The sequence below is a fragment of the Pseudomonas sp. MS01C9 genome (assembly GCF_058202755.1).
This window is the reverse complement of sequence record NZ_CM177073.1, coordinates 3,396,484-3,509,210: the sequence shown is the minus strand read 5'-3', so window position 1 is coordinate 3,509,210 and position 112,727 is coordinate 3,396,484. Positions and strand designations below refer to the sequence as shown.

At 61.8% G+C, this 112,727-nt stretch carries 109 protein-coding genes (2 of these 109 only partly in view); 51 read left to right on the top strand and 58 right to left on the bottom strand.

Going from position 1 to position 112,727, the window contains the following annotated elements:
* A protein-coding gene (locus AC1M7R_RS15915) for a DMT family transporter (RefSeq protein WP_072388268.1) crosses the window boundary here: on the bottom strand, window positions 1-77 show its start. 826 nt of this gene lie to the left of the window's left edge; the window shows 77 of its 903 coding nt (coding positions 1-77); the start codon lies at window positions 75-77; its stop codon lies beyond the left edge, outside the window.
* A 135-nt stretch (window positions 78-212) separates the two neighbouring features.
* Here AC1M7R_RS15915 and AC1M7R_RS15910 point away from each other — a divergent pair, with 135 nt between their 5' ends.
* The 4 genes from AC1M7R_RS15910 (at window position 213) to fecA (ending at window position 5,148) form a co-directional block, all read left to right on the top strand.
* Window positions 213-1,100, top strand: a complete 888-nt coding sequence (locus tag AC1M7R_RS15910) for an AraC family transcriptional regulator (protein WP_072388270.1) — start codon at window positions 213-215, stop codon at window positions 1,098-1,100.
* A 116-nt stretch (window positions 1,101-1,216) separates the two neighbouring features.
* On the top strand, window positions 1,217-1,705 hold the full coding sequence (locus AC1M7R_RS15905; protein ID WP_490609742.1) for a sigma-70 family RNA polymerase sigma factor: 489 nt from the start codon (window positions 1,217-1,219) through the stop codon (window positions 1,703-1,705).
* Between the two features lie 4 nt (window positions 1,706-1,709).
* Window positions 1,710-2,657, top strand: coding sequence for a FecR domain-containing protein (locus AC1M7R_RS15900; protein WP_072388274.1), 948 nt, complete (start codon window positions 1,710-1,712; stop codon window positions 2,655-2,657).
* Window positions 2,658-2,808: 151 nt separating this feature from the next.
* The gene (fecA, locus tag AC1M7R_RS15895) at window positions 2,809-5,148 is read left to right on the top strand and encodes a TonB-dependent Fe(3+) dicitrate receptor FecA (protein ID WP_165887800.1); all 2,340 of its coding nucleotides are present in this window, start codon (window positions 2,809-2,811) and stop codon (window positions 5,146-5,148) included.
* Between the two features lie 97 nt (window positions 5,149-5,245).
* Here fecA and AC1M7R_RS15890 read toward each other — a convergent pair whose 3' ends face one another.
* Window positions 5,246-5,653 carry an HPF/RaiA family ribosome-associated protein gene (locus AC1M7R_RS15890; protein ID WP_072388278.1) on the bottom strand — a complete coding sequence of 136 codons (408 nt, stop codon included), beginning with the start codon at window positions 5,651-5,653 and terminating at the stop codon, window positions 5,246-5,248.
* A gap of 495 nt (window positions 5,654-6,148) precedes the next feature.
* Between AC1M7R_RS15890 and AC1M7R_RS15885 the strand changes: the two genes are divergently transcribed.
* Window positions 6,149-6,466 (top strand): DUF3509 domain-containing protein, encoded by a 318-nt coding sequence (locus AC1M7R_RS15885; RefSeq protein ID WP_072388280.1) that lies wholly within the window; start codon window positions 6,149-6,151, stop codon window positions 6,464-6,466.
* A gap of 39 nt (window positions 6,467-6,505) precedes the next feature.
* Here the strand turns inward: AC1M7R_RS15885 and AC1M7R_RS15880 are convergent, their stop codons facing one another.
* Complete coding sequence (locus AC1M7R_RS15880) at window positions 6,506-7,006, bottom strand: phosphate-starvation-inducible protein PsiE (protein WP_072388282.1); 501 nt, start codon at window positions 7,004-7,006, stop codon at window positions 6,506-6,508.
* A gap of 301 nt (window positions 7,007-7,307) precedes the next feature.
* Between AC1M7R_RS15880 and AC1M7R_RS15875 the strand changes: the two genes are divergently transcribed.
* On the top strand, window positions 7,308-7,568 hold the full coding sequence (locus tag AC1M7R_RS15875; RefSeq protein WP_072388283.1) for a YebG family protein: 261 nt from the start codon (window positions 7,308-7,310) through the stop codon (window positions 7,566-7,568).
* Between the two features lie 87 nt (window positions 7,569-7,655).
* Here AC1M7R_RS15875 and AC1M7R_RS15870 read toward each other — a convergent pair whose 3' ends face one another.
* Window positions 7,656-8,675: a Glu/Leu/Phe/Val dehydrogenase family protein gene (locus AC1M7R_RS15870; protein WP_072388284.1), complete on the bottom strand. Its 1,020-nt coding sequence runs from the start codon at window positions 8,673-8,675 to the stop codon at window positions 7,656-7,658.
* 185 nt (window positions 8,676-8,860) lie between these two features.
* Between AC1M7R_RS15870 and AC1M7R_RS15865 the strand changes: the two genes are divergently transcribed.
* The gene (locus tag AC1M7R_RS15865) at window positions 8,861-9,664 is read left to right on the top strand and encodes a SirB1 family protein (RefSeq protein ID WP_072388285.1); all 804 of its coding nucleotides are present in this window, start codon (window positions 8,861-8,863) and stop codon (window positions 9,662-9,664) included.
* 94 nt (window positions 9,665-9,758) lie between these two features.
* Here AC1M7R_RS15865 and maiA read toward each other — a convergent pair whose 3' ends face one another.
* The 3 genes from maiA to hmgA are packed head-to-tail and all read right to left on the bottom strand — an operon-like array spanning window position 9,759 to window position 13,018.
* The gene (maiA, locus tag AC1M7R_RS15860) at window positions 9,759-10,394 is read right to left on the bottom strand and encodes a maleylacetoacetate isomerase (RefSeq protein ID WP_072430783.1); all 636 of its coding nucleotides are present in this window, start codon (window positions 10,392-10,394) and stop codon (window positions 9,759-9,761) included.
* An 11-nt stretch (window positions 10,395-10,405) separates the two neighbouring features.
* Entirely contained in the window at window positions 10,406-11,710 is a 1,305-nt protein-coding gene (fahA, locus tag AC1M7R_RS15855; RefSeq protein WP_076405532.1) for a fumarylacetoacetase, read from the bottom strand.
* A gap of 3 nt (window positions 11,711-11,713) precedes the next feature.
* Window positions 11,714-13,018 (bottom strand): homogentisate 1,2-dioxygenase, encoded by a 1,305-nt coding sequence (hmgA, locus tag AC1M7R_RS15850; RefSeq protein ID WP_072430781.1) that lies wholly within the window; start codon window positions 13,016-13,018, stop codon window positions 11,714-11,716.
* Window positions 13,019-13,132: 114 nt separating this feature from the next.
* Between hmgA and AC1M7R_RS15845 the strand changes: the two genes are divergently transcribed.
* Entirely contained in the window at window positions 13,133-13,918 is a 786-nt protein-coding gene (locus AC1M7R_RS15845; RefSeq protein WP_072388291.1) for an IclR family transcriptional regulator, read from the top strand.
* A gap of 186 nt (window positions 13,919-14,104) precedes the next feature.
* On the opposite strand, the gene AC1M7R_RS15840 is transcribed toward AC1M7R_RS15845, so the two are convergent.
* The 3 genes from AC1M7R_RS15840 to AC1M7R_RS15830 all read right to left on the bottom strand — a co-directional run bounded on the left by AC1M7R_RS15840 (window position 14,105) and on the right by AC1M7R_RS15830 (window position 19,980).
* Complete coding sequence (locus tag AC1M7R_RS15840) at window positions 14,105-16,657, bottom strand: helix-turn-helix transcriptional regulator (RefSeq protein WP_271901505.1); 2,553 nt, start codon at window positions 16,655-16,657, stop codon at window positions 14,105-14,107.
* A 139-nt stretch (window positions 16,658-16,796) separates the two neighbouring features.
* Window positions 16,797-18,164 (bottom strand): DUF1329 domain-containing protein, encoded by a 1,368-nt coding sequence (locus tag AC1M7R_RS15835; protein WP_490609741.1) that lies wholly within the window; start codon window positions 18,162-18,164, stop codon window positions 16,797-16,799.
* A gap of 22 nt (window positions 18,165-18,186) precedes the next feature.
* Window positions 18,187-19,980, bottom strand: coding sequence for a DUF1302 domain-containing protein (locus tag AC1M7R_RS15830; protein WP_072388297.1), 1,794 nt, complete (start codon window positions 19,978-19,980; stop codon window positions 18,187-18,189).
* A gap of 888 nt (window positions 19,981-20,868) precedes the next feature.
* On the opposite strand from AC1M7R_RS15830, the gene AC1M7R_RS15825 reads away from it, so the two are divergent.
* Complete coding sequence (locus AC1M7R_RS15825; protein WP_072388299.1) at window positions 20,869-21,636, top strand: N-acetylmuramoyl-L-alanine amidase; 768 nt, start codon at window positions 20,869-20,871, stop codon at window positions 21,634-21,636.
* A gap of 41 nt (window positions 21,637-21,677) precedes the next feature.
* Here the strand turns inward: AC1M7R_RS15825 and AC1M7R_RS15820 are convergent, their stop codons facing one another.
* The 4 genes from AC1M7R_RS15820 to AC1M7R_RS15805 form a co-directional block, all read right to left on the bottom strand.
* Window positions 21,678-22,589: an SDR family oxidoreductase gene (locus AC1M7R_RS15820; protein WP_072388301.1), complete on the bottom strand. Its 912-nt coding sequence runs from the start codon at window positions 22,587-22,589 to the stop codon at window positions 21,678-21,680.
* A gap of 179 nt (window positions 22,590-22,768) precedes the next feature.
* A complete protein-coding gene (locus AC1M7R_RS15815; protein WP_072388303.1) occupies window positions 22,769-23,671 on the bottom strand; it encodes an alpha/beta fold hydrolase in 903 nt (300 codons plus the stop codon).
* Window positions 23,671-24,453 (bottom strand): class II aldolase/adducin family protein, encoded by a 783-nt coding sequence (locus tag AC1M7R_RS15810; RefSeq protein ID WP_490609740.1) that lies wholly within the window; start codon window positions 24,451-24,453, stop codon window positions 23,671-23,673. Before AC1M7R_RS15810 ends, AC1M7R_RS15815 begins: the two co-directional genes overlap by 1 nt.
* Window positions 24,454-24,606: 153 nt before the next feature.
* The gene (locus AC1M7R_RS15805; protein WP_072388308.1) at window positions 24,607-25,062 is read right to left on the bottom strand and encodes a flavodoxin; all 456 of its coding nucleotides are present in this window, start codon (window positions 25,060-25,062) and stop codon (window positions 24,607-24,609) included.
* A gap of 155 nt (window positions 25,063-25,217) precedes the next feature.
* Between AC1M7R_RS15805 and AC1M7R_RS15800 the strand changes: the two genes are divergently transcribed.
* Entirely contained in the window at window positions 25,218-25,694 is a 477-nt protein-coding gene (locus AC1M7R_RS15800) for a PAS domain-containing protein (RefSeq protein WP_072388310.1), read from the top strand.
* Between the two features lie 54 nt (window positions 25,695-25,748).
* Window positions 25,749-26,354 carry a hypothetical protein gene (locus AC1M7R_RS15795; protein WP_072430776.1) on the top strand — a complete coding sequence of 202 codons (606 nt, stop codon included), beginning with the start codon at window positions 25,749-25,751 and terminating at the stop codon, window positions 26,352-26,354.
* Window positions 26,355-26,453: 99 nt separating this feature from the next.
* Here AC1M7R_RS15795 and AC1M7R_RS15790 read toward each other — a convergent pair whose 3' ends face one another.
* Entirely contained in the window at window positions 26,454-27,413 is a 960-nt protein-coding gene (locus AC1M7R_RS15790; RefSeq protein WP_072388314.1) for a MerR family transcriptional regulator, read from the bottom strand.
* A 175-nt stretch (window positions 27,414-27,588) separates the two neighbouring features.
* On the opposite strand from AC1M7R_RS15790, the gene folM reads away from it, so the two are divergent.
* From folM to AC1M7R_RS15760, 6 genes are all read left to right on the top strand, one after another.
* Window positions 27,589-28,299 carry a dihydromonapterin reductase gene (folM, locus tag AC1M7R_RS15785; RefSeq protein WP_271901512.1) on the top strand — a complete coding sequence of 237 codons (711 nt, stop codon included), beginning with the start codon at window positions 27,589-27,591 and terminating at the stop codon, window positions 28,297-28,299.
* A gap of 19 nt (window positions 28,300-28,318) precedes the next feature.
* The gene (folE, locus tag AC1M7R_RS15780) at window positions 28,319-28,879 is read left to right on the top strand and encodes a GTP cyclohydrolase I FolE (protein ID WP_072388318.1); all 561 of its coding nucleotides are present in this window, start codon (window positions 28,319-28,321) and stop codon (window positions 28,877-28,879) included.
* A complete protein-coding gene (gene folX / locus AC1M7R_RS15775; protein WP_072388320.1) occupies window positions 28,880-29,260 on the top strand; it encodes a dihydroneopterin triphosphate 2'-epimerase in 381 nt (126 codons plus the stop codon).
* Window positions 29,261-29,359: 99 nt separating this feature from the next.
* Window positions 29,360-29,656, top strand: coding sequence for a DUF1244 domain-containing protein (locus AC1M7R_RS15770; RefSeq protein ID WP_072388322.1), 297 nt, complete (start codon window positions 29,360-29,362; stop codon window positions 29,654-29,656).
* On the top strand, window positions 29,649-29,987 hold the full coding sequence (locus AC1M7R_RS15765; RefSeq protein WP_072388324.1) for a HopJ type III effector protein: 339 nt from the start codon (window positions 29,649-29,651) through the stop codon (window positions 29,985-29,987). Before AC1M7R_RS15770 ends, AC1M7R_RS15765 begins: the two co-directional genes overlap by 8 nt.
* Before the next feature lie 192 nt (window positions 29,988-30,179).
* Entirely contained in the window at window positions 30,180-31,430 is a 1,251-nt protein-coding gene (locus AC1M7R_RS15760) for a 2-aminoadipate transaminase (RefSeq protein ID WP_072430774.1), read from the top strand.
* Window positions 31,431-31,617: 187 nt separating this feature from the next.
* Here the strand turns inward: AC1M7R_RS15760 and trxB are convergent, their stop codons facing one another.
* The gene (gene trxB, locus AC1M7R_RS15755) at window positions 31,618-32,580 is read right to left on the bottom strand and encodes a thioredoxin-disulfide reductase (RefSeq protein ID WP_003205459.1); all 963 of its coding nucleotides are present in this window, start codon (window positions 32,578-32,580) and stop codon (window positions 31,618-31,620) included.
* 308 nt (window positions 32,581-32,888) lie between these two features.
* Between trxB and cysZ the strand changes: the two genes are divergently transcribed.
* Both cysZ and AC1M7R_RS15745 read left to right on the top strand, forming a co-directional pair.
* Window positions 32,889-33,644, top strand: coding sequence for a sulfate transporter CysZ (gene cysZ, locus AC1M7R_RS15750; protein WP_072388329.1), 756 nt, complete (start codon window positions 32,889-32,891; stop codon window positions 33,642-33,644).
* A 40-nt stretch (window positions 33,645-33,684) separates the two neighbouring features.
* Entirely contained in the window at window positions 33,685-34,884 is a 1,200-nt protein-coding gene (locus tag AC1M7R_RS15745) for a glycosyltransferase family 4 protein (RefSeq protein ID WP_341965067.1), read from the top strand.
* A 136-nt stretch (window positions 34,885-35,020) separates the two neighbouring features.
* Here AC1M7R_RS15745 and AC1M7R_RS15740 read toward each other — a convergent pair whose 3' ends face one another.
* The 3 genes from AC1M7R_RS15740 to AC1M7R_RS15730 all read right to left on the bottom strand — a co-directional run bounded on the left by AC1M7R_RS15740 (window position 35,021) and on the right by AC1M7R_RS15730 (window position 37,410).
* Window positions 35,021-36,124 carry an NADH:flavin oxidoreductase gene (locus tag AC1M7R_RS15740; RefSeq protein WP_490609739.1) on the bottom strand — a complete coding sequence of 368 codons (1,104 nt, stop codon included), beginning with the start codon at window positions 36,122-36,124 and terminating at the stop codon, window positions 35,021-35,023.
* Window positions 36,125-36,334: 210 nt separating this feature from the next.
* Window positions 36,335-36,817, bottom strand: a complete 483-nt coding sequence (locus AC1M7R_RS15735; protein ID WP_072388335.1) for a glutathione peroxidase — start codon at window positions 36,815-36,817, stop codon at window positions 36,335-36,337.
* 107 nt (window positions 36,818-36,924) lie between these two features.
* Window positions 36,925-37,410, bottom strand: coding sequence for an FKBP-type peptidyl-prolyl cis-trans isomerase (locus AC1M7R_RS15730; RefSeq protein ID WP_490609738.1), 486 nt, complete (start codon window positions 37,408-37,410; stop codon window positions 36,925-36,927).
* Between AC1M7R_RS15730 and AC1M7R_RS15725 the strand changes: the two genes are divergently transcribed.
* Genes AC1M7R_RS15725 through yihG form a run of 3 tightly spaced genes read left to right on the top strand, consistent with a single transcriptional unit; the run spans window position 37,379 to window position 40,779 of the window.
* Window positions 37,379-37,717 (top strand): DUF3565 domain-containing protein, encoded by a 339-nt coding sequence (locus AC1M7R_RS15725; protein WP_072388749.1) that lies wholly within the window; start codon window positions 37,379-37,381, stop codon window positions 37,715-37,717. The two genes, AC1M7R_RS15730 and AC1M7R_RS15725, sit on opposite strands and share 32 nt — an antisense overlap.
* A 53-nt stretch (window positions 37,718-37,770) precedes the next feature.
* Window positions 37,771-39,870, top strand: a complete 2,100-nt coding sequence (pta, locus tag AC1M7R_RS15720; RefSeq protein ID WP_072388339.1) for a phosphate acetyltransferase — start codon at window positions 37,771-37,773, stop codon at window positions 39,868-39,870.
* A complete protein-coding gene (gene yihG / locus AC1M7R_RS15715; protein WP_072430771.1) occupies window positions 39,871-40,779 on the top strand; it encodes a 1-acylglycerol-3-phosphate O-acyltransferase, YihG family in 909 nt (302 codons plus the stop codon).
* A gap of 201 nt (window positions 40,780-40,980) precedes the next feature.
* Here yihG and cysN read toward each other — a convergent pair whose 3' ends face one another.
* The 3 genes from cysN to AC1M7R_RS15700 form a co-directional block, all read right to left on the bottom strand.
* Complete coding sequence (gene cysN / locus AC1M7R_RS15710) at window positions 40,981-42,879, bottom strand: sulfate adenylyltransferase subunit CysN (RefSeq protein ID WP_072388344.1); 1,899 nt, start codon at window positions 42,877-42,879, stop codon at window positions 40,981-40,983.
* A 9-nt stretch (window positions 42,880-42,888) separates the two neighbouring features.
* Complete coding sequence (gene cysD / locus AC1M7R_RS15705) at window positions 42,889-43,806, bottom strand: sulfate adenylyltransferase subunit CysD (RefSeq protein ID WP_072388346.1); 918 nt, start codon at window positions 43,804-43,806, stop codon at window positions 42,889-42,891.
* Between the two features lie 248 nt (window positions 43,807-44,054).
* On the bottom strand, window positions 44,055-44,813 hold the full coding sequence (locus tag AC1M7R_RS15700; RefSeq protein WP_072430770.1) for a Nif3-like dinuclear metal center hexameric protein: 759 nt from the start codon (window positions 44,811-44,813) through the stop codon (window positions 44,055-44,057).
* A gap of 104 nt (window positions 44,814-44,917) precedes the next feature.
* Here AC1M7R_RS15700 and algW point away from each other — a divergent pair, with 104 nt between their 5' ends.
* From algW to AC1M7R_RS15685, 3 genes are all read left to right on the top strand, one after another.
* Window positions 44,918-46,078: a Do family serine endopeptidase AlgW gene (gene algW / locus AC1M7R_RS15695; RefSeq protein ID WP_072388350.1), complete on the top strand. Its 1,161-nt coding sequence runs from the start codon at window positions 44,918-44,920 to the stop codon at window positions 46,076-46,078.
* A gap of 283 nt (window positions 46,079-46,361) precedes the next feature.
* Window positions 46,362-48,467, top strand: coding sequence for a TonB-dependent siderophore receptor (locus tag AC1M7R_RS15690; protein WP_490609737.1), 2,106 nt, complete (start codon window positions 46,362-46,364; stop codon window positions 48,465-48,467).
* 13 nt (window positions 48,468-48,480) lie between these two features.
* A complete protein-coding gene (locus tag AC1M7R_RS15685; protein WP_072388354.1) occupies window positions 48,481-49,200 on the top strand; it encodes a DUF4198 domain-containing protein in 720 nt (239 codons plus the stop codon).
* 84 nt (window positions 49,201-49,284) lie between these two features.
* On the opposite strand, the gene hisC is transcribed toward AC1M7R_RS15685, so the two are convergent.
* The 10 genes from hisC to AC1M7R_RS15635 form a co-directional block, all read right to left on the bottom strand.
* Window positions 49,285-50,337 (bottom strand): histidinol-phosphate transaminase, encoded by a 1,053-nt coding sequence (hisC, locus tag AC1M7R_RS15680; protein WP_072388357.1) that lies wholly within the window; start codon window positions 50,335-50,337, stop codon window positions 49,285-49,287.
* A 2-nt stretch (window positions 50,338-50,339) separates the two neighbouring features.
* Entirely contained in the window at window positions 50,340-51,677 is a 1,338-nt protein-coding gene (gene hisD / locus AC1M7R_RS15675) for a histidinol dehydrogenase (protein WP_072430768.1), read from the bottom strand.
* A 122-nt stretch (window positions 51,678-51,799) separates the two neighbouring features.
* On the bottom strand, window positions 51,800-52,435 hold the full coding sequence (hisG, locus tag AC1M7R_RS15670) for an ATP phosphoribosyltransferase (protein WP_047228656.1): 636 nt from the start codon (window positions 52,433-52,435) through the stop codon (window positions 51,800-51,802).
* 255 nt (window positions 52,436-52,690) lie between these two features.
* Entirely contained in the window at window positions 52,691-53,956 is a 1,266-nt protein-coding gene (gene murA, locus AC1M7R_RS15665; protein WP_076405551.1) for a UDP-N-acetylglucosamine 1-carboxyvinyltransferase, read from the bottom strand.
* 26 nt (window positions 53,957-53,982) lie between these two features.
* Complete coding sequence (locus AC1M7R_RS15660) at window positions 53,983-54,222, bottom strand: BolA family protein (protein WP_072388365.1); 240 nt, start codon at window positions 54,220-54,222, stop codon at window positions 53,983-53,985.
* Between the two features lie 116 nt (window positions 54,223-54,338).
* Window positions 54,339-54,644 (bottom strand): STAS domain-containing protein, encoded by a 306-nt coding sequence (locus AC1M7R_RS15655; RefSeq protein ID WP_072388751.1) that lies wholly within the window; start codon window positions 54,642-54,644, stop codon window positions 54,339-54,341.
* Window positions 54,645-54,652: 8 nt separating this feature from the next.
* Window positions 54,653-55,306, bottom strand: coding sequence for an MlaC/ttg2D family ABC transporter substrate-binding protein (locus tag AC1M7R_RS15650; RefSeq protein WP_072388367.1), 654 nt, complete (start codon window positions 55,304-55,306; stop codon window positions 54,653-54,655).
* A 10-nt stretch (window positions 55,307-55,316) separates the two neighbouring features.
* Window positions 55,317-55,784, bottom strand: a complete 468-nt coding sequence (gene mlaD / locus AC1M7R_RS15645; protein ID WP_072388369.1) for an outer membrane lipid asymmetry maintenance protein MlaD — start codon at window positions 55,782-55,784, stop codon at window positions 55,317-55,319.
* Window positions 55,784-56,581, bottom strand: coding sequence for a lipid asymmetry maintenance ABC transporter permease subunit MlaE (gene mlaE, locus AC1M7R_RS15640; protein ID WP_072388371.1), 798 nt, complete (start codon window positions 56,579-56,581; stop codon window positions 55,784-55,786). The genes mlaD and mlaE overlap by 1 nt, the downstream gene beginning before the upstream one ends.
* Window positions 56,581-57,390 (bottom strand): ATP-binding cassette domain-containing protein, encoded by an 810-nt coding sequence (locus AC1M7R_RS15635; protein WP_072388373.1) that lies wholly within the window; start codon window positions 57,388-57,390, stop codon window positions 56,581-56,583. Before AC1M7R_RS15635 ends, mlaE begins: the two co-directional genes overlap by 1 nt.
* A gap of 276 nt (window positions 57,391-57,666) precedes the next feature.
* On the opposite strand from AC1M7R_RS15635, the gene AC1M7R_RS15630 reads away from it, so the two are divergent.
* The 10 genes from AC1M7R_RS15630 (at window position 57,667) to AC1M7R_RS15585 (ending at window position 64,664) form a co-directional block, all read left to right on the top strand.
* Window positions 57,667-58,641: a KpsF/GutQ family sugar-phosphate isomerase gene (locus tag AC1M7R_RS15630; RefSeq protein WP_072388375.1), complete on the top strand. Its 975-nt coding sequence runs from the start codon at window positions 57,667-57,669 to the stop codon at window positions 58,639-58,641.
* A complete protein-coding gene (locus tag AC1M7R_RS15625) occupies window positions 58,641-59,165 on the top strand; it encodes a KdsC family phosphatase (RefSeq protein ID WP_072388377.1) in 525 nt (174 codons plus the stop codon). The genes AC1M7R_RS15630 and AC1M7R_RS15625 overlap by 1 nt, the downstream gene beginning before the upstream one ends.
* A gap of 7 nt (window positions 59,166-59,172) precedes the next feature.
* On the top strand, window positions 59,173-59,742 hold the full coding sequence (gene lptC, locus AC1M7R_RS15620; RefSeq protein WP_072388379.1) for an LPS export ABC transporter periplasmic protein LptC: 570 nt from the start codon (window positions 59,173-59,175) through the stop codon (window positions 59,740-59,742).
* Window positions 59,729-60,274 (top strand): lipopolysaccharide transport periplasmic protein LptA, encoded by a 546-nt coding sequence (gene lptA / locus AC1M7R_RS15615; RefSeq protein ID WP_072388381.1) that lies wholly within the window; start codon window positions 59,729-59,731, stop codon window positions 60,272-60,274. The genes lptC and lptA overlap by 14 nt, the downstream gene beginning before the upstream one ends.
* Window positions 60,274-60,999 (top strand): LPS export ABC transporter ATP-binding protein, encoded by a 726-nt coding sequence (gene lptB / locus AC1M7R_RS15610; protein ID WP_072388383.1) that lies wholly within the window; start codon window positions 60,274-60,276, stop codon window positions 60,997-60,999. Before lptA ends, lptB begins: the two co-directional genes overlap by 1 nt.
* A 155-nt stretch (window positions 61,000-61,154) precedes the next feature.
* Window positions 61,155-62,651: an RNA polymerase factor sigma-54 gene (locus AC1M7R_RS15605; RefSeq protein WP_072388385.1), complete on the top strand. Its 1,497-nt coding sequence runs from the start codon at window positions 61,155-61,157 to the stop codon at window positions 62,649-62,651.
* A gap of 76 nt (window positions 62,652-62,727) precedes the next feature.
* Window positions 62,728-63,036 (top strand): ribosome hibernation-promoting factor, HPF/YfiA family, encoded by a 309-nt coding sequence (hpf, locus tag AC1M7R_RS15600; protein WP_072388387.1) that lies wholly within the window; start codon window positions 62,728-62,730, stop codon window positions 63,034-63,036.
* A gap of 12 nt (window positions 63,037-63,048) precedes the next feature.
* The gene (ptsN, locus tag AC1M7R_RS15595) at window positions 63,049-63,513 is read left to right on the top strand and encodes a PTS IIA-like nitrogen regulatory protein PtsN (protein ID WP_072388389.1); all 465 of its coding nucleotides are present in this window, start codon (window positions 63,049-63,051) and stop codon (window positions 63,511-63,513) included.
* Between the two features lie 2 nt (window positions 63,514-63,515).
* Entirely contained in the window at window positions 63,516-64,373 is an 858-nt protein-coding gene (rapZ, locus tag AC1M7R_RS15590) for an RNase adapter RapZ (protein ID WP_072430764.1), read from the top strand.
* Between the two features lie 15 nt (window positions 64,374-64,388).
* Complete coding sequence (locus tag AC1M7R_RS15585; RefSeq protein ID WP_072388393.1) at window positions 64,389-64,664, top strand: HPr family phosphocarrier protein; 276 nt, start codon at window positions 64,389-64,391, stop codon at window positions 64,662-64,664.
* Window positions 64,665-64,893: 229 nt separating this feature from the next.
* Here AC1M7R_RS15585 and AC1M7R_RS15580 read toward each other — a convergent pair whose 3' ends face one another.
* From AC1M7R_RS15580 to pmbA, 6 genes are all read right to left on the bottom strand, one after another.
* Window positions 64,894-65,784 (bottom strand): ZIP family metal transporter, encoded by an 891-nt coding sequence (locus AC1M7R_RS15580; protein WP_072458688.1) that lies wholly within the window; start codon window positions 65,782-65,784, stop codon window positions 64,894-64,896.
* Between the two features lie 19 nt (window positions 65,785-65,803).
* Window positions 65,804-66,427, bottom strand: coding sequence for a superoxide dismutase (locus AC1M7R_RS15575; RefSeq protein ID WP_072388397.1), 624 nt, complete (start codon window positions 66,425-66,427; stop codon window positions 65,804-65,806).
* A 2-nt stretch (window positions 66,428-66,429) separates the two neighbouring features.
* Entirely contained in the window at window positions 66,430-66,870 is a 441-nt protein-coding gene (locus AC1M7R_RS15570) for a DUF2753 family protein (RefSeq protein WP_072430761.1), read from the bottom strand.
* Between the two features lie 27 nt (window positions 66,871-66,897).
* Window positions 66,898-68,274, bottom strand: coding sequence for a class II fumarate hydratase (locus AC1M7R_RS15565; RefSeq protein WP_072388400.1), 1,377 nt, complete (start codon window positions 68,272-68,274; stop codon window positions 66,898-66,900).
* The gene (locus tag AC1M7R_RS15560) at window positions 68,267-68,662 is read right to left on the bottom strand and encodes a FagA protein (protein WP_490609736.1); all 396 of its coding nucleotides are present in this window, start codon (window positions 68,660-68,662) and stop codon (window positions 68,267-68,269) included. The genes AC1M7R_RS15565 and AC1M7R_RS15560 overlap by 8 nt, the downstream gene beginning before the upstream one ends.
* A 182-nt stretch (window positions 68,663-68,844) precedes the next feature.
* Complete coding sequence (gene pmbA / locus AC1M7R_RS15555) at window positions 68,845-70,191, bottom strand: metalloprotease PmbA (RefSeq protein ID WP_072388404.1); 1,347 nt, start codon at window positions 70,189-70,191, stop codon at window positions 68,845-68,847.
* A gap of 152 nt (window positions 70,192-70,343) precedes the next feature.
* Between pmbA and yjgA the strand changes: the two genes are divergently transcribed.
* A complete protein-coding gene (gene yjgA, locus AC1M7R_RS15550) occupies window positions 70,344-70,868 on the top strand; it encodes a ribosome biogenesis factor YjgA (protein ID WP_072388406.1) in 525 nt (174 codons plus the stop codon).
* Between the two features lie 44 nt (window positions 70,869-70,912).
* Here yjgA and tldD read toward each other — a convergent pair whose 3' ends face one another.
* The 8 genes from tldD to mreB form a co-directional block, all read right to left on the bottom strand.
* Entirely contained in the window at window positions 70,913-72,355 is a 1,443-nt protein-coding gene (gene tldD, locus AC1M7R_RS15545; RefSeq protein ID WP_072458690.1) for a metalloprotease TldD, read from the bottom strand.
* Between the two features lie 5 nt (window positions 72,356-72,360).
* On the bottom strand, window positions 72,361-73,224 hold the full coding sequence (locus AC1M7R_RS15540; RefSeq protein ID WP_490609735.1) for a carbon-nitrogen hydrolase family protein: 864 nt from the start codon (window positions 73,222-73,224) through the stop codon (window positions 72,361-72,363).
* A gap of 78 nt (window positions 73,225-73,302) precedes the next feature.
* Window positions 73,303-77,106 carry a YhdP family protein gene (locus AC1M7R_RS15535; RefSeq protein WP_072388411.1) on the bottom strand — a complete coding sequence of 1,268 codons (3,804 nt, stop codon included), beginning with the start codon at window positions 77,104-77,106 and terminating at the stop codon, window positions 73,303-73,305.
* A gap of 61 nt (window positions 77,107-77,167) precedes the next feature.
* Complete coding sequence (gene rng / locus AC1M7R_RS15530) at window positions 77,168-78,625, bottom strand: ribonuclease G (RefSeq protein WP_072388413.1); 1,458 nt, start codon at window positions 78,623-78,625, stop codon at window positions 77,168-77,170.
* 56 nt (window positions 78,626-78,681) lie between these two features.
* Complete coding sequence (locus tag AC1M7R_RS15525; protein ID WP_072430757.1) at window positions 78,682-79,278, bottom strand: Maf family protein; 597 nt, start codon at window positions 79,276-79,278, stop codon at window positions 78,682-78,684.
* A gap of 32 nt (window positions 79,279-79,310) precedes the next feature.
* A complete protein-coding gene (gene mreD / locus AC1M7R_RS15520) occupies window positions 79,311-79,799 on the bottom strand; it encodes a rod shape-determining protein MreD (protein ID WP_072388417.1) in 489 nt (162 codons plus the stop codon).
* Window positions 79,796-80,836, bottom strand: a complete 1,041-nt coding sequence (gene mreC, locus AC1M7R_RS15515) for a rod shape-determining protein MreC (protein WP_442961970.1) — start codon at window positions 80,834-80,836, stop codon at window positions 79,796-79,798. Before mreC ends, mreD begins: the two co-directional genes overlap by 4 nt.
* 188 nt (window positions 80,837-81,024) lie before the next feature.
* Window positions 81,025-82,062, bottom strand: a complete 1,038-nt coding sequence (gene mreB, locus AC1M7R_RS15510) for a rod shape-determining protein MreB (RefSeq protein WP_002555108.1) — start codon at window positions 82,060-82,062, stop codon at window positions 81,025-81,027.
* A gap of 371 nt (window positions 82,063-82,433) precedes the next feature.
* On the opposite strand from mreB, the gene gatC reads away from it, so the two are divergent.
* From gatC to AC1M7R_RS15480, 6 genes are all read left to right on the top strand, one after another.
* On the top strand, window positions 82,434-82,721 hold the full coding sequence (gene gatC, locus AC1M7R_RS15505) for an Asp-tRNA(Asn)/Glu-tRNA(Gln) amidotransferase subunit GatC (RefSeq protein ID WP_072388421.1): 288 nt from the start codon (window positions 82,434-82,436) through the stop codon (window positions 82,719-82,721).
* Window positions 82,722-82,737: 16 nt separating this feature from the next.
* Window positions 82,738-84,189, top strand: coding sequence for an Asp-tRNA(Asn)/Glu-tRNA(Gln) amidotransferase subunit GatA (gatA, locus tag AC1M7R_RS15500; protein ID WP_072388423.1), 1,452 nt, complete (start codon window positions 82,738-82,740; stop codon window positions 84,187-84,189).
* A gap of 10 nt (window positions 84,190-84,199) precedes the next feature.
* Entirely contained in the window at window positions 84,200-85,645 is a 1,446-nt protein-coding gene (gene gatB, locus AC1M7R_RS15495; protein WP_072388425.1) for an Asp-tRNA(Asn)/Glu-tRNA(Gln) amidotransferase subunit GatB, read from the top strand.
* A gap of 149 nt (window positions 85,646-85,794) precedes the next feature.
* A complete protein-coding gene (locus AC1M7R_RS15490; RefSeq protein ID WP_072388427.1) occupies window positions 85,795-86,172 on the top strand; it encodes a septal ring lytic transglycosylase RlpA family protein in 378 nt (125 codons plus the stop codon).
* 49 nt (window positions 86,173-86,221) lie between these two features.
* Window positions 86,222-87,283 carry a calcium/sodium antiporter gene (locus tag AC1M7R_RS15485; protein WP_072388753.1) on the top strand — a complete coding sequence of 354 codons (1,062 nt, stop codon included), beginning with the start codon at window positions 86,222-86,224 and terminating at the stop codon, window positions 87,281-87,283.
* The gene (locus AC1M7R_RS15480) at window positions 87,280-87,660 is read left to right on the top strand and encodes a carboxymuconolactone decarboxylase family protein (protein WP_092180145.1); all 381 of its coding nucleotides are present in this window, start codon (window positions 87,280-87,282) and stop codon (window positions 87,658-87,660) included. Before AC1M7R_RS15485 ends, AC1M7R_RS15480 begins: the two co-directional genes overlap by 4 nt.
* A gap of 170 nt (window positions 87,661-87,830) precedes the next feature.
* Here the strand turns inward: AC1M7R_RS15480 and AC1M7R_RS15475 are convergent, their stop codons facing one another.
* The 6 genes from AC1M7R_RS15475 to kdgD all read right to left on the bottom strand — a co-directional run bounded on the left by AC1M7R_RS15475 (window position 87,831) and on the right by kdgD (window position 95,530).
* Complete coding sequence (locus AC1M7R_RS15475; protein ID WP_490609734.1) at window positions 87,831-88,790, bottom strand: DUF4917 family protein; 960 nt, start codon at window positions 88,788-88,790, stop codon at window positions 87,831-87,833.
* Between the two features lie 85 nt (window positions 88,791-88,875).
* Window positions 88,876-89,817: an AEC family transporter gene (locus tag AC1M7R_RS15470; RefSeq protein WP_490609733.1), complete on the bottom strand. Its 942-nt coding sequence runs from the start codon at window positions 89,815-89,817 to the stop codon at window positions 88,876-88,878.
* Window positions 89,818-90,029: 212 nt separating this feature from the next.
* A complete protein-coding gene (gene garD / locus AC1M7R_RS15465) occupies window positions 90,030-91,583 on the bottom strand; it encodes a galactarate dehydratase (RefSeq protein WP_072388436.1) in 1,554 nt (517 codons plus the stop codon).
* Window positions 91,584-91,596: 13 nt separating this feature from the next.
* A complete protein-coding gene (locus AC1M7R_RS15460; RefSeq protein ID WP_072388438.1) occupies window positions 91,597-92,961 on the bottom strand; it encodes an MFS transporter in 1,365 nt (454 codons plus the stop codon).
* Between the two features lie 84 nt (window positions 92,962-93,045).
* A complete protein-coding gene (locus AC1M7R_RS15455; RefSeq protein ID WP_072388445.1) occupies window positions 93,046-94,491 on the bottom strand; it encodes an aldehyde dehydrogenase family protein in 1,446 nt (481 codons plus the stop codon).
* A gap of 127 nt (window positions 94,492-94,618) precedes the next feature.
* Window positions 94,619-95,530: a 5-dehydro-4-deoxyglucarate dehydratase gene (gene kdgD / locus AC1M7R_RS15450; RefSeq protein ID WP_072388447.1), complete on the bottom strand. Its 912-nt coding sequence runs from the start codon at window positions 95,528-95,530 to the stop codon at window positions 94,619-94,621.
* Window positions 95,531-95,981: 451 nt separating this feature from the next.
* Here kdgD and AC1M7R_RS15445 point away from each other — a divergent pair, with 451 nt between their 5' ends.
* Together AC1M7R_RS15445 and AC1M7R_RS15440 are read left to right on the top strand one after the other, a co-directional pair.
* Complete coding sequence (locus tag AC1M7R_RS15445; RefSeq protein WP_072388449.1) at window positions 95,982-96,413, top strand: hypothetical protein; 432 nt, start codon at window positions 95,982-95,984, stop codon at window positions 96,411-96,413.
* A 49-nt stretch (window positions 96,414-96,462) separates the two neighbouring features.
* Entirely contained in the window at window positions 96,463-96,813 is a 351-nt protein-coding gene (locus AC1M7R_RS15440; RefSeq protein ID WP_072388451.1) for a hypothetical protein, read from the top strand.
* A gap of 203 nt (window positions 96,814-97,016) precedes the next feature.
* Here the strand turns inward: AC1M7R_RS15440 and AC1M7R_RS15435 are convergent, their stop codons facing one another.
* The 4 genes from AC1M7R_RS15435 to AC1M7R_RS15420 form a co-directional block, all read right to left on the bottom strand.
* Window positions 97,017-97,763: a FadR/GntR family transcriptional regulator gene (locus AC1M7R_RS15435; protein WP_072388453.1), complete on the bottom strand. Its 747-nt coding sequence runs from the start codon at window positions 97,761-97,763 to the stop codon at window positions 97,017-97,019.
* A 243-nt stretch (window positions 97,764-98,006) separates the two neighbouring features.
* Window positions 98,007-99,734 (bottom strand): ABC transporter ATP-binding protein/permease, encoded by a 1,728-nt coding sequence (locus tag AC1M7R_RS15430; RefSeq protein ID WP_072388455.1) that lies wholly within the window; start codon window positions 99,732-99,734, stop codon window positions 98,007-98,009.
* Between the two features lie 88 nt (window positions 99,735-99,822).
* On the bottom strand, window positions 99,823-100,383 hold the full coding sequence (locus tag AC1M7R_RS15425; protein ID WP_025211826.1) for a response regulator transcription factor: 561 nt from the start codon (window positions 100,381-100,383) through the stop codon (window positions 99,823-99,825).
* On the bottom strand, window positions 100,376-101,638 hold the full coding sequence (locus tag AC1M7R_RS15420; protein WP_072388458.1) for an ATP-binding protein: 1,263 nt from the start codon (window positions 101,636-101,638) through the stop codon (window positions 100,376-100,378). The genes AC1M7R_RS15425 and AC1M7R_RS15420 overlap by 8 nt, the downstream gene beginning before the upstream one ends.
* Before the next feature lie 227 nt (window positions 101,639-101,865).
* Between AC1M7R_RS15420 and AC1M7R_RS15415 the strand changes: the two genes are divergently transcribed.
* Complete coding sequence (locus tag AC1M7R_RS15415; protein WP_072388460.1) at window positions 101,866-102,582, top strand: SIMPL domain-containing protein; 717 nt, start codon at window positions 101,866-101,868, stop codon at window positions 102,580-102,582.
* A 188-nt stretch (window positions 102,583-102,770) separates the two neighbouring features.
* On the opposite strand, the gene AC1M7R_RS15410 is transcribed toward AC1M7R_RS15415, so the two are convergent.
* Together AC1M7R_RS15410 and AC1M7R_RS15405 are read right to left on the bottom strand one after the other, a co-directional pair.
* On the bottom strand, window positions 102,771-103,079 hold the full coding sequence (locus AC1M7R_RS15410; RefSeq protein WP_072388462.1) for a Txe/YoeB family addiction module toxin: 309 nt from the start codon (window positions 103,077-103,079) through the stop codon (window positions 102,771-102,773).
* Complete coding sequence (locus tag AC1M7R_RS15405) at window positions 103,045-103,329, bottom strand: type II toxin-antitoxin system Phd/YefM family antitoxin (RefSeq protein WP_072388464.1); 285 nt, start codon at window positions 103,327-103,329, stop codon at window positions 103,045-103,047. Before AC1M7R_RS15405 ends, AC1M7R_RS15410 begins: the two co-directional genes overlap by 35 nt.
* A 399-nt stretch (window positions 103,330-103,728) precedes the next feature.
* On the opposite strand from AC1M7R_RS15405, the gene AC1M7R_RS15400 reads away from it, so the two are divergent.
* The 6 genes from AC1M7R_RS15400 to AC1M7R_RS15375 form a co-directional block, all read left to right on the top strand.
* Window positions 103,729-105,330, top strand: a complete 1,602-nt coding sequence (locus AC1M7R_RS15400) for an ABC transporter substrate-binding protein (RefSeq protein WP_072388466.1) — start codon at window positions 103,729-103,731, stop codon at window positions 105,328-105,330.
* A gap of 255 nt (window positions 105,331-105,585) precedes the next feature.
* Window positions 105,586-107,211 (top strand): ABC transporter substrate-binding protein, encoded by a 1,626-nt coding sequence (locus AC1M7R_RS15395; protein WP_072388468.1) that lies wholly within the window; start codon window positions 105,586-105,588, stop codon window positions 107,209-107,211.
* Window positions 107,212-107,527: 316 nt separating this feature from the next.
* Entirely contained in the window at window positions 107,528-109,129 is a 1,602-nt protein-coding gene (locus AC1M7R_RS15390; RefSeq protein ID WP_072430747.1) for an ABC transporter substrate-binding protein, read from the top strand.
* A gap of 171 nt (window positions 109,130-109,300) precedes the next feature.
* Window positions 109,301-110,716 carry an OprD family porin gene (locus tag AC1M7R_RS15385; protein ID WP_072388472.1) on the top strand — a complete coding sequence of 472 codons (1,416 nt, stop codon included), beginning with the start codon at window positions 109,301-109,303 and terminating at the stop codon, window positions 110,714-110,716.
* Window positions 110,717-110,791: 75 nt separating this feature from the next.
* A complete protein-coding gene (locus tag AC1M7R_RS15380) occupies window positions 110,792-112,387 on the top strand; it encodes an ABC transporter substrate-binding protein (RefSeq protein ID WP_072430746.1) in 1,596 nt (531 codons plus the stop codon).
* A 75-nt stretch (window positions 112,388-112,462) separates the two neighbouring features.
* Window positions 112,463-112,727, top strand: the 5' portion of a protein-coding gene (locus tag AC1M7R_RS15375; RefSeq protein ID WP_072388476.1) for an ABC transporter permease subunit. It continues 746 nt past the right edge of the window; the window shows 265 of its 1,011 coding nt (coding positions 1-265); its start codon is at window positions 112,463-112,465; its stop codon lies off the right edge, out of view.

Here is a 112,727-nt window from a genome sequence, read left to right as displayed (position 1 = left end):
ACGCCCAGTTGCAGTTTCAACGCGATCCAGGTGGTGCCCCAGATCAGTACGGTGAGCAAGTACAGCGAGAGGTTCATGACGGCGGCTCCTGACATTGGCCACCAGTGTCACGCCATGGGCCGACGGCCAGTTGCGTAAACTTGCGGTTTTGTCGGTGGGCGGGCTGGCAGGGAGCGGCCTACGGAGTAGGATGCAGGCTGGAGAGAACGAACATGTCCACACTGCAAACCCTGCAAGTCTTTCAAGCCCTCAACAGCTCGCCCAACGCTCGCCTGGAATACAGCGCCGAGCTGGGGGATGGCATGGCGGCCGCCTTGTGGAGCAATCATCACGACGCGCGGGACTACGAGGCACCGACCCACCACACACTGTCGTGCTACATCGCCGGCGGTACCGGTACCTTTCGCCGCGAACGCCCCGACACCACCGGGGCTCCCGACAAGCTCTGCGTCCTGCCGGCCGGCCATGAATCGGCCTGGGTCATCAACGGCGACATCCGCCTCGCCCACCTGTATTTCAGCCCCGAGCAATTCGCCCTCGGTTGTGTCACGTTGCTGGACCGCGAACCCCGGCAACTCCAACTGCACGAAGCGACCTTTCTCGACGACCCGCAACAAGCCCAGCGTTTTCGCCAGTTGATCGGCCTGGACTGGAACGAACCTGCCGAACGCCTGCTTTGCACCAGCCTGGCCCATGACCTGCTCGGTCATTTGCTGCTGAGCCAAGTCAGCCCGCGCCAGGGGCTACGCCTCAAGGGCGGGCTGGCCGCTCACCAGCGACGCTTGCTGGTGGACTACATCGACAGCCACCTGGCCGATGGCATCAGCCTCGGGCAACTGGCGGCATTGTGTACGCTGTCCGAATACCACTTTGCCCGGATGTTTCGCGAGAGCTTCGGGCTGCCCCCCCATCAATACGTGCTTGCGCGGCGTCTTGCCCGGGCGCGTCACCTGCTACGCACCACCTCACACCCCTTGGGCGATGTCGCCCTGGCCTGTGGGTTCGCCAGCGCCAGTCATTTCACCCACCGTTTCCGCCAGGCCCTGGCCGCCACGCCTGGAGAGTATCGACAGGCCTTCCTGCGCCAAACGCCCACGTGACCCGGTTCAACGAAAGAACCCGATACTCATCCCGATTGCCGTAGCCCCCGTCGCGCCACTACAATGCGAACAATTCTTGTTCTCTAACGTAGTCGATCGCTGTCGGAGTGTCCCCGTTGCCGCCCGCCCCCACCGTCGAAGTGCTTTATACCGCCCATCACAACTGGCTCAACGGCTGGCTGCGACGCAGGCTCGGCTGCCCCGACAGCGCCGCCGACCTGGCACAGGATACGTTCATTCGGGTACTGACCGCTCGCGATCCACAGCCGATCCTCGAACCGCGGGCCTTTCTCACCACCATCGCCAAACGCGTGCTGTTCAACCATTACCGCCGCCAGGACCTGGAGCGCGCCTACCTCGAGGCCGTGGCTCAATTGCCCGAGCAGGTGGTGCCGTCGGAGGAGGATCGGGCGATCATTCTGCAAACCCTGCTGGAACTCGATCAGTTGCTCGACGGCCTGCCGCGTGCGGTCAAGCGTGCCTTTTTGCTGGCCCAGGTCGATGGACTGACCTACAACGAAATCGCCCGCGAACTGGGCATCTCCCTGGCAACGGTCAAACGCCATTTGAACAAGGCAGCGATGCGCTGCTATTTCGCGCTGTGACCCCATGAACACGCCCCCCAACGTGAGCACACGCGTCGCCGAGCAGGCGGTCCACTGGTTACTGGAAATGCAGCAGGGGCCACTCACCCCACGTCAGCAACAGGCCTGGGAACAATGGCTCGACGCCCACAGCGAACATCGCCGCGCCTGGGAGCACATACAACGCGTCAACCAACGACTGCGCAGCGTGTCGTCCCCCTTGGCCCACGCCGCCCTCAATGCCCCCAAGCGCAGCACCCGGCGCCAGGCGCTCAAGCTGCTATCGATACTGGGCGCCGGTTCGGCCCTGGCCTGGGGCCTGCGCGAACGCCAGGTGCTGCCCCCGCTGCTGGCAGACTATCGCAGCCCGGTGGGCGAGCGTCGTCGCCTGACCCTGGATGACGGCAGCCAGTTGCAGCTCAACACTGGCAGCGCCGTGGACGTTCGCTTCGACGCCCAACGCCGCGTGATCCGCCTTCTGGAAGGGGAACTGCAGTTGGCCAGCGCCCGGGACCCTCGTCCGCTGCACATCGTGACCGCCCATGGCCTGCTGGACAGTCATGGCGCGCGGTTCAACGTCCGTGAGTTTGCCGACCACACCCAGGTGGCGGTGTTCGAAGGGCAAATGCAAGTCCATGACCGGCATGGCGCCTCACTCTTGTTGACGGCCTCGCGGCAAGTGGGCCTGGGCGTCAACGGCCCCGGCCCGGTCACGGCACTGGACGCCAACAGTGGTGCCTGGACCGAGGGCATGCTGGTGGCGTCCCACATGCGCCTGGCGGATTTCCTCGACGAACTCAGCCGCTACCGGCGCGGCCAGTTGCACTGTGACGAAGCGGTCGCCAACCTGCTGATTTCCGGAAGCTACCCACTGGACAACAGCGAACGCATCCTCGATCTGCTGGAAGTCAGCCTGCCGGTGACCGTGCGACGGTTTACCCGCTACTGGGTCAGCGTCGAAGCTCGCAGCTGAAACATGAGCATGACGAGAGCCGGGCATCGCCCATCGAACAAACCCGATTGCGCCCTGTTTAAAAAAATAATGTTCCGGTGAGCCGTTTTCGACACCTCGGGTGACAGAGAAGTAAAGCCACTTTGACGCAACCTTCTCAGGACCCTCCTTCATGCAGCCATTGCCTACCCGTCTCACCCCGATCACTCGCATCCTGCGCCGACTGCTGCTGGGAGCAAGCCTGGGCCTCGTTGCGTTACCGCCGGCGCAGGCAGCCGAACCCAAGGCCTACCACATCGCGCCGTCCTCGCTGGAAGAGGTCCTCAATCAGTTCGGTCGGGAAGCGGGGGTCTTGATTTCCTTCGGCTCGCAAGTGACCAGCGGGTTGAAGAGCCGCGGCCTGGAAGGCAGCTACAACCCCGAACAGGCCCTGGATGCGTTGCTTGAAGGTACGGGCCTGCAAGCCCGTCCCGAAGGCGACAACGCCTTCAGCCTGCAACCGGTCAGCGACGCCGCGCTGGACCTGGGGACCACCACCGTGGTGGGCGACTGGCTCGGCGATGCCGCGCAGGCCAACGTGTTCGAGCATCCCGGCGCCCGTGACGTCATCCGTCGCGAAACCTTCGAGCGGCAGGGCGCGACCCAGGCCCGCGATGTGCTCAACCGTATTCCCGGGGTCAACGCCCCCGAGAACAACGGCACTGGCAGTCACGATATGGCGCTGAACTTCGGCATCCGGGGCCTCAATCCACGCCTGGCCTCACGTTCCACGGTGCTGATGGACGGTATCCCGGTGCCCTTCGCCCCGTACGGCCAGCCGCAACTGTCGTTCGCCCCGGTCAGCATGGGAAACATGGACGCCGTGGATGTGGTGCGCGGTGGCGGTGCGGTGCGCTATGGCCCACAGAACGTCGGCGGCGTGGTCAACTTCGTGACTCGGGCCATTCCCGATGCACCGACGGTCAAGGGTGGCTTGCAGACCGAGACGAGCCCGTCCTCCAGCCACGACGGCTTCAAGACATCTTCCAACCTGTTGGCCGGCGGCACCGCCGCCAATGGCCTGGGCGGTGCGCTGCTGTATTCCGGAACCCGTGGTGGCGACTGGCGCGAACACAGCGACACGCAGATCGACGACCTGATCCTCAAAGGCAACTACCAGCTGGACGAAGCCAACAGTTTCAACGCCATGGCCCAGTACTACGAGGGTGAAGCCAATATGCCCGGCGGTCTGAATGTCGCCGACTACGATGCCGATCCGTACCAGTCCACTCGGCCGAACGACCGGTTCTGGGGCCGCCGAACATTGGTCAACTTCGGCTATCGCTACCAGCAAGACCGCCGGGAATTCACCGCCAGCACATTCTTCACCAAGACCTTGCGCAGCGGTTACCTGGATCAAGGCTCGTTCCTCTCCCTGTCGCCTCGCGAATATTGGGTGCGCGGCCTGGAAACCCGCTTCGCCCAGGGCTTCGACCTCGGCCCGACCCGCCACGAAGTCGGGGTCGGCTACCGTTACATCAATGAAGCCGGCCACGAGTTGCGCTATCGCACCCCTATCGCCAGCAACGAGTTGCCGACGACCGACAGCCGAAACGACCGAGACACCCGTGGCGGCACGCAAGCCAACGCGTTTTTCATCGATGACCGGATCGACATCGGCAAGTGGACCATCACGCCGGGTATTCGCTACGAGATGATCGAATCGCAGCAAACCAACAACCTGACGAACGTGAAGTACAAAGGCGACTACAACACCGCCCTCCCGGCGCTGAACGTGCTCTATCACCTGACCGACGATTGGAACCTGTACGCCAACACCGAAGGCTCCTTCGGCAGCGTGCAGTACAGCCAGATGCCCAACCGCGTCAGCAGCGGCGAAGTGAAGCCGGAGAAAGCCCGCACCTGGGAGATCGGCACACGCTATGACAATGGCAATCTGAAGGCAGAGATCGGCGCATTCCTGATCAACTTCGATAACCAGTATGAAAGCAACCAGACCAACGACTCGGTGATCGCCCGCGGCGAAACCCGTCACCAGGGCGTGGAAACCAGCATCAACTATGCCCTCGATGGCCTGAGCCCGGTGCTGGCCGGTTTCGATGTCTACGCCACCTACGCCTTCGTCGACGCCACGATCCGCGAAGACGGGCCGAACAAGGGCAACCGCGTGCCGTTTTCCTCGAAACACAAGGGCACCCTGGGGATCGGTTACACCGAAGGCCCATGGAAGCTCAACCTGGACAGTACCTACCAGAGTGCGCAGTTCGCCGACAACGCCAACACCCGCGCCGAAAGCGCTGATGGCAGCACCGGCAATATTCCCGGCTACATGCTCTTGAGCAGCCGTGCCGCCTACGACTTCGGCCCGCAGTTGTCGGACCTGAATGTCGCCGTGGGGGTGAAGAATATTTTCAATACCCAGTACTTCACCCGCTCCTTCGACGACAACAACCGGGGCAAGTACGTAGGGGAACCGCGCACGTTGTATGTGCAGACCTCCGTGGCATTCTGATCGGCACGCAACCCGCGTCCTGTCCATGACACCACAGAAAACGAAACGGGCCTGCAATTGCAGGCCCGTTTAGCAGGTCAGTGGGTTTGAATCAGGCTCAGCCGTTCAGGGCAGCCCGCTCGTTTTCCAGGAATTCTTCCTCCAGCATCGCGTCGGCCAGTGCCACGGACTCGGTCTTGACTGCCGCGGCGCGCTTGCCGCGCAGCTTGCCGAACAGATGTTCCAGGGCATTTTCAAGCTTGGTGGCCGCGCCTTCGATCGCCGCATCCAGCGAACCGGCCTTGTGCGTCACGGAGATCGGCTGATGGCCCTTTGGCCGAGCTTCGATCTGGCAGCGCATGTCATGGGGACCAGGCTTGTCGCCGTTCTCATCCCCCAGGTGGACCTCGACCCGAGTCAGGTCTTCTTCGTAACGTTCGAGCGTGCTTTCAATGGTTGTACGTACCCACTCCTCCAGTCGGATGCTGCTTTGAATATGGTTATCGCTGTTGACTTGGATTTGCATAGTTCATCCCTTATTTCGGCTAGCTCGCCAGGGGCCTGTCGACGTTGGCGTAACGGCCCCTTGAATACAGAGTCGGGCTGTGGGAGGAACAATTCAACCCCTGGAGAAAGATAAATATTCATTTGCAAATAAAGGCGGACAACACGCAAAAGCGCTGTTAAGGTCGGGAATTGCCCTGCCTCGCCTCCTCTGGCAAACCCTCTCCTTCCTGCACCTTCAACGACCATTGCGCCCCGAAACGGGCAGCCGTTGCAGCGCCGTTCCAGAGCGCTGTGGATCGATACGCCTGGAACCATTGTCCGAAGGTTTTTCCGGCATGTCCCTTGCTACCTCTCAACCAGGCACCGCAGGGGAATGACTGTCAAATGGCCACCTGCCGACGCCTTGCAACAGAGGATGAAATACGAACATGGAATGGCCGATGGTCCGGTATTGCGAACTAATCCTGATCACGGCCGGTCAACAACTGCACGTTCAATCAGGCGGTGACGCATCATGGACAACCCTTTTCAGATCATTACCGACGCTTTTGCGCCGCACTATCAAATCAATCTGAGCATCCAGGGACTGGACGGCAGCATCATGCTGACCTTATCCAAGGCCGGTCGGATCGTCGCCAAGCGCATGATCAGCGCCCAGCAACGCAACGATCCGGAACGCCTGAAACGCCTGGTGCAAAGCATCCAGTTCGGCATCGCCATCGAGCAGGGCCACAGTGCCGTGGCGATCCTCGAAGCCATGACCGGCGGTGACAACGTCAAGCTGCCACCGCGGCAGGCACAAAGCCTGGGCGCCCCTGCCGCCAGCCTCTGAGACGGCGCGAGGGGCCCGCGGCGACTTCTCGTTGAGCCCCTAGATCTCGCCTTTCTCCACTTCGGCATGCTCGCTGGAACCCGCACCGACCTTACGGTGCGGGTGTTCGATCTTCACCGAAGGAAATTGCGAGGAAGCGTAGCGCACCACCAGGATAGAGAACGCCAGCAGCAGGATGCCGCCACACAGGTAGATGATCCCGAGGTCCGGCGGGCTGTGATGGGAAACGTTGGAAATCAGCAGGCGGGTCAGCGCGGTAATGGCCACGTAGATCAGAAACCGTACCGGCATGTGGTTGGTCTTGAAATAGATCCCCACCATCGCCCCCAATTCCAGGTAGATGAACAGCAGCAGGATGTCATCGATCTTGATGTGCCCCTCTTCGATCATCTGCAAAAATTCCATCACCGCCGCCCAAGCGGTCACCGCTCCGATGGCGAACAACGCCAGGTAATGAAACGTCTCGACGAACAGGTTGCCCAGGGATTCGGCCAGTTGATGCACGTTCTGCCGCAGGTTCTCGGCCCAGTTGATTTTCACGGTGTGGTTTCCTTAGGTCGTTTCGACCGGATGATGCGGATTGGACGTGACGGTTGTTCTGCATGCAGAAAAAAGGCCAGCGACTGTGGGTGAGATGGCAATGGGCCGTGCTTCGACACTTTTGCGCGGCTGGCGAAGACGGGATCTCTGCCACCAGGCTCAGCCCGCCAGGACAAATACCGAAACCGGTCTACATTAAAAAGCCACTATCCAAGGGAAAGGGTTTTCGCTTATCCTCTTGGCTGTATATAAATACAGTAGTCAGAAAGACTAACCAATGTGAAGGCATGTGAGGTGGTGAATGGCCGTCGAAGTGGTATACCGCAGCAGCCGAGATCTGGAGCGCTTGTTCATGGATAAAGCCGAAGCTGACCGTCATGACAAAATGCTGGAGCTCGCCGAATTGCTGGCCGAAGTGTTGCAAAAAGCCGTTCCATCGCTGAGCGAGCAACAGGTAGAGGAAGCCGGCATCTACATGGCGAAGAATCGCGAAGTATTTGCAAGGGCATTCAAGAGCCAGCCGGACGCGCTGTCCGAACTGCTCAATCCTTCCGCCGAATGAACAAAAAAGATCGCAGCCTTCCGGCCGCACCGCATGGCATTGAATGCATGCAGGTGCGGCCGGAAGGCTGCGATCTTTTTTATCGGTTCACTTGTACAGCAAGCGCTCCGCCAGTTCGTCCGCCACCCGCGCCGGCGAGCGCTTTTCGGCCTGGGCGTGGGCGAAGATCTCGGTAAGCCGGGCGCCGATCTTCGACAGGTGAGCCGTAATGGTCGGCAACTCTTCACCGTGGTGTTTCAGGGCGACGTAGATCAGGCCGCCGGAGTTGATCACATAGTCCGGCGCATAAAGAATCCCGCGCCTTTCCAACTGATCGGCCACTTGCAGGTTGCTCAACTGGTTGTGGGCCGAGCCGGCGACGGCCGAGCAGCGCAGTTGCGCCACGCTGTGGCTGTTGAGTACACCGCCCAGGCCACAGGGCGCGAGAATGTCGCAAGGGGTACTGAGCAGCGCGTCGTTGGCGATAGGATGGGCACCCAGTTGCTCCATTGCCAGTTGCACCTTGCCGGGGTCGATGTCGCTGACCAGCAGTTCGGCGCCCGCCGCGTGCAGTTGTTCGGCCAGGGCATATCCCACGTTGCCCAGGCCCTGGATGGCCACCCGCAGGCTTTCCAGGTTATCGCTGCCCAGGCGCGCCATGGCCGTGGCGCGGATGCCGGCGAACACACCCATCGCCGCATGGGGTGCGGGGTCTCCCGAGGCCGTGGTGCTGGTGACATGGCGAGTCTGCTGGGCGATGCAATCCATGTCGGCCACCGACGTGCCGCTGTCGATGGCGGTGATGTAGCGACCATCCAGTTGCTCGATGCAGCGGCCGAAGGCTTCGAACAATGCGGCCCGGCTTTCGACATGGGCCGGGCGCATGATCACCGCCACCCCGCCGCCCACCGGAAGTCCGGCCAGGGCAGCCTTGTAGCTCATGCCCTGGGCCAGGCGTACCGCGTCGACCACGGCACTTTCGTCGTCGGGGTAGGACAGATAACGACACCCTCCCAGGGCCGGCCCAGGACGGCTGCAGTGGATGGCAATGACCGCCTTCAACCCGGTCGTCGGGTCTACGCTCAAGTGCAGCGATTCAAGGCGGGAGCTTTGCATGAGAGCAAACATCGAAAGGCTCCCGAATCACTTTTGTTTGTTTCGCCAGTATAGGCGTGTAGTCGAAAATTGCTGGAGCACGCCGGAATAAGCCGCAGCCGTTGTCAGTCTTTTCGGACATAACCATTACGACGACTGTCCGAGACTGGACGAAACCCCATGGCGGGGCTAAAACGAGGCAAAGCCCGGAGACTGTGATGAAACCGCGCCAAGCTTTTTTTGAATGCCTGCACCGCTCGCCACCGGCCCTGTTCGAAGCGGCGCTGTGGATTGCCGCCGAACATGACCGTGACGTGGACGTGCCGGCCCTGCTCAGTGATTTCAAGGACCTGCAACGGCGTGTCAGCCAGAACCTGCCGATGCTCCCTGTCGCGGAGCTGGGCCAGCCCCTGCTGCGCTGCCTCAACGACCTGGGTTTTGCCCAGGATGACTTCACCCCGCTGCGCCCGCGCGCCGCGTTGCTCGACAAGGTACTGGCGCGCAAGCGCGGGCAACCCCTGGCCCTGGCCTTGATTGCCCTGGAGTTGGCGCGAGGCCTGGAAATTCCGATGGTCGGCGTCAACTTCCCTGGCCATTTCCTGTTGCGCGTGCCCGGCGCCGACCATTTGCTCGACCCCTGCGGCGGCCGCCGGCTCTACCCCAATGACTGTCGGGAACTGCTGCAACGCCAATACGGTGCAAACATGCCGCTCAAGGCCGAGCACCTGGTCACCGCCGAACCGATGCAGATGCTCCAGCGCCTGTCGCGCAACCTCCGGCAATTGCACCTGACGAACGACGAATACATCGATGCCTTGATCGACGCCGAACGGGTACTGGAAATGGGGAATGCCAGCGCCGCCGACTACCTGGCCCGCGCCAGCCTGTACCAGCGGCTCGATTGCCCCAACGCCGAACGCTTCGACCTGGAACACGCGTTGATGCTCAGCGACGATCCGATCCAACGGATCCGGTTGACCGAACGGCTGGGGCATTTACCGCCGAATTCGATTGTGCATTGAACCGGTGGACGGCATTCGGCAGGGATGATGGCCCTGTGGCGAGAGAGCTTGCTCCTCGCCACAGCAATCACCTGGTTTTCAGAACAGCAAGCCTTCAGGGTGTATCCGGCTGGTTCGCCGGATGCGCCTGCCGGAAGGCCGGATGGGCAGCCGCCAACGCGGCAACGCGGCGGATCCGTGGGTACGCGTCCAGGGTCACGTTGAACCGCTCGGCCGCATACAGCTGCGGTATCAGGTAAACGTCCGCCAGCCCCGGTAACGGGCCGAAACAATAGCCCTCATCGCCGATCAACTGCTCCACCGCCGCCAGCCCTTGGCCGATCCAGTGAGCGATCCACTCCGTCACCTGCGTTTCATCGTGTTCCCACTGCCGCAGCTTGTTAAGCACGCTGACGTTGTGCAATGGATGGATGTCGCAACCGATCAGTGCCGCGACGCCCCGTTCATGGGCACGAACCGTCAGGTCCGGATTGAGCAGTGGCACCTGTGGATAACGTTCCTCCAGGTACTCGATGATGGCAGGCGACTGCACCAGCAGCCCGCCCTCGTCGGTACGCAGCGCCGGCACGCGCCCCTGCGGGTTGATCGAAAGATAGGCCGGCTGGCGATGCTCACCGCCCGGTGGGGCGATCAGGTTGACCGGCAGGGCCTGGTAATCCAGGCCCTTGAGCGCCAGGGCAATACGCACCCGGTACGACGAGGTGGAGCGGTAGTAGGTGTAGAGTTCCATGCCCTGGTTCCTCAACGCGCCGGCAGGATCTTGCCACGGCACTCGCCGAAACCGATGGACGCGACGCCCTCACGGCTGCAACGGGCCCGCAAGATGATCTCGTCGCCGTCCTCGAGGAATTTGCGCACTTCGCCGCTAGCCAGTTCGACCGGCTTCTTGCCACCCTCGGTGATCTCCAGGAGGCTGCCGAACTGTCCGTTTTCAGGACCCGACAAGGTGCCCGATCCGAACAGGTCGCCGGCCTGCAACTGGCAGCCGTTGACGCTGTGGTGGGCAATCATCTGCGCCACGGTCCAGTACATGTACCGGGTGTTGCTCAGGGTCAGGCGATGGGCCGGCAGGTTCTGCTCGCGCATGGTTTCGGTCAGCAGCAGCACTTCCAGTTCGATATCGAAGGCGCCACCGGCCTGATCACGCTTGTCCAGCAGATACGGCAACGGTTGCGGATCGCCTTCCGGGCGCGCCGGTTGTGGCCGGCGGAACGGCTCGAGGGCTTCGGCCGTCACGACCCAGGGTGACACGCTGGTGAGGAAACTCTTCGACAGGAACGGTCCCAATGGCTGGTATTCCCAGGCCTGGATATCCCGCGCCGACCAGTCGTTGAGCAGACAGAAACCGCCGATATGCTCGGCAGCGTCACCGATGGCGATAGGCTCGCCCAAGGCGTTGCCCTTGCCGATCCAGATGCCCAGCTCCAGTTCGTAGTCCAGCCGCGCACAGGGGCCGAAGGTCGGCTCGGTCTGGCCGGCGGGCAGGGTCTGGCCCCTGGGACGTCGCACATCGGTGCCGGAAGGGCGGATGGTGGAGGCACGACCGTGATAGCCGATGGGGACGTACTTGTAGTTGGGCAGCAAGGGATTGTCGGGGCGGAACAGCTTGCCGACATTTTGCGCATGCTCGATGCCGACATAGAAATCGGTGTAATCGTTGATCCTGGCCGGCAAGTGCATCTGGCAATCCGCCGCCTGGGGCAGCAGTCTGGCGCCCTGGGCCAGGATCTGGTCGCGCTGCGGGCTGTCTTCGCCCAACAGCACCAGCAGCCGCTCGCGCAAGGCCACCCGGGCGCCGCGCCCCAGTTCGAAGAAGGCATTCAACTGGCCCTCGCCCATGGCCTCGACCGCTTCGCGGGCCGCGCCCTCGAACAGGCCCGCCTCAAGGGCGGCCTGCAGGTCCAGGACATGATCGCCGATGGCGACGCCGCTGCGCGGGCCGCCATTGCCGGTGCTGAAGATTCCCAATGGCAAGTTCTGCAGGGGAAAATCGGCATGGCCGTTGGCGGAGGCCACCCAGCTACGGGCAGGGGAAACGTGAGTCATGGGTTATCTCCGGGTCGGGTCGAACGTGACGGGCAGCGAGGCCCAGCAGGCATCGTAGTCGGTTTGCAGTTGCGGGCAGTCCAGGGCGAACCGGCTCGGGCGCAGCACCTGGCTGGTCTCGAACATGAAGGCCATGGTGTTGTCGATCTTCGTCGGCTCGAGCGTGGCATTGATCGCCTTGGTGCAGGTCTCGCCATCCGGGCCATGGGCGCTCATACAGCTATGCAACGAGGCGCCACCCGGCAGGAAACCTTCGGCCTTGGCATCGTAGGCGCCCTGGATCAAGCCCATGAACTCGTTCATCAGGTTGCGGTGGAACCACGGCGGACGGAAGGTCTTTTCCGCCACCATCCAACGCGGCGGGAAGATCACGAAGTCGAGGTTGGCCAGGCCGTGGACACTGGTCGGCGACGTCAAAACGGTGAAGATGGAAGGATCCGGGTGATCGAAGCTGACCGTGCCGATGGTATTGAAGCGTCGCAGGTCATATTTGTACGGCACGTTGTTGCCATGCCAGGCCACCACATCCAGGGGCGAGTGATCCAGTTCGCACGCCCACAACTCACCGAGGAATTTCTGTACCAGGGTGGTGGGTTGCGCCAGGTTCTCGTAATGGGCCACCGGCGCCAGGAAATCACGCGGGTTGGCCAGGCCGTTGCTGCCGATGGGGCCCAGGTCCGGCAGGCGCAGCGGCGCACCATGGTTTTCGGCGAGGTAGCCCCGGGCCTGTGGGTCGAGCAATTCGACCCGGAATTTAAGCCCACGAGGCAACACGGCGATTTCCAGCGGAGCCAGCTCCAGCACACCCAGTTCGGTGGCGATTCGCAGCCGTCCCAGTTGCGGCACGACCAGCCATTCACCATCGGCGTTGAAGAACACCCGCTCCATGGAGCGGTTGGCACGGTAGTGATAAAGGCTGATGCCGGCGGGTTTGTCCTGGCTAGCATTGGCCGCCATGCGCACCAGCCCGTCGATGAAGTCGGTGGGCTCGGCAGGAATGTCCAGCGGGCTCCAGCGCAGGCGATTGGGAGTGATGTCCCCCAGCGGCCCACCGGCCAGCTGACGCTCCAGGCGGGTAAAGGCCGGATGATTGGCCGACGGCCGGATGCGGTACATCCAGGTGCGTCGCGCTTCGCTGCGAGCCATGGTGAAGGCGGTGCCGGAGAACAGCTCGGCGTAGAGACCGTATGGGGCTTTCTGCGGGGAATTCTGGCCGACGGGTAACGCGCCTGGCAGTGCTTCACTGGCAAATTCGTTGCCGAAGCCCGATTGATAGGCCAGGTCCGATGCCGTGGGATCGAGGTTCATGGAGCCTCCTGAACATCTGTTATTTTTATCGTAATCCAATTACGCATAACGTAATTTGCCCGATAGCAACCGTCAAGCTATAAAGACGCCCATTCGCCCCCAGATCAGGCCTCTATGGAAAACCCGCTCAGTAACGGCAAACAGAAAGTCCGCTCGGCCGAAGTCGGTACCGACATTCTCAAGGCCCTGGCCGAACTCTCTCCGTCCACCTCCCTGTCGCGCCTGGCCGAACACGTGCAGATGCCGGCGAGCAAGGTCCATCGCTACCTGCAAGCCTTGATCGCCAGCGGTTTCGCCGAGCAGAACGCCGCGACCAACCATTACGGCCTGGGCCGCGAAGCGCTGCGGGTGGGCCTCGCAGCGTTGAATGGCATGGATGTGCTGCAGGTGGCCGCCCTGCCCCTGGCAGAGCTGCGGGACGACCTCAATGAAACCTGCTTCCTGGCGGTATGGGGCAATCACGGCGCAACCGTGGTGCGGATCGAACCCGCCGTGCGGGCGGTGACCGTGGTGACGCAACTGGGGTCGGTACTGCCGTTGCTCAGTTCATCCACCGGCCTGGTGTTCAGCGCCTATCTGCCGGAGCGCGAGACAATCGAGTTGCGCCAGCAGGAAGTGAAGAGCAGCCAGGCGCACGCCCTGGCCGACGACCACGCCTATGCCAGCCTGTGCGAGCAGATTCGCAGTCGCGGCCTGCACCATGTGCACGGTTTGCTGATGCCGGGCGTGGACGCCTTGTCCGCCCCGGTCTTCAACGCTGTCGGCCAGGTGGCCGCCGTCATGACCATCGTTGGCCCGACATCGCTGTTCCATGCCGACGAACACGGCCCGGCGGCGCAACGGCTGTTGGCGGCCACCCGGGCCGTGAGCTGGCGGATGGGCTACGAAGGCTCTGTCTGAAAAGCCCTTACTCGGTGAGGCTGCGTTGAAACCGGCTCGTGCGCGAGCCCCATCGCCATGCTCATTCACTCCAGTAAAGTCGCGCGACCCCGGCCGTTCCTCGCCTTGCCTGACCCTCGTCTCAGACTTTTCAAACAGAGCCTGAGGCAGTCCCGCCGGAAGCTTGCAAGAAAGCCACGCGCCGTCCTAACTCATGACCCCCATGCCCTTGGCTTTCGCCACCGCTTGAGTCCGTCGCTGCACGCCAAGTTTGCTGTGGATCCGACGGGCGTGGGTTTTCACGGTGTGCAGCGAGATGAACAACTGTTCGGCGATCTGCTGGTTTGAATGCCCTTGTGCGATCAACCCCAGCACTTCCAGTTCACGCTGGCTCAACAAGGTCTCTTCGGCCGCGGTTGCAGGCGGCTCGATAGGGGCCGCCGCCTGCACCCAGCGCAATAGCTGGGGCTGGCGCAGGCGCAATTCACTCAGGGCGTGTTCCGCTCGCCAGCAGGCGACGCGTTCGAATCCCTCCTCCATGAGCGAACGCGCCAGGGCATGGTCGGCGGACAGCCACGCCACTTCGGCCAGGGCCAGGTGCAACTCGGTCTCCAGCCCATGCATGCCACAGCGCTGAGCCTGCTCGATCATTGCCTTGAGCCGTGCCTGTGGCTCCTGCGCCCGCTGCAGGTAGACCTCGGTGAGCACCAGCAAGTATTCGAGCCTGGGGATCAACTCCAGGGTCGCCGGTGGCGCATGCTTGGCCTGGGGCCCATGGAAATGCCGCAGGACCCTGGTAAGGGCTTCATGGGCCAGCTCCGGACGCCCTTGCTGCAACCAGAACTGGCAGCTGGTTTGCAGCAAAACGCCACGGTAGACCGTGTCGGGAATGTGCCGTTGCTGCATGATCCGCTCGGCATCGCGCAGTTGCATGAAAGCTGCGCCGTAATCCCCCAGGTTGACAGCCAGGCTGGCCTTGCCGAGAAACCCGTAGAGCACCTGTTTATCCTGGTAGCGCAAAGCCGTGTCCAGGCCCCGCTGGAATTGCTCGGCGGCCTGGTCGTCAAAGCCCATGCGCAACGCCAGGCGTCCACGACGCAGGGCGATACGCCCCAGCAGCGCGGAAAAATCCTGGCCCGGCTTGTCCAGCAATACTTGCACCGCCCTGAGCAGATCGTCGGCTCGATGGGGCGCGCCGCGCTGTTCCAGGATCTGGGCATGGTCCAGCTCCAGCAACCCTTCGAACACCAGCGAACCCTGGGCCCGGGCCAGGCACAGCGCCTGGCGGCTGGTCCACTGGGCCGAGGCCAGTTCGCCCTTGAGCAATGCCTGCTGCGTCAATCCCGACAGGCACAGCAACTGCAAGGACCAGGCTTGCGGATCCAGGCCGGCCTGGGCCTGGAGGAAGTGCTCGCGTGCCTGTTCGCCGTCGCCCGACAGATGCAGCAGCCACCCCCGCAGGACCTGCCAGCGAGCCACCAGTTGCCGCTGCTGGCAAGCCTGGGGTTGCGGTGCGAACCGGGTCAGTTGCTCGATGCAGGCCGAGGCCTGATCGAAGCGTCCGGCGAACAGCAGCGCGGCAGTGACCAACCCCACCGATTGCGGCGTGCTCAGGGTCAGTGCCTCGCCTTGCTGGTCATGCAGGTCCAGCAACAGCAGTACATTGTCGCGCTGCAAGACGTGCTCGAAACTCAGGTGGCGCAGGAAACTGATGGCCGCTTCGAACTCCTCGGCCTGGATGGCCTGCTCGAACGCCATTTGCCAGTCCTGTTCGGCGGCGAACCACTGGCACGCCCGTCGATGCCAGGAGCGTCCCTGGGGCCAGGGTTCATCACGCACCAGCCGAGCCAGCGGCGGGAAAATCTGCAGCCAGTCCGAGGACTGCTCCCAAGGTTCGATGAAGCATCCCAGCTCCAGCAGCAAGGGCAGGCACTCCGCCCCCACGGTGTCACCGAACAGATGCTCGCAAAGACGGGCGTTGAAGCGCGGCAGATGCGCCAGCACGCGCCACGCCTGGGCCAGGTCCGCGGTCAACGTGCTGAACAACTCGTACTCGAGGTAGTCCAGCAAGGTGCCGGGCCGCCCTGGCGAGGCGTGACGGCGCGCCCATTCGCACTGTTCGAGCAAGGCGATGCGCACGCCGGCGCACCAGCCGCCACTGCGCTGTATCACCTCCCGGGCGGTTCGGGTTGCCTGGGGCGGGGTCAGATGACCGAGCAAGGGCAGGATATCGTCGGGCGTGAAGACCAGCGCCTTGGCATCGAACTCGTACAGCTCGTCGTCGAGCAGCAGGCGCGTCCAGTTGCAATGCGGACGCCGACGGCCGTTGAGCCACAGATGCAACAGCGGGCTGCTGGCATTGAGCAGACGGTCGAGCCAGTGGTCCAGGCCGGGGTTCGACACCCGGCAGTAATCATCCAGGAACAGCCAGGTGGGGGTTTGCAGGCGGGCCAGATGATTCAGCAGCCCCGCCTCGTCCATCATCGGCAGGCCCAGGGCCTGGGCCAGGCGCTCGCACATCTGCGTCGCATCCAACACGCTGCCTGCCAGGGGCAACCAGTGCACTCGACAATCTTTGGGGGCTTGCAGGAAACACTCGGCGAACAAGGCGCTCTTGCCGCTGCCCGCGGGCGCGCACAGCAACTTCACCCGAGCCCCCGAGGCCAGCAGGGGCTCGCTCAGGGACCTGCGCGGCACATGCGTCGAAGACAGGCGAGGCAGCAATCCAGGACGGTCCGGGCACGGGGACATGGCGGTCATGCGGGCAGGTCCTTTTTATTGTTCTCCCTCCACCCTAGCCCTGTGTCACCCACCTTTGGAGAAGTATTCAGCGCGCTGATCGCAGCCCATAAAAAAAGAGACCGATCGGTCTCTTTTTTCGTAGCGACGGCAGTGGGTGTTACCGAACCCCACTCGACCGCAGCGCCGCCGGGGTGTAGTCGGCCGCACGGGCCTCGAAACCATACACGTAGCTGTGCTTCTCCTCGTTCTTCATGCCCAGGGCAATATAGCGGCCGGCGATGAGGTCGTAGAGTGCCTCGAGGGTGTAGCCCGGGTTCTGGTGATCGTAATAGAACTGGGCATGCCCTTCGGCCACTCGCCACAGTTGCCCACGACCGTCGTAGTGGTCCACCAGCGCGGCCTGCCAACTGTCCTCGTCGATGTACATGTGGCGCTTGGCATAGATATGACGCTCGTTGGGCTTGACCGTGCCGATCACTTCCCAGACGCGATGCAACTCGTAGCGGGTCAGGTCCTGGTTGATGTGACCGGCCTTGATCACGTCGTCGTACTTAAGGTTGGGCGAGTCGAGCTTGTAACTATTGTACGGGATGTACATTTCCTTCTTGCCCACCAGCTTCCAGTCGTAGCGATCCGGTGCGCCGGAAAACAGGTCGAAGTTGTCGGAGGTACGCAACCCGTCGGCGGCGGTGCCCGGACCGTCGTAGGCCACCTGAGGCGCGCGGCGTACACGCCGCTGGCCAGCGTTGTAGATCCAGGCCAGGCGTGGTTCCTTCACCTGGTCGAGGGTTTCATGCACCAGCAGTACGTTGCCGGCCAGACGCGCCGGAGCGGTGACCTCCTGCTTGAAGTAGGTGAGCACGTTGCTGGCCTTTTCTGGATCGGCGTCCTTGATCAGGAACGGCACGGCAATTTCTTCTTCGAAGCGGATCGGCGTGAAACTGCCGTTGGTCTGCGGCGTGGCCTGGGTGATGATGCGCCGCAGGTTGCCACCGTGGTAACGAGTGACGTGGTTCCACAGCACTTCCACGCCGTTCTTGGGAATCGGGAACGCGTAGTAGCGGTTACCGGTGAAATTGGACAGGCCGTTGCCATCGTTGATCGCCGTGACGTTGAGCGCGCTGCGCTTGATCGACTCGTAGATCTCGGGGGGCAGCGACACACTGCGATGGGTCGGATAGACCGGGATCCGGTAGGTTTCCGGGTAGCGCTTGAACATCGCGACCTGGCCTTCGGAAAGCCTGTCCTTGTATTTGTCCACGGTGGCGGCGGTGATGGTGAACAGCGGTTTTTCATTGGCAAACGGATCAGCCAGGAAACCTTTGCTGTCCACCGCCCCGGCATTCTTGGGAATGCCGCCGGTCCAGGCCGGAATCGAGCCATCGGCGTTGCCCGCCTTTTCCGCGCCCACCGGCGTCAGGCTGGTGCCCAGTTTGTTCGCTTCCTCCGGCGAAACCGCCGCCATCACGTTCGCGGCCAGCAGGCTCAGGGCCAGGGCACCGCATTGCAGAATCATCTTGCGCATTGGGTTTTCCTTGTCAGCCAGATCAGAAGTTCACGCCGAAGCTCAGGGCGAGGAAGTCGCGGTCTTCGAGGACGTTGTAGTCGCCGCCGAAAAAGTCGGTGTAGCTCAGGCTGGCGGTGTAGGTGTTGCGGTAGTCGGCGTCGACGCCAACGCTGACAGCCTTCGCGCCCTCGTTGAACAGGCCGTTGGGGCCGTAGCCTGACACGTCGTGAGACCAGGACAGGTTGGGTTTGAAGTTGACGCCGGCGACGACGTTGGAATAGTCGAGAATGGCCCGCGCGCGGTAGCCCCATGAGGTCGAGGTGACGAAACCGTCGGTGTCACCGTTGAAGCCGTACTGGCCGTAGACCGAGTCGCGGCCATAACGCAGCTGGTCCTTGGACTCCAGCCCCCCGACATGCACCACCGCCGCCTCGCCCACCAGGGTCAGCCGATCGGCCCCCAGCACCTGGTCGAAGAAGTGCGTCATGGTGCTCTGGATCTGGGTGATTTCCTTGCGCCGGTAGCCGGTGTTGTCGGCACCCGGCGCGGTCGCGATGGGCGATGCCGCGCCACCGGCAATCGGGTTGACCAGGGCCAGGGTCAGGTCGTTGGTATTGACCTGCACCGGTGCGTTGGGACGGTAGCTGATCTCGCCGGTCCAGGCGGTGCCGGTGGGTAACGTCGTGGAGAAACTGGCGCCGTACAGGCGGATATCTTCCGGGTATTCAAGGTAGTACCCACCACGGCCCAGCATCACGCTTTGCGCAAGGCCCGCACCGCTGCCAGGGACCAGGCCGTTGGCGATCGCGACCATTCCCGGCAACGCCGCCAGCGTCGAAAGCCCCGCCGTGGTGGTCCCGACGGTAGGCGTACGGCTGTGGTAATTCATGAAGTACAGGCCGTACTCGGTATCATCGCCAAGCCAGCGCAACGCCGTGCCCCACTGGCCGGAGTCGCGGGCGTCGCGGTCGCCGCCACGGGGAATGATCACCCCTTCGCTGGACACCTGGATCTCCTGGCCGAATGCCTGGGTCAGGGGCACGAACGGCGCAATCGCCGGACTGCCCACGGTGTAGCCACTGGTGCAACCATCGGCCACCACGTCGTTGCCGAAGAACGTGCCGCAGTTATCCACCACGGTCTGATCCCACTCCAACTGGTAGAAACCTTCGATGGTGAGCTTGTCGGTCAGGCCCTGGGAGGCGAACAGCATGTTCACCGGAATCAGGCCTTCCTTGATTTCCGCACCGGGGCGACGGAAGGCGGACACGTCCACCGGGTTGATGCTGTTGATGGAGTTGCCGATGAAGGTGCTTTCCCCCCAACTGACCACCTGCTTGCCGGCGCGCACAGTGCCCGGCAGATCGGCGATGGAATAGTTGTGATAGACGAAGGCATCGAGAATCTGTGCCCCTGAGGACTTGGCGCCTTCCTTGCGATTGCTGTCGCTGATGTCCTTGAACTCGCGGCCCTCATCCTTGAGCTCGAAGTCATACCAGTACTTGCCACGCACGAACACACCGGTGTCGCCGTACTTGAGTTCGAGGTCGTGCAGTCCTTTGAAGATCTTCGAAAAGGTCTCGCCTTTCTTGAAGTTCAAGCGCCCATCGTCACCGGTGGAAGATTGCCCCCGGCCACCGTTGACCGTCCCCACCAGATCCCTGTCGGCGTCGCGCATGCCCCAGCTCGCGCCAACGGACAGCGAGGAGTCGAACTGGCCTTCGATCTCGCCAATGTTGAATGAAACGGCCTGCGCCTGGGCACAGCAACCCAAGGCCACCGCGACGGCCAGCGCCTGCGGCTTGAAGATGGCGCGCATTGTTATTGTTGTCATGCGTCTTCCCCGGTGAGTGACAGAGACTTCACCCTACTGCCGCCCGGAGCGGGCGATAAGCGCACCAAGGAGGTATTCGCGCTGTCGCTCGAAAGGATTACAGCCTTTGCGAGACGGGCCTTTGCACGACGCATGGATGGACTGGATGACCCATCATCAACGCCACGCATATCCATCGCGGCCATGACACTGTTGCGCGCACTGCAACAGTGCATGTCCGGATCCGGGCTGTTTCCCGACGCGGTCGATCCTTATGCTGGCCGGGCTTGCAGGGTAACGGGCCTGCCAGCAGCCGCCACGGCATCCCTCACGCCTGGCGCACCGTCATTCGGATGGACTGGCGTCATCGGTTCATCATCCCGTGCTTGCGACGTTGATTTGTAGCTCCTTTGCAACGTCATCTTCAGGCCGCTGCTTTTTGCAGCGGCCTTTTTTATTTGGTTTATTCCCAGATGAAATTCTCGACGCTTACATCAATATCGGAAATATCCAACAGCCCGGCCACCTGCTCCAGCGCATTGCTTTCTTTCATTTCCATTGAGTACAACTACGTCAATTGCAATGAACGATGACAAGTGCTCAACATACCGCCATATCACTGATATACCGGCATCCGATATATGCATGGGAAGAACACCCAGGGACTCTTAAACCAACGTAGACCGGAAGCAGCGGCAAAATAGAAACAGGGCACAAGCAAGCCTGAATACCTTACCCGTGACACCAGTTAAGAGCGGCAACTGCCGTACCTCTAACGCCCTGAAGACCAGACGCCAATTCCCACACGAAACCAAGACCTTCACTACATGCCGAACCCACAGTCATTGTTAGCCTGATTTACGTCGAAGCCTGTTGCATCGACCTTCTTCAGTTATCAGTGAGTTTCTTATGTACGCGATCAACTCCACAAGTTACCGATCAAGATATGGCTATAACAATCGGGTTCGTTTCCTCGTCTTTCACTATACCGCCGCCAACTTTTCGTCCTCTGTCAATACATTGACCGGCGCCTCGGTCAGCGCTCATTACCTGATTCCGGATTTCAACGACCCGAGTTATCTGAAGGCTGGGTTCAATGAGCCGCAGATCTTCAACCTGGTGGACGAGAACCAGCGCGCCTGGCACGCAGGGGTGAGCAGCTGGGGAGGCAGGAATAACCTGAACGACACTTCGATTGGCGTCGAAATCGTCAATCTCGCCACGGATAACCAGGGACAATTCACCTTTCCTCCTTATGACCCCCGGCAAATCGAGGCAATCCAATACCTGGCCTCGAACCTGCTCCAGCGCTATCCGGACATCAGCCCGGTCAACGTGGTGGGGCATTCGGACATCGCCGCCGGCAGGAAAAGCGATCCCGGCCCGATGTTCCCCTGGCAGGCGCTATACGCCAAGGGCATCGGTGCCTGGTTCGATGAGTCCACCCAAAGGGCCTGCATGCACGCCTACGAATGCGCCGGCTTGCCTACCCGCGAACAATTGCTCGGGCTGTTCAAGAAATATGGCTATGACACTTCGGCTGCCACGACCAGTATGGGCTTCCAGCGCCTGGTGCGCGCCTTCCAGCTTCACTTTCGCCCGGCCCGGTATGACGGTGTGATGGACATCGAGACCGCCGCGAACCTGGCGGCACTGGTGAAGAAGTATTGTCCGTGACCGACGTTGCCGTCATCGACGGCAACCGGTCTGGCGGCGAGTCAAACGGCGTAGCGTTGCAGATTCGCCATCATCTCCTTCAATGCTTCCAGGTTGTCGTTCGGGTGGACTGCGTCCTTGAAATCACAGATCTGCTGCCAATGGGCGGCGACGTCTTCGGGGGAAAAACCCTTGTTCGGATCGAATCCGGCACCGAGGCTGCGTTCCCAGCGCACCTTGCCCATCCAGCCGCCGCCCACCTCGAACAACCCGGAAGTTTCCTGGCAGGCTTCGCTGGCTAGGTACACCACCAGCGGGCTGACCAGTTCGGGCTTGAGCTGTTCGAACACCTGCGGCGGCATCAGGCCTTCGGTCATGCGGGTGCCGCCAGTAGGCGCGATGGCATTGACCAGGATGTTGTTCTTGCGACCTTCAATGGCCAAAGTGCGCGTCAGGCCATACAGGCCGAGCTTGGCCATGCCGTAGTTGGACTGGCCGAAATTGCCATAGATTCCCGAGGTCGAGGCCGTGAAGATCACCCGGCCATAATTCTGCTCGCGCAGGTGCGGCCATGCGGCACGGGTGACTTTGTAGGCGCCCTCGACATGGACGCGATAGACCAGGTCCCAATCGGCATCGTCCATCTTGTGGAAGGTCTTGTCCCGCAGGATACCGGCGTTGTTCACCACCACATCGACCCGGCCGAACACGTCGAGGGCATTCTGTACCAGTTTGTCGCCATCAGTGACCGAGTCGTGGTTTGCCTCGGCAATACCGCCGGCCTCGCGAATCTCAGCCACCACCCGATCCGCCGCCGAGGCGTTGGCCCCCTCGCCCTGGGCGGAACCACCAAGATCGTTGACCACTACCCGGGCGCCTTGCCTGGCGAACAGCAGGGCATGGGCCCGCCCCAGGCCACCGCCAGCTCCGGTGACGATCACCACTTTATCTTCGAAGCGCACAGATTCACTCATGGGCAGAACTCCAGCAGGCCGAATGGATTGCAAAGCCCGAGTGTCGGGCACAGGGAGCATGATCCACAATCAACACGGCTGAGAGTGAATGGTGGGCGATAAGGCGAGGGGATGATGCGTTGGCGCATGACAGGACGCGAATCCGAGCCTGGCTCAACCCGATCCCAAGGCAACAGGCATCACGAGTACACCACCTGCCGCACCGGCCCAGGGATGCCCGCACGGAACGCCAGGTAATGCTTGAGCACCTGCACCGGTGCCTCCGCCTGCGGATAGTGGCCGATGTCGGGCAGCAGCACCGTATCCGCATTGGGAATCAGCGCCTCGTAGCGCGCTACCATGTGCGCACCGGAAATCGGATCGAACCCACCATCGATGACCCGCATGGGCACTTCGCCGCGCTGCATCGCGTGCACCCAGCGATCGCGCTGCACACGGCGTTCGGGAATGTAGCGGATGAGTTTGTGCATGATCCGTGGGCCGCCGTTGCTGTGCACCAGGCTCCAGTAATCGTCCAGTTCGCTTTCGCTGGGGCCGGTCCATGGCCCGAAGATCCGCCGAAAACTCTTGGCCAGGCCCTCGCGGGAAAAGGCCCGGGCCACCAGCCAGCCCAAAGGACCGAGCAACAACCTTTGCACCAGCACCGGACGATGGGTCTCCGGAAACAGGCCGCCGTTGAGGAACACGCAACTGGCGATGTCGATACGTGCCTCGCAATGACGAGCGATCAGTTCCTGGGCCACGCTGTCCCCATAATCGTGGGCCAACAGGTGCACCGCTTGCCGGACATTCAGGTGCTCCAACAGCGCCTGCTGCAGATCGGCCTGCTCCAGCAGGCTGTAGATGTGATCCACCGGCTTGGCGGAATCACCAAACCCGAGCATGTCGCAGGCAATCACCCGATAGCGCTGGGCCAGGGGTTGCCACAGGTAGTGCCAATCCCAACTGGCGGTGGGGAACCCGTGGATCAGCAGCAACGGTTCACCGTGCCCCGCCGCCCAGTACCGGATGGCATGCCCCCGGAACATGAAGGTCTGGCCGCGCTGGCGCCAGATGCGCAGGGGAACCTGCACCATAGGCATCAGCTTCTATAACCCTGGTCTTGTTGATCGAGCTTGCGCAGCAACGCCGGCCACGCCAGCGCGCCCCCCATGCCCTGGGCACTCCTGGTGACTGCGGCGATCATCGCCTTGGCACCGGCCAGTATCGGCGCATCGATGGCAATCAGCTCGGCCCCGCCATTTTGTGCCAGTACCTGGATCTCACAGGCCCGCTGAAAGGTGAACATCATCAGGAAGGTATCGGCGATGGTCCCGCCGCAAGTCAGCAGTCCATGGTTGTGCAGCAACAGGAAGTTGCTGTCGCCCAGGTCTGCCTGCAGACGGGCCTTCTCTTCGTGATTGAGAGCAACGCCCTCATAAGGGTGAAAGGCCAGGCTCGACAGCACGAACAGGGATTGCTGGCTGATGGGCAGCACCCCTTGCTTCTGGGCCGATACGGCGACGCCGGCAGCGGTGTGGGTATGCAACACACAGGCTACATCGTGGCGCACTTCGTGCACTGCGCTGTGAATGGTGTAGCCGGCCGGATTGATCTCGTAGGGGCTGTCCATGAGCTTGTTGCCGGCCTGATCGACCTTGACCAGGCTGGACGCGGTGATCTCGTGGAACATCATCCCGAACGGGTTGATCAGGAAGTCCTCGGTGCCGGGAATCTTGGCGGAGATATGCGTGAAGATCAGGTCATCCCAGCCATGCAACGCCACCAGTCGGTAACAGGCGGCAAGATCGACGCGGGTTTGCCATTCGGCGGTGCTGACCTGGTCCTTGATGCTGAGTGTCGATTGGATGGGCGCTACGCTCACGGCTCTGACCTCTGGCTTATCGTTATAAGGTGCAACGGCACGCCGTGCACAAGAGGATGAGTCTAGTCAGCCCTGGCGAGGGCGCCAGTTGCCTTGGCAGCCAGCTTAATGACCGAGCGGGTCACGCCGCCCGTTGCGCCGACGCCCGCTCGATCAACGACGCAGGGCCTCGATCAACTCTCCCAGCCAAGGCTGCGCATCGGTTTCCGGCGTGACGCTTTCGCTGGCATCCAGGCGCAGCATAGGCAGCACCTCGGCCACCCCAAGTTCGGCGAACAATTCGCGCATCTGCTCGCCACCGCCGCAGAAAGTGTCGCCGTAGCTGGCATCTCCCAGGCCGATCACGGCACCTGGCAAACCGCGAAAGAAGGCGGGCAACTGGTCGCGAATGGCCGAATACAAGGGCATCAGGTTATCCGGCAGTTCTCCCATGCCGGTGGTGGACGTCACGGCCAGCAAGGCTTGCGGGGCGAATGCCTGGATGTCCGCCAGGGTCGCCCGGGGGTTGCACAGGGTTTCGAAACCGGCCTCGCCGAGCAGGGTGGCGGCATGGTGGGCGACTTCTTCGGCGGTGCCGTATACCGAACCGCAAAGGATGGCGATTTTCATCTATCTGGTCCTGAACCTGAATAAAAGACTCGGGATAGTAGCAGGCAGAGCCGCCAGTTTGCGATTGGCTCCCAACAACCAGTGATGGCCAGTGGACAGCCCTGCAGATTCTTCTAAAATGCTGTATTTACAGGGATTTGAAAAGGAAGCGGTCCATGATCAATGCGCAGCTGATGCAACTGGTGATAAACGCTTCCAACGACGGAATCGTCATCGCCGAAAAGGAAGGCGACGAGGACAACATCCTCATCTATGTGAACCCGGCCTTCGAGCGGCTGACCGGCTATAGCCGGGACGAGATCCTCTATCAGGACTGTCGTTTCCTGCAATCGGGCGATCGCGACCAGCCCTCGCTCGAGCACATACGCGAGACGTTGAAGCAGGGCGGTGCCTGCCGGGAAGTGCTGCGCAACTATCGCAAGGATGGCACGCCGTTCTGGAACGAATTGTCACTGTCGACGGTTAAGAACGCAGCTGACGGCCACACGTACTTCGTGGGCGTGCAGAAAGACGTGACGGTCCAGGTCAGGGCACAGAACCGCATCGCGCAGCTGGAAAAGGAACTGGCGGACGCCCGGGCCACGATTGCTCGTCTTGAAGCGACGAATGGCACAAACAAAACGGCGAATTAACGGTCAGTCACTACAATCACCAGTGAACACGTAAGAAATCATCTCGAGCACACCATGCAGCGCGACGCCCTTCTGACCCAGGATGAGCTGGATTTCATCCGGACAATGCAGCACAACCCGCAATTGAACGAGCGGGATGTCACGTCGAGCCTGCTGGTCAATGGCGGGTCGCAGATCCGTGACCTGCTGACGCGCCTGGCGGCGAACGAGCAGGTCACGCTGCAAGCCAGTTTCGAAAATCAGCAGATGACGTTCCCGCTGCACCTGGTGGAAGACGAATTTCACGCGATGCACCTGCGCCTGGGCGTACCGAGCATCTACGAGGACGGGCCCAAGGTGCGTCCCTGGCGCTTGGCCCTCGAAGAACCGGTGGCCCTGGAGAACGCCAAGGGCCAGCCAGGGCCTTTGTGGGTTCACGAGGTATCCTGCAAGGGCGTGCTGCTGGAAAACCGCAGCCGCATCAAGCCCCCCAAGCAGTTCGCCTTGTGGTTCAGCCCGTCAGGGTACGAGAGGATTTCGTTGCGCGGCGCCTTCGAACGGGAAACCGATCGGGGCCTGTATGCCTACCATCTGAGCCAGAATGACGAGGACGAGACCGAGCGCCTGCGTCAGTACATCCTTCAACAACATCGGCTGACCCATCCGGCGATGCATCTGTAGGCCACGAAAAGCCTTGATACTCGCTCATGCTGCTTACAGAGCCCAGGCCCTGCCTGTGTCTGCACGATTTCTCGCACAAGCCCAGGCGATCGTCCGGCTTCAGGTGTCCAGGCTTCCCGCCAGCAACTGACGCAAGCGCTGGCTCATCACCGTCCCTTCATTGCCCAGGCAGCCGATCGACGATCCCGCCAGGCAATCCTGCATCAAATCGGAAGCGTCACCCGCCAGCATCAAGGGGCAATCCAGGCTCATCGCCAGTTTGTTCAGGCGCTTGGGCAATTCAGCCCCAGGGGCATGGTTGGACATCAGTACCAGCGCCACCGGTTTCACCTTCTGGCACACCAGGGTCAACTCATCGAACGGCTGGCCCACCGTCAACAGCCTGATGCCCACGTCCGCCTTCGACAGGAACAACGCCGTGACCAATAGCTCCAGTTCGCGGCATTGGCCGGCGATGGCAGTGACCAACAGACGTCGCGAGGGTGAATCACGCTTGAGCAAGAGCCGTTGTGCGACACGCGAACGCAGGAAACCGTCGTAGAACAGCCATTCGCTGGTCTGGCCGAACTCCTGCTGGCGCTGCAACAGCTGCCGCCACAGTGGCATCAATATGTTCTGGAATACGATGGGCACCGCGTAGCTGGAAAATATCTGCCCATAGATGCGGTCCAGCCCCATGTCGTCAAAGTCGCCGATTGCATCGGCCACTTGCTGTTGCCATTGGGCGTAGTCGCTCCTGACCCGACTGGATGGAATCAACGGGGAAACCGATTTCACCGAATCGGTTCTGGCCAGGATCTTGCTCACCTTGCTGACCGCCACCCCCCGTTCGATCCAGGCCAGGATGCTGCGGACCTTCTCGATATCCCCCAGGGAGTACAAGCGATGACCGCTGTCAGTGCGCGTGGGCTGGATCAGACCGTAGCGGCGTTCCCAGGCGCGCAGCGTCACTGGGTTCACGCCGGTGAGGCGGGATACTTCGCGAATGGGAAACAGATCTTCCCGTTCCATGGCGCCTGATGCCTGGAATACGAACTTATCGTCGGTGATTACGCTCATCTCGGAAGAATTCCCATTAGCGAATTGGATCCTATCTTACCCCTTCTAAGTCGTATGATGACAACTACAAACCGTATCGATATGCGCAGTTGTTGTGTCCCTTTATGACGGGCTCGTAGGTACAGGTCGCCGACCGCTGTTATAGTTTTGCTCCTGCCGTGAACCGAGCCGCCCCATGCCCAGTGCCAACGCTCCGATCCTGCTCACCGGCGCAGCCCAGCGCGTCGGCCTGCATTGCGCCCAGCGACTGCTGGACGAAGGTCACGCGGTGATCGCCACCTATCGCACCGAACGTCCCGGCGTACAGACGCTGCGTGATCGGGGGGCGACCGTGCTATACGCCGATTTTTCCAATGAGGCGGGGATCCTGGCCTTCATCGAGCAACTCAAGCAGCACACCGACCGGCTGCGGGCCATCGTGCACAACGCCTCGGCATGGCTGGTCGAAACACCCGGCGACGAAACGGCAGCCTTCAACGCGATGTTCGGCGTACACATGCTCGCGCCCTATCTGATCAACCTGCATTGCGCGCAGCTGCTGCTGCGCTCGAGCCCCGCGGACATCGTGCATATCAGCGATGACGTGACACGCAAGGGCAGCAGCAGGCACGTCGCCTATTGCGCCACAAAGGCCGGCCTCGAAAGCCTGACGCTGTCCTTCGCGGCGAAATATGCACCCGCCATCAAGGTCAACGGCATCGCCCCTGCCCTGCTACTGTTCAACCCCGCAGACGACGCGGCGTACCGGGCCAAGGCCCTGGCCAAGTCGGCACTGGGCATCGAGCCCGGTAGCGAAGTGATCTACCAGAGCCTGCGTTACCTGCTGGACAACCCCTATGTCACCGGCACGACCCTGACCGTCAACGGCGGGCGGCACCTCAAATAGCCTGTTTCGAGGATTCATCATGGCGTTATCCCTGCCACAGCATTACCGCGAAATCCTCATCGGCCTGGGGGAAAACCCCGAGCGCGAGGGCTTGCTCGATACCCCGCTGCGCGCCGCCAAGGCCATGCAGTACCTTTGCCACGGCTACGAGCAGAGCGTGGAGCAGATCGTCAACGGCGCGCTGTTCGCCTCGGACAACGATGAGATGGTGATCGTCGCCGACATCGAGCTCTATTCCTTGTGCGAACATCACCTGCTGCCCTTCATCGGCAAGGCCCATGTGGCTTATATTCCTACGGGCAAGGTCCTGGGGCTGTCGAAGATCGCCCGGTTGGTGGACATGTTCGCCCGTCGCCTGCAGATCCAGGAGAACCTCACCCGGCAGATCGCCGACGCGGTGCAGCAGGTCACCCAGGCCGCCGGCGTGGCGGTGGTGATCGAAGCCCAGCACATGTGCATGATGATGCGCGGCGTCGAAAAACAGAACTCGACCATGAATACCTCGGTGATGCTTGGCGCCTTCCGCGAGTCCAGCACCACCCGCCAGGAGTTCCTGCAATTGATTCGACGGAGCAACTAAATGCCACAACTTCAGCCAGCCATGGCGCGCATCCGGGTCAAGGACCTGCGCCTGCGCACCTTCATCGGTATCAACGAGGAGGAGATCCTCAACAAGCAGGATGTGTTGATCAACCTGACCATCCTGTATCCGGCCCAGGACGCGGTTCGCGACAACGACATCGATCACGCGCTGAACTACCGCACCATCACCAAGGCGATCATCGCCCACGTGGAAGGCAATCGCTTTGCCCTGCTCGAACGCCTGACCCAGGAGCTGCTGGATCTGGTCATGGCCAATGAGTCGGTGCAGTACGCCGAGGTCGAAGTGGACAAGCCCCATGCCCTGCGATTCGCCGAGTCGGTGTCGATTACCCTTGCAGCAAGCCGGGCTACTTCGTAGCCGCTGCAAGCCTCAAGCTGTAAGCTTCGAGCCTGAGCACCGCAAATCCACTCTTGCAGCTTGAAGCTCGCCCCTTGAAGCTGCCTCGCAGAGACCACCATGAACGATCAACAACGCCTCGAACTCGAAGCCGCCGCTTTCCGTCGGCTGGTTGCCCACCTGGACAGCCGCAAGGACGTGCAGAACATCGACCTGATGAACCTTGCCGGCTTCTGCCGCAACTGCCTCTCCAAGTGGTACAAGGCCGCCGCCGATGAACGCCAGATCGAGGTGAGCCTCGACGAGGCCCGTGAAACGGTCTACGGCATGCCCTATGCCGAATGGAAAGCCCAATACCAGAAAGAAGCCAGCGCCGAACAGCAAGCGGCGTTCGCCAAAGGAAAACCCGATGCCTGACCTGAACACCTTTCGCAGCCAACTCAAGAGCGGCGAGCACGCCTTCGCCGACACCCTGGCCTTTATCGCCGCCGGCTACGATTACCAGCCCCGCGCCTTCAATAACGGCGGCGTACAAAACGCCGCCGGGCAGAACGAAGGCTCGTGCAAGACCCTGGGCCTGGCCTTGCTCGAAGGATTGAGCGACGAAGAAGCGCTGCTGGCGTTCGGCGAACATTACCGCTCGGTGCTGGCCACGCCCGAAGGCAGTGATCACGGCAATATCCGCGCGCTGATGGTTCATGGGCTGGCAGGTGTGAAGTTCGACGAGTTGCCGCTGCAACGGCGCTGATCGATCCTAGCTGTGTGGTGAGACCTGTGTGGTGAGATCCCCTCGCCACAAGGGTTGCACGCATCCTGAGTTGAATTACACCTCGCCACATCCCGACTTTTAAGATTGACCCGGCAACTTTATTTCGTTTGCCGGGCCCCTCTGCTCGCGGCTTAGATAACGGAAATTTCTCCTTCGTCCGGGCCGTCATCCATGAGCAGCGAAACCATCAGCCAATCGATTTCCATCGTGCATCCCGTCAGCCTCAGCCACGGCAGGAACGCCGAGGTCTGGGACACCGAGGGCAAACGCTACATCGACTTCGTAGGCGGTATCGGCGTGTTGAACCTCGGCCATTGTCATCCGCGCATTGTCGAGGCGATCCGCGAACAGGCTACGCGGCTGACTCACTACGCGTTCAATGCCGCGCCCCATGTTCCCTACATCGAATTGATGGAACGCCTGACGGCGTTCATGCCGGTGGATTACCCGATCAGCGGCATGCTCACCAACAGCGGCGCCGAGGCGGCGGAGAACGCCCTGAAGATCGTGCGGGGCGCCACGGGCCGTACCGCCGTGATCGCGTTTGACGGCGCCTTTCACGGTCGCACCCTGGCGACCCTCAACCTCAACGGCAAGGTCGCGCCTTACAAACAGAAAGTCGGTGTGCTGCCCGGGCCGGTGTATCACTTGCCCTATCCCAGCCCGGACAACGGCGTGTCCTGTGCCGACGCCTTGAAGGCCATGGAGCGGTTGTTCAGCGTCGAGATCGATGTCAACGACGTGGCCTGTTTCATTGTCGAACCGGTCCAGGGCGAAGCCGGCTTCCTCGCGCTGGACGTATCCTTCGCCCAGGCCCTGCGCCAGTTCTGCGACGACAAGGGCATCGTGCTGATCATCGATGAAATCCAGTCCGGATTCGGGCGTACCGGCCAGCGCTTTGCCTTCTCCCGATTGGGCATCGAACCCGACCTGATCCTGCTGGGAAAAAGTATTGCCGGTGGCGTGCCCCTCGGTGCGGTGGTAGGCCGCAAAGCGTTGCTGGACAACCTGCCCAAGGGTGGCCTGGGCGGTACCTACTCGGGTAACCCCATCGCCTGCGCCGCCGCACTGGCGACCCTGGACGAAATGACCGATGCCAACCTGCACGCCTGGGGCGTGCAACAGGAAGAGGCGATCGTCAGCCGCTACGAATCCTGGCGCAGCCGCGGGCTAAGCCCTTACCTGGGTCGCCTGACCGGCGTCGGCGCAATGCGCGGCATCGAGCTGAGCCAGTCCGACGGCACCCCGGCTTCGGCACAATTGACGCAACTACTGGCCCTGGCACGGGAATCGGGCCTGCTGCTGATGCCCAGTGGCAAGTCGCGACACATCGTGCGACTGCTGGCGCCGTTGACGACCGAGCCGGCAGTGCTGGAAGAGGGGCTGGATATTCTGGAGGCGTGCCTGGCGAAGCTGGCCTGAAACTCAGTGTTTCTGAGCACACAAGAAGCTTGGGGAGCGCGCTTGCTCGCGGCAGCGTCAAATCTGCCGACATCGATGTTGGCCGGTACACCGCCATCGCGAGCAAGCTCGGTCCCACAAGGGTTCAAAGCCAGGTATTCAGGCATTAAAAAACCGGCCGAGGCCGGTTTTCTGGGGGTCTGACGAATCAGAACGAAGCGTTCTGCAGGCCGTCCAGGTAGCGCTCGGTGTCCAGTGCTGCCATGCAACCGGCGCCGGCCGAGGTGATGGCCTGGCGGTAGACGTGGTCGGCCACGTCGCCGGCCGCGAAGATACCTTCGACGCTGGTGGCAGTGGCGTTGCCGTCGCGGCCGCCCTTGACCACCAGGTAGCCGTCCTTGAGTTCCAGCTGGCCTTCGAACAACGACGTGTTCGGAGTGTGGCCGATGGCGATGAACACGCCGTCAACCTTGATCTCGTCGAAGCTGCCGTCGTTGTTCTTCAGGCGAGCACCGGTCACGCCCATGTTGTCGCCCAGCACTTCGTCCAGGGTCGCGTTGAGCTTGAGGATGATCTTGCCTTCGGCGACGCGGGCATTGAGCTTGTCGATCAGGATCTTCTCGGCGCGGAAAGTCTCGCGACGGTGGATCAAGGTCACCGTGCTGGCGATATTGGCCAGGTAGAGAGCTTCCTCTACAGCGGTATTGCCGCCACCGACCACTGCCACCGGCTTGTTGCGGTAGAAGAAACCGTCGCAGGTGGCGCAGGCCGAAACCCCTTTGCCCATGAAGGCTTCTTCCGAAGGCAGGCCCAGGTAACGAGCGCTCGCGCCAGTGGCGATGATCAGGGCATCGCAGGTATAGGTCGCGCTGTCGCCGGTCAGGGTGTAGGGCTTGGCTGCGAAATCCACGGCATTGATATGGTCGAAAACGATTTCAGTCTCGAAACGCTCGGCGTGTTCCTTCATGCGCTCCATCAACGCCGGGCCGGTCAGGCCATGGACGTCGCCCGGCCAGTTGTCGACTTCGGTGGTGGTGGTCAATTGACCGCCGGCCTGCATGCCGGTGATCAGCAGCGGCTTGAGGTTGGCACGGGCCGCGTAGACCGCGGCGCTATAACCGGCAGGGCCGGAACCGAGAATAATCACTCGAGAATGACGGACTTCAGACATGACCTGCTCCTGTTGACCGGCCCTGCGGACCGGAACGCCGGGTAAGCGGCGGGAATAAAAAAGAACCGTTGATGCACTTGGGGAAGGCTTTGGTTCGACGGTCCTGAAAAAGAATGGGTGCAGCGTATCGAGGGAGCGAAGATTAAGGAAATACGGTTTAACAATCCAGCTCATAGGTGAGTTCTATCCCAGGTAGACCTCTCGATAGGAGCCACTGTCCGGCAAACCTGTTACAGGCCATGTAGACGCTTTCCCGTACGCCGCAAAGCCGGTAAGGTCGGCGCGTTCATCTTCGTTCGGAGCATCCCATGCCTGCCCCCGTCCTGTCGGGCCCGCAATATCTGCAAGAAGGTCTCAAGCTGGTCCTGAGCCCGGGCCTGCGCCTGTTCGTCCTGCTCCCGCTGGCCATCAACCTGCTGCTGTTCATCGGCCTGATCTACCTGGCCGGCCATCAATTCAGCCTGTGGGTCGACACCCTGATGCCATCGCTGCCGGACTGGCTGAGCTTTCTCAGCTACATCCTCTGGCCGCTGTTCGTGGTCCTGGTGGTGCTGATGGTGTTCTTCACGTTCACCATGCTCGCCAATATCATCGCCGCCCCCTTCAACGGCTTCCTCGCGGAAAAAGTCGAAGTGGTGATCCGGGGTACCGATGATTTCCCGGCCTTCAGCTGGGGCGAACTGGTGGCCATGATTCCCCGAACCCTTTCCCGGGAAGCCCGCAAGCTCGGCTACTTCCTGCCCCGTGCCCTTGGCCTGTTCGTGCTGTCGTTCGTGCCGGTGCTCAATCTGGTGGCCGCGCCGCTGTGGCTGTTGTTCGGCGTGTGGATGATGGCCATCCAGTACATCGACTACCCGGCGGACAACCACAAGCTGGGCTGGAACGAAATGCTCGCCTGGCTGCGGGAAAAACGCTGGCAGAGCCTGGGCTTTGGCGGCAGCGTATACCTGGTGCTGCTGATCCCGGTGGTCAACATCCTCATGATGCCGGCGGCAGTGGCCGGGGCGACCCTGTTCTGGGTGCGCGAGCAAGGCGCCGAGACCGCACTGGCCCGCCAGGGCTGAGCCGGTCACGAATCCGTCATCAAGACGACACAATGACGAAATGACCCCGGTCGACACTGGGGTCATGACCACACCTCTGCACGTTACCCTCATCACCGAAACCTTCCCGCCGGAAATCAATGGCGTGGCCAACACCCTGGGCCGTCTGCACGACGGCTTGCGTGCCCGCGGGCATCGGGTCGAACTGGTACGTCCGCGCCAGGGGGGCGACCCGCGCCAGGCCGGTGACGAACATCTGTTGCTGTGTCGGGGCTGGCCATTACCGGGCTACCCAGGGCTGCAATGGGGCCAGGTGTCCATGCACAAGCTGCTGCGCCGGTGGAAGCGCCATCGGCCGGACGTGCTCTATATCGCCACCGAAGGGCCGCTGGGCCTGTCGGCGTTGCGGGCGGCGCGGCGCCTGGGCATCGCGGTGGTCAGTGGGTTCCATACCAACTTCCAGCAGTACACCCAGCAGTACGGCCTCGGGCTGCTGAGCCGCGCGCTGACTCATTATCTGCGCTGGTTCCATAACCGCTCCGCCGTGACCCTGGTGCCGAGCCTGAGTCAGCGGCTGGAACTGGAGCGTCGCCATTTCGAACGGGTGGCGTTGCTGTCCCGTGGCGTGGACAGCCAGCTGTTTCATCCCATCAAGCGCTCGGCCTCCCTGCGCGAGGCCTGGGGCCTGGGTGAGCACGACATTGCGGTGATCCATGTGGGGCGCCTGGCGCCGGAGAAGAACCTCGGGCTGCTCAAGCGCAGTTTCGACACGCTGTGCAGCGCTTTTCCGGAGCGACGGCTCAAACTGGTGGTGATCGGTGATGGCCCGCAGCGCTCGGCACTGGAGCAGGACCTGCCCGAAGCGGTCTTTTGTGGCGCCCAGCGTGGCGAGGCGCTGGCCAGCCACTATGCGTCCGGGGATGTGTTCGTCTTTCCAAGCCTGACCGAAACCTTCGGCAACGTCGTGCTGGAAGCCCTGGCGTCCGGGCTGGGTGTGGTGGCCTACGATCAGGCCGCGGCGGCACAGCATATCCGCCATGGCTATAACGGCGTGCTGGCCATGCCGGGGGATGAAGAGGCATTCTGCGATGCCGCCCGTTGGCTGCTGGAGGAGCGCGAGACCTTGCGTTGCGTGCGGCTCAATGCGCGCCAGCATGCCAGTCGCCAGGGCTGGGCGGCGGTGATCGAGCAATTTGAAGCGCAGTTGCGAGGGGCTTGCGTGGGTGAGCAGGTAATGCCTGTTGCGCCCACTGTGCGCTGACTGTTCGGTGATTTTCAGGCCGCTATCGTGAGCAAGCTCGCCCCCACAAGTGGATTCTGGCCGGACACCGATAGGCGTCCGCCAAGGATCCATGGGGGAACAGGCTTGCTCGCGACAGCGTCAGTCAGGACGCCGCTTAAACCAAAGTCATCAGCGCCTCTCGGCTGAACGGCAGGATCTCCTGCTCACGCCCTTCACGGACTTTCTGCGCCCAGTCCGGATCCACCAGCAGTGCACGGCCCACCGCCACCAGGTCGAACTCATCGTTGTTCAGCCGCTCCAGGAGTTTTTCCAGGCTGGCGGGTTGGGCGACCTTGTCGGTATTGACCATGAACTGCAGGAACTCGCCATCCAGGCCGACGCTGCCAACGGTGATGGTCGGCTTGCCGGTCAGCTTGCGGGTCCAGCCCGCCAGGTTCAGTTCCGAGCCTTCGAATTCCGGTTCCCAGAAGCGCCGCGTCGAGCAGTGGAAAATATCCACGCCGGCTTCGGCCAACGGCTTGAGGAATTCGCCCAGGGCCTCGGGAGTCTGCACTAGGCGTGCCGTGTAGTCCTGCTGCTTCCATTGGGAGAAACGGAAAATGATGGGGAAGCCCTCGCCCACTGCCGCACGCACGGCACGGATCAACTCGATGGCGAAACGCGAACGATTGGCCAGGCTGCCGCCGTAGCCGTCGGTACGCTGGTTGCTGCCTTCCCAGAAGAATTGATCGATCAGGTAACCGTGGGCACCGTGAATCTCCACACCGTCCATGCCGATGAGCTGGGCGTCCTTGGCCGCCTGGGCAAAGGCCGCGATGACCTCATCGATATCCGCCTGGGTCATGCCGTGCACCACTACCTGGCCGTCCTTGAGCTTCTCCGACGGGCCATAGCCCGGCACGCTGGCATCCGGCTCGGTGCCGAGGCGGCGCACATTGCCGACATGCCACAACTGCGGAACGATCTTGCCACCCTCGGCGTGAACCGCATCGACCACCTGCTTCCAGCCTGCCAGCGCAGCTTCGCCGTAGAAGTGCGGCACGTTCGGATAACCGTTGGAGGCCTTGTGTCCGACCGTGGTGCCCTCGGTGACGATCAGGCCGACCCCGGCCGCCGCGCGACGACGGTAGTACTCCACCACCTTGGCATTGGGCACGCCACCCGGCGAAAAGGAACGGGTCATCGGCGCCATCACCACCCGGGTCGGCAGTTCGAACGCGCCGAGCTGGAAAGGTTTGAACAGGGCTTTTACAGACATGGGGCACTCCACGGGCATGGGATCGCTGATCAATATGACGGCGATAATATGTGGCCCGGGGAGGCTCGGGTAGCACTATTGATTGGAATGATTAAGGATCAAAAGCGAGCCGAGAGAATCGCGGTCGGGTGAATGAACCGATCCGCAGCCGGGGGGCGAAATCTGTGGCGAGGGATTTCTCCCCTCGCCACAATGTTGTCGTGCCTGGCTTCAACCCAGGGCTTTTTCGATGGCCTGGATCACCGTGGGATCATCCGGTGCGGTGCGTGGCGAGAAACGCGCCAGCACGCGACCGTCCTTGCCCAGCAGGAACTTCTCGAAATTCCAGGTGATGTCGCCGGGAAACTCCGCCCCCTCGCCGGCCAACAGGCGGTACAACTGGTGGCGGTCGGGACCGTTCACGTCCAGCTTGCTGGACAGCGGGAAGGTCACGCCATAGTTGAGGCTGCAGAATGCCTGGATTTCCTGCTCGGTCCCCGGTTCTTGCCCGGCGAACTGATTGCACGGCAGGCCCAGCACACTGAACCCCTTGTCCTTGTATTGCTGGTAGAGATTCTCCAGCGCCGCGTACTGAGGCGTCAGGCCACATTTGGAGGCGACGTTGACCACCAGCACGACATGCCCCTTGAAGGGTGCCAGCGCCAGCTCCTGACCATCCAGGGCTTTGAGTTTAAGGTCGTGGAAAGCACTCATGACGAACTCCAGGTTTACCGATCTTTCGAAACAGCCATGGACGATGCTACCGACAAAAAAGGCGCCACGGGGCGCCTTTTTCGTTTCATTTGAGCGTAGCGCAGAAATCAGTGGTGATGGCCGCCTTCGCCATGGACGTGACCATGGGCGATTTCTTCCCGGCTGGCGTCACGGATGTCAACGATCTTGACCTTGAAGTTCAAGCGCTGGCCGGCCAGTGGATGGTTGCCGTCAACAGTGACGTCGTCGCCTTCCAGGTCACGAATGGTGACGATCTGCATCTGGCCATCGGGCGCCGATGCGTGGAACTGCATGCCCACTTCCAGCTCGTCCACACCTTCGAACATGCTGCGGCTCAGGGTGCTGACCAGCTCGGCGGAGTACTCGCCATAGGCGTCTTCTGGTTCAACGGCAACGTTCAGCTCGTCACCGGTGGTTTTGCCTTCCAGGGCTTTTTCCAGGCCCGGGATGATATTGCCTGCACCATGCAGGTAGACCAGCGGAGCGCCGCCGGCAGAGCTGTCGATGACCTCACCAGCGTCGTTGGTCAGGGTATAGTCGATGGAGACAGCCTTATTGGCGGCGATCAGCATGGGGCGAGACCTTTTGCATAAGAATGAAGAACGGACAAGTCTAAACAAGGATTTGCCCGAAAGCGAACGGAACCCGGACAAACGGGCTCGTTCGAACAGACCGACGGTCACCGGTTTCCATCAGGACGAGGATGGGCACTGGGTAGTCGAGCTGTCCTGCGGGCACACCCAGCATCTGCGTCACCAGCCACCGTGGCAGGCCCGGGCCTGGGTCCTGGACGCCGCGCAACGTATTGAAAAAATAGGCCAGCCCTTTGATTGCGGCTGGTGCGCGCAGGCCCCCGTTAGCGATAACCTTGGCGACTGAATTCGACGGTAGACACAGACCGCGCCCTTGCCATGCACCCTTAGAGAATCCGCATGCAAACTTTTTTTATCGCGCCCACCGACTTTGGTGTGGGTCTGACCTCCATCAGCCTCGGGCTGGTGCGTACCCTTGAACGGGCCGGGCTGAAAGTCGGCTTTTTCAAACCCATTGCCCAGCCTCACCCCGGCGACACCGGACCGGAACGCTCCACCGAACTGGTGGCCCGCACTCACGGTCTCAAGCCGCCCCAGCCCCTGGGCCTGGCCCATGTCGAACGGATGCTCGGCGACGGCCAGCTCGACGAACTGCTGGAAGAGATCATCACCCTTTACCAGCAGGCCGCGATCGGCAAGGACGTCCTGGTGGTGGAAGGCATGGTCCCGACCCGCAGCGCCAGTTACGCCGCCCGGGTCAACCTGCACCTGGCCAAGAGCCTGGACGCCGAGGTTATCCTGGTGTCGGCCCCGGAGAACGAAGTACTGACCGAGCTTTCCGGGCGGGTGGAGTTGCAGGCACAGCTGTTCGGCGGCCCCAAGGATCCGAAGGTCCTCGGGGTGATCCTGAACAAGGTCCGCACCGATGAAAGCATCGAGGCGTTTTCCGCGCGCCTGAAGGAACATTCGCCCTTGCTGCGCAGCGGCGACTTCCGCCTGCTGGGCTGCATTCCGTTCCGGCCGGAACTCAACGCCCCGCGCACCCGCGACGTGGCCGACCTGATGGGCGCGCAGGTGCTCAACGCCGGCGACTACGAAACCCGGCGCATGAGCAACATCATCATTTGCGCCCGCACCATGCGCAACACGGTGGAATTGCTCAAGCCCGGCGTACTGGTGGTGACTCCCGGCGATCGCGACGACATCATCCTGGCCGTGAGCCTGGCGGCTATCAACGGCGTGCCCCTGGCCGGCCTGCTGCTGACCAGCGACACCCTGCCAGACCCGCGCATCATGGACCTGTGCCGAGGCGCCTTGCAGGCCGGCCTGCCGGTGCTGTCGGTCAGTACCGGCTCCTATGACACCGCCAACCTGCTCAACAGCCTGAACAAGGAAATCCCGATCGATGACCGCGAACGCGCGGAAATCATCACCGATTTCGTCGCCAGCCACCTGGATGCCCAGTGGCTGCACCAGCGCTGTGGCACGCCACGGGAAATGCGCCTGTCCCCCGCCGTGTTCCGCTACCAACTGATCCAGCGCGCCCAGGCCGCCAACAAGCGCATCGTGCTGCCGGAAGGCAGCGAGCCGCTGACCGTACAGGCCGCCGCCATTTGCCAGGCCCGGGGCATCGCCCGTTGCGTGCTGCTGGCCAAGCCGGCCGACGTCGAGGCGGTAGCCCGTGCCCAGGGCATCGAACTGCCGCCGGGGCTGGAGATTCTTGATCCGGACGCGATTCGCGAGCGCTACGTCGAACCGATGGTCAGCCTGCGCAAGAGCAAGAGCCTGAACGCACCGATGGCCGAGCAGCAGTTGGAAGACACCGTGGTGATCGGCACCATGATGCTGGCTCTGGATGAAGTGGACGGGCTGGTTTCCGGCGTGATCCATTCCACCGCCAATACCATCCGCCCGGCCTTGCAGTTGATCAAGACTGCGCCCGGCTGCTCTCTGGTGTCCTCGGTGTTCTTCATGCTGTTTCCCGAAGAAGTGCTGGTCTATGGCGACTGCGTGATGAACCCGCACCCCAGTGCGGCGGAGCTGGCGGAGATTGCCTTGCAAAGCGCCGATTCGGCCGCCGCGTTCGGCATCACCCCGCGGGTGGCGATGCTCAGCTATTCCAGCGGCGAGTCGGCCAGCGGCGAGGAAGTGGAGAAGGTCCGCGAAGCCACGTTGCTGGCCCATGAGGCGCAGCATGGCTTGCTGATCGACGGACCGTTGCAGTACGACGCCGCCGCCAACGAAGCCGTGGCGCGGCAACTGGCGCCCAACAGCCAGGTGGCCGGCCGTGCGACGGTGTTCATCTTCCCAGACCTCAACACCGGCAACACCACCCACAAGGCCGTGCAGCGCAGCGCCGACTGCGTCAGCCTCGGCCCCATGCTGCAAGGCCTGCGCAAACCGGTGAACGACTTGCCTCGCGGCGCCCAGGTCGATGACATCGTGTACACCATCGCCCTGACCGCCATCCAGGCCGCCAACCGACCCATGGATATCTAAATGCTGGACTTTCTGCCCGCCCCCTTGCGGGGCGTCATCGCTTCACTGCTGTTGGCCCTGAACACCGTCGTGTGCTGCACGCCGCTGTTCATCGTGGCGATCTTCAAGTTGCTGTTGCCCTTCCCCGCCGCCCAGCGCCTTACCGACTGGCTGATGAGCCATATCCACGAGGCCTGGATCAGCAACAACAAGGGCTGGATGAACCTGCTGCGCCGTACCCGCTGGCACCTCAGCGGCCTGGAAGGCCTGGACTACCAGCATTCCTACCTGATCACCAGCAATCACCAGAGCTGGGTCGACATCATGGTGCTGCAATACGTGCTGAACCGGCGGATCCGCCCGTTGAAGTTCTTTCTCAAGCAGGAGCTGATCTGGGTGCCGGTGATCGGCCTGGCCTGGTGGGCCCTGGGCTTTCCCTTCATGAAGCGCTACTCCAAGGCGTACCTGGAGAAGCATCCGGAAAAGAAAGGCAAGGACCTGGAAACCACTCGCAAGACTTGCGCGAAGTTTCGCAACAACCCCGTGGGCATTTTCAACTTCGTCGAAGGCACGCGCTTCACCGAAGGCAAGCATGCCCAGCAACAGTCACCGTTTCGCTACCTGCTCAAACCCAAGGCCGGAGGCATTGCATTCGTGCTCGACGCCATGGGCGAGCAACTGGAATCGATCATCAACGTAACCATTCACTACCCCGGCGGTCGCCCGGGATTCTGGGACCTGCTGTGCGGCAAGGTTGGGGAAGTGGTGGTGCATTTCCAGGAGCTGAAGCTACCGCCGCAATTCATCGGCAAGAGCTACGACCAGGACGGTGCCTATCGCCTGGAGTTCCAGGGCTGGATCAACCAGCTGTGGCAGGACAAGGACGCGTTGCTCGAACAGATGCACCACGAGTATCCCGGCAAGTCTTGAGGTGTCGGTACGGGCCTCATCGCGAGCAAGCTCGCTCCACAGGTGATGTGGGATGAGTTCCGGTACTGTGTCCGCTGCTCCCCCCTGTGGGAGCGAGCTTGCTCGCGATAGCGTCCTTCGACAATAAAAAGGCCCGCAGATGATCACTCATCTGCGGGCCTTTGCTTGCCGCTTGAAGCTAGAAGCTCACAGCGACTTGCCTTAGATCGCCCCACGCTTGCGCAGCAGATCCAGCACCTGCTTGACACCCTCTTCCAGGGTCAGCGCCTGGGTGTCGATCACCAGGTCGGCATCCAGCGGCACGTCATACGGGAAGGACTCGCCGGGAATATTGTCGCCAGCGGCGGCGTACAGCCCCTGCGGATCACGCTGGGCACACACTGTCGGCGAAGCCTGGACATAGACCGTCAGCAGACGATCACGCCCGATCAGGTCCTTGGCCTGCTCACGCCCTTCGGCACTCGGCGCAACGAACGCGGCGAGGGTCAACAGGCCGGCTTCGTTGAACTGCCGGGCGACGTGGGCCGCACGGCGCCAGTTCTCGGTGCGCCCGGCACGGTCCTGTGGCAGGCCCTTGTTCAGGTCATGACGCAGGTTCTGGCCATCGAGCACGAACACCGCACGCCCCATGTCGAACAACTTGCGCTCCACCGCATAGGCCAGGGTGCTCTTGCCAGCGCCGGACAGGCCGCTGAACAGCACCGTGGCCGGTTGCTGGCCGAAGCGTTGGGTGCGCTCTTCCACCGACACATGGGCCAGCTTGCCGTGGTGCGTGCTGCTGCCGTGGGTCAGCGGCTGGGCGACGATCATGCCGGCACCGACCGTGCCATTGGTCAAACGATCGATGACGATGAACGCGCCAGTGGTGCGGTTGCTCTCGTAGCCGTCCAGGGCGATCGGCGCGTCCAGCGCGATTTTCACCTTGCCGATTTCGTTGAGCTGCAAGGCACTGGCCGGCCCTTCTTCCAGGGTATTCACATCGACCCGGTTGACGATGCTGGCAATCGAGCCAGGCACATAACTGGTGGCGCGCTTGATGTCGTATTTCTTGCCGGGCAGCATCGGCTCCTCGGCCATCCATACCAGCATCGCTTCGAAGCTGTCGGTGACCGGCGGAACGTTGTCGGCATGCACCAGCAGGTCGCCACGGGAGATGTCGATCTCGTCTTCCATGGTCAGCGTCACGGCCTGGCCGGGGCCGGCGTGTTCCAGCTCGCCCTCGAAGGTGACGATGGATTTCACGCGGCTGCTCTTGCCCGATGGCAGTACCACCACTTCGTCGCCCTTGTGCACGATGCCGCTGGCCAGGGTGCCGGCGAAACCGCGGAAGTTCAGGTTCGGACGGTTGACGTACTGCACCGGGAAACGCAGGTCGGTGAAGTTGCGGTCGCCCGCCACTTCCACGGTTTCGAGGATCTCCATCAGCGACTGGCCGGTGTACCACGGCGAGCGCTCGGACTTGTTCACCACGTTATCGCCCTTGAGGGCGGACATGGGCACGAAATGCAAGGTGGTGGGCTTCATCTTCAAGCCCTCGGCGAACTTCAGGTAGTCGGCCTTGATCGACTCGAACACACCCTGGTCGAAGTCCTTGAGGTCCATCTTGTTGATGGCCACGACGATGTGCTTGATGCCCAGCAGCGAGGCGATGAAGCTGTGGCGACGGGTCTGGGTCTGCACGCCGTAGCGGGCGTCCACCAGGATGATCGCCAGGTCACAGGTGGAAGCACCGGTGGCCATGTTGCGGGTGTACTGCTCATGGCCGGGAGTGTCGGCGATGATGAACTTGCGCTTGGCGGTGGAGAAATAGCGGTACGCGACATCGATGGTGATGCCTTGCTCGCGCTCGGCCTGCAGGCCATCGACCAGCAGTGCCAGGTCGATATCGTCACCGGTGGTGCCGACTTTCTTCGAATCGCGGGTGATGGCTTCCAGGTGATCCTCGTAGATCATCTTGGAGTCGTGCAGCAGGCGCCCGATCAGGGTGCTCTTGCCGTCGTCGACGTTGCCGCAGGTCAGGAAACGCAGCAGTTCCTTGCGCTCGTGCTGGCCCAGGTAGGCGAGGATGTCCTCGCTGATCAAATCAGATTGGTGCGACATGACAACCCCTTAGAAATAACCCTGACGTTTCTTGTCTTCCATCGAGCCTGCGCCATCGTGGTCGATGACCCGGCCCTGGCGCTCGGAAGTTCGCGTCAGGAGCATTTCCTGAATGATGTCCGTCAGGCTCTCGGCCTCGGACTCCACCGCGCCCGTCAACGGGTAGCAGCCAAGGGTACGGAAACGCACTTTCTTCTTGACGATGCGGGCCTTTTCTTCCTCGGACAGGTGCTCGAGGATGCGCTCGTCGTCGATCATGATCAGCGTGCCGTTCTTCTCGATCACTTCGCGCTCGGCGGCGAAGTACAGCGGCACGATCGGGATGCCTTCGAGGTAGATGTACTGCCAGATGTCCAGTTCGGTCCAGTTCGACAGGGGGAACACGCGGATCGATTCGCCCTTGTTGACCTTGCCGTTGTAGACGTTCCACAGCTCGGGACGCTGGTTCTTCGGGTCCCAGCGATGCTTGCTGTCGCGGAACGAGTACACGCGCTCCTTGGCGCGGGACTTTTCTTCGTCGCGACGGGCACCGCCGAACGCGGCGTCGAAACCATACTTGTCCAACGCCTGCTTCAGGCCCTGGGTCTTCATGATGTCGGTGTGCTTGGCACTGCCGTGGGTGAACGGGTTGATGCCCTGCGCCACGCCATCCGGGTTCACATGAGTGATCAGCTCCAGGCCCAGCTCTTCGACCATGCGGTCGCGGAACTTGTACATTTCCTGGAATTTCCAGCGGGTGTCGACGTGCATCACCGGAAACGGCAGCTTGCCGGGAAAAAACGCCTTGCGTGCCAGGTGCAGCATCACGGCGGAATCTTTACCGATGGAGTACAGCATCACCGGGTTATCGAACTCGGCGGCCACCTCGCGGATGATGTGGATGCTTTCCGCCTCCAGCTGTTTCAGATGCGTCAGTTTGTCGACCATGGCTACTCACGAAAACTTTCTTATGAACGGCCAGCGGGCCGTGTTCGAGCGAGGAATCCTAGCACAGCGACCTCTTCTAATCAGGGCGCCAACTAGATCGAAACAGCATATGGATATGCCTGGTGGTTCGGCCGCTATGGCTCTTTGTGGGAGCGAGCCTGCTCGCGATAGCGTGTGTTCAGACGCATTAATGCTGGCTGATCCGCCGCTATCGCGAGCAAGCTCGCTCCCACCGTGGTTATAAGCAGTCAAATGGGATTCGGGCAGTCGATGAAGATGTGCTCCAGGGCAAACCGGCGTGCCAGGTAATCACCCAAGGCCTGGACGCCGTAGCGCTCGGTCGCGTGGTGCCCGGCGGCGATGAAGCTGATGCCGTTTTCCCGGGCGCTGTGGAACGTCTGCTCGGACGCTTCGCCGCTGAGGTACAGGTCGACCCCGGCCAACACCGCCTGGTCGATATAGCCCTGGCCGCCTCCGGTGCACCAGCCGACCCGGCGGATCATCTGCTCGCCTTCGATCAGCAACGGCTCGCGCCCCATGACTTCCTGGACCTTGCGCGCGAAATCACGAGCCGTCATGGGTTCGGACAAGGAACCCACCAGCCCGACGACCTTGGGATTATCCGGGTCCAGTGGTCCTTCGACGGTGATGTCCAACTGACGGGCCAATTGCACGTTGTTGCCAACGTCGGGGTGCAGGTCCAGCGGCAGATGATAGGCCAGCAAGCTGATGTCGTGCTTGAGCAAGGTCTTGAGCCGCCGCTGCTTCATCCCGGTGACGCAAGGGTTTTCGCCCTTCCAGAAGTAACCGTGGTGGACCAGCACCAGGTCGGCCTCGGCTTGCACCGCGGCATCCAGCAGGGCCTGGCTGGCGGTGACACCGCTGACGATGCGCATCACCTGGGGCGCGCCTTCGACCTGCAGGCCATTGGGGCAATAATCGGCGATCCGGCTGCTCGCCAGGTAACGGTCCGCTTCTTCGACCAGGGTGCTCAGGGCTACGGCCATGAAAAGACTCCTAAATATCCCGTTCAGAGGCACGCGCGGCCTCGTATAATGCGCGACATTATGGGCGGTCTTATCCCGCCCGCAACCTTCGTAGGACGTGCTTAATGCTCAAGGCGCTGCGTTTTTCCGGCTGGCCGCTGTTGGCTGGCGTGCTTGTCGCTCTACTGATTATCCAGCGCTACCCGGAATGGGTCGGCCTGCCAAGTCTTGACGTCAACCTGCAGCAGGCGCCGCAAACCAAGGCCCTGCAGCAGGGCCCGGTGTCCTATGCCGATGCCGTGACCACCGCCGCGCCAGCCGTGGTCAACCTCTATACCACCAAGGTCGTCAACAAACCCAGCCATCCGCTGTTCGAAGACCCGCAGTTCCGGCGTTTCTTCGGCGACAACTCGCCCAAGCAGAAGCGCATGGAGTCGAGCCTGGGTTCGGGCGTGATCATGAGTCCGGAAGGCTATATCCTGACCAACAACCACGTCACCAGCGGCGCCGACCAGATCGTGGTCGCCCTGAAGGATGGCCGTGAAACCCTGGCACGGGTGATCGGCAGCGACCCGGAAACCGACCTGGCGGTGTTGAAGATCGACCTGAAGAACCTGCCTGCCATCACCATCGGCCGCTCGGACAGCATCCGCATCGGCGACGTCGCCCTGGCCATCGGCAACCCGTTCGGTGTCGGCCAGACCGTGACCATGGGCATCATCAGCGCCACCGGTCGCAACCAGTTGGGGCTCAACAACTACGAAGACTTCATCCAGACCGATGCCGCGATCAACCCCGGCAACTCCGGTGGCGCGTTGGTGGATGCCAACGGCAACCTCACCGGGATCAATACGGCGATCTTCTCCAAGTCCGGCGGCAGCCAGGGCATCGGCTTCGCCATTCCGGTGAAGCTGGCGATGGAGGTGATGAAATCCATCATCGAACACGGCCAGGTCATTCGCGGCTGGCTGGGTATCGAAGTACAGCCGCTGACCCAGGAGCTGGCCGAGTCCTTCGGCCTGTCCGGGCGGCCAGGCATCGTGGTGGCGGGAATCTTCCGCGACGGACCGGCGCAGAAGGCCGGCCTGCAACTGGGCGACGTGATCCTGAGTATCGACGGCGAGCCGGCCGGCGATGGCCGTCGCTCGATGAACCAGGTGGCACGCATCAAGCCTACCGACAAAGTCGCCATCCAGGTGATGCGCAACGGCAAGGAGCTCAAGCTCACCGCCGAGATCGGCCTGCGGCCACCACCGGCACCGGTGGTGCCCAAGGAAGAGCAGTAACTGAGGGGCGCATCCTCGTTGGCCTGACACAACCCTGTGGCGAGGGGATTTATCCCGCCGGGTTGCGCAGCAACCCGCAATCAGACACCGCGGTCCATCAGATGAACCGTACCGGCTGGTCTACGGCTGCTGCGCAGCCGAACGGGGATAAATCCCCTCGCCACTAGAAATCCTACCGGCACTTCCACTGTGATCCTCTCCAGATTTCACTTGAAATACAGATAGCAGAAATTCTCATTAGTAGTGTTATATTGTTTCAATTATGAATTTGGAACAATATAACATGCCATCCTTGAAACGGCTCTCCCTCGCCAGCCTGGCCCTGGGTCTGCTGGGCGACCCGGCCTTCGCCGAAGAAGTGCAACCGCTGGAACTGGACGCCATCAGCGTGAGATCCGATTACGAATCCCCCACCGGGCCCGTGGCCGGCTATCGAGCGACCCGCTCTGCCAGTGCGACCAAGACCGACACGGCCCTGAGGGATATCCCGCAATCGATCAGTGTGATCCCCGCCAGCGTACTCAAGGATCTGGGCAGCACTGAGGTTGAACGGGCACTGGAGTTCGCTGGTGGGGTATCGAAACAGAACAATTTCGGCGGGTTGACGCTATACGAGTACAGCGTGCGCGGGTTCACGACGTCGGAATTCTACAAGGACGGCTTCAGCGCCAACCGCGGCTATCCGAGCACGCCGGATACGGCCAACATCGAACGCATCGAGGTGCTCAAAGGCCCGGCCGCCAGCCTGTACGGCCGAGGCGATCCGGGTGGCACGGTGAACATCGTCACCAAAAAACCCCAGCCCGATGCCTTTACCACCCTTCAGACAAGCGCCGGCAGTTGGGATCGCTACCGCACGGCCCTGGACGTCAACACGCCCCTGGATGCCGAAGGCAACCTGTTGTCGCGAGTCAATCTGGCGGTGGAAGACAACCACAGCTTTCGCGACCACGTCGACAGCCAGCGTGTTTTCGTCGCGCCTTCCATCAGCTGGCAGCTGAACCCAGATACGCGGCTGTTGCTGGAAAGCGAAATCGTGCGCCACAGCTCGACGTTCGACCGCGGCATCGTCGCCCCGAACAACCGCTGGAGCGGAGTTTCCCGTTCCACGTTCCTGGGCGAACCCGACGATGGCGACATCGACAACCACAACAACATGCTCCAGGCCGCGCTCGAACATCAGCTCAACGACGCCTGGCAACTGCGCCTGGCCAGCCATTACAAGCAGGGCGAACTCTGGGGGTTCGCCTCCGAAGCGCGCCCGTTGAACGCCGACGGGCGTACTGTCAACCGTCGTTACCGCGAGCGGGACAACGATTGGCATGACAGCATCACCCAGCTGGAACTGCGCGGCCTGTTCGACCTCGGTCCCTGGCAGCACGAACTGTTGATCGGCAGTGAATATGAGGACTACCGCAAGAACGAGCGCGTGACCACCATCACTGGCGGTCCCTACCCCATCGACATCTATCAGCCGATCTACGGCCAGCCAAAACCCGACGGCCTGCGTACCGGCACGGACTTCTTCGAGCATGTGCAAAGCCGTGCGCTGAACCTTCAGGACCAGATCGTCTTCACCGACAAGCTGCGAGGCATGCTGGGCGTACGTTACGAGCACTTCGAACAGAGCATCGACGATCACACCCGCAACGCCACCGACCGCCAACGTCACGAGGCCCTGACGCAACGCGCCGGCCTGCTGTATCAGCTGACGCCCGAAGTCGGGCTGTTCGCCAACGCATCCACCTCGTTCAAGCCCAACAACGGCCTGGATGCCACCGGCAAGTCCTTCGATCCGGAAGAAGGCGTGGGCTACGAAATCGGAATCAAGAGCGAGCTCTTCGACGATCGCCTGAGCAGCACCCTGGCGGCATTCCATATAGAGAAGGAAAACGTCCTCGCACTGGACCCGGCTACCGACACCAACCGGGCCATGGGCAAGGCCCGCAGCCAGGGGCTGGATCTGCAGGTGACCGGACAGGTGACCGATGCCGTACGGGTGATCGGCGCCTTCGCCTACATCGATGCGCAAGTGACCCAGGGGGACAAGGCCATTCCCACGGGCAGCCGGATCCTGGGCGTTGCCAAGCACAGCGGCAGTCTGTTGGGGGTATATGAATTCCAGGACGGCCGCTTGCGTGGTTCGGATGTCGGCGCGGCGCTGACCTACGTTGGGGATCGTTCCGGACAGGCCGGCAGCGATTTCGAATTGCCGGCGTACCACACCGTGGACCTGCTGGCGCATTACAAGGCCAGCGACAACGTCACCCTGGGCCTGAACCTGAATAACGTCCTCGACGAAAAATACTACGAACGCTCCTACAGCAATTACTGGGTCACCCCCGGCGACCCGCGCAATTTCACCGTCAATCTCACCCTTGATCTATAAAAAGGAAAAACCCATGAAATGCCCCAAGACAGTCGCCCTTCTCGGCTTGCTCCTGGCGACTCAAGCCTCGGCCCATGGCCTGTGGACCGAACAGCGGCGTGGCAACATCGAAGTGATCTATGGTCACGGTGCCGAAGATAATGCGTTCAAGGCGCAGAAAGTCAGCGGTGCCTGGGCCTATGACCTGGGCGGCAAGATGATTCCGGTGACCGTGGAACGCCTCCCGGACCACGCCCGCCTGCAACCACTCAAGCCGCCCGCCGTGCTGGCAGTGGCGCTGGATAACGGCATGTGGTCCCAGACCGCCGACAAGAAGTGGATCAACGAAGGCCGCAGCAAGGTGCCAGGGGCAATCGAGTCGACCCACACGTTCAAATACAGCCTGGCGATCTACGAACCCGGGGCCAGGCTGCCAAAGCTCGACGAGATAAAGTTCGTGATTCGCCCGCAAGTCGACCCGCTGACCGTAGGGCCGGGCCAGTCGTTGCCGGTCCAGGTACTGCTGGACGGCAAGCCGGCGGCAGGCGTGAAGCTGGTGGGGGACTATCGCAGCGCGCCGGACACCGTCTCGGCTGAAACCGATGCCGATGGCCGGGCCAACGTCGTGGTGCGCAATGAAGGGTTGAATGTGATCGCCGCGCAGATGGAAATGGCCCTCAAGGACAACAAGGACGTGGCCACCCGAGGCGTATTCACCTCACTGACCTTCGTCGGCGAGCCGCATCACGATTAAGACGCCGGGCACAGTCAGTCGCATGGATGTCGACTGACTGAGTCATCGCGAACAGGTTCGCTCCCACAGGTTCAGCGCCAGGCTTCAGAGTTCGCCGAGGGCTTCCACCAGCGCCTGGTTCTGTTCCGGCGTGCCGATGCTGATCCGCAGGAACTGGGCAATGCGTTCCTGCTTGAAGTGCCGCACGATCACGCCCTGTTCCCGCAGTTTCGCCGCCAGCCCAGCCGCATCGTGCCGTGGGTGGCGAGCGAAGATGAAGTTGGCGGCCGAAGGCAGGACTTCGAACCCCTTGCCCTGCAGTTGCGCCACCACCCACTCCCGATGCTCGATGACCAGCCGACAGGTCCGGTCGAAGTACTCCCGGTCGTCGAACGCCGCCGCGCCGCCGACGTTCGCCAGGCGATCGATGGGGTAGGAGTTGAAGCTGTTCTTGATCCGTTCCAGCGCTTCGATCAGGTCAGGGTGACCCACCGCCAGGCCCACCCGCAGCCCGGCCAGCGAGCGAGACTTGGACAGTGTCTGGGTGACCAGCAGGTTCGGGTAACGACCCACCAGGCTGATGGCCGTCTGGCCGCCGAAATCGATATAGGCTTCGTCGACCACCACCACCGACCCCGGGTTGGCCTGGAGAATCCCCTCGACCGCCTCCAGCGCCAGCAGGCAGCCGGTCGGCGCATTCGGGTTGGGGAAGATGATCCCGCCATTCGGCCTGGCATAGTCGGCCGGGTCGATCCGGAACTGCTCATCCAGAGGCACGGCCTCGAACCGGATGCCATACAACCCGCAATACACCGGGTAGAAGCTGTAGCTGATGTCCGGGAACAGCAGCGGCAGGTCGTGCTGCAGCAGGCCATGGAAAATGTGCGCCAGCACTTCGTCCGAACCGTTGCCCAGGAATACCTGGTTGGTCTGCACGCCGTAGTATCGGGCCACGGCGCCTTTGAGCAGGTCGCTGTTGGGATCCGGGTACAGGCGCAGGCTGTCGTTCAGTTCGGACTGCATCGCCGCCAGGGCCTTGGGCGACGGGCCGTAAGGGTTTTCGTTGGTGTTGAGCTTGACCAGACGGGTCAGCTTCGGCTGCTCGCCCGGGACGTAGGGGACCAGGTCCTTGACGAACGGGCTCCAGAATTTACTCATGTTCAGTTCCCCTGCCTGTCAATGGAAGGCTCGTCAAGGATGCGATATTCGGCACTGCGAGCGTGGGCGCTCAGGGATTCGCCACGGGCCAGCACGGAAGCGGTCTTGCCCAGTTCGGACGCCCCCTGCTCGGAGCAGAAGATGATCGACGAACGTTTCTGGAAGTCGTACACCCCCAGCGGCGACGAGAAACGCGCCGTGCCGGAGGTAGGCAATACGTGATTGGGACCGGCGCAATAGTCGCCCAGCGCCTCGCTGGTGTGGCGTCCCATGAAGATCGCCCCGGCGTGACGGATCTGCGGCAGCCAGGCCTGCGGATCGGCGACCGACAGCTCAAGGTGCTCCGGCGCGATGCGGTTGGCGACCTCGATGGCCTGCTCCATGTCACTGACCTTGATCAGCGCACCACGGCCGTTGATCGACGTGTTGATGATCTCGGCGCGGTCCATGGTCGGCAGTAGCTTGTCGATGCTGGCGGCGACCCTGTCGAGGAATTCGGCATCCGGGCTGACCAGGATCGCCTGGGCGTCTTCATCGTGCTCGGCCTGGGAGAACAGGTCCATGGCGATCCAGTCCGGATCGGTCTGGCCGTCACATACCACCAGGATCTCCGAAGGACCGGCGATCATGTCGATGCCGACCTGGCCGAACACATGACGCTTGGCGGTGGCCACGTAGATGTTGCCCGGCCCGACCACCTTGTCGACCCTCGGCACGCTTTCGGTGCCATAGGCCAGGGCGGCCACGGCCTGGGCGCCGCCAATGGTGAACACGCGGTCCACCCCGGCGATACAGGCGGCGGCCAGCACCAGTTCATTGATTTCACCCCGCGGGGTCGGCACGACCATCACCACTTCGGCGACGCCGGCGACCTTGGCCGGAATGGCGTTCATCAATACCGAAGACGGGTAGGACGCCTTGCCTCCCGGCACGTACAGGCCGGCGCGGTCCAGCGGCGTGACTTTCTGGCCCAGCACCGTACCATCGGCCTCGGTGTAGCTCCAGGAGTCCTGTTTTTGCCGCTCGTGATAGCTGCGCACCCGGGAAGCAGCCTTTTCCAGGGCTTCGCGCTGGGGCACGGTGATGCGGGTCAGGGCCAGTTCCAGGCGCTCGCGCGGCAGGATCAGGTCGGCCATGGACGCCGCTTGCAGGCCATCGAATGCCTGGGTGAATTCCACCAGGGCAGCATCGCCACGCTCGCGAACGGCCTTGATGATATCCAGCACCCGCTGATTGACCGAGTCGTCAGACACACTTTCCCAGCTCAGCAGATGATCCAGATGATGCGCAAAATCCGGGTCGGCAGCGTTGAGTCGGCGAATCGAGGTGGGAGCGGTCATAGCGAGGGCCTCATAAATGGCAAATGCTCAGGCGCCCTAAGCTACCAGTCCATTCGCGTGGGCACCTGAGAAAATTGGCTATGACGCGGATAGACGGGCGCGACCGAGGCCGCGCGGGTGAATCAGCCGCGGTGTCGCGATTCCACTGCCTTGCGCAGGGTATCGATCAAGGCCTGGATACGGGCGTGCTGCATTTTCATCGATGCCTTGTTGACGATCAGCCGAGAGGTGATGTCCGCGATGAAATCCTGGGGCTCCAGGCCGTTGGCCCGCAAGGTGTTGCCGGTGTCGACCACGTCGATGATCTTGTCCGCCAGACCGATCAGCGGCGCCAGTTCCATCGAACCGTACAGTTTGATGATATCGACCTGACGGCCCTGCTCGGCGTAATAACGCTTTGCAATGTTGACGAACTTGGTCGCCACCCGCAGGCGCCCCTTGGGCTCTGGTGCCCCGACCTTGCCGGCGGTCATCAGCTTGCAGCGGGCGATTCGCAGGTCAAGGGGTTCGTAGAGGCCCTGGCCACCGTATTCCATCAGCACGTCCTTGCCGGCGACCCCCAGGTCGGCGGCGCCATGCTCCACATAGGTCGGCACGTCGGTGGCACGCACGATCAGCAAGCGCACGTCGGCCTGGGTCGTGGGGATGATCAGCTTGCGGCTCTTGTCCGGATTCTCGGTCGGCACGATGCCCGCTTCAGCCAGAAGCGGCAAGGTGTCGTCAAGGATGCGGCCCTTGGACAGTGCGATGGTCAACATGGAAACGTCAGTCCTTATCAAGGTACTCATGCCCGGTCGCAAGCGGCGCCGGACACACATCGAGGGTGCAAACACCCTCGACCTGAAACGAAATCAACGGACACATCCTTGTGCCCACGCAAAGTGCCTGCGCGACGATCATACTGCGTTGAAAACAGGCTCGGATGCTCATTGACAACCAGTCAAGTCGGGCGCGCGCCCGGCCGTTCCTCGCCTGTTTTCGCCTTGCCTGATCGCCCCGCAGTCACTTTCCAATTAGCCCGGCACGCGGCGGATCTTGGCGCCCAGCATCTGCAGCTTCTCTTCGATGCATTCGTAGCCACGGTCGATGTGGTAGATGCGATCGATCAGGGTATCGCCTTCGGCGACCAGGGCCGAGATGACCAGGCTGGCCGAGGCCCGCAGGTCGGTGGCCATCACTGGTGCACCCTTGAGTTTCTCGGTGCCGGTCACGATGGCGGTGTTGCCTTCGACCTGGATCTTGGCGCCCATGCGGTGCAGCTCATAGACGTGCATGAAGCGGTTCTCGAAGATCGTCTCGATCACCGCGCCCGTGCCTTCGGCAATCGCGTTGAGGGAGATGAACTGCGCCTGCATGTCGGTCGGGAACGCCGGGTATGGAGCGGTCCGCACGTTGACAGCCCTGGGCCGCTTGCCGTGCATGTTCACCTCGATCCAGTCTTCGCCGCAAGTGACTTCGGCGCCGGCTTCCTTGAGCTTCTCAAGGACGGCCTCGAGGATGGTCGGATCAGTGTCCTTGACCTTGACGCGGCCACCGGTGACCGCAGCGGCCACCAGGTAGGTGCCGGTTTCGATCCGGTCCGGCATCACTTTGTAGGTCGCCGAGTGCAGGCGCTCGACACCATCGATGGTGATGGTATCGGTGCCGGCACCGCTGATCTTCGCGCCCATGGCGATCAGGAAGTTCGCCAGGTCCACTACTTCGGGCTCGCGGGCGGCGTTTTGCAGCACGCTGCGACCACGGGCCAGCGCGGCAGCCATCATGATGTTCTCGGTACCGGTCACGCTGACGGTGTCGAAGAAGAAGTGCGCACCGCGCAAGCCACCTTCAGGTGCCTTGGCCTTGATGTAGCCGCCTTCGACGTCGATGACCGCGCCCATGGCTTCCAGGCCACGGATGTGCAGGTCCACAGGACGCGAGCCGATGGCGCAGCCACCCGGCAGGGCGACTTCGGCTTCGCCGAAGCGGGCGACCATCGGGCCCAGCACCAGGATCGAGGCCCGCATGGTCTTGACCAGCTCATACGGGGCGACCAGGGTCTTGATGGTGCGCGGATCGATCTCGACGCTGAGTTTCTCGTCGATGACAGGCTCGATGCCCATGCGGCCGAACAGCTCGATCATCGTGGTGATGTCGTGCAGGTGCGGCAGGTTGGCCACGGTCACCGGGCCATCGCACAGCAGGGTCGCGGCCAGGATCGGCAGGGCGGAGTTCTTTGCCCCGGAAATACGGATTTCGCCATCGAGACGAACGCCGCCGGTAATAATCAGTTTATCCATTAAGAAGAATCTCGAGGCCCGTGGGCTCAGGTGCGATCGGCCCAGGCCGCGCTGCTGAAAAATTTCATCGTGACCGCGTGGATGCTGCCATCGGCGATCCATGGGTTCAAATGGGCATAGATGCTCTGCTGGCGCTTCACCGGGGTCAACGCCGCCAGTTCATCGCTGATAACGTTCAACTGGAAGTTGCAGCCTTCGCCTTCCACTTCCACCTGCGTACCTGGCAGCTTTCCCTCAAGAAAGTGCTTCACTTCGTAAGCCTGCATGCTCAACCTCAATCGGCGCCCAGTGCGCGCGGGTCGCACATCATACAAAAAAAGCCCCGCGCCTGCGAACCCCGCGAAGCCGGACTCTGACGGGGGGCTTGTTTCCAGGGTGTGTCTCAGGAATGTACCAGCAACTCGGTCAGTTCGCTGACCTGGGCGATCTCACGCATGTCATCGGGCATGCCACGGATGCTCCAGGCCTTGCCGGCCGCCTGGGCGTCCCGCATGAAGCACAGCAGCAGGGACAGCCCGACGCTGCTGGACTTGTGCACCGCCGAGCAGTCGAAGACCAGTTCGGTGGCGCTGGCGGACTTGATCAGCGCCTGGCCCTGCTTGCGCAGGGCCGGGCCGGTGCGGTAATCCAGCACGCCGCTGAGCAGCAATTCACCACCCTCGCCCAGACGGACGGCCGACTCGCTCACCGTCTCGTTCATTGTTCCTGCTTCTCTTTGGCTTCTTCGGCCACTTCCTTGGCCTTGGCGACTTCACCGGCCCAGCCGTTGATGGTCTTGTCCAGGTCGTTGCCATTGCGCTGCATCGCGTCGGCGAACTGATCGCGGAACAGCTTGCCGATATTGATGCCGTTGATGATCACGTTACGCACCTTCCACTCGCCGTTCAGCTTCTCGAGCGTATAGGACACCGGGTAGATCGCACCGTTGTTGCCCTTGACCTGCATGTCGACGCTGGTACGGGTGCCGCTTTCGTCCTTGGCCGGCGAAACGGTGATGCCCTGGTTGTTGTATTCGAGCAGCGCGTTGCCATAGAACTGCATCAGGCTGCGCTTGAAGTTTTCCTGGAAGCGGGACATCTGCTCCGGGGACGCCTTGCGCGAGTACTTGACGGTCATGATGCTGCGGGAGATACCGTCGGCGTCCACCACGGGACCGACGATGCCATTGAGCGCGTCATAGAAGGCGCCAGGGTCCTGCTTGTATTTTTCCTTGTTGGCCGAAAGGTCGGCCAGCAACCGGTTCGTGGTGTCCTGGATGATGTCGTGCGCCGAAGGCGCCGCCACGGCATTGGCCATCAACGGCAAGGCCGCCAGCAGGACCAACAGGGTGCGTCGCAGGATGGAAATCATCGAAAGCTCCTTATTTGGCTTCTTTGCTAACGGTATTGAGCAGGAATTTCCCGATAAGATCCTCAAGCACCAACGATGATTGCGTATCGTGGATGGTGCCACCGTCCTTGAGCAGGGTTTCTTCCCCGCCCACGCTGATACCGATGTATTTCTCGCCCAGCAGGCCGGCAGTGAGGATCGATGCAGTGGAGTCGGTCGGCAGGTTGTCCACCCGCTTCTCCAGTTGCAGGGTCACCCGGCCGGTGAACGTGTCGCGATCCAGATCGATTGCCGTGACCTTGCCGATGGTCACACCGGCCATGGTCACTTTGGCTCTGACCGTCAAACCGGCGATATTGTCGAAATAAGCATAGAGTTTATAGGTATCGGTGTTGGCGGTCGGCGCCAGGCCACTGACCCGCAAGGCCAGCAGCAGCAAAGCCAGGATGCCAGCCAGCAGGAAAAGGCCGACACCGATTTCCAGGGTGCGGTTTTGCATCAGAAATCTCCAAACATCAAGGCGGTCAGAATAAAGTCAAGGCCCAGGACGGCCAGCGAGGCGTACACCACGGTCTTGGTTGTGGCACGGCTGATCCCCTCTGACGTGGGCTCACAGTCATAGCCTTGAAACACGGCGATCCAGGTCACCACGAAAGCGAACACCGCGCTCTTGATGATGCCGTTGAGCACGTCATCGAGAAAATCGACGCTGTTCTGCATATTGGACCAGTAGGAACCTTCATAGACCCCCAGCCAGTCGACGGCGACCCAGGAGCCACCCCAGATCCCGACGACGCTGAAGATCATCGCCAGCACCGGCAGGGAAATGAATCCGGCCCACAGGCGTGGGGCGATAATGTACTTGAGCGGGTCGACACCGATCATTTCCAGGCTGGACAGTTGCTCGGTGGACTTCATGTTGCCGATCTCGGCCGTCAGCGCCGAACCCGCGCGCCCGGCGAACAGCAGCGCGGTGACCACGGGGCCGAGCTCGCGCAGCAGCGTCAGGGAAACCATCTGCCCCACCGCCTGCTCCGAACCATAGCTGGACAGGATATTGAAGCCCTGCAGCGCCAGCACCATGCCGATGAAGATCCCGGAGACCACGATGATCACCAGGGACATCACGCCTACCGAATGCAATTGCTTGACCAGCAGGCCAAAACCACCGCCTGTCGAGTTGCGCCCGAACAAGGCATGGACCAGGAACAGCGTCGAGCGGCCCAGCACCGCCAGTACGTCGATGCCGGAGCGCCCGAACAGGCGAATTCTTTCTATCAGCGATTTCTTGCGCATCAGCGCTTCCCCAGCAGATCGGTACGGTAATCCGTGGCCGGAAAATGGAACGCCACCGGGCCGTCCGCATCACCCTTCATGAATTGGCGAATGCGCGGGTTGTCCGAGGCCTTGAGTTCCTGGGGCGTGCCCTGCCCCAGGACCTGGCCATCACCGATCACATAGATGTAGTCCGCGATACTGGCGGTTTCGGCCAGATCGTGGGAGACCACGATACTGGTGATACCCAGCGCATCGTTGAGCAGGCGGATCAGCCGTACCAGCACGCCCATGGCGATGGGGTCCTGGCCGACGAAGGGCTCGTCATACATGAGGATCTTCGGGTCGAGGGCAATCGCCCGCGCCAGTGCCACACGGCGCTTCATGCCGCCGGACAGCTCGTCCGGCATCAGATCGATGGCCCCCCGCAGCCCGACCGCCTGCAACTTGAGCAGCACGATGTCGCGGATCATCTCTTCTGGCAGGTCGGTATGGACCCGCAGCGGGAATGCCACGTTCTCGAACACATCCAGATCGGTGAACAATGCGCCGCTCTGGAACAGCACGCCCATGTGCTTGCGCGCATCGAACAGGTCGCTGCGCGAAAGCTTCGGAATATTCTGGCCATTGACCCAGACTTCGCCGGCACTGGGGCGCAGCTGGGCTCCCATCAGGCGCAGCAACGTGGTCTTGCCGCACCCGGAAGGCCCCATGATGCCGGTTACCTTGCCGCGCGGGATACGAATATCGATATCATTGAAAATGCTGCGCGTCCCTCGCTTGAAGGACAGCCCCTTCAGCTCGACCGCGTAGGCGTTGTCGGCACTCATCTAAACTCCTTGCGATGCAGCCTCACATCCGGATGCCCTGGCCAGCCGGCCAGATGCCGGTACTGCCGGGCATTCGAATCGGCGGCGAACTATAGCACTGCAACACCCAAGCGCCCAAGGGTTACCCCCCTGCGGTTAAGCGTGGATTAAGGTAGAAGCCCCAGGTTTATGACAAACCTGGCGAGGTCTTCGCATAAAGCGTGACGAACTAGCGTGAGTGAATTGTTCATTGCCGCTATAATCGCCGCCTTTTCATCGGGCTATACGATTTCTGACATGAGCCAATCCAGCGACCTGATTCAATCGGCACAACGTACCATCCGCCTCGAGCTCGAAGCCGTGCAAGGCTTGCTGCCCCATATCGACGCTGATTTCGTACGCGCCTGCGAGATGATTCTGGCCAGCAAGGGCCGCGTCGTCGTGGTCGGCATGGGCAAGTCCGGACATATCGGCAACAAGATCGCCGCCACCCTGGCCAGCACCGGCACCACGGCATTTTTCGTCCACCCGGCCGAGGCCAGCCACGGCGACATGGGCATGATCACCCGGGACGATGTCATCCTGGCCCTGTCCAACTCGGGCTCGACCAATGAAATCCTCACGCTGTTGCCGCTGATCAAGCGCCTTGGCATCCAGATGATCAGCATCACCGGCAATCCGGCTTCGCCCCTGGCCAAGGCCGCCGAGGTGAACCTCAACGTGCATGTCGAGCACGAAGCCTGCCCGTTGAACCTTGCCCCGACCTCCTCCACCACCGCGGCGCTGGTCATGGGTGACGCCCTGGCCGTGGCCTTGCTGGAGGCCAGGGGCTTCACCGCCGAGGATTTCGCGTTCTCCCATCCCGGCGGCGCCCTGGGCCGTCGCCTGTTGCTGAAAGTCGAAAACGTGATGCACGCCGGGGAAGAGCTGCCTCGAGTCCAGCGCGGTACGCTCCTCAAGGACGCTCTCATGGAAATGACCCGCAAAGGGCTTGGCATGACGGTGATTCTCGAAGCCGACGGCAAGCTCGCCGGAGTCTTCACTGACGGCGACCTGCGCCGCACCCTTGACCGCGCCATCGACATCCGCAATGCCACTATCGATGAGGTCATGACCCTCCACGGCAAGACGGCCCGCGCCGACATGCTCGCCGCCGAAGCCTTGAAGATCATGGAAGACCACAGGATCAATGCACTGGTGGTCGTGGATGACGAGGACCGCCCGATCGGCGCCTTCAATCTGTCCGACCTGCTGCGTGCCGGAGTAATGTAATGACGACCGACCTGCTGCAACGCGGTAAAGATATCAAGCTCGCCGTTTTCGACGTTGACGGCGTGCTCACCGATGGCCGCCTGTACTTCCTGGAAGATGGCAGCGAATTCAAGACCTTCAATACGCTCGACGGCCAAGGCATCAAGATGCTGATGGCCGCCGGCGTGCAGACCGCCATCATCAGTGGCCGCAAGACCCCGGTGGTCGAGCGACGCGCGAAGAACCTCGGCATCCCCCATCTATACCAGGGACGCGAGGACAAACTGGTGGTGCTGGACGAGCTTCTGGGCCAACTCAACCTAAGCTATGAACAGGTGGCCTACCTCGGTGACGACCTGCCGGACCTGCCGGTGATCCGTCGGGTCGGCCTGGGCATGGCGGTGGCCAACGCGGCCAGCTTCGTACGTGAGCATGCCCACGGCGTCACCACGGCACGGGGCGGCGAAGGCGCGGCCCGTGAATTCTGTGAACTGATCCTGCGCGCCCAGGGCCGCCTCGAAGCGGCCAACGCCGCGTACCTGTGAGCCATTTATGCTGAGCAAGAAGATTCGCACCATCGTGGTGTTCGGCTGTATCGCGGCGATTTTCGCGGCGGTGGGCTATTGGAACATCAGCCCGGAACGCTTCCTCGACCAGCCTGCGGCCCAGGTCGAGGAAAAGATCGACTGGTATGCGACCAACACGCACACCCTTCAGTACCTGCCCGATGGCAAGGTGCAATACGAAATGACGGCCGACAAGGTCGATCACGTCAAGGCCACCGACATCACGCTGGTGACCACGCCGGACCTGAACATGTTTCGTGGCACCGATTTCCCGTGGCATGTGCAAAGCAAGCGTGCCGAAGTCAATTCCGGCGGCACCGAAGTGGAGCTCATCGATTCGGTACGCGTGGCTCGCACCGATGAGAAGAACCGTACGACCATCATCACCAGCAGCCGGATGACAGTGTTCCCGCAGCAAGAATATGCGCAGACCGAGCAACCCGTTAGAATCGACGGCGCCGGCGGTGTGTCGACCGGCACTGGAATGAAAGCGTATCTGAAGGAAAGCAGGATACACCTGCTATCGAACGTAAGAGGACAGTATGAAGCTCGCTAAAACCCTCCCTATTTTGCTCAGTCTGGGCGCAGCACTGGGAAGCGCGAGCGCCTGGTCCCTCCCCAACGACCGCGATCAGCCTATCCGCATCCAGGCCGACGACGCCCAGCTGGACGACAAGAATGGCGTGGCCACCTACAAGGGTGACGTGATCATTACCCAGGGTTCGATGAAGGTGACCGGCAATACCGTGACCATCACCCGCACCCAGTCCGGGGATATCGACGTGGTGACCTCGGTGGGCAACCTGGCCTATTTCGAACAGCTGCAGACCGCGGGCGACACCAAGCCTGTCCAGGGCTACGGCGTGACCATCCAGTACCATGCCTCCCAGGACCGCGTCGTGCTGATCGACCGAGCCAAGGTCATCGACAAGGATGGCAACACCACCCAGGGCGAAAAGATCGTCTACGACACGAACAAGAAACTCGCCAGCGCGGGTCGCGCCACCGGTAACAAGGTGACCGAGCAGCGCCCACGGATCGACATGGTCATCCAGCCGAAAAAGAAAACCGAGCAGAAGGCCCAGTAATGGCAACTCTGAAAGCTCAGCACCTGGCCAAGAGCTACAAGGGCCGCCAGGTCGTGCGTGATGTCAGCCTGTCCATCGATAGCGGGCAGATCGTCGGCCTGCTTGGCCCCAACGGCGCAGGAAAGACCACCTGCTTCTACATGATCGTCGGCCTGGTCCAGGCCGATCAGGGCCGCGTACTGATCGACGACCTGGACGTCAGCCACCAGCCCATGCATGGTCGGGCGAAAGCCGGCATCGGCTATCTGCCGCAGGAAGCGTCGATCTTCCGCAAGCTGTCGGTCGCCGACAACATCATGGCGATCCTCGAGACCCGCAAGGACCTCGACAAGGCAGGCCGCCGCCAGGAGCTGGAGAGCCTGTTGCAGGAATTCCACATCAGCCACATCCGCGACAACCTGGGCATGAGCCTGTCCGGTGGCGAACGACGCCGGGTGGAAATCGCCCGCGCCCTGGCCACCTCACCGAAATTCATCCTGCTCGACGAACCGTTCGCCGGCGTGGACCCGATTTCGGTAGGCGACATCAAACAGATCATCCACCACCTCAAGGCCAAGGGGATCGGCGTACTGATCACCGACCACAACGTGCGCGAGACCCTGGACATCTGTGAAACCGCCTACATCGTCAATGATGGGCAGCTGATCGCCGAAGGCGACGCTACCACCATCCTGGCCAACGAACTGGTCAAGGAAGTGTATCTGGGTCATGAGTTCCGCTTGTAAGCACAAGGTGCCTGGCAAATTGGCCCGGCACCGCTAATTTTATTGCTAGGCAAACACTTCAGTTTCAGGCATATAATTTGCTTAAGGTTTGGCGCTCCGGCGCCATGTAGTGGATGGCGCATGTGCGCCGGCGAATAAGGTGTTAAGCCCCTGCCATGAAACCATCGCTAGTCTTGAGAATGGGCCAGCAGCTGACGATGACACCGCAGCTGCAACAGGCCATCCGCCTGCTCCAATTGTCGACCCTGGACCTGCAACAGGAAATCCAGGAGGCCCTGGAGTCCAATCCGATGCTCGAACGCCAGGAAGAAGGCGACGACTTCGATAACTCCGACCCACTGGCCGACAACGTCGAACAGAAAACCAGTACCGAGATCCAGGAACCGTCCTATCAGGAGGAGTCCGCCCCCACGGTGGATAACCTGGAGGATGGCGAATGGAACGAACGCATCCCCAACGACCTCCCCGTGGACACGGCCTGGGAAGATGTCTACCAGACCAGCGCCAGCAGCCTGCCCAGCAGCGATGACGACGAGTGGGACTTCACCACCCGTACGTCCGCCGGCGAGAGCCTGCAAAGCCATCTCTTGTGGCAGCTGAACCTGGCGCCGATGTCCGATACCGATCGCCTGATCGCGGTGACCCTGATCGACTGCATCAACAACCAGGGTTACCTGGACGAGACCCTCGAAGAAATCCTCGAGGCCTTCGACCCCGAGCTGGACATCGAGCTGGATGAGATCGAAGCCGTTCTGCATCGCATCCAGCAGTTCGAACCGGCCGGCATCGGCGCCCGCAACCTGGGCGAATGCCTGTTGCTGCAGCTGCGTCAGTTGCCCGCCAAGACCCCTTGGCTGGCCGAAGCCAAGCGACTGGTCAGCGACTACATCGACTTGCTGGGCGGCCGTGACTACAGCCAGTTGATGCGGCGCATGAAACTCAAGGAAGATGAACTGCGCCAGGTGATCGAACTGGTCCAGAGCCTGAACCCGCGTCCAGGCTCGCAGATCGAGGCTACCGAGCCAGAATACGTAGTCCCCGACGTGATCGTGCGCAAGCACAACGATCGCTGGCTGGTGGAGCTGAACCAGGAAGCGGTCCCCAAGCTGCGGGTCAATGCCCAGTACGCCGGATTCGTGAGGCGCGCCGACACCAGCGCCGACAACACCTTCATGCGCAACCAGTTGCAGGAGGCGCGCTGGTTCATCAAGAGCCTGCAGAGCCGCAACGAGACCCTGATGAAGGTTGCCACCCAGATCGTCGAACATCAGCGCGGTTTCCTGGACTACGGCGACGAAGCGATGAAGCCGTTGGTCCTGCATGACATCGCCGAGGCGGTGGGCATGCACGAATCGACGATTTCCCGGGTGACCACACAGAAATTCATGCATACCCCACGGGGTATCTATGAACTGAAATACTTTTTCTCCAGCCACGTCAGCACCTCCGAAGGCGGCGAATGCTCGTCCACGGCCATCCGCGCGATCATCAAGAAACTGGTGGCAGCGGAAAATCAGAAAAAGCCGTTGAGTGACAGCAAGATCGCTGGTTTACTGGAGGCACAAGGCATTCAGGTGGCCCGCCGTACCGTCGCCAAATACCGTGAATCCCTCGGGATCGCGCCTTCGAGCGAACGCAAGCGGTTGATGTAACAGGCCACGCCACAGCGTTCCAGTGGCAGGCATTTCTGCCTGCCGCTTTATGCACTGGCAACGAAGGAGAAGCTGTATGCAAGTCAACATCAGTGGACACCAACTGGAAGTGACCAAGCCTCTGCGCGAGTACGTCGAGCTCAAGCTCAAGAAACTCGAAGGGCATTTCGACAAGATCACCAACGTGCAAGTCATCATGACGGTCGAGAAGCTTCTGCAGAAAATCGAAGCCACGCTGCATATCCCCGGCGGAGAAGTCGTTGCCAACGCGTCGCATGACGACATGTATGCCGCGATTGACCTGCTGACCGACAAGCTGGATCGCCAACTCAAAAAGCATAAGGAAAAGACCCAGAGCCTCCTCCAGGGCGCAACCGGTCGTTAATCCCCCCAATCCATGATCCGACTAGAAACCATCCTGACCCCCGGCCGTTCCCAGGTGAACGCGCCGGGTGGCAGTAAAAAGAAAGCCCTCGAACAAATTGCCAACCTGATCCACCGTGAAGTCGGGGATCTGGAAATGCAGGACGTCTTCGAGGCCCTGGTTGCCCGTGAGAAACTCGGTTCCACCGGTTTCGGCAACGGCATCGCCATTCCCCACTGCCGCCTCAAGGGTTGTGCCGCACCGATCAGTGCGCTGTTGCACCTTGAAGCCCCCATCGATTTCGACGCCATCGACGGCGCACCGGTCGACCTGCTGTTCGTGCTGCTGGTCCCGGAAGCCGCCACAGACGCGCACCTCGAACTGCTGCGCCAGATCGCCAGCATGCTGGACCGCAAGGAAGTGCGTGACAAACTGCGCAGCGCACCGAGCAACGAAGCCTTGTATCAGGTTGTCCTGGACGAACAGAACGGTCATTGAACATGCGCCTGATCATCGTCAGTGGCCGTTCCGGCTCCGGTAAAAGCACAGCCCTCAACGTGCTCGAAGACAATGGCTACTACTGCATCGACAACCTGCCGGCCGGGCTGCTGCCGGAGCTGGCCGAGCGGGCCCTGATCCATACCGAGCTGGCGCAGCCGCTGGTGGCGGTCTCCATCGATGCACGCAACCTGCCCAGCCACCTGTCGCGTTTCCCTGAGCTGCTCGAGGAAGTTCGCAACAAGCACATCCAGTGCGACGTGCTGTACCTGGACGCCGATGAAGAAACGTTGCTCAAGCGCTTTTCCGAAACCCGTCGGCGCCACCCACTGAGCAATGCCAATCGCTCCCTGGCCGAAGCCATCCACGACGAAAGCCAGTTGCTGGGGCCGATCGCCGACCTGGCGGACCTGAAGGTCAACACCACGCACCTGAACCTGTATCAGTTGCATGACACCATCAAGCTGCGCCTGCTGAACCAGCCCGAGCCGGGCACGGCGTTTTTGCTCGAGTCGTTCGGGTTCAAGCGCGGCATGCCGGTGGACGCCGACCTGGTATTCGATGTGCGCTGCCTGCCCAATCCCTACTGGAAACCGGAACTGCGCGAGCAGTCCGGGCTGGACCAGCCGGTGATCGACTACCTGGCCGCCCAGCCGGATGTCGAGGACATGTTCCAGGACATCTCTGCCTACCTGCTTAAGTGGCTGCCCCGCTTCGCCGCGAGCAATCGCGCCTATGTGACCATCGCCATCGGCTGCACCGGTGGTCATCATCGTTCCGTCTACCTGACCGAGCGCCTGGGTCGTCTCCTGCAACCCACCCTGAAGAATGTCCAGGTTCGCCACCGCGACCTCAGCTAAAGGATTCACATCGCGATGCCTGCTCAGGAAATTGAAATCATTAATAAATTGGGTTTGCATGCCCGCGCGTCAGCGAAATTCGTGGGTGTCGCGGGTAAGTTTCCAGATACCACGATCAGGGTCGGGCGCACGCCAGAGTCAACTGTCGATGGCAAGAGCATCATGGCGATGATGATGCTGGCTGCGGGCAAAGGCACCAGGATCCATCTGAGCACGGAAGGTGAAAAGGCCCAGGAAGCGATGGATGCGCTGGTTGCCCTGATCAACAACTACTTCGACGAAGGGGAATAGTCCCCCCTATGGTGAGGGATCCGCTGGTGAGTGGATTTAGCGAATCGTCGCACTGCCCCGCCGGGTTGCGAAGCAGCCCCAAAAAGAGCTCAGTCGACCTGATGCTCGGCGGTGACAGATATCAGGACTGCTTCGCAGCCCAGCGGGGATAAATCGCCTCGCCACCGATTGATTCCGGCCACCACTGATTGATCCCTGCCCCACCTACCTGCCCCGCAGGTTCCCCCTGTCACGCCAGCGCCGTATCCAGCACCATCATCAGGCAAAACCCCACCAACAATCCCAGGCTCGCCAGTTTCTCGTGACCATTGCGACGGGATTCGGGAATGACTTCGTGGGTCACCACCAGCAGCATCGCCCCTGCCGCCAACGCCAGACCCAGGGGCAAGAGCATCTCGGCCAGGCTCACCAACCAGGCGCACAGTAGCGCGAACACCGGCTCGACCAGCCCAGACGCCGCGCCAATCAGGAACGCCTTGACCCGCGACATGCCCGCCGTGGCCAGCACCAGCGCGATCACCAGTCCTTCGGGGACATCCTGCAAGGCGATGCCCATCGCCAGGCTGTCGGCATCGGGCATGCCGCCCCCGGCCGACACGCCCACCGCCATGCCTTCTGGAATGTTGTGGGCGATGATGGCGAACACGAACAACCAGATCCGCGGCGCGATGATCGGACGTCCTGGCGCTGCCACCAGCCTCTCGGGGCTGGCCGAGACCTTGCGGTCCACCAGGTACAGCCCGAACGCCCCCGACAGAATGCCAAAACAGATAAGGCCACTGGCGGCCCAAGGCGTGAACCCCAATTGCTCCGCTGCGGCAATGCCCGGCACGATCAGCGAAAACGCCGTGGCAGCGAGCATCACCCCGGCACCGAAGCCCAGCAGCGAATCGCTCACGGCCCGGGGCATACGCCGGATGACCAGCACCGGCACGGCCCCGAGCGCGGTGCCCAAGGCACAGAGTCCGCCGCCTTGAAGGGCTCGCAGCAACCTGGCCTCCAGGTCCAGCCACGCCAGGCCCTGGGCCGCCAGCAACGTCATCCCGGTCAACAACAGCAATGACCCCAAGGCATAGCGGAACATCCGTCCGCTTCCAATCGCCAGTGTTTGAGTATCCATAGTCAGCCTTGGAGGGGGTTCATGAAGGACTCGATGCCAGCGCCGCCTGATAGCGCCGGGCGACTTCAGGCCAGTTGATCACGTTGTAGAAAGCGTTGATGTATTCCGGCCGACGGTTCTGGTACAGCAGGTAGTACGCGTGCTCCCACACGTCCAGGCCCAGGATCGGCGTATTGCCGTTCATCAGCGGGCTGTCCTGGTTGGCGCTGCTTTCCACCACCAGGGCCTTCTGCGGGGTCACGCTCAGCCAGGCCCAGCCGCTGCCGAAGCGGCTCAACGCAGCCTTGGTGAACGCTTCCTTGAATCGCTCCAGGCCCCCCAGCTGTGTCTCGATCGCTGCGCCAAGCGCACCGTCCGGTTGACCGCCACCCTCGGGGGACATCACTTCCCAGAACAGGGAATGGTTGGCATGGCCACCGCCCTGATTGATCACCGCCGCCCGCAGGTTCTGCGGCAACTGCTCCACGCTGGCCAGCAGTTTTTCGATGGGCCATTGGGCGTACTCGCTGCCCTCCACCGCGGCGTTGAGGTTATTGATATAGGTCTGGTGGTGTTTCGTGTAGTGGATCTCCATGGTTTTCGCATCGATGTGCGGCTCCAGGGCATCGTAGGCGTAAGGCAGCGCAGGCAAGGTAAAAGCCATTTTCAATGAACTCCATAATGAAGAGGGGCATTGCGGTGCAAGAGTGATGTGTCTTTGCTTTGGAGCAACCGTTGGGTGCGGGGGTACTCGCCATGTTCACTGATGAAACCCAGCAGTTCGACATAAGTCCTGTGGCTCTGGCGCATCGCGGCCGCACGCAGCGCTGTCGGCATGCGCTCGTCCTGCAGGGTCTGCAGCAACCGTTGATGGATGGCGCACAAGTATTCGGCGCTTTCCTCTGGCTGGTTCAGGCGCAGGTGCAAGTCCGCCAGGTTGTGGTGGGAGACGACGCAGGCGGCCACGGCCTCGTCGGCGTCAGGCCAGCGCTCATACAGCACCTGCGCCAGGGCCAGGGCTTGCAGGTAGGCTTCGCGGGCATCCACCAGTTCGCCCAGCATGAAATGACGATTGGCTCGTTCGATCGTGCGTTTCCAGTGCTCCATGATGAGTCCTCCACACAGGGATCGGAATTACACACCGCCCGCCGTGAGCTTCTCGGGGTCCAGCAAGACCTCCAGTTCGCTACGCGACAGGTCGGTGTGTTCCAGGGCGACATCGATGACCGGGCGGCCTTGTTGATAAGCCGTCTTGGCGATTTGCGCGGCTTTCTGGTAACCGATGATCGGGTTCAATGCTGTAACCAGGATCGGGTTGCGCGACAACGCCTCCTTGAGCCTGGCCTCGTTGACCTTGAAGGTGGCAATGGCCTTGTCCGCCAGCAACCGGCTGACATTGGCCATCAAGGCGATGCTGCTCAGCAGGTTCTGAGCGATGATCGGCAACATCACATTCAGTTCGAAGTTGCCCGACTGGCCGGCCACGGTGATCACCGTGTCGTTGCCGATCACCTGGGTCGCGACCATCGCGGTGGCTTCCGCAATCACCGGGTTGACCTTGCCGGGCATGATAGAGGAGCCCGGCTGCAAGCCCTCCAGTTCGATCTCGCCCAGGCCAGCCAGGGGCCCGGAATTCATCCAGCGCAAGTCGTTGGCGATTTTCATCAACGACACCGCCGTGGTCTTGAGTTGCCCGGAAACCGCCACCGCGGTGTCCTGGGAACCGATCAGGGCGAACAGGTTCTTGCCAGGAGTGAATTGCACCTGGGTCAGCAAGGTCAGCTGCTGGCTGAACAGCTCGGCGAAGCGAGGGTGGGCATTGACCCCGGTCCCCACCGCAGTGCCCCCCTGGGCCAGGGCCTGCAGGCTTGGCAGCAGGTCCTGCAGATGGCCGATATTGGCTTTCAACTGCTGCGCCCATCCCTCCAGCACCTGGCTCAGGCGGACCGGCATCGCATCCATCAGGTGGGTGCGACCGGTCTTGATGAACGGATGAACCGCCACCGCCTTGCGCTCGATCACCTGGACAAGATGTGTCAGCGCCGGCAACAACTGCTCATGCAAGGCCAGTGCGGCGCTGACATGAATGCAGGTGGGAATGATGTCGTTACTGCTCTGCCCGCAGTTGACGTGGTCGTTAGGATTGACCGTCTCTCCCAGCAGCCGGCTGGCGAGGGTGGCGATCACTTCGTTGGCGTTCATGTTGGAACTGGTGCCGGAGCCGGTCTGGAAGATATCCACCGGGAAGTGATCCATGAAATGACCTTCGAGCAGCCCTTGGGCCGCATCGACGATGGCTTTGCCCTGGGCCGCGCTGATCTGTCCCAGCTCCACGTTGGCCCGGGCGGCGGCGGCCTTGGCCAGGATCAGTGCGCGAATGAACGCCGCCGGCATGCGCTGGCCACTGATGGGGAAGTTATCCACGGCACGCTGGGTCTGCGCGCCGTACAGGGCATCTGCCGGGACATGGAGCTCGCCCATGCTGTCGCGTTCGATACGGGTATTACTCATCGGGAAATCCTTGTACCGGTTCATTGAGAGAGAGGGAGGGTGCCAGGACACAGGTCGCCAGCGCCCAGGCATGGCTCTGCCAACGCCTCAGGCGACATTGGCAGAGTGATTGGCGTTCGAGATCGCGCAATGGGCGCCAGGCCTGGTCAAGACAGAGCGCCCGCCAGTGCCAGGGCAGCGCGATATCCGAGGCGGTGTCGAGCAGCAAGCGAAAGGCCGTTTCGCCGATCATCCATGGCGAAGTGGCGGTACAACAGGCCAGATAGCGCCCCTCAGCCAGGTAATGCTCAAGCAACCGCGGTTCGTCCGGGTTCATCGCGCAACGGATCTGGCGACTCATCCAGCGCCAGCTTTCAAGGTAAGGCTGTTCGTGCAAGGCAGGACTCATGACCGGGGCTCAATCGGCAAATGAGATTCATTATTAAATGATAATAAGAAGCAACACAAGTCTGAAAAGGAACAGATTGTGCCATCGGGAGCCCATGTCCTTGGGCCAGATAGGGTCAAGCGGACACAAAAAAAGGCGCGTCACCCGCTAGGATGACGCGCCGTCCTTATTGCGATGGCAGGTCAGCTGCCCGCCACCGTCATCCGTTCGATCAGCACGGAACCGGTGCGGATGTTGCTGCGCAGTTCCAGGTCGTTCCCCACGGCGAGGATCTGCTTGAACATGTCGCGCATGTTGCCGGCGATGGTCACTTCCTGGACCGGGAACTGGATCTCGCCATTTTCGACCCAGAACCCCGCCGCCCCCCGGGAGTAATCCCCAGTCACCATGTTCAGGCCGTGGCCCATCAGTTCGGTCACCAGCAACCCACGTCCCATGCGGCGCAGCAAGGCCGCCTGGTCCTCTTCGCCATGGCTGACGAACAGGTTGTGCACGCCACCGGCATTGGCGGTACTCGGCATACCGAGCTTACGGCCCGAATAGGTGCCCAGGATGTAGGACACCAGCTCGCCCTTCTCCACGAACGGCTTGGCATAGGTCGCCAGCCCATCGCCGTCGAAGGCCGAACTGCCCATGGCTCGCATCAGGTGCGGCCGCTCATCGATCGTCATCCATTCCGGAAACAGTTTCTGCCCCAGCGCGCCTTCGAGGAACGAAGACTTGCGATACAGATTGCCGCCGGACACTGCCGACAGGAAACTGCCGAACAGCCCACCGGCCAGTTCGGCGGCAAACAGCACCGGCACTTCGCAGGTCGGCACCGGCCGCGCGCCCAGGCGGCTGGCCGCCCGCTGTGCGGCTTTCTGGCCGATGCTCACCGGGTCCGCCAGCAGGTTGCCCTGACGGTTCACGTCGTACCAGTAGTCGCGCTGCATCTGCCCGTCGGCCTCGGCAATCATCACGCAGCTGAGGCTGTGACGGGTCGAGGCGTAGCCACCAATGAATCCGTGACTGTTGCCGTAGACCCGGCAGCCCTGGTGGGTATTGAGCGTCGTACCGTCGGCGTTCCGGATCCGGCTGTCGGCATCGAACGCCGCCGCCTCGCAGCGCAACGCCTGTTCGATGGCCTGCTCGGGCGTGATATCCCAGGCGTGAAACAGGTCGAAATCAGGTTGTTCCTTGCACATCAGCGCCGCATCGGCCAACCCCGAGGCTTCGTCTTCGGACGTGTGCCTGGCAATCGCCAGTGCCGCGGCGACGGTTTCGCGGATGGCATCAGGACCACTGGCCGAAGTGCTGGCCGAGCCCTTGCGCTGGCCCACGTACAATGTGATACCGAAACCCTGGTCGCGGTTGAACTCGACGGTCTCCACCTCCCGCTGGCGCACCGACGTCGACAGTCCCTGCTCCAGGGACACAGCCACTTCGCAGGCGCTGGCGCCCTGTCGCCGGGCTTCGGCGAGGATCTGCTCGACTTGTTCCTGCAGTGCCGGCAATGCTTGCGGACCGACGCTTTGAACTGCACTCATGGTGTTCTCCACTCAAATTCTGCTTTCGGTCGGGGCCTGCGGGAAAAGTGCCTGCGCGACTTTTCATACAAACCCGAGGCCTTCGAGCGACCGGGCCGGACAAGCGGCCCCCGACTGGTTATCATGGCGGCGTTTCTTTGCGGACTGCCACCATGGTTGATTCTTACGACGACTCCCTCTACGAGGGCGAAAAAAGCAAATCCCAGGTCAAACGCGAGCTGCATGCTCTGGTTGACCTCGGCGAGCGCCTCACGACACTCAAGCCCGACTTGCTGGCCAAACTGCCCCTGACCGACGCCCTGCGCCGGGCCCTGGCCGATGCGCCCAAGCACACCGCGAACATCGCGCGTAAACGGCACCTGCAGTTCATCGGCAAACTGATGCGAGATCAGGACACCAGCGCCATCCTGGTCCTGCTCGATCAACTCGATGCCTCCACCCGGCAATACAACGAACGCTTCCATAACCTGGAGCGCTGGCGTGATCGCCTGATCGCGGGCGACGACGGCACCCTGGAAAAATTCGTCATCGAGTACCCGGAGGCCGATCGCCAGCAATTGCGCTCCCTGATCCGTCAGGCCCAGCACGAACTGGCGCAGAACAAGCCACCGGCCTCGAGCCGTAAAATCTTCAAGTACATCCGTGAGCTGGACGAGACTCAACGCGGTTTGCGCTGAGTCGCGCCACGGGTGGAGGCCTTGCACTCCACCCGACGCTCCCATCATGCGCCCGTGCCACCCACGGTAATCGCATCGATCTTCAGGGTCGGCTGGCCGACACCCACTGGCACCGATTGCCCATCCTTGCCACATGTACCCACGCCGCTGTCCAGCGCCAGGTCGTTACCCACCATCGACACCTTGCTCATCGCCTCCGGTCCGTTGCCGATCAGCGTCGCGCCCTTGACTGGCGCGGTGATCTTGCCGTCTTCGATCAGGTAGGCCTCGCTGGTGGAGAACACGAACTTGCCGCTGGTGATGTCTACCTGGCCGCCGCCGAGGTTGGCGCAGTAGATGCCTTTCTTCACCGAAGCGATGATCTCAGCCGGGTCGCTCTGGCCACCCAGCATGTAAGTGTTGGTCATGCGCGGCATGGGCAGGTGCGCGTAGGATTCCCGGCGCCCGTTGCCGGTGCGGGCCACGCCCATGAGCCGGGCGTTGAGCTTGTCCTGCATGTAACCCTTGAGCACGCCGTTTTCGATCAGCGTGGTGCATTCGGTCGGGGTGCCTTCGTCATCGACGCTCAATGAACCGCGCCGTCCGGCCAGGGTGCCATCATCGACAATGGTGCAGAGTTTCGAGGCGACCATCTCGCCCATGCGTCCGCTATAGGCCGAACTGCCCTTGCGGTTGAAATCCCCTTCCAGGCCATGGCCCACCGCTTCATGCAGCAGCACGCCGGACCAGCCGGACCCCAGCACCACTGGCAACGTGCCAGCCGGCGCCGGAATCGCTTCCAGGTTGACCAGGGCCTGGCGCAACGCCTCGCGGGCGTAGCCCATGGCGCGGTCTTCGCTGAGGAAATAACGGTAGTCGGTACGTCCGCCACCGCCGTGGCCGCCACGCTCGCGGCGACCGTTCTGCTCGACGATCACGCTGACGTTGAAACGCACCAGTGGCCGTACGTCCGCCGCCAGGCCGCCATCGGTGGAGGCCACCAGGATCCGCTCCCAGACCCCGGCCATGCTCACCGACACCTGCTGGATACGTGGGTCCAGGGCACGGGTGGCGACGTCGATGCGCTTGAGCAGCTCGACCTTTTCGGCGCGGCTCATCACCTCAAGCGGGTTGTCCGGCGCATACAACTGCGCGACGTCCTGGCGGGTGAATGCCTGGACCTTGCCGTTCTGCCCGGCACGGGAAATCGAGCGGGCCGCGCGGGCGGCAGCTGCGAGGGCTTCCAGGGTGATGGCGTTGCTGTAGGCAAAACCGGTCTTTTCCCCGGACTGGGCCCGTACACCCACCCCCTGGTCAAGGTTGAAACTGCCTTCCTTGACGATACCGTCTTCCAGGGACCAGGACTCGGAAATCTGCCCCTGGAAATACAGGTCGGCTGCATCGATGCCCGGGCCGGCCAGGTCGCCCAGCACGCTCTGCAGGCTTTCCAGGGTCACGCCGCCGGGGGCTAAAAGGTGTTCGCTGACTGAGGACAACAACCCGCTCATATGTTCTACGCCTTGAATTCGTCGTCTTGGACAGGCCGCTGTCGAGCGCCCTGCGAGAAAAAGCGCCGATGGCTTGCCACCGGCATGCGCGCCCTGATGGACGCCTGTTCGCTGCTGTCCAACTCGGCCAGCAGCACGGCTTCGCCTTGATCCTGGTGCGCCAGCACCCGCCCCCACGGGTCGACGATGGCGGCGTGGCCAAAGGTTTCACGTGGCCCCGGATGCACGCCACCCTGTGCGGCCGCCAGCACGTAGCACTGGGTTTCAATGGCCCGGGCGCGAATCAACACCTCCCAATGAGCGGCACCGGTGACCGCCGTGAACGCCGAGGGCGCGGTGATCAGCTCGGCCCCGGCAGCCCGGAGCTCGCTATAGAGTTCCGGAAAACGCAAGTCATAGCAGACCGTCAGGCCCACACGCCCTACGGGCGTATCGGCGACCACCACGTTACCGCCATAAGCATAGTCATCCGACTCACGATAGCGTCCCCGATTGTCCGCCACGTCCACGTCGAACAGGTGCAGCTTGTCGTAGCGCGCCACCACCTGGCCCTGATCGTCTATCAACAGCGAACAGGCATGGGCCTTGGCCTCGGGCCGATCCACCGGCGGCAAGGGCAACGTCCCGGCCACGATCCATAACCTGAGGTCGCGGGCGACCTGTTTCAACCAGGGCAGGATCGGCCCCTGACCAAAGGCTTCGGCGCGACCGATGTCGGCAATGTCACGCCGTCCCATGGCCGCGAAATTCTCGGGCAGCACCGCCAGTCTCGCGCCGCCGGCAGCGGCCTGCTCCAGCAGTACCCGGGCGCGGGCCAGATTGGCGAGCACATCGCTCTGGCTGACCATTTGAATCACGGCGACTGGCATGGTGTTTCCCTCATTTTCTGCATCATTCTCCCGTGGGGGCGAGCAAGCTCGCTCCCACGGGAGTTATCCCATCGTCCATCAGAACGGCTTGTCGAAGGTGATCTTCGGCTCCTTCCAAGGCCCTTTGACGTCGTATCTTACGCTGGCGAACCGCGCCACGCGGTCGCCGATCAGTTTATCGATCAGAAACAATGCGCCTCCCACCGCCGGTGCGCCGACAATCAGCGCGGCAATCGGCAGGTTATTGGTCACCGGCAGCGTCACCAGCAGCTTGGCGTCGACCCGGTCGCCCACCATGTCCAGCGTTCCGTTGAGTTCCAGGTTGCTCGACGGCCCCGTCAGCGTAATGGGTTCACGGGTCACGTAGACACCATCGCTGGCCACCAGCAGCCCCTTGACCCGGTCATAGCTCAGGCCCTTGCCGAACAGATCGGAGAAATCCAGGCGCAGCCGTCGGCCGATGGAGTTGAAGTTCAGCAAACCGAATACCCTCAGCGCCTGGGCGCTGCCTTCGATCTCGACGAACTGGCCCTTGCTCAGCGAGGCATCGAGGCTGCCGGAAAAGCGCTTGGTGGCGACCCACGCCGGCGAGCCGGGCCAACGGCCATCGACATCCAGGCGGAATTCCTGGCTGGTCACGCTGGGGGCGAAGCCCCAACCCTTGAGCACGTCGGCCAGGTTCTTGCCGCTGATGCGTCCCTTGTACCAACTGCTGGTGGCGCCTGGCGCACCTTCCCAACCGCCGCTGCCGTTCAAGACCATGCCCTTGAGCCCCATGTCCAGGTTGCTCAGCGCGATGCCCTTGGCAGTCGGCCGTACTTTCAGAGACCACGCGCCGATCAGGTCAGTGCCCTGGAACAATTGGCCAATGGCGATATCCATGGCCGGGATCCGGGTGGGATCGACCGATGCCAACGGGTCTGGGGCATTTTCGTCGGCCTGTACCGTCGGGTCCGCAGCCGGCAGGCGGACATAATCCAGCTTGATGCCGATGGGCGCGGCCTTGGCGTCCGGCAGGCTGACATTGCCCTTGGCCTGCTGGCTGTCGAGGCGCAAGGCCCAGGCGTCCGGCTTGCGGTCGAGCTGCAGCGCCACCTGGTCCAGGGTCGTGCCCATGGCCGTGAGCTTGCCCACCTTCAGGTCGGCGCCGCTGAGCAGTTGCCTGGCGCTGCCGCCCGGGTCGTGACCTGCGTATTTGTTCACCAGTTCCTGCCAGGGCTCCACGTCCAGCTCAGGCAGCGAGCCTCGCAGCCGTATGCCCTTGGCGCCCGGCAACACGGCATCGCCATCCCCCAGCAGCAGCTCGCCACGCCCTTCGGCCACCTTGCCGCTCGGTGCCGCATAGGTGAAATTGGCCACATCGCCGTAGTCCACCCAATAGCGTCGCTCCGCGCCTTGCAGCGTCATGCGAAACACCGTGTCACGGCCGACATCGGCTGCCAGACCAAAAGGCGCGGGCAGGTTCACGGCCACGCCCTTGAGATTGGAGTTGACCGACAACTGGCTGTCGGCGCCGTCCAGGATGACTTGCAACTGATACGGAATCACCCCGGATACGGGCAACGCCTGGGTGACGCCCAGCCAGTCGGTGAGCTTCTTGGTCTCCACCCGTCCGGACGCCGTTATCCGGGTATTGAGCGCACCGGCACGGCCTTCGGCAAAGATCTGCGCCGTCACGGGCCGGTCGAATGCCTGGGCGGAAATGTTCTTGCCGCTCAGCCCCTTGCTGCTGTCGAAGCGCAAGTCGCCTTTGAGCTGGGTCAACTCCAGCGCCGGCTCGCTGAGCTTGAGCCGGGCCTTGTCGGTATTGAAGTCCACGAGAATCTTGGGCTGCTCGCCCTTGGCCAGGGGAATGTCCAGCTTCACATTGCCTTGCAGGCTCCCCTCGCCTTCCCATCCGGCGAACGTCTCGGCGGTGCCGATCGGTGCCGTCTGGAGGATTTTCAGACCGTCTCCCAGGCCACCAGCGAACCCGCCGTCCAACAGCAGATGCGAAGGTTGCCCGCTCGGGGCATGGGGAATTTCCACCGTGACGTCCTTGACCTGCGTGTCCAGCAACTGGCCCTGGCTGGCATAGATGCGCACGCCGCTGTCCTCGACGAAGACGTCGCCGCTGACCTTGCTGACCGAAGGCCAGCCCGGCTGGAACGCCAGTTCGGCGTCATGAACCTTGAAAAACAGGCTGATGCTGCGGGCCGCGTCTCCGGCACCGTGGTTAAGCGAGCCTTGGTACTGGAAAAAACCCTGGTCTACCGCCCCTTTGACGATGGCCGTACGCAGCCACTCGTCCAGGGCCGGGCTCAGGACCGCCGGCAGATACTTGGCGGTGTAGCGACCGTCGCCATCCACCAGGCCCACTCGCAGGTCCATGTAGTCTTCCTGGCTGTGGTCCAGGTGCAGGCGAATCAGGAAATCGCCGGCGATCCTGCCCTCTTCTCCCAGTACCTTCAGGTAGGGCGCGATCAGGGTGAAGCTTTGCTTGTCCAGTTTCCAGGTCAACCGTGCGTTGGCCTGCAGGTACTGCCACGGCTTGGCGAAGATCGGGTCCAGGTGCAGGACGAAATCCTTGCTGTCCATGCGCAGCTCACCGCCACCGAGGTCGCCACTGAGGCTGCCCGAGACGTTGCGCGCCGCCGGTGCGCCGCGATAGGCATCGAACCCGACGGTATCCAGGTTGGTGGCGAAGCTGACCTTGCGGTCGCCAGCGTTCTGTGGACGGTAGTCCAGCAGCACGTTGCGCAAGGCGCCGGTCACCTTGAGCCGGTCGATCGCCGTCGCGACGCCTTCGGGCAACGGTGCCAGGGAATGGAGCAGGGGCGTGAGCGGGGTCAGGTCGAGGCGGTCGGCCTGCAGGTGCCAGAGTTCTTCGGCCTTCTCGGTGGCGGCACTCTGTTGCAATTGCAGGCGCGACTCCCAGCGGGTTTCCCCCAGGCTCATCGCCAGGGAGTCGAACGTCGCGGTAAAACCGTCCGCGCCACGCTGGAAATACCCATCGAGCGCCAGGTTGCGGACCTGCACCGGCTTGCGCTCGGCATAGGCTCCCGTGAGCTGCGGCGCATTCAAGCGTACGGCCGCACTTTGCAGCGTCCCCGCGCCCCAGCTCAACCAGAGTTCACCGCCCGCCTTGATCTGGGAGAAATGCCATTGTCGGGTCAGGCCTTTGGGCAGCCATTTCGACCAGTCACTCTGGGGCAGGCTCAGGTAGGCTTCGGCCTGACCGTTCTTCCAATCGCTGGCTCGGATGCGGGTGCGCAGGTTGAGCGCCACCGGTTGGCCGTCGGGCAGGGTCAGGCGGGCATCCAGGCGCTGACGGGTGGCCCCGGTCTTCAGGCTCAGGCCGACATAGGTCAGGGTCAGCGGCGATTGTTCCAGGGGTTGCAAGGTGACCTGGCTGTCGAGGATCGAAAGCCTGGAGATCATCTGCATGCGCTCCAGCAACTGCTGCGGATCCAGGGGCTGGTCGTCCTTCACCGGCAGGCCTTCCAGGGCCCACTGGCCGTCCGCGCCTTCCTTGAGGCTGACTTTCAGGCCGCCAAGCTCCAGATGAGCGATGCGCACCTGACGCGCCAGCAGGCTGCCCCACAAGTCGGGTACGGCCCGCACCTGGTCCAGGTGCAGGGCATTGGCGCCGTCTCCCACCGTCACGTCGTGGGCCGACAGGATCGGCGCCAATGCGCTCCAGCCACCCTCCAGGCTGCCAATGTGCACGGGCATGCCCAAGGCATCGCCGGCCCGGGTCTCGACCTCTGCGCGATACTCCGCCACCAGGGGCGCCAGCTCCCGGCCAAGGCTGACATACAATGCCAGCAGTACCAACAGCAGCGCGCACAGACCCAGCCCCCAACGGGTCAGCGTGGCCAAAATGCGTATCAAACGCTCCATGTCAGCAGACTCCCCTGGCAATGGTGTTCAAATCAGCGAGATCGCTGTTTCAGGAGCCACGTCAGAGCAGCACAACGTCGTATTGTTCCTGGGAATACATGGTTTCGACCTGGAAGCGAATCGTTCGCCCGATAAAGGCCTCCAACTCCGCGACATTACCCGATTCCTCGTCGAGCAGGCGGTCCACCACTTTCTGGTTAGCCAACACTCTATAGCCGGTGGCCTGGTAGGCGCGCGCTTCCCGGAGAATTTCCCGGAAGATTTCGTAACACACGGTTTCCGGGGTCTTGAGCTTGCCCCGTCCCTGGCAGCTGCTGCATGGTTCGCACAGCACTTGCTCGAGGCTTTCACGAGTGCGCTTGCGGGTCATCTGCACCAGGCCCAGCTCGGTGATACCGATGATGTTGGTCTTGGCGTGATCGCGCTCGAGTTGTTTCTCCAGCGTCCTCAACACCTGGCGCTGATGCTCTTCGTCTTCCATGTCGATGAAGTCGATGATGATGATCCCGCCCAGGTTGCGCAGGCGCAATTGCCGGGCAATGGCCGTGGCCGCCTCGAGGTTGGTCTTGAAAATGGTTTCTTCGAGGTTGCGGTGGCCGACGAAGGCACCGGTATTGACGTCGATGGTGCTCATGGCTTCGGCCGGGTCCACCACCAGGTACCCGCCGGACTTGAGCGGCACCTTGCGCTCGAGGGCTTTCTGGATCTCGTCCTCGACGCCGTACAGGTCGAATATCGGCCGCTCGCCGGGGTAATGCTCGAGACGGTCGGCGATTTCCGGCATCAGCTCGGCCACGAACTGAGTGGTCTTCTGGAAGGTTTCCCGGGAATCGATGCGGATTTTCTCGATCTTGGGGCTGACCAGGTCCCGCAGGGTCCGCAGTGCCAGGCCCAGGTCCTCGTAGATCACGCTGGGAGTGGCGATGGTCTTGATCTGGGCGGCAATCTGGTCCCAGAGCCTGCGCAGGTAGCGGATATCCATGAGGATCTCATCGGCCCCGGCCCCTTCGGCGGCGGTGCGCAGGATAAAGCCGCCGGTCTCCTTGATGCCTTCTTTTTCCACACAGTCGCTGACCACCTGCTTGAGGCGCTCGCGCTCGGCTTCGTCCTCGATCTTCAGGGAAATCCCGACGTGGGCGGTACGCGGCATGTACACCAGGTAGCGCGACGGAATGGACAGTTGCGTGGTCAGGCGCGCGCCCTTGGAGCCGATGGGGTCCTTGGTGACCTGCACCACCAGGCTCTGGCCTTCATGGACCAGGGCGCCGATGCTTTCCACCGCCGGCCCCTCGCGCATGGAGATTTCCGAGGCATGGATGAACGCCGCGCGGTCCAGGCCGATATCGACGAATGCCGCCTGCATGCCCGGCAACACCCGCACCACCTTGCCCTTGTAGATATTGCCGACAATGCCGCGCTTCTGCGTACGCTCGACATGAACCTCTTGCAACACACCGTTTTCAACCACCGCCACGCGCGATTCCATCGGCGTGATGTTGATCAGGATCTCTTCACTCATGGCAGGGTCTCGTTCAGGCATGTTCACGATAATGGCCGCATCAGGTCGGACGGCGCTCAACGCGCATTGAAGGTTTGCCAACAGGGTATGCCGAAATGGCCCAACAGTTCTGCGGTTTCGCACAGCGGCAGGCCGACCACCGCCGAATAGCTGCCCTCGAGCCCGGCGACGAACACCGCTCCCAGCCCCTGGATACCATAGCTGCCGGCCTTGTCCCGGGGTTCACCGCTGGCCCAATAGGCAAGGGCCTCCCGTTCAGTGATCGTGCGAAAACGCACCCGACTGCCGACGACACGAGACTCGCAGCGCTGCCCGTCCAGCACGGCGATGGCCGTCAACACTTGGTGGTCGCGACCGGACAAGGCCATCAGCATGGCCAGGGAATCCGCCTGATCCAGCGGTTTGCCGAGGATCCGCCCATCCAGTACCACGGCGGTATCGGCTCCCAGCACACAGCCGTCATCGCCGACGGGCATGGCCCGCCGCCCGGCCTCGGCCTTGCCGCGCGCAAGGCGTTCGACATAGGCCGATGGGCTTTCGTTGTCCTGGGGAGTTTCGTCGATATCCGCTGCGATAGCGGTAAAAGTCACGCCGATCTGCGTGAGCAGTTCACGTCGGCGCGGTGAGCCGGAGGCGAGGTAAAGCGATTTCATCAAGACACTTTCCTCTCAAATGCCCGAACGAATCAGTTGATTTTGAAACGCAGGCGCAGGCCGCGCAAACCGAAGCTGATCCATGGCCAGAGCAACGCACTGACCAGGGCGGGCAATACCAGCGCCAGGGTCGGCTGGCGATTGCCGGTCAGGGCGCTGAGCCATAGTTGCACCAGTTGCGCCAGGCCGAAGATCACCAGGATCACCAGGCTTTGCTGCCACATCGGGAACATCCGCAGGCGTTGCTGCAACGACAGCACCAGAAAGGTGATCAGGGTGAGGATCAGCGCGTTCTGGCCCAGCAGCGTGCCGTAGAGCACATCCTCGGCCAGCCCCAGGCACCAGGCGGTGACCATGCCCACCTTGTGCGGCAGCGCCAGGGCCCAGAAGGCCAGCAGCAGCGCCAGCCACAGCGGGCGCAGGATTTCCATGAACTGCGGCAAGGGCGAAACGCTGAGCAACAGGCCGAGGGCAAAGGTCAGCCAGACCATCCAGCCGTTACCGGATTGAGTACTGCTCATTCTTCTCGTGCTCCCCTGGTGGCCGGCGTGGCGGCAGGTGGCTTGGTCGCGGGACGGGGCGCCGGCGCATGGGCGGCAGGCCTGGCCGGTGTGGCCGCGGGTGCAGCGGCCGGTGGGGTTGGCGAGGCAGGCGCGGCTGGTGCGGGTGTCGATGGGCTCGGCGTCGCGGCCGGGGTCGCGCCGCCAGGAGTCGCGGCGTCACCACCCTGCCGGTCCTGGGCTTCCTGGGCCACGGCAGCGTCGTTGGCGCGCTCTTCCGGCGTACGGTTGTCGCTGAACACCAGCAGCAGGTAGCGACTGCGGTTCAGCGCGGCCGTCGGTACCGCACGAACGATGGCGAATGGCTGGCCGGAGTCATGGATGACTTCCTTGACCGTCGCCACCGGATAACCGGCCGGGAACCGCTGGCCGAGGCCGGAGCTGACCAGCAGGTCGCCTTCCTTGATATCGGCGGTATCAGCCACGTGCCGCAACTCCAGTCGCTCGGGGTTGCCGGTGCCGCTGGCAATCGCCCGCAAGCCGTTGCGGTTGACCTGCACGGGAATGCTGTGGGTGGTGTCGGTCAGCAGCAGTACACGGGATGTGTAGGGCATCAACTCCACCACCTGGCCCATCAGGCCACGGGCGTCGAGCACCGGCTGGCCAAGGACCACGCCGTCGCGCTCACCCTTGTTGATGATGATGCGATGGGTGAAGGGGTTGGGGTCCATGCCGATCAACTCGGCCACTTCGACCTTTTCGTTGACCAACGCGGAAGAATTGAGCAACTCGCGCAGCCGCACGTTCTGCTCGGTGAGGGCTGCCAGCTTTTGCATGCGCCCCTGCAGCAGCAGGTTTTCAGTCTTGAGTTTCTCGTTTTCGGCGACCAGCTCGGTGCGGCTGCCGAACTGGCTGGCCACACCTTGCCACAACCGTTGCGGCAGGTCGGTGATCCAGTACGACTCCATCAGGACCAGGGACATCTGGCTGCGCACGGGCTTGAGCAGCGTGAAGCGGGCATCGACCACCATCAGCGCGACCGATAGCACGGCCAGCACCAGCAGGCGCACACCCAGCGAGGGGCCTTTGGCAAAAAGCGGTTTAATAAGCCGCTCCTCCCAGGCAAACGTTCTCTTTATTCATACGGTATCGAACCGGCCTGGATACGAATGACAGAAGATAAACGCCAACAGGCAGCACTGCAAAGTGCTGCCTGTGCGCGCCCCCATGTAACGCAATCCGGCGATTATTCGCTGGAGAGCAGGTCCATGGTGTGCTTGTCCATCATCTCCAAGGCACGGCCACCGCCGCGGGCAACGCAAGTCAGCGGGTCTTCGGCCACGATCACCGGCAGGCCTGTTTCCTGGGCCAGCAGCTTGTCGAGGTCACGCAGCAGCGCACCACCACCGGTCAGCACCAGGCCGCGCTCGGCGATGTCCGACGCCAGTTCCGGCGGCGACTGCTCCAGGGCGCTCTTGACGGCCTGAACGATAGTGGCCAGGGATTCCTGCAGCGCTTCCAGAACTTCGTTGGAGTTCAGGGTGAAGGCCCGTGGAACGCCTTCTGCCAGGTTACGGCCACGAACGTCGACTTCGCGAACTTCGCCGCCCGGGTAGGCCGTACCGATTTCCTGCTTGATGCGCTCGGCGGTGGACTCACCGATCAGGCTGCCGTAGTTGCGACGCACGTAGGTGATGATCGCTTCGTCGAAACGGTCGCCGCCCACACGCACGGATTCGGCGTAGACCACCCCGTTGAGGGAGATCAACGCGATTTCGGTGGTACCGCCGCCGATGTCGACGACCATCGAACCACGGGCCTCTTCCACCGGCAGGCCGGCACCGATGGCCGCGGCCATCGGTTCTTCGATCAGGAACACTTCGCGGGCACCGGCGCCGAGGGCCGACTCACGGATGGCCCGACGCTCTACCTGGGTAGACTTGCATGGAACGCAGATCAGCACACGAGGGCTGGGCTGCAGAAAACTGTTTTCGTGAACCTTGTTGATGAAATACTGCAGCATCTTTTCGCAGACGCTGAAATCGGCGATCACGCCGTCTTTCATGGGACGAATGGCTGCGATGTTGCCCGGTGTACGGCCCAGCATGCGCTTGGCTTCCGTACCGACAGCCACGACACTCTTCTGGTTGCCGTGGGTGCGGATAGCCACGACCGAGGGTTCATTCAGGACGATACCGCGCTCGCGCACGTAAATAAGGGTGTTGGCAGTGCCCAGGTCGATGGAGAGATCGCTGGAAAACATGCCACGCAGTTTCTTGAACATGGGAAAGGGACCCTAGGCAACGCGTGGGTAAAAAAGTGCGGCAAACTCTAACAACGACAGGGATTTTGGGCAAGGCGCCAATATGTTAAATTGGCCGCTTTTCTATGCACCAAACCCCACGATCGCGGCCAGTGCCCTGTTTTGCAGATACGTTCCTTTTTGACGAGCGGCTATTGTCGGCAGGCAAGACGCCGCGAAGAGTCATCGCCCGCCAAGGCGAGAAGCGGCAACGCAGCATGATGGCAACAGACGCCGTCAAAAAAGGGACAGAATTCGTGATACAGGGCACTGGACCGTAGAAATGCGGTAGTGTTCCGACAATCTAACACACGGACAGACTGCGTCCGTTTTGTTTTCCACTGGAGAAACCCATGGCGCTTGAACGCTCCGACGTGGAAAAAATCGCTCATCTGGCCTGCCTGGGCCTCAATGAAGCCGATCTTCCACACATCACTTCCGCCCTGAACAGCATTCTGGGGCTGGTCGACGAGATGCAGGCCGTCGATACCGACGGTATCGAACCCCTGGCCCATCCACTGGAAGCCAGCCAGCGCCTGCGCGCCGACGTCGTGACCGAATCCGATAACCGCGAGGCCTATCAGTCCATCGCACCAGCGGTCGAAAACGGCCTGTACCTGGTTCCGAAAGTCATCGACTAAAGGGAAAGAGCCTCTCATGCATCACATGACACTGGCCGAGATCGCCCGCGGACTCGCCGATAAAAAGTTTTCCTCCGAAGAGCTGACCAAGGCCCTGCTGGCGCGTATCGCCCAGCTCGACCCACAGATCAACAGCTTCATCAGCCTTACCGAAGAATTGGCCTTGAGCCAGGCCAAGGCCGCCGATGCCCGTCGCGCCAACGGTGAAAGCGGTGCCCTGCTCGGCGCGCCGATTGCCCACAAGGACCTGTTCTGCACCCAGGGCATCCGCACCAGCTGCGGCTCGAAGATGCTGGACAACTTCAAGGCGCCCTATGACGCCACCGTGGTCGCGAAGCTGGCCGCCGCCGGGGCCGTGACCCTGGGCAAGACCAACATGGACGAATTCGCCATGGGCTCGGCCAACGAGTCGAGCCACTACGGCGCCGTGAAGAACCCGTGGAACCTGGAACACGTGCCGGGCGGTTCATCCGGTGGTTCCGCCGCCGCCGTGGCCGCGCGCCTGCTGCCGGCCGCCACCGCCACCGACACCGGCGGCTCGATTCGCCAACCTGCGGCCTTCACCAACCTCACCGGCCTCAAGCCCACCTACGGCCGGGTTTCGCGCTGGGGCATGATCGCCTACGCTTCCAGCCTCGACCAGGGCGGCCCGCTGGCCCGTACCGCCGAAGACTGCGCGATCCTGCTGCAAGGCATGGCCGGCTTCGACCCGAACGATTCCACCAGCATCGATGAGCCAGTGCCCGACTACAGCGCCAGCCTCAACGGCTCGCTGCAAGGCCTGCGCATCGGCGTGCCGAAGGAATACTTCGGCGCCGGCCTCGACCCGCGCATCGCCGAGCTGATCCACAACAGCATCAAGGAACTGGAAAAGCTCGGCGCGGTGGTCAAGCAAATCAGCCTGCCGAACATGCAGCACGCCATTCCTGCCTACTATGTCATCGCCCCGGCGGAAGCCTCCTCGAACCTGTCGCGCTTCGACGGCGTGCGTTTCGGCTACCGCTGCGAGAACCCGCAGAACCTGGTGGACCTGTACAAGCGCTCCCGTGGCGAAGGCTTCGGCGCCGAAGTGCAGCGCCGGATCATGGTCGGCACCTACGCGCTGTCCGCTGGCTACTACGACGCCTACTACCTCAAGGCGCAGAAAATCCGCCGCCTGGTGAAAAACGACTTCATGGCCGCCTTCGACGAAGTCGACGTCATCCTCGGCCCGACCACGCCGAACCCGGCCTGGAAACTCGGCGCCAAGAACAGCGACCCGGTCGCCGCGTACCTGGAAGACGTCTACACCATCACTGCCAACCTCGCCGGTTTGCCGGGCCTGTCCATGCCGGCCGGCTTCGTCGATGGCCTGCCGGTGGGCGTGCAACTGCTCGCGCCGTATTTCCAGGAAGGTCGCCTGCTCAATGTGGCGCACCAGTACCAGCTCAATACCGACTGGCACACCCGCACCCCAACCGGCTTCTGAGGAGAAACACATGCAATGGGAAGTCGTGATCGGGCTGGAGATTCATACCCAGCTCGCCACCCGATCGAAAATCTTTTCCGGTAGCGCCACCACGTTCGGCTCCGAGCCCAACACCCAGGCCAGCCTGGTCGACCTGGGCATGCCCGGCGTACTGCCGGTGCTCAACGCTGAAGCGGTGCGCATGGCGGTGATGTTCGGCCTGGCCATTGATGCCGAGATCGGCCAGCACAACGTGTTTGCCCGCAAGAACTACTTCTACCCGGACCTGCCCAAGGGCTACCAGATCAGCCAGATGGAGCTGCCGATTGTCGGCAAGGGCCACCTGGATATCGCCCTGGAAGACGGCACGGTCAAGCGGGTCGGCATCACTCGTGCCCACCTGGAAGAAGACGCCGGCAAGAGCCTGCACGAGGAATTCAACGGCGCTTCCGGCATCGACCTGAACCGTGCCGGCACCCCGCTGCTGGAAATCGTTTCCGAGCCGGACATGCGCAGCGCCAAGGAAGCCGTGGCCTACGTCAAGGCGATCCATGCACTGGTACGCTACCTGGGCATCTGCGACGGCAACATGGCCGAAGGCTCGTTGCGCTGCGACTGCAACGTGTCGGTCCGCCCCAAGGGCCAGGTCGAGTTCGGCACGCGCTGCGAGATCAAGAACGTCAACTCGTTCCGCTTCATCGAGAAGGCGATCAACAGCGAGATCCAACGCCAGATCGAACTGATCGAGGACGGCGGCAAGGTCATCCAGCAGACCCGCCTGTACGATCCGAACAAGGACGAGACCCGTCCGATGCGCAGCAAAGAGGAAGCCAACGACTACCGTTACTTCCCCGACCCGGACCTGTTGCCGGTGGTCATCGAGGACTCGTTCCTCAACGACGTGCGCGCCACCCTGCCGGAACTGCCACCCCAGAAGCGCGAGCGCTTCCAGGCGCAGTTCGGGTTGTCGAGCTATGACGCCAACGTCCTGGCCAGCAGCCGCGAGCAGGCCGACTACTTCGAGAAAGTCGTGAGCATCGGTGGCGACGCCAAGCTGGCGGCCAACTGGGTGATGGTCGAACTGGGCAGCCTGTTGAACAAGCAGGGGCTGGAGATCGACGAGTCGCCGGTCTCGGCCGAGCAACTGGGCGGCATGCTGCTGCGGATCAAGGACAACACCATTTCCGGCAAGATCGCCAAGATGGTCTTCGAAGCCATGGCCAATGGTGAAGGCAGCGCCGACGAGATCATCGAGAAGCGCGGCTTGAAGCAGGTCACCGATACCGGCGCCATCTCTGCCGTGCTCGATGAAATGCTCGCGGCCAATGCCGAGCAGGTCGAACAGTACCGTGCGGCGGACGAAGCCAAGCGCGCCAAGATGTTCGGCTTCTTCGTCGGCCAGGCCATGAAAGCCTCCAAGGGCAAGGCCAACCCGCAACAGGTCAACGAACTGCTGAAAAGCAAGCTCGAGGGCTGATGGACATGGAGCCAGTCTTGCTGTCTGGCTCAATTCCCTGTGGGAGCGAGCTGGCGCGCGATAGCGGCATGACAGTCAACACAGATGTTGAAAGTGATGGCCTCTTCGCGAGCCAGCTCGCTCCCACATCTGGATCTGGAAAACCCTACATGAAGCGTCTCCTCGGCGCCTGCGCGCTGCTGTCCCTGCTGGCCGGCTGTGCCAGCCAGAGCGGGACGGTCGATCCACACGGCTACGACCAGACCGGCGTTGCCTCTTATTACGGCGCTCGCCACCATGGCAAACGCACCGCCAGCGGCGAGCGTTTCGACCAGCATGGCCTGACCGCCGCCCATCGCCAGTTGCCGTTCGGCACACGGGTGAAAATCACCAACCTGGGTAACAACGACAGCGTCGTGGTGCGCATCAACGACCGCGGTCCGTATTCCCGCGGGCGCCTGATCGACGTATCCCGCGCAGCGGCCGAGCAACTGGGCATGCTGCGCAGCGGCACCGCCCGGGTGCGTGTGCAAGCCCTCGACGATTGATAGACGGAGCCTGGCCATTTCCCTACTGACTGCCCTGCCCCTGCTCAGCCTGCTCGAACTGTCCGGCGGCTTGCTGTTGCTGATCACCGGCGCCGAGCTGCTGGTGCGAGCCGCCGTCGGCCTGGCGGCACGCCTGCAGGTGCGTCCACTGATCATCGGCCTGACGGTCGTCGCCTTCGGCAGCAGCGCACCGCAGATGGCCGTCAGCCTGCAGGCGACCCTGGCGCAGAACGCCGATATCGCCGTGGGCAGCGTGATCGGCAGCGGCATCTTCAATATTCTCGTTACCCTCGGGCTGTCGGCGCTGATCATTCCGCTGCGCGTCTCGCGCCAGTTGGTGCGCCTGGATATTCCATTGATGATCGGCGCCAGCCTGCTGGTTTTCGTGCTGGCGTGGAACGAGACACTGACGCAGCTGGACGGCGTCCTGCTGCTGGTGGCCCTGGCGATCTATCTCGGCCTGCTGTTGCGCCAGTCACGGCATTCGGGGCGCCCCCATGCGGTGGCGGTCGATGTGACCCCGGCGTCCTGGTTCAAGAGCCTGTCGATGATCGTGCTGGGGCTGGCCATGTTGATCTTCGCCGGGCACCTGCTACTGGGCGCGGCGGTGGAAGTGGCCACCGATCTCGGGCTGTCGGAACGCATCATCGGCCTGACCATCGTGGCCGTCAGCACCTCGTTGCCGGAGCTCGCCACTTCGCTGATCGCCGCCCTGCGGGGCCAGCGGGACATCGCCGTGGGCAACGTGATCGGCAGCAACCTGTTCAACCTGCTGGGGGTCCTGGGGGTGACGGCCCTCGTCGCGCCCTCGCCGCTTTCGGTCTCCCCCAACGCCCTGGACTTCGACCTGCCAGTGATGCTCGGTGTGGCAGTGCTGTGCCTGCCGGTGTTCTATTCCGGCTACCGCGTCACCCGCGCCGAAGGCCTGTTGTTCCTGGGCCTGTACCTGGCCTATGGGCTGCACGTGGTGTCGTTCACTACCGGCATGCCCCTGGCCGGCCAGCTGGAACGCTTGATGCTGTTCTATGTCCTGCCGGCGCTGCTCGCCTTTTTGCTCTACACCTCCGTGCGCGCCTGGCGCCGCCAACACCACAAGAGGGATTTGCCATGACCGACTCTCCAAAGACAGGCCTGGACATGCGACGCCAGGTGATGGGCGATGCATTCGTCGACCGCGCCCTGGGCAACGCCACCGAATTCACCCAGCCGCTGCAAGACTTCGTCAACGAACATGCCTGGGGCAGCGTCTGGAGCCGCGAAGGCCTGCCGCTGAAAACCCGCAGCCTGATCACCCTCGCCGCCCTCACCGCCCTCAAGTGCCCGCAGGAACTCAAGGGGCATGTTCGCGGCGCGCTGAACAACGGCTGTACGGTGCAAGAGATTCGCGAGGCATTGCTGCATTGCGCGGTGTACGCCGGCGTGCCGGCGGCGATCGATGCGTTTCGGGCGGCGCAGGAAGTGATCGATAGTTATCAAAAACCGGAGTGACCGTCAGATCGCTATCGCGAGCAGGCTCGCTCCCACAGCAGGCTGCACATGCGTTCTGTGTCTACTGAAAATCCAATGTGGGAGCGGGCTTGCCCCACATTAAAAACGCGCACGGCCAATGATAATGTGGAGGCGAACCTGCTCGCGAATTCGGGCCTGAGGCCCGGCCGTTAACCCCAGATCCGAGCACTCTCAGCCTGGAAGAACTCCACCCGGTGCGCTCCCAGGTAAGCTTGAGCGCGTCCTTTGAGCAAGACATTGTCTTCACTGTCCTTATCGCCGTAGACACTCACAAAAACCTTGCTTACCGAGCTCTGTTTTATCTGATCGAAGATGTGTCGGTCATTGTCATCGAACGAATGTCCATAGATAAACAACACCCCTTGCAACCGGCCCAATCGTTCAAAACAATAATTGAGATAGGGGTTGTGCTGAATTCTTACCCTCTTTCGCTCATGTGTAGGTTCTGAGACAAAGGTGGGGAACTTTCTGTGTTCCATGTTCCGTTTCACTTGCTCAATGATCGACTCGCCCTGATCCGAACATGCGTGCTTTCTGATACCGCCCTGGGTGTCATAGATGTGCAGTCCGCCATGGAGGAAATGAACATTCTGGGTTTCAGGGCCCTCCCACGGCCCGCCTCGAAACCCATCGTCCGTGTAATATTCCGGCTCAAGACCAAACTGGTTTCTCGCCCAATAAAACAACAAGTCATAATTGAGCGTGAACACATTGCTGAAGGGCTTGAGAAATTTCCTCACCGAAACATATTGCTCATCCGTCACTTCACGAGGCAACTCCGGGTGGGTTGCCGATATCACCTCAATCAGGGCGTTTTTGATGGCTTCCTGATCGGCCTTGATCTCTTCAATCAGCCCCTGGTCGGCATTGTAGATCCTGAGGATGTCTTCTGCGGCGATCAGCCGTTTCATGACCTTCTCAAAATCATATGTTTTGAACGTATCGAAGATACGTCGGATCACCCGATGCCTTTCACCGAAGTGCGCACTGGAAAACAGACTCTTGTAACTGAAAACATCTTTGTTCCAGGCTTGAGAAAACCCATTCGCCAATAAAATGGAACGCTGGCAGCTGTAATCGAAGGAAAAAGCTTCTTCGAAAGTGATCATATAGTCTTCCTTGTGTCGTTCTGATTAAGTCCCAACACAATGATACCAATGAGCCACCACTCTTAACCATTCAGAAGATCGTGGGCTAGATCCAGCCACCCCACTGCAACACAAAGATCCCCATGTTGGTGGTAATCGCCGCCATCAAGGTGGTGATGACGATGATCGCCGCCGCCAGTTCATGGTTGCCGTCGGCGGCCCGGGCCATGACGAAGCTGGCGGCCGCGGTGGGGCTGCCGAAGTACAGGAACAGGATCCCCAGTTCCGCGCCGCGAAAGCCCCAGAGCCAGGCCCCGAGGGTGGTCACCAGCGGTAGGCCGACCATCTTCACCAGGCTCGAACTCAGGGCCATCTTGCCGCTCTTGCGCAGGGCCGCCAGCGATAGCGTGCCGCCGATGCAAATCAGCGCCAGGGGCAAGGTCATTTGCGACAGGTATTTGGCCGAGGTCTCGAACCAGTTCGGCACGCCGATCTGCCAATAGGCGAACGGCGCGGCGACGATCACGCTGATGATCAGCGGATTGCTGATCACGCTCTTGCAGATGCTCCACGGATCGGACTTGATCACCGGGCTGTAGACCGCCAGCACGATGGTCGACAGGGTGTTGTAGAACAGGATCACCAGCGCCGCGAGGATCGCGCCCAGGGAAATCCCGTAGTCGCCGTACATGCTCGCCGCCAGCGCCAGGCCGATGACACCGTTGTTGCCGCGAAATGCACCCTGGGTGTAGATGCCGCGATCTTCCCGCGGGCAACGCCAGATCGCCCAGCCCCAGGCCATCGCGAAACTCAACAGGGTCGCGATGCAAAAGTAGATCAACAGATCCGGCTGCAGCGCTGCATGCAGATCCGCGTGCAGGATGCCGAGAAACAACAGCGCCGGCATGGTGACGTTGAATACCAGGGACGAGGCGATGTGGATGAAATTGTCGTTGATCCAGTCGATGCGCTTGAGCAACACCCCCAGAAACAGCATGGCGAACACCGGCGCGGTGACGTTCAGGGTTTCGAGGAAAATTGCCAGCATGCCGGGGGACCTTGAGAGGGGTGTCGTTAGGAGGCTAATGATAAGCCACTAACGACGTTGGCGTCTGGTGAAGCGCTATCGCGAGCAGGCTCGCTTCCCTGTTTTTGGGTGAATACAGAACCTGTATTCGCCACAAATCCCCTGTGGGAGCAAGCCACCGCCATCGCGAGCAAGCTCGCTCCCACACCGGGTCTGCGGCGATCACCAAATCATCAGGTAATCGGCGCCGGGTTGAACAAGGTAATGTCGTTGTACAGCTTGTGCCGCTCGGCCCAGGTCTGCTTCTTGCCGCTGGCCACGTCCAGGTAGTAGTGGAACAGCTCCCACCCCAGCTCTTCGATGGAGGCCCGGCCGGTGGCGATCCGTCCGGCATCGATGTCGATCAGGTCCGGCCAGCGCTGGGCCAGTTCGGTGCGGGTCGAGACCTTCACCACGGGGGCCATGGCCAAGCCGTATGGCGTTCCCCGGCCGGTGGTGAACACATGCAGGTTCATCCCCGCCGCCAGTTGCAAGGTGCCACAGACAAAATCACTGGCCGGTGTGGCACAGAAGATCAGGCCCTTTTGCTTGAAGCGCTCGCCCGGGCCGAGCACGCCGTTGATCGCACTGCTGCCGGACTTGACGATCGACCCCAGGGATTTCTCGACGATGTTCGACAACCCGCCCTTCTTGTTCCCCGGCGTGGTGTTGGCACTGCGGTCGGCCTCGCCCTTGGCCAGGTAACGGTCGTACCAGTCCATTTCCCGCACCAGCTCTTGAGCAACTTCCCGGGTCTGCGCCCGGGAGGTCAGCAGGTAGATCGCATCGCGCACTTCGGTGACTTCGGAAAACATCACCGTCGCCCCGGCACGCAGCAGCAGGTCCGAGGCATAGCCCAGCGCGGGGTTGGCGGTGATGCCGGAAAACGCATCGCTGCCGCCGCACTGCATGCCCAGGATCAACTCCGAAGCCGGCACGGTCTCGCGACGGCGCTGGTCGAGTTTTTTCAGGCGGGTCTCGGCCAGTTCCATGATCTGCTCGATCATTTCGGTGAAGCCGTGGCTGGAATCCTGCAGGCGATACAACCACGGCTCGCTCAAGTCCACCGAAGTGTCGTTCTCGTGCATCACCTGCCCGGCCTGCAATTTCTCGCAGCCCAGGCTGATCACCAGCGCTTCTCCCCCCAGGTTCGGGTTGCGTGCCAGGTTGCGCACGGTACGAATCGGGATGTAAGCGTCGGTGGCGGTGATCGCCACGCCACAGCCGTAGCTGTGGGTCAGCGCCACCACGTCATCGACGTTCGGGTACTTGGGCAGCAGCTCATCCTTGATGCGCTTGACCGCATGATCCAGCACCCCGGTCACGCACTGCACGGTGGTGGTGATGCCCAGGATGTTGCGCGTGCCGACGGTACCGTCGGCGTTGCGATAACCCTCGAAGGTATAGCCTTGCAGTGGCGCATCGGCCGCCGGCACGTCGGTGGACAGCGGCAGGCTTTCCAGCGGCGGCGCGGTGGGCATGCGCAGCTGGTCTTCCTTGACCCAGCTGCCACGGGGGATCGGTTGCAGCGCATAGCCAATCACTTGGCCGTAGCGGATCACCTCGCCACCCTCGGGGATGTCCTCCAGGGTGACCTTGTGGCTCTGGGGCACGAAGTCCACGGTAACCAGGCCGTCCGGGAACTCGGTCCCGGCCGGTACGCCCTGGTCGTTGACGACGATTACCACGTTGTCCCGCTCATGCAGGCGGATGTAACGAGGCGAGTCGGCATGTTCAATCAGTTGCATCGACACGGCTCCTTCAGGATTTGGCTTCGGACAGGCTGGAAAGGCCGGCATCCTTGGCAGCAGGCTCCTTGAGCACCACGCGCTTGATCGGCCCGACGATGACCAGGTAGCTGAAGACCGCCATCAGCGCGTTGCAACCCACGAACACCAGCGCCCACTTGAACGAACCGGTGGAGCTGATGATGTAGCCGATGACGATCGGCGTGGTGATCGATGCCAGGTTACCGAAGGTATTGAACAGGCCACCGCTCAAGCCGGCAATCTGCTTGGGCGATGTGTCGGACACTACGGCCCAGCCCAGCGCGCCCACGCCTTTGCCGAAGAAGGCCAGCGCCATGAAACCCACCACCATCCATTCGATGTCCACGTAGTTGCACGCCACGATGCTACTGGACACCAGCAGGCCGGCGATGATCGGCGTCTTGCGGGCGAAGGTCAGCGAGTGCCCCTTGCGCAGCAGGTAATCGGAAATCACCCCACCCAGCACACCACCGATGAAACCGCAGATGGCCGGCAAGGAGGCGATGAAACCGGCCTTGAGGATGGTCATGCCACGCTCTTGAACCAGGTACACCGGGAACCAGGTGAGGAAGAAGTAGGTGATGCCGTTGATGCAGTACTGGCCCAGGTACACGCCAAGCATCATGCGGTTGGTCAGCAGTTGGCGGATGTAGTCCCACTTCGGGCCTTCGGTTTTCTTGTCCTTGCCCTTGTCCTGGTCCATGTCGACCATCGCCCCATTGGATGCGATGTGATTGAACTCGGCTTCGTTGATCATCGGGTGCTGGCGCGGGCTGTAGATCACTTTCAGCCAGATCAGCGAGAACACGATGCCAATCAGGCCCATCACGATGAACACGTGCTGCCAGCCGAAGCGATAGACGATCCAGCCCATCAGCGGCGCGAACAGTACGGTGGCGAAGTATTGGGCCGAGTTGAAGATCGCCGATGCCGTACCGCGCTCGGCGGTAGGGAACCAGGCCGCGACAATGCGCGCGTTCCCCGGGAACGATGGGGCTTCGGCCAGTCCTACCAGGAAGCGCAGCATGAACAGGGCGACCACGGCGGTGGAGAGGCCGAATTCACCGACGTAGCCTTGCAGCACGGTGAACAGCGACCAGGTGAAGATGCTCAGGGCATAGACTTTCTTCGACCCGAACCGGTCGAGCAGCCAGCCGCCGGGGATCTGCCCGGCCACGTAGGCCCAGCCGAAAGCGGAGAAGATATAACCGAGGGTGACGGCATCGATGCCGAGGTCTTTCTGCAGGCTGGAGCCTGCAATGGCGATGGTGGCACGGTCGGCATAGTTGATCGTCGTCACCAGGAACAGCATGAGCAGGATCAAATAGCGGACGTGTGTCGGCTTGGTCGCTTGCATCTAGAGGTACTCCCACTATTTATTTTTATGCGGGTCAGCAGATTGTACGTCCGGGCTGGAAGACCAGCCCGGACGGTGTTGCAGTCAGGAACCGATGTATGAAGTTTTCACCACGGTGTAGAACTCTTGCGCATAGCGACCCTGCTCGCGCGAACCATAGGACGACCCTTTGCGGCCGCCGAACGGCACGTGGTAATCCACGCCGGCGGTTGGCAGGTTGACCATCACCATGCCCGCCTGGGAATGGCGCTTGAAGTGATTGGCGTATTTCAACGACGTGGTGGCGATACCCGCCGACAGGCCGAACTCGGTGTCATTGGCCATGGCCAGCGCCGCCTCGTAATCCGCCACACGCACAATGTTGGCCACCGGGCCAAAGATTTCTTCACGGCTGATGCGCATCGAGGCCTCGCTGTCGGCAAACAGCGTCGGCGCCAGGAAATAACCTTCGGTGTCGCAGGTTACCAGGCCGCCGCCGCTGACCAGCCGCGCACCTTCGCTCTGGCCGATGTCGATGTATTTCAGGTCCTGGCTGAGCTGGGCTTCGGAAACCACCGGGCCGATATCGGTGCCGGCCTTCAACGCATGGCCAACCTTGATCGACTGCATGCGCTCGGCCATGGCCGCGACGAACTTGTCGTGGATGCCGGCGGTCACGATCAGGCGGCTCGAGGCGGTGCAACGCTGGCCGGTGGAGTAGAACGCGCTCTGCACCGCCAGTTCGACAGCCTGCTTGAGGTCGGCATCGTCGAGGATGATCTGCGGGTTCTTGCCGCCCATTTCCAACTGCACCTTGGCCTGGCGCGATACACAGTTGACCGCGATCTGCCGACCTACGCCCACGGAACCGGTGAAGCTGATGCCATCGACTTTCGGGCTGTTGACCAGGACGTCGCCGACTACGCGACCGCTGCCCATCACCAGGTTGAACACACCGGCAGGGAAGCCGGCGCGGGAAATGATTTCGGCCAGGGCCCAGGCACATCCTGGCACCAGTTCGGCGGGCTTGATCACCACGCAGTTGCCGTAGGCCAGGGCGGGGGCGATTTTCCAGGCCGGAATCGCGATCGGGAAGTTCCACGGGGTGATCAGGCCGACCACACCGAGGGCCTCACGGGTGACTTCGACGTTGACGCCCGGACGCACCGACGGCAGGTAATCGCCGGACAGGCGCAGGCATTCACCGGCGAAGAATTTGAAGATATTGCCGGCGCGAGTCACTTCGCCGATGGCTTCGGGCAGTGTCTTGCCCTCCTCCCGGGCCAGCAATTGGCCGAGCTCTTCACGGCGGGCGAGGATCTCGGTGCCGACCTTGTCCAGCGCATCGTGACGCGCCTGGATACCCGAAGTCGACCAGGCCGGGAATGCGGCGCGTGCCGCGTCGATGGCGGCGTTGACTTGGGCGGCGTCAGCCTTGGCGTATTCACCGATGACATCGGACAGGTCGGACGGGTTGATGTTGGCGCAATAGTCGGCACCGGCTACCCACTGACCGTTGATGTAGTGATCGAAACGCTTTGAATCTGCCACGTAGCTACTCCTCTTACAAAGCTGTCTGGGAACGCAGAGCGTCCCTGGCTGCACTCCCACGCCGGGCATGGGAACGCTCAAGCCTTACGCAAAAAGCCGCTGATTGCTCAGCGGCCTTGTCGGTCTGTTATTGCTTGCCTTGCTTGTCGATCAGCGCGGCCAGGGCTTCGTATTCTTCTGGCAGCAGGTCGGTCAGCGGCGTGCGCACAGGGCCCGCGTCGTAGCCAACGATCTTCGCGCCGGCCTTGACGATGCTCACTGCGTAACCGGCCTTGCGGTTGCGGATGTCCAGGTAAGGCAGGAAGAAGTCGTCGATGATCTTGCCGACGGTTGCGTGATCGTCACGAGCGATGGCGTTGTAGAAGTCCATGGCGGTCTTCGGAATGAAGTTGAACACCGCCGAGGAATAGACCGGCACGCCCAGGGCCTTGTAGGCCGCGGCGTAGACTTCGGCGGTCGGCAGGCCGCCCAGGTAGCTGAAACGGTCGCCCAGGCGACGACGGATCGACACCATCAACTCGATATCGCCCAGGCCATCCTTGTAGCCGATCAGGTTCGGGCAGCGCTCGGCCAGGCGTTCCAGCTGAACGGCGTTCAGGCGGCAGACGTTGCGGTTGTACACCACCACGCCGATCTTCACCGATTTGCACACGGCTTCAACGTGGGCGGCGACGCCGTCCTGGCTGGCTTCGGTCAGGTAGTGCGGCAGCAGCAACAGGCCCTTGGCGCCCAGGCGCTCGGCTTCTTGAGCGTATTCGATGGCCTGGCGGGTGGCACCGCCAACACCGGCAAGGATTGGCACGCTGGTGGCGCAAGTGTCGACGGCGGTCTTGATGACTTGCGAATACTCGCTGGCGGCCAGGGAGAAGAATTCACCGGTGCCGCCTGCTGCGAACAGCGCAGAAGCGCCGTACGGGGCCAGCCACTCGAGGCGCTTGATGTAGCTGTCGCGATTGAAATCGCCTTGGACAGTGAAATCGGTGACCGGGAACGACAGCAGGCCAGACGAGAGGATGGACTTCAGTTCTTGTGGATTCATTATTCGAACACCCTGGGACGCAAGTTGTGTGTGTATGAAAGGTAAGCTTCTGTCAGAAGTTGTAAGTCATCGTACAACTTAAAATGAGAACGTCAACTGCATTTCATCTTTTGTGTGGAGCGCCACTGCTCGGAATCCATCAGGGGCCTTGTAGACCGCGCTTTTGAGCGTGGTCCAGGTGACAGCTACGAAGGTGAAGATTCCTGGAGCCGCCCGAGGTGAAGACCGTTGGTCGTCACTGTCAACTCTGTCAGTAGGCGTCGTCATGGGATGGGGGGATAACGCAGCTGTGGCTGTTCAGCGCCGACGGGTAAGGCGTGAGCAAGCCCTCTTAGGAAGAGCCTGTGTGAAGCAGCTGGTCGCGCGTGGTCAGGTTCCTTCCTGCATTCGAAATGAAGCTGGAAGTGAGTCGCCCCCTCGATGCAAAGGCGACTCCTTAAGGAGAGACCCCATGTCGGACGACAATGACAGTGCAAAGACCCAAGAGAGATTCGAGAAACCCATTCTCACGCAATTTCCTGCCGAACAGCTCTGCGAAGAAGTGACGGTCAGCCTGTCGAAGCTTGGCGATGGGCTAACGGTCCGGATTCCGTATCCGAACAAGATCTCGGTCACCTCATCGTGTCGGTTGGTCCTGGAGTCCGAGACGCACCCTGGATGGGAAGACACCCACGCTGAAGCGATGGGTGTCTACGACAAGGATCCGGAGACTCATCCGGATGATTTCGACGTGCCTTCGCCCCGAAAGGATGTGTTGATGAGCGTATCCAACGATGTATTGAAAGCCTACATCGGCACATCGGTGAAGCTGCGCTACCGGTGTTCGAACGAGAGCTATGACCCGGATAACTCCAAGCCGATCACGTTGAAAATCGTACCCTAAGGCCATGGTACGAGCTGCGCGCCAATCCATTCCTGTAAAGGAAACCATCATGAAAACGTCGAGACAACTGGAAAAACCTTACTTCTCACATGCCACAGAGGGTGTGGTTGACGTACCCAAACTCCCCGACCCTGCGAAGGCAGAGGTTCGACAATACGAAAACCATCGGGCAGGCGACGAGGTTAGATTCACCGTGACGACCAGCACCGGTAATACCTGGACTGACAGTGTTGCTTTAACCGCTGACCAGCGCTTCCCACTGGGCTTCGCAATTCCAAAATCGACGTTCGAGAAAGGGCTGACGGCTGGAGCGACAGCCAAAATGCAGTACACCGTTATTAACTACAATACTGGCAACCCAACACGCTCTGAAATCCTGGAGCTTTCGTTGGTGCTGTAGGGGCTTTCTGCGTCCCCTTACGCCAGCCCCGTTGTGCGGGGAGCCGCTGAACCTGCTTATCGTTGGAGTTGACCATTGCGTTGTCCTCTTGCCCCATCAATGGGGAGGCGCGTTCATTCGCACCGCCAGTCAAGGGCAAATAGGGACAGTGATCGAACTGTCAGGACTGACAGTTGCGACGGTCGGTATCGTTCAACTTTCAGCTAGCCCTGCGCCTGGGCCTCTTCATGGGCCTGGCGCAACCGCTCGCGGCTGTTGGTCAGGTGCAAGCGCATCGCGGCACGGGCGGCGTCGGAGTCCTGGCGGGCGATGGCCTCGTAGATTTCCTCGTGCTCACGGCTCAGGCGGTCCATGTAGTGTTGCTGGTCGTCATGGGCCAGGCGCGCCGAGTTCACGCGGGTGCGCGGGATGATGCTGGTGCCCAGGTGGGTCATGATGTCGGTGAAATAACGGTTGCCGGTGGACAGGGCGATTTCCAGGTGGAAGGCGAAGTCCGAGGCCACCGCATCGGTGGCGTGGGCCGCGCTCTCGCTCAAGGCATCGAGGGCGGCGCGCATCGTTGCCAATTGCTCGTCGGTGCGACGCTGGGCGGCGAGCCCGGCCGACTCCACCTCCAGGCTGATGCGCAATTCCAGGATCGCCAGCACATCACGCAACGTGACCACCGTGGCCGGATCGATACGGAAACCGCTCGGGCTGGGCGTGTCCAGCACGAACGTGCCGATGCCATGGCGGGTTTCCACCTGGCCGGCCGCCTGCAAGCGGGAAATCGCCTCGCGAACCACGGTACGACTTACACCGTGGGCCTCCATGATCGCCGACTCGGTGGGCAGTTTATCGCCCCGCTTGAGCACGCCGTCGCGGATCTGCTCGGACAACACCGTCACCAGCTCCTGCGCCAGGCTGCGGCGCTTGCGGGGGAGGCGTGGTAAATCGATGGGGTTTTCCATGGGTCAGTGTCTCGGCAGGCGGCTAATGGTCATCATCATAGCGCAACGTGGTTGTACGATCACCGTCCTACCGTACAGCCCTCGTTGGGAATTGTCGTTGTGGCGAGGGGATTGTCCCCACCGGGGCGCGAAGCGCCCCTATCAAATCAAGCGCAACACCGTGGCGTATATAGGTAGAGCAAGGGCTGCTGCGCAGCCCGGCGGGGATAAATCCCCTCGCCACAGTAATGTTCGGCATGGTCATCAAGCGGTCACGGTGTGCTCCACCAGTTGGCCATTTTCGATGCGCACCTGTCGTGGGTGGAAACGTTTCAAACTGCTTCGGTGGCCGACGCTGACAATGCTCAATCCCGGCAACTGATCGATGAGCGCCTGGTACAGCGTCGCTTCGTCTTCCTCGTCCATGGCCGACGTGGCCTCGTCCATGTACAACCACAGCGGGGCATAGAGCAATGCCCGGGCAAAGGCCAGACGCTGCTGTTCACCCGGCGAGAGCATGCGCTGCCAGTGATTGCTTTCGTCCAGTCGAGAAACCAGGTGTGGCAGACGACAGGTTTCCAGCACCTGTGCATAACGCTCGTTGGGGTATACATCCCCGGGCTGTGGATAACTGAGCACTTCGCGCAGGCTGCCGATCGGCAGATAGGGTTTCTGCGGCAGGAACAGGTAACGCGCCGCCGGCAGCAGGATGCGCCCGTGCCCGGTGGGCCACAGGTGTCCCATCGCCCGGAACAGCGTGGATTTACCGCTCCCGGAGCGGCCGCTGAGCATCACCCGCTCGCCGGGTTCGACGGTCATGGCGGCGTTGCTGAGCAGATGCCGACCGTCGGCCACATCCAGCCCCAGGTTCTCCACCTTCAGCAGGCTGCCCTGGTTCTCCACTTCGATGGCCGGCACCCGCTCTTCGTTGTCGCTCATGGCCTGGCGGAAGCTCAGCAGACGATCGCACGTGGCGCGCCACTCGGCGAGCTGGGCGTAGGCATCGATGAACCAGCTGAAATTCTCCTGCACATTGCCGAACGCCGAGTTGATCTGCATGAGCTCGCCCAGTTGGATCTTGCCGGCGAAGTAACGCGGTGCAGCAACCATGAATGGGAAGATGATCGCGATCTGACCATAGCCGGAAGTGAAGAAGGTCAGCCGCTTGGACACCCGCATGATGTCCCAGAAGTTATGCCAGACCAGGCCGAAACGCCCGCTCAGGCGTCGGTTCTCGTTGGGCTCGCCGTTATAGAGCGCAATGCTCTCGGCGTTTTCGCGCACCCGCACCATGGAAAAACGCAGGTCCGCCTCGAAGCGTTGCTGGTTGTTGTTCAAGCCGATCAGCCGGCGACCGATCAGGTGCGTCAGCCAGCTGCCCACCGCGGCATACACCAGGGCGCACCAGAACATGTAGCCAGGGATGGTGTAGCCGAACACTTCGATGCTGCCCGACACGCCCCACAAAATGATCGAGAACGACACCAGGCTGACCACGGTGCGCAGCAGGCCCAACCCCAGGCCCAGGGTGTTGGTGGTGAAACTGTTGAGGTCTTCGGAAATCCGCTGGTCCGGGTTGTCGGTATAGCCGCCCTGCTCCAGTCGGTAGTAATTCTTGTTGTTCAGCCAGCGGGCGAAATGCTGTTCGGTGAGCCAGGCCCGCCAACGGATGGTGAGCATCTGCGTCAGATATAGCCGGTATACCGCCCCCAGGATCGCCACGGCGGCAATGCCGCAGAAATACAGGATCAGTTGCCAGAATGCCGTGTCGTTCTTCTCTTGCAGGGCATTGTAGAAATCCTTGTACCAACTGTTGACCCACACCGAGATCGCCACGCTGAACAGCGACAGCGCGATGACGGCGATCAGCAGCGTCCAGGCCTTTCCCTTCTCCTCGCTACGCCAGTACGGAGTGGTCATTTGCCAGACACGACGGAAAAACTGTCCGCGCACCGCATCGTTGACCGCGGAATATTCAGCGTTCTGATTCATGGTTTAAAGCCCGATCAAAAGAATCGGGCCGATCATAGAGCATCGGCCCGATTTATCGCGAGAGGGAGAACATCCGTTCAGCGCTGGTTCAGCGGCGCACCGGACGCTTCTGCAATTTGCGCTGCAAGGTGCGCCGGTGCATGCCCAGGGCGCGAGCGGTGGCGGAGATATTGCCTTCGTGCTCGGTCAGCACCCGCTGGATGTGCTCCCATTGCAGGCGATCCACCGACATCGGGTTTTCCGGCACCAGGGTGTCGAGGTCGGCATGCTCGGACAGCAGCGCGGCCAGCACGTCATCGGCGTCCGCCGGCTTGCACAGGTAGTTGCAGGCGCCGCGCTTGATGGCTTCGACCGCCGTGGCGATGCTCGAATAGCCGGTGAGGATCACCACGCGCATTTCCGGGTCCAGCTCCAGCAGCTTGGGCAGCAGCACCAGGCCCGAGTCGCCGTCCATCTTCAGGTCCAGGGCCGCATAGTCCGGCAGGTCGGCCTGGGCGATGGCCAGGCCTTCTTCAGCGGAACCGGCGGTGCTGACGCGAAACCCGCGACGGGACATGGCGCGGGCCATGACGCGGGTGAACGTGGCGTCATCATCAACCAGCAACAGGTGCGGCAGCTCTTCGCCGTCGACTTGGATCTCGTCACTCATGTTCGTCTCCTCGGTCGGCACGGGGCAGGCGCAGCTCGGTGAGCGTGCCGCCTCCCTCATGGGGGTAGAGTTTCACCGAGCCGCCGGCGCGTGTCACGCTGGCTTTGCTCAAAAACAGGCCCAGGCCCAAACCTTTGCCCTTGGTGGTAAAGAATGGCTTGCCGATCTGTTCGGCAATCGCCAGCGGCACGCCGGCGCCGTGGTCGCGGATGCAGATGGTCATCTCGTAGGCGTTCCAGTCCAGCGCCACTTCCAGGTTGTCGGGACAGGCATCGGCGGCATTGTTCAACAGGTTCAGCAACGCCTGGGTCAGGTCCGGCGGCGGCGCCATGCGCGGTACCACGCCCTTGCCCAGGTGTTGCAAGCGATAACTGGCTTCCGGACGCATCAGGTGCCAGCGGTTCAGGGCCTCGTCGAGCCAGAAAGTCACCGCCTGCATGTCGATGTCCAACCGGCGGTTCGCCTCGGCGGCGCGCACCAGGTACTGCAGGGTTTCCTTGCAGAGCTTGACCTGGTCCTGCAGCACGCCGAGGTCGTCCTGCAGGGCCGGGTCGGGATGGTCCTGGCGCATTTCCTTGAGCAACACGCTCATGGTCGCCAGCGGTGTTCCCAGCTCATGGGCAGCGCCAGCCGCCTGGGTGGCCACGGCCAGCAGTTGTTCGTCCCGCAGGCCTTCCTCACGACGAATGGCCCGCAACTCTTCCTGACGGCGCAGTTCCTCGGCCATGCGCGCGGCAAAAAACGTGATGACCGCCGCGGCCAGGGCGAAACTCAGCCACATGCCATAGATCTGCAGGTTTTCCCGGGCAATGGGGAAGGTTTCCAACGGATAGAAGCGCGCCAGCAGCAAGGTGTACAGCGCCAGGGCGATGCCGGAGAGAATCAGCGAATAACGCCACGGCAGGGTCACCGCGGCGATGGTCAGCGGCACCAGGTAATAGGACACGAACGGGTTGGTGGAACCGCCGGAGAAGTAGAGCAGCGCACTGTGGATAAACAGGTCGAAGGCCAGTTGCACCGCGTATTCCAACTCGGTCACCGGCCAGGACGTGCGCAGGCGGATGACCGTCAACACGCACAGCCCCATGGAACAGGCCAGGGTGATCCCCAGTTGCAGCCAGGGCAACGGCAGCAGGTCGAACCAGTAGGCAAGCCCTACCGAGCCGGCCTGGGCGGCCAGGACCAGGATCCGGATGAACGTCAGGCGCCAGAGGTTCTGGCGAGAGGCGGAAGTCATTTGCAAAGGGACGAGCATGAGCTCTCCTGATGAGCGCTCCAGGCGAATCGCACGGAGTATAACCAAGGCATGGGCGGCACAGACAGCTATGCGGCAAAGCGCCACAGCTTCGAAATGACACACTGCCCACTCTGGCAGGTATCTGTATAGAAGTTGTAACTGTGCGAACCCGCCCATAAAAGCTAGAGTCTTATCCTTCACGCAGGCCCGGACCTCACCCCTGCGCCTCATTCCAAGGAGCTTTCATGCACACGTTCAGTCGCCACGCCGCCCTGCTCGCCGTCAGCCTCGGCACCGTCGCCAGCCTGCCGGCCATGGCCGCCGACGAGCTTCACTACAACCAGATTTCCCTGCGCGCCGAAGCCAGCCAGGAAGTGGCCCGTGACCTGATGATCGTCACCCTCTACACCGAGGACCAGAACGCCGACCCGGCCAAGCTCGCCGCCGCCGTCAGCACGACGCTGAACAAGGCCATCGGCCAGGCCAAGCAGGTCAAGGACATCACCCTGCGCCAGGGCAGCCGCAACAGCTACCCGATCTACGACAGCAAAGGCCAGAAAATCACCGGCTGGCGCGAACGCGCCGAACTGCGCCTGGAAAGCGCCGACTTCGCCGCCCTGTCCAAGCTCACCGGCGAGTTGCTCACCGACATGAAAATGGGCGGCATGGACTTCGCCATCTCCACCGCCACCCGCCAGAGCAGCGAAGACGCCCTGCTCAAGGACGCGGTCAACGCCTTCAAGGCCCGCGCCCAACTGGCCACCGAGGCCTTGGGCGGCAAGGGTTACAAAATCGTCAACCTGAACCTCAACACCAACGGTTATCCACAACCCTTCATGCGCCCGCAAATGATGATGAAAGGCGCGTCCATGGATGCGGAGTCCGTGACGCCGGAAGTGGCACCCGGTACCAGTCAAGTGAGCATGACGGCGGATGGGGCGATTGAGGTGTTGATGCAGTAATCGATGGACTGACTGTGCCATCAGCCCAGAGAAGCCCTTGTGGCGAGGGGATTTATCCCGCTGGGCTGCAATCAGCCCCCCTGACACCGCAATGTGTCAGATGAATGGCAGCAGGGCCTCTGCAAGAGCTCCACCGCTCAAGGCACCACAAATACAAAAGCCCGCAACCGCGGGCTTTTTGTCGGGCATTACTTCGTGTAGTGGAAGCGACATGAAATGACTGTCAGCGTGTCATTCTCATAGGCGTAGACAAAGCGATGCTCTTTGTCGATACGGCGTGACCAATAGTCCGTTAAATCCCCTTTCAACGGTTCAGGTCGACCAACCCCCTTGAATGGGTCGCGAAGACAGGCCTCGATAAGCTCATCTACCGTCGCGTGTTTGGTTGGATCGTTTGCGTCCCAGTATTGGTAGTCTTCCCAACCGTCTGGCACAAATGCAATTACCACGTTCTCGCGGGCGTTAGCTTTGTTCTTCTGTTTCTGTTTTGCCGACATTTAAAGGAAGCTCCCTGGCAAAGGCTTTCCCGGCTTTGTGCAGTGCAACAGAACGGCGTAAGCGCGTGGCATTCGACTCTGTACCTAACAGATACATCGTCTCGGCCATAGAGTTGTAGTCCTCCAAGGAGAGGATCACTACATGATCACCACGCTGACGGGTGATGACCGTCGGCTCATGATCTCGGCATACATCGTCCATCGTCTGCTTCAGGGCGGCACGAGCCTGGCTGAAAGTTATTACATGCATCGTCTAATTCCCTCCTGAGGCCAGCTCAGGCGAAACCAGGACCGCCCTGGTGGTTTGAGAGTTTCCCGCGGAACAACAGCGGGGCACTTGTCTCCTCCGCTGAGAAGCGGAGTCCTTGAATCCACGCCGCAAGCGGGGGTATCAAGGTAAATCTGGCACTTGGCTAAACCTCGATGCCTTCTCAGTCGTCCAGCAAAAGCGATGACGGCCGAGCGCGCACATAGTACAACGTTCTGTACAATTTCAAAACTCTGCGCCGGACAACTCGACTCGTACGAAATGCCTTCAAGCACTGCACGGTATATCCAAATCCACCAGTCCCTCGCACTTTTGGCTATTTCCCCCGTCCCACCCCAACCGCTACCCTCAGGAAAATCGTCACCACCGCCAAGGGATTTCATGGACAGAACCACCTTCAAACCACTCCTACTCACCCTCGCCCTGATCGGCAGCATTCCAATGGCCCAGGCCGCCACCACCCTGGTCTACTGCTCCGAAGCCAGCCCCGCCGGATTCGACCCCAGCCAGTACACCAGCGGTACCGACTTCGACGCCTCGGCCGAAACCGTCTTCAACCGCCTCACCCAATTCAGACGCGGTGGCACCGAGGTGGAACCGGGGCTGGCGACAAGCTGGGAGGTGTCGGCCGACGGCCTGGCCTACACCTTCCACCTGCGCGAGGGCGTCAAGTTCCACACCACCGACTATTTCACCCCCACCCGCGAGTTCAACGCAGACGACGTGGTGTTCACCTTCCAGCGCCTGCTCGACCCGCAGCATCCGTTCCGCCAGGCCTACCCCACCGAGTCGCCGTACTTCACCGACATGGGCCTGAACACCACGATCAAGCGCGTCGAGAAAATCGACCAGCACACCGTACGCTTCGACTTGAACAACGTCGATGCGGCCTTCGTGCAGAACCTGGCGATGAGTTTCGCCTCGGTCCAGTCCGCCGAATACGCCGCGCAGCTATTGAAGGAAGGCAAGGCCGGCGACCTCAACCAGAAACCGGTCGGCACCGGCCCGTTCGTGTTCAAGCGCTACCAGAAGGACTCGCAGATCCGCTACGCCGGCAACAAGGCCTACTGGAAACCCGAGGATGTGAGGATCGACAACCTGATCTTCTCCATCACCCCCGACGCCGCCGTGCGCCTGCAGAAGCTCAAGCGCAACGAATGCCAGGTCAGCGGCTACCCGCGTCCGGCCGACATCGAAGTGATGGAACAGGACCCCAACCTGCAAGTGCTCAAGCAGCCGGGATTCAACCTGGGCTTCCTGGCCTACAACGTCACGCACCCGCCCCTGGACCAGCTCAAGGTCCGCCAGGCACTGGACATGGCCATCGATAAGCCGGCGATCATCAAGGCTGTCTACCAGGGCGCCGGCCAACTGGCGCAGAACGCCTTGCCGCCGGCGCAATGGTCGTTCGATCCGGCCATACGCGATGCGCCCCATGACGTGACCAAGGCCAAGGCGCTCCTCGAGGAGGCCGGGGTTGCGCCAGGTACTACCATCGACTTATGGGCGATGACGGTGCAGCGCGCCTCCAACCCCAACGCCCGGATGTCGGCGCAGATGATCCAACAGGATTGGGCCAGGATCGGCATCAAGGCCAACATCGTCAGCTATGAGTGGGGCGAGTACATCAAGCGCGCCAAGAACGGCGAGCACGACGCGATGATCTACGGCTGGACCGGCGACAACGGCGACCCCGACAACTGGCTGGGGGTGCTCTACAGTTGCGCGGCGGTCAAGGGCAGCAACTACGCCAAGTGGTGCGACCCGGCCTATGACCGCCTGGTCCAGCAAGCCAAGGTCTCCACCGACCGCCAGCGACGGATCGACCTGTACCGCCAGGCGCAGCAGATCCTCAAGCAACAGGTGCCCATCACCCCCATTGCCAACTCCACGGTGTTCCAACCGATAAACAAACAGGTGGTGGATTTCAAGCTCAGTCCGTTTGGCCTGACACCCTTCTACGGCGTGGGTTTGCACAAGTAAAACCCGCCCCGAACCGGTGCCCGGCCACGCCGCCGCGCACCGATAAAGGGCGCGTTTTGCACCGAAAAAACCCGCGCAAACGATCAACCGCGTCAGAAGTTACACAGATGCGACATTAAGGTACGTTCGTGCCACTGTTTCAGATTTGCAACCGCTCTGGATCTTGCATTGGGTATGGGGCCTGCATAAGTATCCGCAGGACGACTCACGAGGTCGCCCTCAAATCCAAAAATGACAACAAATCATGAGGCCAACATGCTTAAACACGCGGTCATTCCGTTTTTAGTCGGCGCCAGCTTATTAGCCAGCGCACCCTTCGCCCAAGCGGCGGCTAACCTGGTGTTCTGCTCCGAGGGCAGCCCGGCCGGTTTCGACCCGGGTCAATACACCACCGGAACCGACTTCGACGCCTCAGCCGAAACCATCTTCAACCGTCTGACCCAGTTCGAGCGTGGCGGTACCGCCGTGATCCCGGGCCTGGCGACCAAGTGGGACATTTCCGAAGATGGCCTGACCTACACCTTCCACCTGCGTGAAGGCGTCAAGTTCCATACGACCCCGTACTTCAAGCCGACCCGTACCTTCAACGCCGATGACGTGCTGTTCACCTTCAACCGCATGATCAGCAAGGACGATCCGTTCCGTAAGGCGTACCCGACCGAATTCCCGTACTTCACCGACATGGGCATGGACACCAACATCGCCAAGGTCGAGAAGCTGGACGACAAGACCGTCAGGTTCACCCTCAATGCCGTCGACGCTGCGTTCATCCAGAACATGGCCATGCACTTCGCCTCCATCCAGTCGGCCGAATACGCCGCTCAGCTGCTCAAGGAAGGCAAGCCCGCCGACATCAACCAGAAGCCCATCGGCACTGGTCCGTTCGTCTTCAAGAGCTACCAGAAAGACTCGAACATCCGCTTCACCGGCAACAAGGAATACTGGAACCCGGATGACGTGAAGATCGACAACCTGATCTTCGCCATCACCACCGACCCGTCGGTGCGTATCCAGAAGCTGAAGAAAAACGAATGCCAGGTCACCCTCTTCCCGCGTCCGGCCGATCTCAAGGCCATCCGTGAAGACAAGAACCTGAAGATGCCGGACCAACCGGGCTTCAACCTGGGCTACATCGCCTACAACGTGATGGACAAGATCAAGGGCAGCGACCAGCCCAACCCGATGGCCCAGCTGAAGGTGCGCCAGGCACTGGACATGGCCGTCAACAAGCAGCAGATCATCGATTCGGTGTACCAGGGCGCCGGCCAACTGGCCGTCAATGCCATGCCGCCTACCCAGTGGTCCTACGACACCACCATCAAGGATGCGCAGTACAACCCCGAGAAAGCCAAGGAACTGCTCAAGGAAGCGGGCATCAAGGAAGGCACCGAGATCACCCTGTGGGCGATGCCGGTCCAGCGCCCCTACAACCCGAACGCCAAGCTGATGGCCGAAATGCTGCAGTCCGACTGGGCCAAGATCGGCATCAAGGCCAAGATCGTGACCTACGAGTGGGGCGAGTACATCAAGCGTTCCAAGGGCGGCGAGAACGGCGCGATGCTGATCGGCTGGAGTGGCGACAACGGTGACCCGGACAACTGGCTCAACGTGCTGTTCGGTTGCGACTCGCTGCAGGGCAACAACTTCTCCAAGTGGTGCGACAAGAAGTTCGACGACATCGTCAAGCAGGCCAAGCGCACTTCGGACCAGTCCAAGCGCACCGAGCTGTACAAACAGGCACAACACATCCTCAAGGATGCGGTGCCGATGACACCTATCGCTCACTCGACGGTGTTCCAACCCATGCGCACCAATGTGCAGGACTTCAAGATCAGCCCGTTTGGCTTGAACTCCTTCTACGGTGTCAGCGTCGACAAATAAGGTATGCAACGGCGACGTTTCTTGACGTCGCCGTTGCTTTATCTGCCGAGACCCAGGAAATCGCCTACGTCCCTCAGGCCCTGTCCCAGGCTGCGACTTTCGCAAGCCTGATAGCAAGACCAGGACTATCGCCCTTTCTTACAAGTCTTTCAGGCGTTACGCATTTACGACCCGGCTCGCGACTCATACCGTCGAATCCTGGTCGATCTGCCGGCACCTGTGTCATCGCTGCACGCAATGGAATGAACCCAGTGACCCGGCCCTTCGGAAGGTTGCCGCCTCACTGTCAAACACCCCGAACGAGAGAGGGAGCGTCATGCGCCATACCCTGGTTTTATCCGCATTGCTGAGTACCGGCCTGCTGGCCACGACATCCGCGGCCCTGGCCGCCAACGGCAGCCTGGTGTTCTGCTCCGAAGGCAGTCCCGCCGGCTTCGACACGGCGCAATACACCACCGCCACCGACAACGATGCCGCCGAACCGCTGTACAACCGCCTGGCCGAGTTTGAAAAGGGCGCGACCAATGTCGTCCCAGGCCTGGCGACGAGCTGGGACATTTCCGAAGACGGCTTGAAATACACCTTCCACCTGCGCGAAGGCGTGAAATTCCATACCACCGACTACTTCACCCCGACCCGGGATTTCAACGCCGACGACGTGGTGTTCACCTTCACCCGCATGCTCGATCCGCAGCATCCGTTCCGCAAGGCCTACCCCACCGAGTTCCCCTATTTCAACGGCATGAGCCTGAACAAGAACATCGCCAAGGTGGAAAAGACCGGGCCGTTGACGGTGGTCATGACCCTCAACAGCGTGGACGCCGCGTTCATCCAGAACATCGCCATGAGCTTCGCCTCGATCCTGTCGGCCGAGTACGCCGACCAGTTGCTCAAGAACGGCAAGCCGAGCGACATCAACCAGAAACCCATCGGCACCGGGCCTTTCGAGTTCAAGAGCTACCAGAAGGATTCCAACATCCGCTACGTGGCCAACAAGCAGTACTGGGCGCCGGAGCGGGTCAAGCTGAACAACCTGATCTTCTCCATCAACACCGACGCTTCGGTGCGGGTGCAGAAGCTCAAGGCCAACGAATGCCAGGTCACCCTGCATCCGCGCCCGGCCGACGTGCCGGCGCTGAAGAACGACCCCAAGCTGCAGTTGATCGAACGACCCGGCTTCAACCTTGGCTATATCGCCTACAACACTCGCCACAAACCGTTCGACCAGGTCGAAGTACGCCGGGCACTGGACATGGCGGTGAACAAGCAGGGCATCCTCAATGCCGTGTACCAGGGCGCGGGGCAACTGGCACAGAACGCCATGCCACCGACCCAGTGGTCCTACGACGACACCATCAAGGACGCGCCCTACAACCCGGAAAAAGCCAAGGAGCTGCTCAAGGCCGCCGGGGTCAAGGAAGGCACCGAAATCACCCTGTGGGCCATGCCCGTGCAGCGCCCCTACAACCCCAACGCCAAGCTGATGGCCGAGATGCTCCAGGCCGACTGGGCGAAGATCGGCTTGAAAGTGAAGATCGTCAGCTACGAATGGGGCGAGTACATCAAGCGCACCAAGAACGGCGAACACGACATCAGCCTGATCGGCTGGACGGGCGACAACGGGGACCCGGACAATTGGCTCGGCACGCTGTACAGCTGTGATGCCATCGGTGGCAACAACTACTCCATGTGGTGCGACCAGGACTACGACAAGCTGATCAAGCAGGCCAAGGTCGTCACCGACCGCGACCAGCGCACCGTGCTCTACAAACAGGCCCAGCAGTTGCTCAAGCAGCAAGTGCCGATCACCCCTGTCGCTCACTCGACGGTCAACCAGCCGTTGAGCGCCAAAGTCGAAGGATTCAAGGTCAGCCCCTTCGGACGCAACGTGTTCTCCGGCGTCAGCCTGGCGCCATAACCCAACCATGCATTGGCGGGGGTCCCTTGCGGGACCCTCATGCAGCCGTTTTGCCTGAATTCGCCATTCATACACCCAGCAAACGTTTGCGAACTGTGATGAGTTGTAAAACCAAAGCCGTATCACCAAAAAAGACCGGCGTTAAATAAAGAAAGAAAAAGGAGCTTCACAATGAAATTAAGCAGCAGCGCGTTACTGGCCCTGGCCATCAGCAGCGTTACCGCGACCGCCTATGCGGAGTCGCAGAGCCAGGCGGTCACTCCTGTGACCCTCAAGACCACCAGCGCGCAAAGTGAAGCCACTGGTTTCATCGAAGGGCAATCGGTGACCGGCACTACCCGTAACTGGTATGCCAACGAGCAGTTCAAGCGCGGTACGAAACTCACCTATCGCAAGAACGGCGAAGCCCGTGAGACCGACCGCCGCATCAACTGGGTACAAGGCACCATCGTCAAGTACAACTCCGGTTTCACCGAAGGTACCGTGGGCTTCAGCACCGAATTGGCGGCCTACAACGCCATCGCCCTGGACCAGGACCGCAAGGACCTGGCGTCCAACAACGGCGGTGCCCCGACCACCCGTCCTGGCGCCGGCAACAACCGTACGCTGACCCGTGAAGGCGGCGACGCCGTCGGCCAATGGAGCAAACTGGGCCTGGCCAACGTCAAGGCGCGCGTTTCCAATACCACCCTGACCGCCGGCCGCCAGAACTTCAGCAGCCCGATGGTCGACGTCATCGGCAACCGTGCACTGCCCTCCAGCTTCCAGGGTGTGAGCCTGCACAGTGAAGAGTTCGAGAACCTGGCTTTCGATATCGCCACCTTCGACCGTAACTCGCCACGTACCGAACAGAGCCAGCGCAAGTTCCGCTCCGAATACGGTGACAGCAGTGTCGAGACCGATCACGTCAACACCGCCGGTATCACCTACCAGCCACTGGCCAGCCTGAAGACCAGTCTCTGGGCGACCGAAGCCGAGGACATGTGGAATCAGTACTACTTTGGCGCCACCCATGAACTGGGGGACAGCTCGGTGCTGAGCCTGACCACCGGCCTGAACTACTACAAGACCGTGGACTCGGGCAAAAGCAAGCTGGGCGAGATCGACAACGACACCTACTCCCTGTCGTTCGGACTGACCCACCAGGCCCACAGCCTGACGTTCTCCTACCAGGAAGTGAACGGCAACGAGTACTTCGACTACCTGCACGAGACCAACGGCATCTACCTGGCCAACTCCCTGCTGTCGGACTTCAACGGCCCGAACGAGAAATCCTTCCAGATCGCCTACGGCCTGAACATGGCCGAGTACGGTGTGCCTGGCCTGAAGTTCAACATCTACCAGGCGCGCGGCTGGGGTATCGACGGTACCCACTACAACAGCACCGGATATAGCGATGTGCGGGCGATGGACGGTGAACACCACTACGAATACGGCATCGGCGCGTCCTATGCCGTGCAGAGCGGCCCTTTGAAAGCCACTGCTATCCGAGCGACCTATACTGCCCACCGCGCCAGTGAAAACCAGGCCGACGGCAGCCTCAACGAGTTCCGCCTGGTCACCACCATCCCGTTCAACATTCTGTAAACCCTGCGCCGGGCGGTCGACTCACGAGGTCGGCCGCCCGGCTTTACCGTTACATCGATTGCAGAGGATTTGACGATGAACATGATTCCCCTACGCGCAGCCATCGCCGCCGCGTTGCTGAGTGTCGCCGTTGGCGCCACGGCCAAGCCCCTCGTGGTTTGCACAGAAGCCAGCCCGGAAGGCTTCGACATGGTCCAGTACACGACTGCAGTCACTGCCGACGCCGTGGCAGAAACCATTTTCAACCGCCTGGCCGACTTCAAGCCCGGCACCACCGAAGTGATTCCGGCCCTGGCCGAATCCTGGGACATCAGTGACGATGGCCTGACGTACACCTTCCACCTGCGCAAGGGCGTCAAGTTCCACACCACCGAATACTTCAAGCCGACCCGCGACATGAACGCCGACGACGTGGTCTGGAGTTTCCAGCGCCAGCTGGACCCGAACCACCCGTGGCACAAGCTGTCGAGCGTGGGCTTCCCCTACTTTGAAAGCATGGGTTTCAAAGAGCTGCTCAAAAGCGTCGAGAAAGTCGACGAACACACGGTCAAGTTCAGCCTGACCCGTCGCGAAGCGCCGTTCCTGGCCGACATCGCCATGGCCTTCTCCTCGATCTACCCGGCCGAATACGCCGACCAGTTGCTCAAGTCCGGCAAGACCGGCGATCTCAACAGCAAGCCGGTGGGCACCGGGCCGTTCGTCTTCCAGCGCTACAACAAGGATGCCCAGGTACGCTTCAAGGCCAACCCGGATTATTTCCGTGGCAAGCCGCCGGCCGATGCCCTGGTACTGGCCATCGCCACCGACAACAACGTCCGCCTGCAGAAACTCAAGGCCAACGAATGCCAGGTCGCGCTGTATCCCAAGCCCGATGACATTCCAAGCATCAAGAAAGACCCCAACCTGAAAGTCGATGAACTGGACGCCATGACCGTGTCCTACGTTGCCATGAACACCCAGCACAAGTACCTGAGCGACGTCCGGGTCCGCAAGGCCATCGACATCGCCTTCGACAAGGAAGCCTACGTCAATGCCCTGTTCGGCAAAGGCAACGCCACCGTCGGCGTCAACCCGTACCCGCCGACACTGCTGGGCTTCAATCATGAGCTGAAGAACCCGCCGCGGGACCTGGACAAGGCCCGCCAGTTGCTCAAGGAAGCCGGCGTGCCGGAAGGCACCGTGCTGACCCTGTTCACCCGCAACGGCGGCGGCCCGACCAACCCCAACCCGATGCTCGGCGCACAGATGATGCAGGCCGACCTGGCCAAGATCGGGCTCAAGGTGGACATCCGTGTGATGGAATGGGGCGAAATGCTCAAGCGCGCGAAAAACGGCGAGCACGATATGGTGTCCGCCGGATGGGCGGGCGACAACGGCGACCCGGATAACTTCCTGACGCCTATGCTCAGTTGCGAGGCGGCCAAGAACGGCGAAAACTACGCCCGCTGGTGCAACGAGAAATTCCAGGCGCTGATCGACCAGGCCCGCGCCACAGTGAACCCCGAAGAGCGGATCAAGCTCTATGAACAGGCCCAGGTGATTTTCAACCAGGACCAGCCATGGATCAGCATGGCCCACACCCGGATGTTCACGGCAATGCGCAAGAACGTAGAGGGCTACTCCATTAGCCCGCTCACCACCAATAACTTCGCCACCACCCAGGTGAAGTAGATAAGAAGATGCCCCGGCATCCCTGACCCCAGGGCTGCCGGGCACGCCTAACCGGCTGATGAGGTACACCTGAAGATGTTTAGTTTTATTGCCCGCCGACTGGGATTATTGATCCCCACGTTCTTCGGCATCACCTTGCTGACCTTCGCGTTGATTCGCATGATCCCCGGCGACCCCGTGGAAGTGATGATGGGCGAACGTCGGGTCGATCCCGAAATGCATGCTCAGGCAATGGAACGCCTTGGCCTGAACAAGCCGCTGTACGCCCAGTACCTGGACTACATCGGCAAACTGGCCCACGGCGATCTCGGCGAATCGCTGCGCACCCGTGAAAGCGTAT

Bases quoted from the DNA above. Each gene is read 5' to 3' on its own strand.
- AC1M7R_RS15820 (WP_072388301.1), bottom strand. From the start codon at position 22,589: ATGAGTGAATCTGTGCGCTTCGAAGATAAAGTGGTGATCGTCACCGGA.
- maiA (WP_072430783.1), bottom strand. From the start codon at position 10,394: ATGGAACTCTACACCTACTACCGCTCCACCTCGTCGTACCGGGTGCGT.
- AC1M7R_RS15835 (WP_490609741.1), bottom strand. From the start codon at position 18,164: ATGCGCAAGATGATTCTGCAATGCGGTGCCCTGGCCCTGAGCCTGCTG.
- trxB (WP_003205459.1), bottom strand. From the start codon at position 32,580: ATGTCTGAAGTCCGTCATTCTCGAGTGATTATTCTCGGTTCCGGCCCT.
- kdgD (WP_072388447.1), bottom strand. From the start codon at position 95,530: ATGAATCCACAAGAACTGAAGTCCATCCTCTCGTCTGGCCTGCTGTCG.
- cysZ (WP_072388329.1), top strand. From the start codon at position 32,889: ATGCCTGCCCCCGTCCTGTCGGGCCCGCAATATCTGCAAGAAGGTCTC.
- murA (WP_076405551.1), bottom strand. From the start codon at position 53,956: ATGGATAAACTGATTATTACCGGCGGCGTTCGTCTCGATGGCGAAATC.
- pmbA (WP_072388404.1), bottom strand. From the start codon at position 70,191: ATGAGTGCAGTTCAAAGCGTCGGTCCGCAAGCATTGCCGGCACTGCAG.
- algW (WP_072388350.1), top strand. From the start codon at position 44,918: ATGCTCAAGGCGCTGCGTTTTTCCGGCTGGCCGCTGTTGGCTGGCGTG.
- AC1M7R_RS15795 (WP_072430776.1), top strand. From the start codon at position 25,749: ATGCAGCGCGACGCCCTTCTGACCCAGGATGAGCTGGATTTCATCCGG.
- AC1M7R_RS15470 (WP_490609733.1), bottom strand. From the start codon at position 89,817: ATGCTGGCAATTTTCCTCGAAACCCTGAACGTCACCGCGCCGGTGTTC.
- AC1M7R_RS15425 (WP_025211826.1), bottom strand. From the start codon at position 100,383: ATGAGTGACGAGATCCAAGTCGACGGCGAAGAGCTGCCGCACCTGTTG.
- rapZ (WP_072430764.1), top strand. From the start codon at position 63,516: ATGCGCCTGATCATCGTCAGTGGCCGTTCCGGCTCCGGTAAAAGCACA.
- AC1M7R_RS15400 (WP_072388466.1), top strand. From the start codon at position 103,729: ATGGACAGAACCACCTTCAAACCACTCCTACTCACCCTCGCCCTGATC.
- AC1M7R_RS15440 (WP_072388451.1), top strand. From the start codon at position 96,463: ATGAAAACGTCGAGACAACTGGAAAAACCTTACTTCTCACATGCCACA.
- AC1M7R_RS15430 (WP_072388455.1), bottom strand. From the start codon at position 99,734: ATGAATCAGAACGCTGAATATTCCGCGGTCAACGATGCGGTGCGCGGA.
- AC1M7R_RS15885 (WP_072388280.1), top strand. From the start codon at position 6,149: ATGGACAACCCTTTTCAGATCATTACCGACGCTTTTGCGCCGCACTAT.
- AC1M7R_RS15700 (WP_072430770.1), bottom strand. From the start codon at position 44,813: ATGGCCGTAGCCCTGAGCACCCTGGTCGAAGAAGCGGACCGTTACCTG.
- hisC (WP_072388357.1), bottom strand. From the start codon at position 50,337: ATGAGTAAATTCTGGAGCCCGTTCGTCAAGGACCTGGTCCCCTACGTC.
- yihG (WP_072430771.1), top strand. From the start codon at position 39,871: ATGCTGGACTTTCTGCCCGCCCCCTTGCGGGGCGTCATCGCTTCACTG.
- AC1M7R_RS15410 (WP_072388462.1), bottom strand. From the start codon at position 103,079: ATGTCGGCAAAACAGAAACAGAAGAACAAAGCTAACGCCCGCGAGAAC.
- lptB (WP_072388383.1), top strand. From the start codon at position 60,274: ATGGCAACTCTGAAAGCTCAGCACCTGGCCAAGAGCTACAAGGGCCGC.
- AC1M7R_RS15805 (WP_072388308.1), bottom strand. From the start codon at position 25,062: ATGAAAATCGCCATCCTTTGCGGTTCGGTATACGGCACCGCCGAAGAA.
- AC1M7R_RS15405 (WP_072388464.1), bottom strand. From the start codon at position 103,329: ATGCATGTAATAACTTTCAGCCAGGCTCGTGCCGCCCTGAAGCAGACG.
- AC1M7R_RS15385 (WP_072388472.1), top strand. From the start codon at position 109,301: ATGAAATTAAGCAGCAGCGCGTTACTGGCCCTGGCCATCAGCAGCGTT.
- hisD (WP_072430768.1), bottom strand. From the start codon at position 51,677: ATGACCGCTCCCACCTCGATTCGCCGACTCAACGCTGCCGACCCGGAT.
- gatC (WP_072388421.1), top strand. From the start codon at position 82,434: ATGGCGCTTGAACGCTCCGACGTGGAAAAAATCGCTCATCTGGCCTGC.
- AC1M7R_RS15475 (WP_490609734.1), bottom strand. From the start codon at position 88,790: ATGATCACTTTCGAAGAAGCTTTTTCCTTCGATTACAGCTGCCAGCGT.
- AC1M7R_RS15765 (WP_072388324.1), top strand. From the start codon at position 29,649: ATGCCTGACCTGAACACCTTTCGCAGCCAACTCAAGAGCGGCGAGCAC.
- AC1M7R_RS15845 (WP_072388291.1), top strand. From the start codon at position 13,133: ATGGAAAACCCGCTCAGTAACGGCAAACAGAAAGTCCGCTCGGCCGAA.
- AC1M7R_RS15560 (WP_490609736.1), bottom strand. From the start codon at position 68,662: ATGAGTCCTGCCTTGCACGAACAGCCTTACCTTGAAAGCTGGCGCTGG.
- hpf (WP_072388387.1), top strand. From the start codon at position 62,728: ATGCAAGTCAACATCAGTGGACACCAACTGGAAGTGACCAAGCCTCTG.
- garD (WP_072388436.1), bottom strand. From the start codon at position 91,583: ATGCAACTGATTGAACATGCCGACTCGCCTCGTTACATCCGCCTGCAT.
- AC1M7R_RS15660 (WP_072388365.1), bottom strand. From the start codon at position 54,222: ATGCAGGCTTACGAAGTGAAGCACTTTCTTGAGGGAAAGCTGCCAGGT.
- pta (WP_072388339.1), top strand. From the start codon at position 37,771: ATGCAAACTTTTTTTATCGCGCCCACCGACTTTGGTGTGGGTCTGACC.
- AC1M7R_RS15625 (WP_072388377.1), top strand. From the start codon at position 58,641: ATGACGACCGACCTGCTGCAACGCGGTAAAGATATCAAGCTCGCCGTT.
- AC1M7R_RS15875 (WP_072388283.1), top strand. From the start codon at position 7,308: ATGGCCGTCGAAGTGGTATACCGCAGCAGCCGAGATCTGGAGCGCTTG.
- AC1M7R_RS15565 (WP_072388400.1), bottom strand. From the start codon at position 68,274: ATGAGTAATACCCGTATCGAACGCGACAGCATGGGCGAGCTCCATGTC.
- ptsN (WP_072388389.1), top strand. From the start codon at position 63,049: ATGATCCGACTAGAAACCATCCTGACCCCCGGCCGTTCCCAGGTGAAC.
- AC1M7R_RS15760 (WP_072430774.1), top strand. From the start codon at position 30,180: ATGAGCAGCGAAACCATCAGCCAATCGATTTCCATCGTGCATCCCGTC.
- AC1M7R_RS15770 (WP_072388322.1), top strand. From the start codon at position 29,360: ATGAACGATCAACAACGCCTCGAACTCGAAGCCGCCGCTTTCCGTCGG.
- AC1M7R_RS15830 (WP_072388297.1), bottom strand. From the start codon at position 19,980: ATGACAACAATAACAATGCGCGCCATCTTCAAGCCGCAGGCGCTGGCC.
- AC1M7R_RS15870 (WP_072388284.1), bottom strand. From the start codon at position 8,675: ATGTTTGCTCTCATGCAAAGCTCCCGCCTTGAATCGCTGCACTTGAGC.
- AC1M7R_RS15605 (WP_072388385.1), top strand. From the start codon at position 61,155: ATGAAACCATCGCTAGTCTTGAGAATGGGCCAGCAGCTGACGATGACA.
- AC1M7R_RS15525 (WP_072430757.1), bottom strand. From the start codon at position 79,278: ATGAAATCGCTTTACCTCGCCTCCGGCTCACCGCGCCGACGTGAACTG.
- AC1M7R_RS15690 (WP_490609737.1), top strand. From the start codon at position 46,362: ATGCCATCCTTGAAACGGCTCTCCCTCGCCAGCCTGGCCCTGGGTCTG.
- AC1M7R_RS15445 (WP_072388449.1), top strand. From the start codon at position 95,982: ATGTCGGACGACAATGACAGTGCAAAGACCCAAGAGAGATTCGAGAAA.
- AC1M7R_RS15535 (WP_072388411.1), bottom strand. From the start codon at position 77,106: ATGGAGCGTTTGATACGCATTTTGGCCACGCTGACCCGTTGGGGGCTG.
- AC1M7R_RS15585 (WP_072388393.1), top strand. From the start codon at position 64,389: ATGCCTGCTCAGGAAATTGAAATCATTAATAAATTGGGTTTGCATGCC.
- AC1M7R_RS15390 (WP_072430747.1), top strand. From the start codon at position 107,528: ATGCGCCATACCCTGGTTTTATCCGCATTGCTGAGTACCGGCCTGCTG.
- folE (WP_072388318.1), top strand. From the start codon at position 28,319: ATGGCGTTATCCCTGCCACAGCATTACCGCGAAATCCTCATCGGCCTG.
- AC1M7R_RS15575 (WP_072388397.1), bottom strand. From the start codon at position 66,427: ATGGCTTTTACCTTGCCTGCGCTGCCTTACGCCTACGATGCCCTGGAG.
- AC1M7R_RS15420 (WP_072388458.1), bottom strand. From the start codon at position 101,638: ATGCTCGTCCCTTTGCAAATGACTTCCGCCTCTCGCCAGAACCTCTGG.
- AC1M7R_RS15865 (WP_072388285.1), top strand. From the start codon at position 8,861: ATGAAACCGCGCCAAGCTTTTTTTGAATGCCTGCACCGCTCGCCACCG.
- folM (WP_271901512.1), top strand. From the start codon at position 27,589: ATGCCCAGTGCCAACGCTCCGATCCTGCTCACCGGCGCAGCCCAGCGC.
- folX (WP_072388320.1), top strand. From the start codon at position 28,880: ATGCCACAACTTCAGCCAGCCATGGCGCGCATCCGGGTCAAGGACCTG.
- AC1M7R_RS15840 (WP_271901505.1), bottom strand. From the start codon at position 16,657: ATGACCGCCATGTCCCCGTGCCCGGACCGTCCTGGATTGCTGCCTCGC.
- AC1M7R_RS15460 (WP_072388438.1), bottom strand. From the start codon at position 92,961: ATGCAAGCGACCAAGCCGACACACGTCCGCTATTTGATCCTGCTCATG.
- rng (WP_072388413.1), bottom strand. From the start codon at position 78,625: ATGAGTGAAGAGATCCTGATCAACATCACGCCGATGGAATCGCGCGTG.
- AC1M7R_RS15635 (WP_072388373.1), bottom strand. From the start codon at position 57,390: ATGAGTGCCGACAACGCCTACGCGGTCGAGCTGAAGGGGCTGTCCTTC.
- AC1M7R_RS15815 (WP_072388303.1), bottom strand. From the start codon at position 23,671: ATGCCTATGGTGCAGGTTCCCCTGCGCATCTGGCGCCAGCGCGGCCAG.
- mlaD (WP_072388369.1), bottom strand. From the start codon at position 55,784: ATGCAAAACCGCACCCTGGAAATCGGTGTCGGCCTTTTCCTGCTGGCT.
- hisG (WP_047228656.1), bottom strand. From the start codon at position 52,435: ATGTTGACCATCGCACTGTCCAAGGGCCGCATCCTTGACGACACCTTG.
- hmgA (WP_072430781.1), bottom strand. From the start codon at position 13,018: ATGAACCTCGATCCCACGGCATCGGACCTGGCCTATCAATCGGGCTTC.
- AC1M7R_RS15745 (WP_341965067.1), top strand. From the start codon at position 33,685: ATGACCCCGGTCGACACTGGGGTCATGACCACACCTCTGCACGTTACC.
- AC1M7R_RS15790 (WP_072388314.1), bottom strand. From the start codon at position 27,413: ATGAGCGTAATCACCGACGATAAGTTCGTATTCCAGGCATCAGGCGCC.
- AC1M7R_RS15800 (WP_072388310.1), top strand. From the start codon at position 25,218: ATGATCAATGCGCAGCTGATGCAACTGGTGATAAACGCTTCCAACGAC.
- AC1M7R_RS15890 (WP_072388278.1), bottom strand. From the start codon at position 5,653: ATGCAAATCCAAGTCAACAGCGATAACCATATTCAAAGCAGCATCCGA.
- cysN (WP_072388344.1), bottom strand. From the start codon at position 42,879: ATGTCGCACCAATCTGATTTGATCAGCGAGGACATCCTCGCCTACCTG.
- AC1M7R_RS15725 (WP_072388749.1), top strand. From the start codon at position 37,379: ATGGAGACAGCCTTATTGGCGGCGATCAGCATGGGGCGAGACCTTTTG.
- AC1M7R_RS15415 (WP_072388460.1), top strand. From the start codon at position 101,866: ATGCACACGTTCAGTCGCCACGCCGCCCTGCTCGCCGTCAGCCTCGGC.
- AC1M7R_RS15380 (WP_072430746.1), top strand. From the start codon at position 110,792: ATGAACATGATTCCCCTACGCGCAGCCATCGCCGCCGCGTTGCTGAGT.
- AC1M7R_RS15480 (WP_092180145.1), top strand. From the start codon at position 87,280: ATGACCGACTCTCCAAAGACAGGCCTGGACATGCGACGCCAGGTGATG.
- AC1M7R_RS15825 (WP_072388299.1), top strand. From the start codon at position 20,869: ATGTACGCGATCAACTCCACAAGTTACCGATCAAGATATGGCTATAAC.
- mreB (WP_002555108.1), bottom strand. From the start codon at position 82,062: ATGTTCAAGAAACTGCGTGGCATGTTTTCCAGCGATCTCTCCATCGAC.
- AC1M7R_RS15580 (WP_072458688.1), bottom strand. From the start codon at position 65,784: ATGGATACTCAAACACTGGCGATTGGAAGCGGACGGATGTTCCGCTAT.
- AC1M7R_RS15910 (WP_072388270.1), top strand. From the start codon at position 213: ATGTCCACACTGCAAACCCTGCAAGTCTTTCAAGCCCTCAACAGCTCG.
- AC1M7R_RS15435 (WP_072388453.1), bottom strand. From the start codon at position 97,763: ATGGAAAACCCCATCGATTTACCACGCCTCCCCCGCAAGCGCCGCAGC.
- tldD (WP_072458690.1), bottom strand. From the start codon at position 72,355: ATGAGCGGGTTGTTGTCCTCAGTCAGCGAACACCTTTTAGCCCCCGGC.
- AC1M7R_RS15730 (WP_490609738.1), bottom strand. From the start codon at position 37,410: ATGCTGATCGCCGCCAATAAGGCTGTCTCCATCGACTATACCCTGACC.
- AC1M7R_RS15395 (WP_072388468.1), top strand. From the start codon at position 105,586: ATGCTTAAACACGCGGTCATTCCGTTTTTAGTCGGCGCCAGCTTATTA.
- mreD (WP_072388417.1), bottom strand. From the start codon at position 79,799: ATGAGCAGTACTCAATCCGGTAACGGCTGGATGGTCTGGCTGACCTTT.
- AC1M7R_RS15900 (WP_072388274.1), top strand. From the start codon at position 1,710: ATGAACACGCCCCCCAACGTGAGCACACGCGTCGCCGAGCAGGCGGTC.
- AC1M7R_RS15740 (WP_490609739.1), bottom strand. From the start codon at position 36,124: ATGTCTGTAAAAGCCCTGTTCAAACCTTTCCAGCTCGGCGCGTTCGAA.
- AC1M7R_RS15570 (WP_072430761.1), bottom strand. From the start codon at position 66,870: ATGGAGCACTGGAAACGCACGATCGAACGAGCCAATCGTCATTTCATG.
- fahA (WP_076405532.1), bottom strand. From the start codon at position 11,710: ATGACTCACGTTTCCCCTGCCCGTAGCTGGGTGGCCTCCGCCAACGGC.
- yjgA (WP_072388406.1), top strand. From the start codon at position 70,344: ATGGTTGATTCTTACGACGACTCCCTCTACGAGGGCGAAAAAAGCAAA.
- AC1M7R_RS15650 (WP_072388367.1), bottom strand. From the start codon at position 55,306: ATGATTTCCATCCTGCGACGCACCCTGTTGGTCCTGCTGGCGGCCTTG.
- mlaE (WP_072388371.1), bottom strand. From the start codon at position 56,581: ATGCGCAAGAAATCGCTGATAGAAAGAATTCGCCTGTTCGGGCGCTCC.
- gatB (WP_072388425.1), top strand. From the start codon at position 84,200: ATGCAATGGGAAGTCGTGATCGGGCTGGAGATTCATACCCAGCTCGCC.
- gatA (WP_072388423.1), top strand. From the start codon at position 82,738: ATGCATCACATGACACTGGCCGAGATCGCCCGCGGACTCGCCGATAAA.
- AC1M7R_RS15735 (WP_072388335.1), bottom strand. From the start codon at position 36,817: ATGAGTGCTTTCCACGACCTTAAACTCAAAGCCCTGGATGGTCAGGAG.
- AC1M7R_RS15630 (WP_072388375.1), top strand. From the start codon at position 57,667: ATGAGCCAATCCAGCGACCTGATTCAATCGGCACAACGTACCATCCGC.
- fecA (WP_165887800.1), top strand. From the start codon at position 2,809: ATGCAGCCATTGCCTACCCGTCTCACCCCGATCACTCGCATCCTGCGC.
- cysD (WP_072388346.1), bottom strand. From the start codon at position 43,806: ATGGTCGACAAACTGACGCATCTGAAACAGCTGGAGGCGGAAAGCATC.
- AC1M7R_RS15540 (WP_490609735.1), bottom strand. From the start codon at position 73,224: ATGCCAGTCGCCGTGATTCAAATGGTCAGCCAGAGCGATGTGCTCGCC.
- lptA (WP_072388381.1), top strand. From the start codon at position 59,729: ATGAAGCTCGCTAAAACCCTCCCTATTTTGCTCAGTCTGGGCGCAGCA.
- AC1M7R_RS15490 (WP_072388427.1), top strand. From the start codon at position 85,795: ATGAAGCGTCTCCTCGGCGCCTGCGCGCTGCTGTCCCTGCTGGCCGGC.
- lptC (WP_072388379.1), top strand. From the start codon at position 59,173: ATGCTGAGCAAGAAGATTCGCACCATCGTGGTGTTCGGCTGTATCGCG.
- AC1M7R_RS15685 (WP_072388354.1), top strand. From the start codon at position 48,481: ATGAAATGCCCCAAGACAGTCGCCCTTCTCGGCTTGCTCCTGGCGACT.